Below are 113,968 nucleotides of genomic sequence, written 5' to 3' on the forward strand. Positions count from 1 at the left end.
GGGTCCGTGTCGACCGTTGTTTGATGAATCGAGGTCTCAGGCCGAGCGTGCAGCCCGGCCCTGTCGTTGCGCGGTCCCCCGCAGCACCAGCAATGCCAGGATCACTGCCAGGTAGATCAGCGGTTCAAGCTGAAAGCCCTTGCTCAGCATTACAAAGTGCGTCGCGCCCAGCAGCCCGACCGCGTAGGTCAGCTTGTGAAGCGCACGCCAGCGCGTACCCAGTTTGCGCACCGACCAGTTGTTCGATGTGATCGCCAGAGGAATCATCAGCGCGAACGCGACCATTCCGACAGTGATGTAGGGTCGCTTGACGATATCGGCCCATACCTGCCCCAGTATCTGTACGTCCAGCACCAACCAGACCAGCAAGTGCAGGGTGACATAGAAGAACGCCAGCAAGCCGAACGCACGCCGGAACCGGATGAGGTTGATACCCAGAAACCGGCGCAAGGGCGTGATGCACAAACCGATGACAAGCAGCTGAAGCGCGATCTCGCCGAGTTCATGTTCCAACGCCTTGATCGGCTCGGCGCCAAGTCCGCCAGTCATGCCAAGATAGAACAGCCAGGGAGCCGGCAGCGCATACAGTATATAAAGGGTCCAGTTCGGGATGCGCCTGACCCAGCTGTTGATCCGATCGACAAGCATCAGAAGAATTCGGTCAGGTCCATGCCGTCATAAAGACTCGCGACTTCGTCTTCGTAGCCGTTGAACATCAGTGTCGGCACCCGTTGCGCGAACAGGCCACCGCCGATCTGGCGTTCGGTCGCCTGGCTCCAGCGCGGATGATCCACGTTCGGGTTCACGTTGCTGTAGAACCCGTACTCGCGCGCATTGGCCTTGTTCCAGCTGGTCGGCGGCTCGGTGTCGGTAACGGTGATGCGCACCACCGACTTGATCGACTTGAAACCGTATTTCCACGGTACGACAAGACGCAGCGGCGCGCCGTTCTGGTTCGGGATCGGTTTTCCGTAGATGCCGGTGGCCATCATCGTCAGTGGATGCAGCGCCTCGTCCAGGCGAAGCCCTTCGACATAGGGCCAGTCCAAAACCGGGAACCGCGTCCCTGGCATTTCCTCGGGTCGCAGAACGGTTTCGAAGGCGACATATTTCGCGCCCTCCTGAACGCCTGCGAGATCAAGAAGGTCGGCCAGCTCGAACCCGTTCCAGGGCACCACCATCGACCAGGCCTCGACGCAGCGGAAGCGGTAGATGCGCTCTTCGACGGTCATTGCGGCCAAGATCTCGTCAAAGGCATAGTCGCCCGGCCGATCCACCAGGCCGTCAATCGTCACCGACCAGGGCGACGTCGTCAGCAGGTGCGCGTTCTGCGATGGATCGCTCTTGCCGGTGCCGAATTCATAGTAGTTGCAGTAGCTGGTGATGTCCTCCCAGCTGTTGGGCTCAAGCGCTTCTTGCGCGCGGCCTTGACCCGCGGCCATCGCAAGGCCGCTTGCCCCCAGGCCAGCCAGAATCTGACGGCGGTTCAGAAACACCGCCTCGGGCGTCGCATCCTTTCGGGTTAGGGTGTTCTTCCAGCGGTAGGCCATGGGTTTCTCCGGCGTGTTTGTGTTCTTCCACAGATGACGCCACGCCCTCTGCAAATCCAGTCACCCTCACGCACAGTTTGGCTACTGAAACAATCGGGCGATAGCGCGAAGGGTGTTCCGATCAACCGCGCTGACGCCGATGTGATGCGTGGATTCAAGCGCTTTTTCGCCTGTATTTCAAAAACTTGGCAACAATTCGCACATCGGCGTGAAGCAATGATCCAAGCGTCTATATCACCCGTATCCTGCATATCCCAACACGCGGGACCCCTTATGTTCAAAAGGAGTTGAACACATGCTTCGCAAGACCGTTCTGTCCCTGACCGCTGCGACCGCACTGGCCACCGCCGCCATTGCAGGTTCGATGCAGAAAGATATCGTCGACACCGCAGCTGCAGCGGGCAGCTTCGAGACGCTGCTTGCCGCCGCCACCGCCGCCGGCCTGGTCGATACCCTGAAGGGTGAAGGCCCGCTGACCGTTTTCGCCCCCACCGACGAAGCCTTTGCCGCGCTGCCGGAAGGCACCGTCGAAGACCTGCTGAAGCCCGAGAACAAGGACAAGCTGGTTGCCATCCTGACCTACCATGTCATCCCGGGCAAAGTGATGTCGACCGACCTCCAGGACGACATGACCGCAGCCACCGTTCAGGGCGGCAACATCATGATCGATCTCGACAACGGCGTGATGATCAATGACGCGTCCGTGGTCACCGCCGATATCGAAGCGTCGAACGGCGTCATCCACGTGATCGACAAGGTGATCCTGCCCGCCGAGGGTTGATCCGCTTTCCAGTCACGATCCCAGCGGGCGGCCCCAGTGGCCGCCCGTTTTCGTACAGGTCGCAGCGTTCGTTTCTTGCCGCGGACCCCAGTTTTTTCCAACGCGTTCCGGCCCTGTTCACATGCGTCGTCCAGCATGTGTTGATCTGCCTCAAAGGCAACCGCCAAGTCCACCGGTATCAAGCAAAGGTCGGAAGGCCGCGCGCAAGCCCGGTCGCGACCTGAATGGGAGGGAACCATGTTCAAGACCTTGTTGGCAGCCGCCGTCGCCTCGCTGGCATTCGCCGCGTCGGCGGCAGAGGTGATCACCTATGACACCGATGAAAGTTTCGAAGACGTCGTCTTCGGCCTGGAAAGCGCGATCACGAACGAAGGGCTTGTGATCGACGCCGTTTCCCACACCGGCGACATGCTGGAGCGCACCCGCGCCGATGTTGGATCCGACACGGTCCTGTTCGAGGAGGCCCAGATCTTCAGCTTTTGCTCGGCGGCATTGTCGCGCAAGGTCATGGAAGCCGACCCGATGAATATCATCTACTGCCCGTACGACATTTTCGTTTTCGTGCGCCCGGACACACCGGATGTCACCACCATCGGGTTCCGGACCTTCCCGGCGGGACCGATGGAGGAAATCCAGGCCTTGCTGGACCGCATCGCGAAATCGGCCATCGGCCTGGACTAGACACCGCCAGCACGCACCGGTCACGGCCCGCTCTCCAAGCGGGCCCTTTTCATGCCGCTTTGCTGCGCGATCCGTCGTCGACGCCCGGTCGGACATCGAACCAATTGATCTCGAACCGGACACATTGCGGCGAAATCGGTGAATTTGTTGCCCCGAACATACCTCTTATCCGTCCAACCACCGCCATTAACCAAACCTAGGAACGCCTTACCGAACGCAACGATCCGTAAAAATCAAGCGGTTACGGGGCGACGAAACGAAACCTGAGTAGCAGTGGGTAAGGACATGGCAACGATTTTCGAAACCGCGGACGCAGCGGGCGATCCGTTCACCGTATACAGCAACTACAACATCACATCCGGGGACACCTTCGAAGGCGGATTCGGCGTCGGAGACACCGACGATCGCATCAACGCAACCAACCTGATCGCCGGCGAGACAGTGACCTTTTCGCTGGAAGTCGACAGCTGGTCAGGCACGTTCGAATTCGCTCTCTACAACCCGGCGAACTACCATGCCTTCCGCCTGTTCGCGGATGAAAACGGGATCGTTCACCAGACGCCCGGAGCGACTTCGTTCGGGCAATTCACGAATTTCAGTTTCACCAGCGGTGTGCTGCGCTTCGACTTCACGCCCGACAACACCATGACCGGGGTCATCCAGGTCATGAACCATACCGGCGCACCGGCGACATATTCGGTCGATGTGGCCGTGGCCGATCCCTATGGCATTACCGAAGGCGCGGACAACGTCACCGGCCTTGCCTCGGCAGATGACGTGGACCTGCTTGGCGGTGACGATACGTTTGCCGGTGGCGAAGGCAACGACAGCGTGCGGGGCTCGGCTGGCGCCGACAGCATTCTGGGGGAAGGCGGCGATGACGAAATCGACGGCGGAACCGGCAGGGACACGATCGACGGTGGCGACGGAAACGACACCGCATTCGGTGGTAACGGAACCGACAGCCTGAATGGTCAGGCCGGAAACGACTACTTGCACGGCGGTGCCCATGACGATGTCCTGAACGGCGGAGAAGGCAACGACACGCTGATCGGCGCCAGCGGTAGCGACGTGCTTTCGGGCGGTGCGGACGACGATACGCTGAACGGCGGCAACAGCGACGACACCCTGTCGGGCGACGCAGGCGCCGACAAGCTGTTGGGCGGCAAGGGCGACGACGTCCTCGACGGCGGTGATGACGCCGACCACCTCGACGGCGGGTTCGGAAACGACACCATGACCGGAGGAACCGGCGCAGACGTGTTCAATATCGGCATCGCGTCCGGACAGGACCGCATCGAGGACTTTGAACTGGGCATCGACAAGATCGACGTCACCACCCTTGGTTTCGACGGTCTTGACGACATGGCGTTGTCCCAGGTCGGGGCCGACGCTCTTGTCGATCTCGGTGGTGGCAACACGATCCTGTTGGCTGGCATCGACTCGGCAACGCTGTCGGCGAACGACTTCGAGCTTTTGCCCAGCCAGATCACTGGTACGGCCTTCAAGGACAACCTGGTCGGTAGCGCCGTCAACGACGTCATCAGCGCAGATGGCGGCGACGACAAGATCCAGGGATTGGACGGCGACGATGAGCTCTACGGCCAGGGCGGGCGCGATCTGATCTACGGTGGTGCAGGCAATGACACGGCCATCGGCGGCAACGGCAATGACCGCATCTTCGGCGGCCAGGGCGAGGACAACCTGGCCGGCGGTTACAACAACGACTCGCTGTTCGGAGACGAAGACAACGACACCCTGTCCGGCAATCACGGCAACGACCGCCTGGATGGCGGCGCGGGCGACGATGTGCTCAATGGCGGTATCGGACACGACTACCTGACCGGCGGCAGCGGCGCGGACAGCTTCGTGTTCAATGCGAATTCCGGTCGCGATACCATCACCGACTTCGAAAACGGCGTCGACGTGATGAACTTGCAGTCGCTGGGACTGACCGGGTTCGGCGACCTTGCGATTTCCCAGAACGGGGCCGACGCGTTCGTGTTGATGCCGGGGTCAATGGCCAACAGCATCACGCTGACCGGTATCGACATCAGCGATCTCGACGCCGGCGATTTCCTTTTCTGAGAAAGCCCGGGGGGCAAAAGCAAGGCCCGCCGTTTCGGCGGGCCTTGTTGATTTCAAACGGCGATCAATGAACGACCGCGTCGTCCGGACGGGGGCGGTTCGATGCCGCGATCCGATCGCCGATGATCAATCCGTCGGCTCCGGCGCTGACAGGCACGGTATCGCCGTCTTTGATGTCTCCTGCCAACAGCATTTCGGCCAGCGGATCCTGCAGGGCGCGCTGGATCACACGCTTGAGCGGGCGTGCGCCGAAGACAGGGTCATAGCCTTCTTCCGCCAGCCAGGTCTTGGCGCCGCTGTCCAGTTCCAGCATGATCTTGCGCGCCGCCAGACGCCGCAGCAAACGTGCCAACTGGATATCGACGATCCCGTCCATGTCTTCGCGCTTGAGCCGGTCGAAAATGATCGTCTCGTCCAGTCGATTGAGGAATTCGGGGCGGAAATGGGCCCGCACCGCATCCATCACGTCGCGCCGCGCCTGAGCGCTGTCGGCCCCGTCCGGGAGCTGCGACAGAGCCTGCGACCCAAGGTTCGACGTCAGCAAGATCAGCGTCTGCTTGAAGTCGACCGTGCGGCCCTGACCGTCGGTCAACACGCCGTCATCCAGCACCTGCAACAAGACGTTGAACACATCCGGATGCGCCTTTTCGACCTCGTCGAACAGCACGACCTGGTAGGGCCGGCGCCGCACCGCTTCGGTCAGCACACCGCCTTCGTCATAGCCGACATAGCCCGGAGGCGCGCCGATCAGACGGGCGACGGAATGCTTTTCCATGAACTCCGACATATCGACCCGCACCATCGCGTGTTCGTCGTCGAACAGGAACTCGGCCACCGCCTTGGTCAACTCGGTCTTGCCCACGCCGGTGGGGCCCAGGAACAGGAAGCTGCCCAGCGGGCGGTTCTCGTCGTTCAGCCCGGCGCGTGCCCGGCGCACGGCATTCGACACCGCCTTGACCGCGGCATCCTGGCCGATGACCCGCCTGTGCAGGTCATCTTCCATCCGCAGCAGTTTCTCGCGTTCGCCTTCCAGCATCTTGGCCGTCGGGATGCCGGTCCAGCGTTCGACGACCGATGCGATATGTTCGGGGCGCACGGCCTCGTCCACCATCACCTCGTCGCCTTCCTCGGCTTCCTTGAGCTGCTTTTCCAAACCCGGGATCACGCCGTACGACAACTCGCCCGCGCGGGCCAGGTTGCCCTCGCGCTTGGCCTGGTCGAGCTCTGCGCGCGCGCGGTCAAGCTGTTCCTTGATGTCACGGGCGCTGGCCAGCTTGTCGCGTTCGGCCTGCCATTGCGCCGTCATCGCGGCAGATTGCTGCTGCAGATCACCCAGTTCCTTTTCCAGCTTTTCCAGCCGGTCCTTGGAGGCCTGGTCCTCTTCCTTCTTGAGCGCCTCGACCTCGATCTGCTTCTGCAGGATGTCGCGGTCCAGCGCGTCCAGTTCCTCGGGCTTGCTGTCGACCTCCATACGCAACCGGCTGGCCGCCTCATCCATCAGGTCGATGGCCTTGTCGGGCAGGAACCTGTCGGTGATGTAGCGATGGCTGAGCATTGCCGCCGACACCAGCGCCGAGTCCGAAATCCGCACGCCGTGGTGCAGCTCGTACTTTTCCTTGATACCGCGCAGGATGGAAATCGTGTCTTCGACCGTCGGTTCTTCGACCATCAGGGGCTGAAACCGGCGAGCCAGCGCCGCGTCCTTTTCCACATGTTTGCGGTATTCATCCAGCGTCGTGGCCCCGACGCAGTGCAATTCGCCCCGTGCCAGCGCCGGTTTCAGCAGGTTCGACGCGTCCATCGCGCCATCCGCCTTGCCTGCGCCCACCAGCGTGTGCATCTCGTCGATGAACAGGATGATCTCGCCCGCCGCGCCGGTCACTTCGGACAGCACGGCCTTGAGCCGCTCTTCGAATTCGCCGCGGTATTTCGCACCGGCGATCAGCGCGCCCATGTCGAGGCTGAGCAGTTTCTTGTTGCGCAGGCTTTCGGGCACGTCGCCATTGACGATGCGCAGGGCGAGACCTTCGGCGATGGCGGTCTTGCCGACGCCGGGTTCACCGATCAGAACCGGGTTGTTCTTGGTCCGGCGGCTGAGCACCTGCATGGCGCGGCGGATTTCCTCGTCGCGGCCGATGATCGGGTCGATCTTTCCCTCGCGCGCCGCCTCGGTCAGATCGCGGGCATATTTCTTCAGCGCGTCATAGCCTTCTTCGGCGCTGGCCGTATCCGCGGTGCGACCCTTGCGAATGTCGTTGATAGCTTCGTTCAGCTGCTGCGCAGTGACGGCCCCGGCTTCGAGTGCCTCCTTGGCGGGGCTTTTCACCATCGCCAACGCCATCAGGATGCGCTCGACCGGGACGAAACTGTCGCCGGCCTTGGTCGCGATCTTTTCCGCCTCGTCCAGCACGCGACCGGTCGCCGAATCCAGATAGATCTGCCCGGCATCACCGCCGACCTTAGGAATCTTGGCCAGCTTGGTATCCAGTGCCTGCCGCACGCGTTCGGGCGCACCGGCCGCGCGGGTTATCAGGTTGCTGGCCAGCCCCTGGTCGTCGTCCAACAGTGCCTTGAGAATGTGTTCGGGGGCCAGTTTCTGGTGGCTTTCCCGCATGGCGATCGTCTGAGCGGCCTGGATAAAGCCGCGCGACCGCTCGGTGAACTTCTCCAAGTTCATCGGTCTCTCCTTCCGTTAAGCGCCCGTATCACCCGCACCTGCCGTCGCAGCACACGGGTTTGTGAGCCTCGCTTTCTAGATGGTCAGCCGGGGGCCGCGGTTCAAGACCGGTCTTGACGCGCCCCTGCCTGATCGCCATCACCGCCTAAACCGACGGAGCCCACCCATGTCCGATGACCGCCTGATTGTCGCCCTCGATGTTCCCAATGCGCTAGAGGGCCTGCAAATGGCCGAAACGCTTGGCGAGGCCGTTTCGTTCTACAAGATCGGGCTGGGGATGCTGACAGGCGGTGGCCTGGCGCTGGCCAACGAGTTGAAGCAAGAACACGGCAAGCGCGTTTTCCTGGACATGAAGCTGTTCGACATCGGCGCCACGGTCGAAGCGGCGGTGCGCGGTCTGGCGCAATATGATCTGGATTTCCTGACGGTGCACGGCGATCCGCATGTTGTCAGGGCGGCGCGCGAAGGCGCGGCCGGCTCGAATCTGAAAATCCTGGCTGTCACCATTCTCACTTCGCTTGACCGGGCCGATCTGGACGCCAGCCTGATCCGCGAAGGTGCCGTTCCCGATCTTGTGGCCGAACGCGCGGAACGCGCCTTTCAGGCCGGGGCCGATGGTGTGATTGCCTCGCCCCACGAGGCGGCGATGATCCGCGCGCTGCCGCAAAGCGCAGGCCGCTTGATCGTCACCCCCGGCGTGCGTCCCGCTGGCGCCGATCTGGGCGATCAGAAACGCGTGGCAACGCCGGCCGCTTCCATTGCCGCTGGCGCCGATCACATCGTGGTCGGCCGTCCGATCCACCGCGCGTCCGACCCGCTGGCCGCCGCAAAGGCGATCGTCGCAGAGCTTGCAGCGGCGCGAGCCTAGCCATTCGGTACTTCCACATGCTGCAACTGCACGATTTCGTGTGGGATGTTGGCGCGGCGGAACGGAATGCCCACTTCCGAGTTATCCACAGGACAATGTGAATAACCCGGAGGCACGAGCATGTCCGATATCAAGACCCAGATCGGTGAGATCGCATACAATCCATCCGGCGCCTGTTTCGAGGCATTGGTCACTTTTCACGCGCCACTTGGCCGGTTCAGCGTCGCGGCGAGCCACGAGGCACCGCTGAGCGCGGAATTCGACGCGATCAGCGACGGGTTGCTGCGCGACGCGCTGGCCGCGCTGAACGCGCCAGGTCGCCTGGGCGCGCGTGTGGCCGAAGAAGAAAGTGACGAAAACTGGGAACCGCGCCGCGCCGCCTGAGTTACAATAGCTGTGACCCGGTTGGTCCGAGCGCTGCCTGTCTCGACCGACCCGCGCTGATCCCTCACTGTCCCTCGGGATCAAGCCTCACTAGCCGGGAGGTTCGTCCTCCCGGCTTTTTTTCATGTAGTCGCGCAGTATCGACCGGAAATGCGGAATGGCATGGGGATGCTGGATGAACAGCCCGGGCGGCATCGTCAGCCACCCCGCTCCTTCACCGCCAAAGCGGACGGCATCGCGTGCGGAACCGGGCAGGTGCGTTGCAAAAAACCAACTCACCCCGCTGCCGACGTCGCGTAGATGCGCAAGCGTCAACGCCCGGGCGTCCAGCAGCAGCCCCACTTCCTCTTCCGCCTCGCGGATCGCGCAGGCTTCTGGCGTCTCGTCGCCGTCGCGGGCGCCACCGGGAAAATCGAGAAATCCGGGCCACGGAATGCCGGGACTGTGGTCACGTTGCAGAACCAGCAAGTCGGTTCCGAGAAACACCATCACCTTGGCGCCGGCGAACTGGGTTCGGGGATCGGGCATGGTCACGGCATCAACCCTTGGATAGACTGAAGCTTACGGAATCCGATCTCGACATCATGCCAGCCCTCTGCCGCGATTGCCTGAGCCAATTCGACACGGTCCCGACACCGCCGGGCCGATGCCCGGCCTGCGGGCGCCGCCGCGTGCTGGCGCATGACGAATTGTGGAACCTGTCCATTGCCCATATGGATTGCGACGCCTTCTACGCCAGTGTCGAGAAACGGGATAACCCGGATCTGGCGGACAAGCCCGTCATCATCGGCGGCGGGCGGCGCGGCGTGGTGTCGACTGCCTGTTATATCGCCAGGATTCGCGGCGTGCGGTCGGCAATGCCCATGTTCAAGGCGCTGAGCCTGTGTCCCGACGCCGTCGTTCTCAAGCCGCGGATGCAGGTCTATGCCGAGGTCTCGCGCCAGATCCGCGAGATGATGGAGGCGCTGACCCCGGCCATCGAACCGCTGTCGCTGGACGAGGCGTTCCTGGATCTCAGCGGCACCGCTCGGCTGCACAACGCACCGCCCGCGGTCATGCTTGCGCGTCTGGTCAGGCGCATGAAAGCGGAATTGGGCGTGACCGGGTCGATCGGGCTCAGCCACAACAAGTTCCTGGCCAAGATCGCCTCGGATCTCGACAAGCCGCAGGGCTTTGCGGTGATCGGCGCCGCCGAGACCGAGGCGTTCTTGCGCCCCAAGCCGGTGCGGATGATCTGGGGGGTCGGGGCGGCAACGCAGGAGGCGCTTGACCGCGCGGGCATCCGGACATTCGACGACCTGTTGCGGTGGGACAGGCAGGACCTGACCGCCCGGTTCGGATCGATGGGCGACCGGCTCTGGCACCTGGCGCGCGGCCAGGACAAGCGACGGGTCACGCGCCACGCGCCGATGAAGTCGATCTCGAACGAGACCACCTTTCACGACGACACCGACGATCCCGACATTCTCGACGGGCATCTTTGGCGGATGTGCGAAAAGGTCGCCGACCGCGCAAAGGCCAAGGGGCTGGCGGGCCGCGTCGTGACACTGAAGCTCAAACGGGCCGATTTCACCCTTCTGACACGACGGCAGTTGTTGCCCGATGCGACGCAGATGGCCGACCGCCTCTATCGTGTCGCGCGCAGCCTTTTCGACCAGGTCGGCGACAAGGGGCCCTATCGCCTGATCGGCGCGGGTCTGGGCGATCTCGTGCCCGAATCCCAGGCCGACCGCGAAGGCGACCTTCTTGACCCACAGGCTGGTGCACGCGCGGGCGCGGAGCGGGCAACCGACAGTATCAGAAGAAAATTCGGGCCTAACGCGATCATGAAGGGGCGCTCCCTGCGATAGGCGCGCCCCTCATGACAGCCGCAAACGCGGCTCGGGGGGATCAGATCTTGACGAACGGCTGAACCAGACGCGGCAGCAGTCCACGGAATTGCAACGGTGCGTCGGTGACGGCAAGGCAGATGCAATCCTCTGACAGATCGGCGATCGGGGTATGATGCATGTCCTCGCTCGCGATCTCGATATCGCCGCGCGCGAAACGCCCGTCCTCATCCTGGAATGCGCCTTTCAGCACCAGGGTCAATTCCATTCCGTTATGGCCATGATCCGGGATCGCCGTGCCGGCCGGAATGAACAGAAGGCGCGCGGTCGCCTCGGGAGACGTCTTGAGGATCGCCTGTTTGACCCCCATGCCAACCGAGCGCCACTTCACATCGTCAAGCGACCCGCCAACGTAATCCAGAAGCGGCGCCGGAAGAACCGGATCGTTGCGCCGTTTCTTTTCGGATGTCGCACCCGTGGCAGGGGATTTGCGGATGAGGGCCAGCGCGCCATCAAGGCAATCGTCGGAGACCGCGACCGTGTCCGCCGTCTCGATGACGGCACCGCCCACGGCATCATAGCTTTCGACCGCTGCGCGGCATTCGTCGCACAGTGAGATATGGCTGGCCACGATCAGGTTAACTGCTTCGGTCAACGTTCCGGCGGAGTAGCCCAGGATCAGGTCATCGGTAAGGTGGTGGGTAATCTTCATCGTCGTCATCTCTGGTCCATGGCATGGCGCAAGCGGTCCAGTGCCAGCCGTATCCTCGACTTGATAGTGCCCAGTGGCAGGCCCGTCTGTTCGGCGATCTCGGAGTGGCTGAGGTCGCCGAAATAGGCCTTCTGGATCAAGTCTCGTTGCTTTTCAGGCAAAGCCGCGATGGCCGCACCCAGTTTCTCACTCTCCTGTTGCAGGCCGATTATTTCGGCCTGATCCGGCTCCGACTCGGGCCCCCAGGGGAGGTCTTCGGGTTCGGGCCGCCGCTGCTTGCGCAGCGCGTCGATCTTCTTGTTCCGGGCGATCGTGAATATCCACGTCGCCACCGATGCCCGGCTCGGGTCGAACAAGGCCGCCTTGTTCCAAACCGTGGCCAAAACTTCCTGAACGCATTCCTCAGCCAGCGCGGCGTCGGCGCCCGATCGCATCAGAAATGCCTTAACCCGCGGCGCGAAATGCCCAAACACCTCGACGAACGCGGCTTCATCCTTGTTGTCGCGAATCCGGACGATACGCTCGACCCATTCCGCACTGTCTTCACGCGTCTTTTCGGTCACGCGTCGCGTCCTCGCAGCTGACTGTCCCTTGGCATCGCAGGTTGTGTCGCGCGGCGCAACCGCGGCGCTGTGGTCTGCATCCAGGATGTCAATGCTGCCTAACATGGACTGAATACGCCGCCGTTCGGGAAACGGATCAATTTTTTTTTCTGAACTCATTTTCATCCGAAGCCTACCGCGCGCCGTAAGTTTCGTTAGACAAAAAGAAAAGCAAGGAACCTGACACATGCCATTCGAAGCCCGCGCCGCCTCGCCCCGCCACATCGCCGTGATCGGGGGGGGTATTTCCGGGATGGGCGCCGCTCACATGCTGGCCGATGACAACCGTGTCACCCTGTTCGAGGCCGAGCCCCGGCTGGGCGGTCATGCACGGACGCGGATCGCCGGAAAGAACGGCGACCAACCGGTCGATACCGGGTTCATCGTCTTCAACTATGCGAATTATCCGAACCTGACCGGGCTGTTCGATCGGCTTGCCGTGCCGGTGATGAAATCGGACATGAGCTTTTCCGCCAGCCTGCGTGGCGGCGCGATCGAATACGGGCTTGCCAGCCTGGGTGCCCTGTTCGCTCAGAAACGAAACGCGGTGAACCCGCGATTCCTGCGCATGGTCCGCGACATCGTGCGCTTCAACGCGCGTGCGCTCGATGCGGCCAACGACAGGACGCAAAGCCTGGGCGATTTTCTGGACGCGATGGGTACCGGAGACTGGTTCCGCGATTACTACCTGCTGCCGCTGTCCGGCGCGATCTGGTCGACGCCGACCGACAAGATCCTGGATTTCCCGGCACATGCGCTGATCCAGTTCTTCGAGAACCACGCGCTGTTGCATCACGCCGGCCAGCACCAATGGTATACGGTGCGCGGCGGGTCGACCGAATACGTGAGCCGTCTTGCCGAAGCGATGAAGGTTCAGGGTGTCGCATTCCGCACCGGCTGCCCGGTCGAGGCGGTGCGCCGCACCGTGACGGGTGTCGAGATCAAGGCGAAAGGCGGCGAGTGGGAAATCTTCGACGACGTCGTCTTCGCCACCCATTCCGACGACTCGCTGCGCTTGCTGACAGACGCCACGAAGGTCGAACAGCGCGCATTGGGCGCCGTCGCTTATCAGCCGAACAAGATCGTTCTGCACGCCGATGCCAGCGTCATGCCCAAGCGGCGCGTTTGCTGGTCGTCCTGGAACTACACCGAAGACGCGGTGAAGGAGATGAACCAGATCGACCTGACCTACTGGATGAACAAGCTGCAACCGGCCATTCCACAGGACGATCCGATGTTCGTGACGCTGAACTCGGCCCGCCCGATCCGCCAAGAGTTGATCTATGACGAGGTCACACTGCGCCACCCCGTCTATGACCTGGCCGCTCTCGAAGCGCAGGACGTGGTGCGGGCGATGAACGGAACGCAGCGCACCTGGTTCTGCGGCGCCTGGATGAAGAACGGCTTTCACGAGGACGGTCTGTCATCGGCTGTCGACGTCGTGCACGCCATCCGTGCCCGCGACGCGGTCGCCACCGCGGCATGAGCGCTGTCGAACATATCGCGGGTCACACCTACCATGGCCGCAAAGGGGCGATCGAAAACGCGTTTCGCTATTCGATCGACTATCTTCTGCTGGATGCCGAAGTCGATGCACGCGGCCCCGCGTTGTTTCGGCGCAACAGGCGTGGCGTGACTGCGCTGCATGACCGGGATCACGGCGGCGCGCCCGGAGCGGGCAGCGGCCCGGTCTGGGCACGCGAGGTGCTGAAGCAACACCAGGTTCACGCGCCGGGTGCCTTGCTGTTGCTCGCCCAGCCGCGCGTTCTGGGCCATGTCTTCAACCCGGTGTCGTTCTGGCTTTCGCACACCGCTGACGGCAAGCTGATCGCGGTCATCGCAGAAGTCACGAATACCTTCGGCGACCGGCATTCCTACCTGTGCGTCAAGCCGGACCGGTCCGAGATCCTCCCCTCGGACCGGCTCGTGGCGACCAAGATCTTTCATGTGTCGCCATTCCAGCCCATCGCCGGCGGTTATGTCTTTCGCTTCGACATCCAGCCCGACCGGATCGGGATCTGGATCGAATTCAGCCATGGCGACGGGGGTTTGATCGCCACCCTGACCGGCACCCGGAAACCCCTGACCAATCGCGGCGTGGTTGGCGCGCTGTTGCGACGGCCGTTCGGGTCGCGTCGCGTGCTGGCCCTGATCCATTGGCAGGCGTTCAAGCTCTGGTGGAAAGGCGCGCGCTACCGGCCCCGTCCCGAACCGCCGCTCGAGGACGTCACCCAGTGACGCATTCCGCCCGACTTCCAGCCTACGCCGTTTTTGCCGGCGTATTGTCGGCGGCTGGCCTGCCCATCTACATACACGCACCGAAATTCTACGCCGACGAATTCGCCGTCAGCCTCGGAGCGCTCGGCGCGGTGCTGTTCGGGCTGCGCCTGCTGGATGTCGTGCAGGATCCGCTGCTCGGTCGTCTGGCCGCGGCTCTGTCGAACGCTCGGGGGATCGCCGTTGCGATCGCAGCGGCGATCATGGCGGGCGGGATGATCGGACTTTTCGCGCTGCCACCCCTGCTGCCCCCGCTTTGGTGGTTCGCATTGATGCTGACGCTGGTCTTTTCGGCCTTTTCCTTTCTCACCATTGCGTTCTACGCGCGCGGCGTCACCAAGGCCGGCGACCTGCCCGGCCAGGGGCATTTCCGGCTGGCCCGCTGGCGCGAAACCGGTGCCCTGACCGGCGTCTGCGTGGCATCGGTTCTGCCAACCCTGTTTGCAGCCACCGCATTGCCGCCTTTCGCCGCATTCGCGGTGGTCTTCGCGGCATTGACCGCGCTTGCCGCGCTGCTGATGGCACCGGAATGGCGCGGGCGCATAGCCCTGCCGCGCTCCGGCTTCGGAACCATCCTGTCGGACCGCACCGCGCGGCGCTTGCTGATGATCGCCTTCGTCAATGCCGCACCTGTCGCGGTCAGTTCGACGCTGTTTCTGTTCTTCGTCGAAAGCCGCCTGGACGCGGCGGGCTGGGAAGGGCCGCTATTGCTGCTTTTCTTCCTCGCAGCCGCGGGCGCCGCGCCGCTTTGGGGCCTCGCAGCCGAACGATATGGCGCGCAACGCGTGCTGCTGGCGGCGATGGTCCTGGCCATTGTGGCGTTTGGCGGCGCACTGGCCCTGCGCGCTGGCGACACCTGGCTTTTCGCGGTGATCTGCCTGGCGTCGGGCGCGACGCTGGGTGCGGACCTGACGCTTTTGCCAGCGCTCTTCGCCCGTCGCATGGCGCGTGTCGCCCCGAATGCCGCCGAAGGCTTTGCACTGTGGTCGTTCGTGTCGAAATTCACGCTGGCTTTTGCAGCCGCAGCGCTACTTCCTCTGTTGGAAATGCGCGGTTTCCAGCCGGGAAACCAGAACAGCGAAGACGCCCTTGAAACGCTCGGCCTGCTTTATGCGGGCGTGCCCTGTTTGTTGAAACTGGTGGCAATCGGCCTGCTGGCCACCACCCAGATAGAGGAGGACTGACATGGAAGCCCTTCTTTTCGTCCTGTTCGGTGCCATCGCCGTCGCCGGGCTGACCTGGTTGGTCAGCCGCAAGGCAGGTTTTCTTGCGCAGAAGCCCGAGGACTATGCCGATGTGCCGGGCCGCAGCTTTGACCTGCGCATCCACCTCAACGGTCCGATCACCTGCGAAGGCGTGATCTACGGTCCCACCGGGCGGGTGACATCGCGTTTCGTCGGCGAGTTCGATGCGCAATGGGAAGGCAACCGCGGCATCATGAAAGAGCGCTTCGAATATGACAGCGGCAATGTTCAGCATCGCGAATGGAACCTGACGCTGGGAAATGATGGCCGCATCAAGGCGACAGCACCCGACGTGGTAGGCGAAGGCGAAGGACAGCAATCGGGCCCGACAGTGCAACTGAAATACCGCATCAGGCTGCCCGACGATTCCGGCGGCCATGTTCTGGACACCACCGACTGGATGTATCTTGCGCCCAACGGCACCATCGTGAACCGCAGCCAGTTCCGCAAGTTCGGTATCAAGGTCGCCGAGCTTGTCGCCACCATGCGCCCGCGTGAGACCGCATGAGAGAGTGGGCCGGAAAACGCTATTGGCTGGTCGGCGCGTCTGAAGGGCTTGGCGCCGCGCTGGCACACCGGATGAGCGTCGCCGGGGTCGAATTGGTTCTGTCGGCCCGTTCCGAAGACAGTTTGCGCGCGCTTTCCGAGGCGCTGCCGGGAAAGGCGCATGTTGCACCCGTAGACATCACCGATGCGAAGGGCCTCAAGACGGTGTTGGACGAAGCGGGTGAAATCGACGGTGTCGTTCACATGGCAGGCGTCTACTGGCCCTTCGGCGCCAAGGAATGGGATGCAGAGCAGGCCAACCTCATGGCCGATGTCAATTTCACAGGAGCGATGAAGCTGATGGGGGTCGTCGTGCCGCGGTTCGTCGAACGCGGCCACGGCCACATCGTTCTGACCGGGTCTTTGTCGGGCTTTCGCGGCCTGCCCAATGCGGCGCCCTACGTCGCATCCAAGGCCGGCGTCATGGCTTTGGCGGAATCGTTGCACGCGGATCTGCATCGCAGCGATATCGACGTGCAGCTGGTCAATCCCGGTTTCGTCAAGACGCGGCTGACCGACAAGAACAGCTTTTCCATGCCGTTCATCATGGCGCCCGAAGACGCCGCGCGCGCCTATTTCGAGCACATGACCAGCGATCGGTTCAAACGCAGCTTTCCGACCCTCTTTTCGCTGGTGTTTCGCGGATCGCAGTTGCTTCCGGACTGGCTCTACTATCGGCTATTTGCGTAAGATCAAGGACGGGGACGCACCGGGAATGCACCTTTTCCCGGCAAGGAGGAGACCCGTCATGGAAAGCATCTCTGTCAGAAAGGTCGCGCAGGTCATCGTGATGGCACGCGAACTCGACCGCGCCGAGGGCGAATTGCGGGCCTTCATCGACCGCATGGACGAAGAAGAACAAGCGGGGCTGGTCGCGGTCATGTGGGTCGGACGCGGGTCGTTCGAAGCCGAGGAATACACCGAGGCCTACCAGACCGCCTATGCCGAAGCGACCACACCGACCGCAGACTACCTGATCGGCACACCACACCTGGCCGACAATCTCGAAGCGGGTCTCGACGCCCTGGGCTACGATGTCTCGGAAGAGGAAAACGCCGTCATCGGGCGGTGATTGCAGCCTGTCGATGTCGCCCGGGCGGTGTGCCGCCCCCATGACCGCGCGGCATGAACGCGATGACGGTCTGGCGGTGCAGCCGCGCCTTTCGGCAACGGCTGCACCGGACGTCGCTCAGTGCTTGCGCTTTTTCGGCGGCATCAGGTCTGTGATCGTGCCCTCGAACATCTCGGCGGCAAAGTTCACCGTTTCCGACAACGTCGGGTGCGGGTGGATCGTGTGGCCCAGATCGACCGCGTCGGCGCCCATCTCGATGGCCAGCGCGACCTCGGAAATCAGGTCGCCCGCATTGGTGCCGACGATCATGCCGCCGACGACGCGCTGATCCTCGGGATCGAACAGCAGCTTGGTCACGCCTTCGGACCGACCGTTCGACAGGCTGCGGCCCGACGCCGCCCAGGGGAAGACGCCTTTCTCGACCTTGATGCCCTTGGCCTTGGCTTCGGTTTCGGTCAGACCGCACCAGGCGACCTCGGGGTCGGTATAGGCGACCGACGGGATCAGCTTGGCGTCGAAATGCCGGTTCTCGCCCGCGCAGACCTCGGCCGCCACCTTGCCTTCGTGCACCGCCTTGTGCGCCAGCATCGGCTGGCCCACCACGTCACCGATGGCGAAGATATGCGGCACGCCGGTGCGCTGCTGACTGTCCACGGCGATGAAGCCGCGTTCGTCCACCGCCACGCCGGCCTTATCGGCATCGATCAGCTTGCCGTTGGGCTTGCGACCCACGGCGACCAGCACCTTGTCGAAGGTGTCCGAGAACGTCTCGCCCTTGTCATCCTCAAAGGTGACCTTGAGCCCCTTCTTCTGGGCCTCGACCGCGGTGACCTTGGTCTTGAGGAAGATGTTTTCGTAGCGACCCTTGATCCGGGTCATCAGCGGCTTGACGATGTCCTTGTCGGCGCCGGGGATGATCTGGTCCATCAGTTCGACCACGGTGATCTTGGAGCCGAGCGCGTCATAGACGCAGGCCATCTCCAGCCCGATGATGCCGCCACCCAGCACCAGCATACGCTTGGGGATGTCGCGCAGTTCCAGTGCGCCGGTGCTGTCGATCACCCGTTCGTCGTCATGCGGGATGAAGGGCAGCGTGACCGGTTCGGAACCGGCTGCGATGATGCATTGGTCAAAGCTGACGGTCGTCTTGCCGTCGTCGCCCTGCACCTCGATCATGTTCGGCCCGGTGAACTTGCCCATGCCGCGCACGACCTGCACCTTGCGGCCCTTGGACAACCCGTCCAGACCGCCGGTCAGCTGACCGACCACGCCATCCTTGAAGGCGCGCAGCTCGTCCAGGTCGATCTTGGGCTTGCCAAAGCTGATGCCATGCGCGCCCATTTCCTCGGCCTCGGTCATCACCTTGGCGACGTGCAGCAGCGCCTTGGAGGGGATGCAGCCGACATTGAGGCAGACCCCGCCCAGGGTCGGGTTCTTTTCGATCAGAACGGTTTTCTTGCCCAGGTCGGCGGCGCGGAACGCCGCGGTGTAGCCGCCGGGGCCCGAGCCCAGCACGACCACCTCGGCATGCACGTCGCCGGCGCCGGTCGCAGTGCCCGTGGCGGCCACGGATTGCGGCGCAGCGGCAGCGGGCGCCTCGGCAGCCGCGGGTTTTTCGGCCGGGGCATCGGCACCTTCCAGCGTCAGGATGACCGAACCTTCGGAGACCCTGTCACCTTCCTTGACGGCGATGGCGGTGATCTTGCCGGCGGCGGGCGACGGCACTTCCATCGTCGCCTTGTCGGATTCCAGCTCGATCAGCGCATCCTCGGCGGCGACGGTGTCACCGACGCTGACCAGGACCGTTACGACCGGCACATCCTTGAAATCGCCGATATCGGGGACTTTGACTTCCATCAGATCGGCTCCTTACCACATCAACTTGCGCATATCGCCAAGCAGCGTCTTGAGCGTCACGCAGAAACGCGCGGCCAAGGCGCCATCGACGGCACGGTGATCGTAGGACAGCGACAGCGGCTGCATCAGGCGCGGCACGAATTCCTCGCCATTCCAGACCGGCGCCATCTTGGACCGCGTCAGGCCCAGGATGGCCACTTCGGGCGCGTTGACGATGGGCGTGAACGACGTGCCACCGATCCCGCCCAGCGACGAGATGGTAAAGGTGGCGCCCTGCATGTCGGGGCCCTTCAGCTCGCCCTTGCGGGCCTTGGCCGACAGCTCGCCCAGCTCCTGCGAGATTTCCACCAGGCCCTTGCGGTCGGCATCCTTGATGACCGGTACGACCAGACCGTTCGGCGTGTCGGCGGCGAACCCGATATTGTAGAAATGCTTGCGGATCAGCTTGTCGCCATCGGGATGGATCGAGCTGTTGAATTCCCAATGGGTTTTCAGCGCGCTGACCGACGCCTTGATGACGAAAGACAACAGCGTGACGCGATAGCCGTCTTCCTTGGCCATCGTGTCCATCTCCTTGCGGTACTTGTCCAGCTCGGTGATGTCGGCCTCGTCGTTGTGGGTGACATGCGGCACGTTCAACCAGGACCGGTGCAGCGCGGGGCCCGAGATCTTCTTGATCCGGGGCATGTCCACGTCCTCGACCGGGCCGAACTTGGAAAAGTCCACGACCGGGATCGGCGGAATGCCCATGCCGCCCGCGACGGCACCACCGGCCACGGCGGGCACGGTCTGGGATTTCAGCGCCTTCTCCACGTCCTCGCGCAGGATGCGGCCCTTGCGGCCGGAACCGTTGACCTTGTTCAGGTCCACCTCGACGCGGCGGGCAAAGGCGCGCACCGATGGTGATGCGTGAACCTTGGAAAAGCCCGCATCGGTCACGGGCGCCGGGGCCACGGCGGCAGCGGGTGCAGCGGCGGCCGGAGCGGCGGCGGGCGCGGGTGCCGCTTCGGACTTGGGCTCCTCGGCGGGCGCTTCGGCAGCGCCGGAGCCCTCGACGACGAGGATGACCGAGCCTTCGGACACCTTGTCGCCTTCGGACACCTTGATTTCCTTGACCACGCCGGCGGTCGAGGACGGCACTTCCATGGTGGCCTTGTCGCTCTCAAGCTCGACGATGGGGTCTTCGACGGCAATCGTATCGCCCACGCTGACCAGGATGGTCACCACCGGCACGTCCTTGAAATCGCCGATATCGGGGACTTTCACTTCTGTAGTCATTGGTCTTGTCTCCTCGTTCCGCGCTTACACGAGCCGCGGGTTCGGCTTGCCGCCGTCGATGTCGTATTTTTTCAAAGCCGTCGCGACATCCTTTTCGGACACCGCGCCCTCGCGCCACAAGTCGACCATCGCCGCGGCGGCGATGTGGTTCGCATCAACCTCGAAGAAGCGCCGCAGGTTCACCCGGCTGTCGGACCGGCCGAAACCGTCGGTGCCCAGCACCGTGTAGCGGCCCGGCACGCAGGCACGGACTTGCTCGGCATAGTTCTTCATGTAGTCGGTGGCGGCGATGATCGGACCTTTGACGCCGTCCAACTGCCTGGCGATGTAGGACTTCTTTGGTTCCGCGAACGGGTTCAACCGGTTGAAGCGTGCCGCGTCCTGGCAATCGCGGGCCAGCTCGTTAAAGCTGGTGGCGGACCAGATGTCGGAAGTGACGCCGAAATCCGTCTCGAGCATCTCGGCCGCCTGCATCGCCTGCACCAGGATCGTTCCCGACCCCATCAGGTTGACGTGTTTCTTGCCCGGGCGGGTCGTCTTCTTCAGGCGATAGAGACCCTTGATGATGCCCTCTTCGGCGCCCATCGGCATTTCCGGGTGGCGGTAGTTCTCGTTCATCAGGGTCAGGTAGAAGAACACGTCTTCCTGATCCTCGAACATCCGCTTGAGCCCGTTCTGAACGATGACGGCAACCTCGTAGCTGAAGGTCGGATCATAGCTGATGCAGTTGGGGATCGTGCCGGCCAGGATGTGGCTGTGGCCGTCCTCGTGCTGCAGGCCTTCGCCGTTCAGCGTGGTGCGCCCGGCAGTCCCGCCCAGCATGAAGCCACGCGCGCGGCTGTCACCGGCAGCCCAGGCCAGGTCGCCGATCCGCTGGAACCCGAACATCGAATAGTAGATGTAGAACGGGATCATCGGCACGCCGTGGTTGCTGTACGCCGTGGCGGCGGCGATCCAGTCGGCCATGGCACCGGCTTCGTTGATGCCTTCCTGCAGGACCTGACCGTCCTTGCTTTCCTTGTAGAACATCATCTGGTCGGCGTCCTGCGGGGTATAGTTCTGCCCCAGCGGGTTGTAGATACCGACCGACCGGAACAGGCCTTCCATGCCGAAGGTGCGGCTTTCGTCGGGCACGATCGGCACGACGTTCTTGCCCACCTTCTTGTCGCGCAGCAGCGTGGTCAGGATGCGGACAAAGGCCATCGTCGTCGAAATCTCGCGGTCGCCGGTCGATTCCAGCTGTCCCTTGAACGACTCGAGCGGCGGCACTTCCAGCTTGGGTGCGACGGTGTTGCGTTTCGGGAACTCGCCCCCCAGAGCCTGGCGCTTTTCGGCCAGATAGGCCTTTTGCGCGTTGTTCAGCGTGACAAAGGGGATGTCCTTTTCAAGCTCTTCGTCGGTGACCGGGATCTGGAACCGGTCGCGCATCGCCTTGAGCTGGTCCAGCTGCATCTTCTTCTGCTGGTGGGTGGTGTTCTGCCCCTCACCGGCGGTGCCCATGCCATAGCCCTTGACGGTCTTGACCAGCAGGACGGTCGGCTGACCCTCGGCCTTTGTGGCGCGCAAAAACGCGTTGTAGACCTTCTTGGGGTCGTGGCCGCCGCGGCGCAGCGCCCAGATCTGATCGTCGGTCCAGTCTTCGACCAACGCCGCGGTTTCGGGATACTTGCCGAAGAAATGCTTGCGGATATAGGCGCCGTCCTTCGACTTGAACGTCTGGTAGTCGCCGTCGATGGTTTCGTCCATCAACTGGCGCAGCTTGCCGCTGGTATCCTTTTCCAGCAGTTCGTCCCAGCCCTTGCCCCAAAGCAGCTTGATGACATCCCAGCCCGAGCCGCGGAAATTGCCCTCGAGCTCCTGCACGATCTTGGAGTTGCCACGCACCGGGCCGTCCAGGCGCTGCAGGTTGCAGTTCACCACGAAGATCAGGTTGTCGAGCCCTTCGCGCGCGGCCAGTGCGATCGCGCCGAGCGATTCCGGTTCGTCCATCTCGCCATCGCCGAGGAAGGCCCACACCTTGCGGTCGGCGGCGTCGATCAGGCCCCGGTTGTGCAGGTACTTCATGAACCGTGCCTGGTAGATCGCCATCAGCGGACCCAGACCCATCGACACGGTCGGGAACTGCCAGTAATCCGGCATCAGCCATGGGTGCGGGTAGGACGACAAACCGCCACCCGAAACCTCGGAGCGGAAGTTTTCCAGCTGGTCGACGCTGATCCGGCCTTCCATGAAGGACCGCGCGTAGATGCCGGGCACAACGTGGCCCTGGAAGAAGACCAGGTCGCCACCATGGATCGCCGACTTTGACCGCCAGAAGTGGTTCAGTCCGATATCGTAGAGCGCCGCAGAGGATGCGAAGGACGCGATATGACCGCCATATTCGCTGCTTACCTTGTTGCGCTTGACCACGGTCGCCATGGCATTCCAGCGATTGATCGTGCGGATCCGCCATTCCATTTCGGTGTCGCCGGGGATGTCGACTTCGTCATCGGTGGAAATGGTGTTCTGATACGGCGTCGTCGCCGAAAAAGGCAGCTTGGCGCCCGCGGCGCGGGCCTGCTGCACGGCTTTGTCGAGCAGGTAGTGCGCGCGATCCGCGCCGTCGCGCAGGATGACGTCTTCGATAGCTTCCTGCCATTCCTGGGATTCGACCGGATCGATATCAGGCTGGTCCTTCATGAGTCCTCTTCCCTAAGGGCGCTGTTCGGCGCGTTGGTTGGTTTACCCTTAAACAAACAACCGATTCGCGCGAAGCTTCATCGGGTCAAATCACTATACCGGAGTTCGCCTCCGGAATTGAAACGCGGAATATCAGGCATGCTGACCTAGCGGCAGATGCCGCAGCGCAGAACCGCCATGCGCCTGACGCATGCCGGTTTGTTTAAGGCTAAACATTTCTGCAGCGCAGCGCGCGTTCCGCGGTCAGGATGACTTTGGCAGCTTGACGACGGAAGAGTCGCCGTCCTGCCCAAGCTCTTCGAAATCGAAGTTGTCCAGTCGCCGTGCGCGTCGACCTGCCTTGTCGGCGCTGATCTTGATATCGGCGATATCCTTGGCGGCCTGACCGAAATGCCGGTCCAGGCTATCCACGCGTGTGCCCAGTCGTTCCACATCCTGGAACAGCAACGCCAGTTCCCGGCGGATGGTTCCGGCCTGTTCGCGCATCCGCGCATCTTTGAGGATCGCACGCATCGTGTTCAGCGTTGCCATGCAGGTGGTCGGTGACACGATCCAGACCCGCGCTGCGAAACCGTCGCGAACGACTTCGGGAAAGTTGGCATGCAACTCGGCGTAGACCGCCTCTGAAGGCAGAAACATCAGCGCACCGTCGGCGGTTTCGCCTTCGATGATATACCGCTCGGAAATGTCGCGAATGTGTTTGCGGACGGCCAGGCGCAGCGCCTGCGCGGCGCGGTTCACTTGCTCCTGCGTCTCGGCCCGGCGCAGCGCCTCATAGGCTTCCAGCGGGAACTTGCTGTCGATTGCAATGGGGCCGGGCGGATTCGGCAGGTGGATCAGGCAATCCGCGCGACGACCGTTCGAAAGCGTCGCCTGGAAGGTATAGCTGTCCGATGGCAGGGCCTTTTGCACGATATCGTGCAACTGGATTTCTCCGAACGCACCGCGGGTCTGCTTGTTCGACAGGATGTCCTGCAGCGTCAACACATCGCCGGACAGCTTGGTGATGTTGTCCTGCGCCTTGTCTATGGCCACCAGCCGGTGCTGCAATTCCCCAAGCGATTGCGCGGTGCTGCGGGCCGAACCCGAAAGGTTCTCGGTCATCCGTTCCTGCACCTCGGCCAGGCGCCGCTCCATCAGTTGCAGCATCGCGCTCTGGCTTTGGGCCTGCGCCTCGGACACGTGGGTCAACCCGCCGGTCAGTCGTTCCTGCCCTTCTCCCAGCCCCTGCACACGCTGGCCCAGTTGCGCGATCTGATAGGCCAGGGGTTCGGCCAGGCGTGCCGACCGGCCTGCGGCGCGCACCGCAAGAATCAGCAGAATCAGAATGACGATCGATACTGCGGCCGCGGCGAGCGTGGCCAGCACCAGCGGGTCTTCGAGCGAGAACGAGGCGTTACCGACCTGGATCATGTGCGTCCGAACAGCCGTTCGATATCGGCCAGCTTGAGTTCGACATAGGTGGGCCGGCCGTGGTTGCACTGGCCGGAATGCGGCGTCGCTTCCATTTCCCGCAGCAGCGCGTTCATCTCTTCGGCGCGCATCCGGCGGCCCGAGCGGATCGACCCGTGGCAGGCCATGCGCGACAGGATCGCTTCGACCCGCGCCTGTACGCGGCTTGACTGGCCGAGATCGGCAAGGTCGTCGAGGATATCCTCGACCAGCTTGCGCGCGTCGACTTCGCCCAGGATCGCCGGGGTTTCGCGCACCGCAACGGCGCTGCCGCCAAAGGCTTCGACGGTCAGGCCCATCCGCGACAGGTCCTCGGCAGCGTCCAGCAACCGGGCGCGATCGTCCACCGAAAGGTCGACGATCTCGGGGATCAGCAGCGCCTGAGCGGCGACACCCTTTTCCGCCATCTGTCGTTTCAGCCGCTCATAAGCCAGGCGTTCGTGCGCCGCGTGCTGGTCGACGATGACCATGCCATCGGCTGTCTGGGCAATGATGTAGTTCTCGTGCACTTGTCCCCGTGCGGCACCCAGGGGCAACGTTTCTTGCGGGGCTGCATCTGTCCCGGGCGCATCCGGCTCGACCACTCGGCCGGAAAAATCCTGCGCCATCTCGGCAAAGCCGGGCGACGGCGACTGGTAAGGCGTCGGCCGCGCGCCCGAAAACGGGCGGTCCATCTGATAGATACGGGGCTGCGTCGGTTCAGGGCGCATCGCCCCCAGCGTACCCCCGGCGACCGTGGTCGAAGCCCGGTGCCCGGCCTCGGCCAGGGCATGGCGCAACGCGGTGACGATCAGTCCGCGCACCAGGCCCGGTTCGCGGAACCTCACCTGAGACTTGGCGGGGTGCACGTTGACGTCGACAAGTTGAGGGTCGCAATCCAGGAACAGCGCCACCGCCGGATAGCGATCGCGGCCGAGGAAATCGGCATAGGCCCCGCGCAACGCGCCAAGCAGCATCTTGTCGGCCACCGGGCGGCCGTTCACGAACAGGTATTGCGCCACCGCCGAGCCGCGGGAATAGGTCGGCAGGGCGGCATACCCGGTCAGGCGGATACCTTCGCGCGTGGCTTCGATGGCCAGTGCGTTTTCGATGAATGCCGTGCCCATGACCTTTGCCAGCCGTCCGCGCAGCGCGCCGAACAGATCGCCGGGCTCGGGGTCGGCCCGAAAGGTCTCGCGCGCTTCGCCGCCCGAGACATCGCGCAGGCTGAACCCGATGGCGGGCTCCGCCATGGCCAGCTTTCGCATCACGTCGCCGATGGCCTGGGTTTCGGCCCGGTCGGTGCGCAGGAACTTGAGCCGGGCGGGCGTGGCGAAGAACAAATCGCGCAGGGTGACGACCGTCCCCGCGTTCAAGGCACAGGGCCGGGTCGATCCGGGCCGGCCACCACTGACCGACAATTCCACCGCCTCGGCTCCGCGCGCGCGGCTCTGGATCGTCAGGCGTCCGACGGCACCCAGCGACGGCAGTGCCTCGCCCCGGAATCCGAAGGACCGGATGTTCAGCAGATCGGTGCCGTCTATCTTGGATGTCGCGTGGCGGGACAACGCAAGCGGCAAGTCGTCGGCGGTCATGCCGCAGCCATCGTCGGTGACCCGGATCAGCGTCTTGCCACCGTCCGCGATATCGACGGTGATACGCGACGCCCCGGCATCGATGGCGTTCTCGACCAGTTCCTTGACCGCCGAAGCGGGCCGTTCAACGACCTCACCCGCCGCGATCCGGTTGATCGCGGCTTCGTCCAACTGACGGATTACAGGGCGGATATTGGGGTCATGGGTCGTCATTCACCTACATCTAGCAGGCAAACCGCGATTCTGGAACGGAATATCGCGAAATGTTCTATCACGCAGCCGTAACACAGGCGCATAACTTTTGAACAAAAGTAGTATTTTTTAGGCAACAATATTGCGCTACAATTGCTTCACACAGGCAACTGTTATGAGTCTCGAGGCAGAACCATGCTCGTCCCACTGATCACCTACGAAACCATCGTCTCCGTATACGGGGAACCCTTCGCGCGGACCTGGTTCCGCCCGATTTCGTTGGTCAAAAGCCGGCGCTAGACCCCTAGCGCCCCATCATCCACCGGATGCCGAGCGATACCAATCGCGGATCGCGGCGCGTTCGGTCTGTTCCATCCAGGACAAATTGGCTGGCGGCATCGCGTGGCTCAGCCCTGACTGCAGATATATCTCGCGCGCGTGATGCGCGATCTGCGCCTCGGTCTCAAGATGAACACCCTTGGGCGCCCAGTGCAGCCCGTCCCAGGCCGGTTCCGCCGCGTGACACATCGAACACCGGCCCAGCACGATATCCGTGACCTCTGCAAATCCATCGGCCTGCGCAAAGCGCTGCGCGGTCGACGACAGCCGGGTCTCATCGCGCGCCAGAGGTGCCGTCGACAGCCAGACGATCAGCAGGAACAGCGCTGCCGTCGCGCCCCAGGTCCACCACGGCATCCCCTTGCGCGCATGCATCGAATTGAAGAAATGCCGGATCGTCACGCCCATCAGGAACACCAGGCTGGCGATCACCCAGTTCCAGTCGCTGGCGAAGGCCAGGGGATAGTGGTTCGACAGCATCAGGAAGATCACCGGCAAGGTCAGGTAATTGTTGTGGGTCGACCGCTGCTTGGCGATCTTGCCGTATTTCGCATCCGGTTTGCGCCCGGCGATCAGGTCGGCCACGACGATCTTCTGGTTCGGGATGATGATGAAGAACACATTGGCGCTCATGATCGTGGCGGTGAAGGCGCCCAGGTGCAGCAACGCGGCGCGGCCGGAAAACACCTGCGTATAGCCCCAGGCCATCGCCACCAGGACGACGAACAGCGCCAGCATCAGCCCGGTCTGGTTGGCGTCGACGAACAGCTTGCACAGCGTGTTGTAGATCACCCAGCCAAGCGCCAGCGACGCGATGGAAATCGCCACGGCTTGCCAAACGCCGAGGTCCATCACGTTGGGGTCGATCAGATAGAATTCGGCGCCCAGGTAGTAGACCACCGCCAACAGGGCGAACCCCGACAGCCAGGTCGAATAGCTTTCCCATTTGAACCAGACCAGCCCGTCGGGCATCGAAGCGGGTGCGACAAGGTATTTCTGCACGTGGTAGAACCCGCCACCATGCACCTGCCATTCTTCGCCATCGGCACCGGTGGCCAGGTTGCGATCACGGTGCAGGCCCAGATCAAGCGCGATGAAATAAAAGGATGAACCGATCCAGGCGATCGCGGTGATCACGTGCAGCCAGCGAATGGCGAACTCGGCCCAGGCGCCGAAAGCGGCAAGGTCATACATGGTGCAGCTCCTGCTTTGGGCCGGTGTAGCCGGTTGCGGCCCGCACCCACCAGACCCGAGCGCCGACAAGGTTGCAAGGCCCGCCGCGAATGCTCAGATTGAGGCGACGCAGACAGGAGAGCGCCATGAAAACCGAGACCGTCGGCACCGCGACATTTGAAACCTGGGATGTGGATGAGGTTGCCAGCGCGTTGGAAAAACGCGAGATCGTGCTGATCGACGTGCGCACGCCGCAAGAGTTCATGTTCGAACATATCCCCGGCGCGCTGCTGATGCCGATGTCGTTCTTCGATGCTCAGGCCCTGCCCGGCCAATCGGACAAGCGCATCGTCTTCCATTGCGGCTCGGGTGTCCGGTCGGAAAAGGTGGCACGCGCCGCGATCGAGGCCGGCTTTGACAGGATCGCCCATATGGGTGGCGGGATGGCGGCGTGGAAAGCCGCCCAGAAACCGCATATCGGGACCAACATGGCCACCGGCGCACCGCAGCGCGTCGACTGATCTCAGCCCCGTTTGCCGGCTTTCATCAACCCCTGTGCCTTGGCCTCGGCCATGGTCTCGTCCAGGCTCTGCCAGGCGCGTTCGATCAGGGTGTCGATCTCTTCGCGGCTGATGATGAGCGGTGGCGAAATGATCATCCGGTCATAGACGTGGCGCATCACGAGGTTGTTGTTGAAACAACGTTCCCGGCACAGGTAACCCACCGTCCCGGCGTCCGAGGCAAAGGGCGCGCGGGCGGCCTTGTCCGGTGTCAGCGCGATCGACCCCATCATGCCGACGATCTTGGCCTCGCCCACCATCGGGTGGTCGGTTAGCGTCTCGAACCGTTCCTTGAGATACGGCGCGGTTTCCTCGCGGACCCTGGTGACGATACCCTCTTCGTCGAGGATGCGCAGGTTTTCCAGCGCGACGGCACAAGCAACCGGGTGGCCGGAATAGGTGTAGCCGTGGTTGAATTCGGTCGCATCGATCACCTCGGCGACCTCGTCGCAGACGATGGACCCGCCGATCGGCTGGTAACCCGAGGACAGGCCCTTGGCGATCGTCATGATATGAGGACGAATGCCCATGGTTTGGCTGCCGAACCAGTTGCCGGTGCGACCGAAGGCGCAGATCACCTCGTCGGCGATCAGCAGGATGCCGTATTTGTCGACGATGCGCTGGATCTCGGGCCAATAGGTTTCCGGCGGGATGATGACGCCACCGGCGCCCTGGATCGGTTCTGCGATGAAGGCGGCAACCTTGTCAGGGCCAAGCTCTTCGATCGCCTCTTCCAGCTCGCGGGCGCGGGCCAGGCCGAATTCCTCGGGCGTCATGTCGCCGCCTTCCAGCCACCAGTTGGGCTGGTTGATATGGTGGATGCCGGGGATCGGCATGCCGCCCTGTTCGTGCATCCCCTTCATGCCGCCCAGGCTGCCCGACCCGACGGTCGAGCCGTGATAGCCGTTCCAGCGGCTGATGATGATCTGCCGCTCGGGCTGACCCTTTTCGGACCAATACGTCCTGACCATGCGGAGATTTGTATCGTTCGCTTCGGAACCCGATCCGGCGAAGAACACGTGGTTCAGGTCGCCCGGCGCCAATTCGGCCAGGCGTTGCGCCAGCGCCAGCGCCGGTATGTGGGTGGTCTGGAAAAAGGTGTTGTAGAACGGCAATTCCAGCATCTGGCGATGCGCCGCATCGGCCAGTTCGGTCCGGCCGTAGCCGACATTGACGCACCACAACCCGGCCATCCCGTCCAGCATCCGGTTGCCGTTGCTGTCGGTCAGCCAGCAGCCGTTCGCACGGGTGATGACCCGCGCGCCCTTGTCCGCCAATCCCTGATTGTGGGTGAACGGATGCATGTGGTGTGCGGCGTCGATGCGCTGCAATTCGGCGGTGGGCGTATTGGGCGAAAGAACAGACATGAAACGGCCTCCGGGCAGGTATGGCGCGAGAATATGATCAAATTGTGCGCTGTCAATCGAATCGGCAGAAGCGATCAAGAACAGCGCCGGATCAAGGCAAAAGGTCCGGCAGCGACTGAACCATCATGTCCATGCCCTGGTGGATGTCCTCTTCGACCGCCTGCGCGGCAGCTTGCGCGTCGGCTGCGGACAGGGCGGCGACGATGTCCTTGTGGCGGTCCGGCAGCGCCCGCGTCCCGGTCTGTCCGCAGACGACGCGCAAGCTGGGGCCGAACCGCAACCACAGCGACGCGGACAGTGACGCAAGGATCGGTGCATCGGCAATCGCGTTCAGCCCCTGGTGAAAGGCATGGTTTTCGCGCAGGTATCCGCCTACATCGCCCTTGCGGATCGCGGTATCGAGCCGCGCATCCGTCGCCTGGAGCGTCTCGAGATCATCCCGCGAGGCGCGTTTTGCCGCCTTCTCGGCCAGGCGCGGTTCCAGCAGGAGCCGGGCGAGGCGCAATTCTTCGAGGGCCGCGGCATCCAGAACCGGGACAACGATCCGCCTGTTGTCTTGCGCTTTCAAGGCGCCCTCGGCAGTCAGACGGCGCAATGCCTCGCGGATCGGCGTCATGCCCAGGCCGGTGACTTCGATCAAGCCCTGGATGGTGACCGAATCACCCGGCGCCAACGCGCCGAAAAGCACGAGGTCACGCAGCGTCCGATAGGCCGTCTCATGAGCCGGAAGGCCCGATCCGGTCGAAAGAGCTGCCGATTTGTTCACCGAAGGCCTCCGGTTGCCCCGCCGCCTTTCCGACGCGTCTTGCACAGGGTCGCGGCGCGTGGAAACATCGCGCAAGTTGCCGGACAAGGCAATGTTTGATCAAAAACGAATACGCAGGGCGCCGGCCCTGTCCAACGGGAGCACGAGATGAAACCACTCACGAGCATGACTGCGGTCCTCGCAACAGCGGCGACCTTCGCTGCCGCCGAAGAGGTCCGGGTCTACAACTGGTCGGACTATATCGACGAAAGCCTGCTTGAAAAGTTCGAAGCCGAGACCGGGATCGACCTGATCTACGACGTATTCGACAGCAACGAGGTTCTGGAAACCAAGATGCTGGCCGGCGGTTCGGGCTATGATGTCGTGGTGCCCACCGGCACCTTTTTGCAGCGCCAGATATCGGCCGGCGCGTTCCAGAAGCTGGACATGTCGAAGCTGCCGAACGCGGTCAACCTCTGGGACGTCATCTCCAAGCGCACGGCGGTCTATGATCCGGGCAACGAATACTCGATCAACTACATGTGGGGCACCACCGGGATCGGCGTGAATGTCGGCAAGGTGACCGAAGTGCTGGGCGAAGGCGCACCGATCAACAGCCTGGCGATGATCTTCGATCCGGCCAACATGGAAAAACTGGCCACGTGCGGCGTGCATCTGATCGACGCCCCGGTCGAAGTCGTTCCGGCCGCGCTTGCCTATTCCGGGCTTGACCCGGACCGGAAGGACGACGAGGCACTGGCCAAGGCCGAAGAGGTGCTGATGGCCGTGCGCCCCTATGTGCAGAAGTTCCACAGCTCGGAATACATCAACGCGCTGGCCAACGGTGACATCTGCGTGGCGTTCGGCTGGTCCGGCGACATCCTGCAGGCGCGCGACCGTGCGGCCGAGGCCGATAACGGGGTCGAGATCGCCTATAACGCGCCCAAGGAAGGCGCGCTGATGTGGTTCGACCAGATGGCGATCCCGGTGGACGCGCCGAACCCCGAAGCCGCGCACGTGTTCCTGAATTTCATCATGGACGCGCAGAACATGGCGGCGGCATCGAACTATGTCTATTACGCCAACGGCAACAAGGCATCGCAGGAATTCCTGGTCGAGGACGTGATCGGCGATACCGCGATCTACCCGGATGCCGAGGCGCTGGATCGCCTGTATACCACGACGCCGTTCCCGCCCAAGGAACAGCGCACCCTGACGCGGCTGTGGACCAAGGTGAAATCGGGTACCTGATCCGATCATTTGCGGGGCGGTCGTGCTATGCGGCCGCCCCCCGTTATTTCCGCAGCGCCCAGGATGGAGACCGCCAGCCATGGTCAATTCCGCTGAATTCGCCCCCTGGAACGACCCGTCGGTCGAACCGCTGATCCGCTTTCAGAACGTCACCAAACGGTTCGGCGACTTCACCGCGATCGACAACCTGACGCTGGATATCTACGAACAGGAGTTCTTTGCCCTGCTCGGCCCATCGGGCTGCGGCAAGACCACGATGATGCGGATGCTGGCGGGGTTCGAGGAACCGACCGAGGGCCATATCCAGCTGGCGGGCAAGAACATCGACGGGGTGCCGCCGAACAAGCGTGCGGTGAACATGATGTTCCAGAGTTATGCGCTTTTTCCCCACCTGTCGGTCTGGGACAACATCGCTTTCGGGCTGCGCCGCGAAAGCCGCGACAAGGATGCCATCGCAGCCCGCGTCGACGAAATGCTGCGCCTGACCCGGCTGGAGAAGTTCGCCCATCGCAAGCCGCACCAGATCTCCGGCGGCCAGCGCCAGCGCGTGGCCCTGGCACGGTCGCTGGCCAAGGCGCCGAAGCTGCTGCTGCTGGACGAACCGCTGGGCGCGCTGGACCGCAAGCTGCGCGAGGAAACGCAGTTCGAGTTGATGGACATCCAGGAAAAGACCGGCACGACCTTCGTGATCGTCACCCATGACCAGGAAGAGGCGATGACGGTGGCGAGCCGGGTCGCGGTGATGGATGAGGGCCGGATCGTGCAGGTCGCCACGCCCGAAGTGATCTACGAGGCGCCGAATTCGCGCTACGTCGCGGATTTCATCGGTGACGTGAACCTGATCGAAGGCACCGCCTACAAGCGCGCCGGAAGCAAACCCGCGGCACCCGTCAAGACCGCCGAACCCGAAACGGACAGCGGCGAACGCAAGCCGATGCCCAACGCTCTGGGCGAATGGCTGCATGACACCGTGCTCAGCCCGATACTCGGCCCGCGCGAAACCGGAGACCAGGCCAGGCTACCGGCACCGGACGCCAGTTCGGGCACCGCCCAGACGGCGTCGATCACCATTGCCGGCGGCGGGATCGAAATTGCATGGGCCGAAGGCCAGCCCCGGCTTATCGCGTCGAACGGGGCGGCGGAACTGGATGGCAGGCCGGTCACGCTGGCCCTGCGCCCGGAGAAGATCACGATTGCCAAGGACAAGCCCAACGCCGCCAATGCGCTGCGCGGCAAGGTCGTCGATATCGGCTATCTGGGCAACCTTTCGACCTATCATGTCGAACTGGATGGCGGCGGCATGATCAAGGCGCAGATGACCAACACGCGGCGGATCGCGCGGCGCGACATCACCTGGAACGATGCGGTCTGGGTCAGCTTTACCGACACCGCCGGTGTCGTGCTCGAGACCTGACCGATGCGCCGCTGGATCCTGATCGCCGTCCCTTACATCTGGCTGCTGGCACTGTTCCTTGTGCCGTTCCTGATCGTTCTCAAGATCTCGCTGTCGGATACGGCGCTGGCGCGCCCGCCCTATTTTCCGCAGCTTGACCTGTCCGAGGGCTGGGCGGGCATCCGCGCTTTCCTGTCCGAGCTGGATTTCGAGAATTTCGCCTTTCTGGCCAGCGACGACCTGTATTGGAAAGCGTATCTGAGTTCGGCCCAGATCGCGGCGATCTCGACTTTGCTGACGCTGCTGGTGGGGTATCCCATCGCCTACGGCATGGCGCGCGCAGCACCGGAATGGCGCCCGACCCTGTTGATGCTGGTGATCCTGCCGTTCTGGACCAGCTTTCTGATCCGGGTCTATTCCTGGATGGGCATCCTGTCGACCGAAGGGGTTCTCAACCAGTTCCTGATGGCTCTGGGGATCATTTCGGCGCCGCTGACCATCCTCAACACCAACACCGCGGTCTATATCGGCATCGTCTACACCTATCTGCCGTTCATGATCCTGCCGATCTACGCGGCGCTGGAAAAGCTGGACGAGTCGCTGATCGAGGCGGCCGAAGACCTTGGCTGTTCGCGTGCCAAGGCGTTCTGGCTGATCACCGTGCCGCTGTCGCGCAACGGGATCATCGCAGGGTGTTTCCTGGTCTTCATTCCCGCCCTGGGCGAATTCGTCATTCCGTCGCTGCTGGGCGGCTCGCAGACGCTGATGATCGGCAAGGTGTTGTGGGAGGAATTCTTCTCGAACCGCGACTGGCCGGTGGCCTCGGCGGTGGCGGTCATCCTGCTGTTGATCCTGATCGTGCCGATCATCCTGTTCCAGCGGAACGAGCAGCGCGCGAGAGAGGCGGACCAATGAGACGGTTTTCCTGGTTCAACGCCACGTCGCTGACGCTGGGCTTTGCCTTTCTCTACCTGCCGATGATCATCCTGGTCATCTACAGCTTCAACGAGTCGCGGCTTGTCACCGTCTGGGCCGGTTTCTCGACCAAGTGGTATGGCGAGCTGTTCCGCAACGAAGAGTTCCTGGATGCCGCATGGGTGACGCTGCGGGTGGCGTTCTTTTCCTCGACCCTGGCCACCGTGCTGGGCACGATGGCGGCCTATGTGCTGGTGCGCGCCGGTCGCTTTACCGGCCGGACGCTGTTTTCGGGAATGATCTATGCGCCACTGGTCATGCCCGAGGTCATCACCGGCCTGTCGCTGCTGCTGCTCTTCATCGGCATCAACCTGGACCGCGGAATCCTGACCATCGTGCTGGCGCACACCACCTTTGCCATGTGCTACGTGTCGGTCGTTGTATCCTCGCGCCTGACCGGCTTTGACCAGTCGCTGGAAGAGGCGGCGCTGGATCTTGGTGCCTCGCCGTTCGAGGCGTTCCGCCTGGTGACGCTGCCGATCATCGCACCGGCGGTGATTTCAGGCTGGCTGCTGGCCTTCACCCTGTCACTGGATGACCTGGTCATCGCGTCCTTCACCTCGGGGCCCGGCGCCACCACCCTTCCGATCAAGATCTTTTCGGCGGTTCGGCTGGGCGTCAGCCCCGAGATCAACGCGCTTTCGACGATCATGATCGGCCTGGTGACGGTGGCGGTGATCACCGCATCGCTGATTTCCAAGCGCGCGGCGGTGAACCAGGCACGCGATATGCAGGCCGCCGAACGGGCTGCATGATCCGGATCTACGAGCCCGCCGCCTATGGCCCGCAGGGCCGCTGCTGGTGGGCCGACACCGTCGCTGGGGACCATTGGCCCAGTATCGACGGGGACATGACCGCGGATGTCGCGGTCATTGGCGGCGGGTATACCGGCCTGTCCGCGGCGCTGCACCTGGCCGAGGGCGGGGCGTCGGTTGCCCTGCTGGAAGCGGAACATCCCGGCTGGGGCGCATCGGGCCGCAATGGCGGGTTCTGCTGCCTGGGCGGGGCGAAGGCCAGCGACACCGCGCTGCGCAAGCGTTTCGGCGCAGACGGGCTGGCCCGGTGGAAGACGACGAAGATCGACGCGATCCGGACGGTCGAAGCTCTGATCGACCGTTTCGGCATTCAGGTCGACCGGCATTCCGTCGGCGAAACCCTGTTGGCCCACGCGCCCCGTGCCTGGCGGCAAATGCAGGCAGATGCCCGACAGATCGCGGACAAGACGCAAGGCTACGGCGTGTCGCCGCAACTGATCGGCCGCGACGCGCTGCGCGATCACGGCCTGGGCGGCGATTGGTACGGCGCGCTGACGATCCCGCTGGGCTTTGCATTGAACCCGCGCAAGTATCACGCCGGCCTTGCACAGGCCGCGCTGCGTGCCGGTGCCCGCCTTTTCGCCGGCAGTCCGGCAACCGCTGTGCTGCCGGAACGCGCGGGATGGCGGGTCGTCACACCGACCGGGGGTGTGCTGGCCGGGCGCGTTGTCGTGGCGACCAACGGCTATTCGTCCGAAGACATCCCCGACTGGCTGCGCGGCCGTTATCTGCCGGCGCAATCCAGCGTGATCGTCACGCGGCCGCTGAGCGAAGGCGAACAGGCGGCACAAGGGTGGACCAGCGCACAGATGGCTTACGATTCCCGCAGGCTGCTGCATTATTTCCGGCTGATGCCCGATGGACGGTTCCTGTTCGGGATGCGCGGCGGCCTGCGGGCCACACCGCGCGCGCAGGCGGCGATTTCGCACAAGATCCGGGCCGATTTCGCGCGGCTGTTTCCGGCCTGGGCGGATGTGGAGATCACCCACGAATGGTCCGGGCTGGTCTGCCTGATGCCTGAACTCAGACCGTTCGTGGGTCCGGTGCCCGACCATCCGGGACTGTTCGCCGCGCTTGGCTATCACGGCAACGGAGTGGCAATGGGCAGCCATGCGGGCAAGCTGGTGGCCGCAACGGTTCTGGGGCGCAACGACGTTCCCGCCGTCATGGCCGCACCGCCGGGCCGGTTCCCGTTGGGGCGGTTTCGCCGCGCCCTGTTGCGCCCGGCCTATTGGCTGGCCGAAGCCTTTGATCTCTGAGCGGCTCAGCCCTGCGGGGTCAGGCCGGGACGTGCCTTGCCGCGCTTCAGGCCCAGTTGGCGTTCGCGCCAGATGATCAGGATGCCAGCCGCGACGATCACCGCCGAGCCGGTCAGCACCGATCCGCCCGGCACCTCGTCGAACACGGCGTATCCGATGATGATGGCGAAAAGGATCGAGGCATAATCGAACGGTGCAAGCAGCGCCGCCTCGGCACCGCGATAGGCCGAGGTCAGCAGGATCTGCGCCACGCCCCCGATCAGCCCGGCGCCCACCAGCATCGCCGCCGAAGCCGGGTCGGGAACGGTCCAGCCGAAGGGGATCGTCAGCAAAGAGGCCAGCGTCGCGGTCAGCGAGAAATAGAACACGATGGCCGAGGTTTGTTCGGTCTGCACCAGGCGGCGGATGTGGATCTGTGCCAAGGCGCGCAGGGCGGCAGAAATCAGCACCAGCGCGACACCCAGCTGCGCCGAGCTGGTGACAGAGTCGAGCGTCAGCCGCGGCCAAAGCACGATCGCGACACCCGCAAGGCCCAGGATCACCGCCGATATGCGGAAGACCCGCAGCCTTTCGCCCAAAAGGAACGCGGCGAAGATCACCGTCATCAGCGGCGCGGCATAGCCCAGGGCCGTGACCTCGGGCAGCGGCAGAAGGCCCAGGGCGGCGAAACCGCAGATCATCGAAGACACGCCGATCACGCCGCGCCAGACATGGCCCAGCGGCCGCTTGGCCCTGAGCCCGGTCGCCAGATCGCCGCGCCAGGCCAGCCACAGCACGATGACCGGCAGCGCAAAGAACGATCTGAAGAACACCGCCTCGCCCGGCGGCACGACATCCGCTGTCGCCTTGATGAAGGACGCCATGATCGTGAACAGCAGCACCGCGCTGAGTTTGAAGGCGATGCTGGGCAGCGGCGACATGAATGCTCCTGGAAACCGGAGCCGCAGGGTGGCGCGGTGCCGGTCAGGCGTCAATCCCGGGTCACATGGTTTCCAGGCAATGGCGGCGGAAGGCGCGTTTCAGCATGTCGAGCTCAGCGCGCAGCAGATCGACCTCGGTGCGGATGTCGTCATCCAGCACCTCGCCCGCCATCAGGGTAAAGCTGTCAAGAACGCTGTCCGCGGCCGCGTCGAGGATGAGAAAGGTCTGCACGCCGTCGCCCACGGCCTCGATCGGCACCGGCACTTCGACCACCCAACGGCCCGGTTCGGACGTTTCGGTCACCGTGACGCCCCGGACCGACTGGTCGCGCAGGGTCACCGCGATCTCGGGTGGCGGCGCCTCGGCATCCCTGGTTACCAGCAGACCTTCCCAGCTGCCTTCCTTGAAGCGGGTCTTGGTCAGGTGATACGCGCTCATTCCCGTCCCCATGGTCACAGCTCGGCGCGCTTGCGCCGGCTCAAGGTCAGGTCCCGCAGGATGATCTGGTTCATCTGCGGCCCTTCGAAGATCAGGTCCAGCCACATCCGTTCGACCCGTTTTTCGTTCAGCTTGGTATAGGCCAGGTCGAACTCCACGACGACATCGTCCTGGTGCAGCGGCAATTCGCGAACCACCTGTTCGGTATTCGGCCCGTGCTTGATGTTCAGCCTCGCGAATATCTCGATGCGCTTTTCCATCTCCAGGATGGTGTTCAGCCGGATCAGATGCTTGCGCTTCAGCCCCTGGCTCGCGATTTCGGGCAGATCGACCGCCAGCGACAGGTAGGAGCCGTCGAACTTGAACACGTCCAGCCGCAGGCCGAAGGCGGCCAGATCCGCTTCGCGCATGTTGCGCAGCTGGCGGAGCGTGATCTCGGAATGCGCGCAGTCGTGGAACAGCGTCACCTCGTTGCCCAACATCGATTTCGACTGCACCGAACTCAGACCCGGCACCGGCAGCGGGCCGCACCACAATTCCGGGCGCCAGGCCCAGTCGGCATCATGCGGACGCGGAAAGCTCTGGTTGCCCAGCACCGGCAGGGCGAGGCGGTTGTCGGCGACATGGATCAACTGGTCGAGATGAGTCTTCAGCCGCCGCGCGCGCGCGCGCTGCGCGCGCAGCTCGGGAAGGTCGGTTTCCTTTGCGGCCCGAGCCGCACGTGCCCAGCGGCGCAACGCGGCGGCGTGCATCGTGCGGTCGATCAAACCCTGTTTGTCGCCTGCCATCTCGTGTGCGTCCCGCGCCCCTCGTGCCCCAAGTCTTCGCGGCGTTGCCCCGCGATTGACTTACTATTGCAAATCTTAACGCCCGAATAAACGGTTGAGTGACATGCCGGTCTACCGCGTTTCGGTTGATGCGTCCTGGTCGCTCGAACCCTTGCTCAATGCGGCGATCCGGGCGCGAACCGCGCGCAACAGCGTGCCGCCGCTGTCGCCCGACAGGATCGGATGCCCTTTCGGCGCATAGAGGGCCAGTCCGACGATGCGATCGCCCTGCACGAAGGCGCCGCGCCAGTGCCGGGGGTCGCCATCGGGAAACAGCGCATCACCCCCTGTCGCCAGATGCGCGAGACGCACGCCGTCACGGTCGTATCGGCCGATCAGCGGGGCGCCAAGCTCTGCGGCGATGGTTTCGGGGCTGGGCAAATCCTGCACCGCGCCGCGCCCGCCCGCCGTCACCGTCACGACAGCCGGCGCCACGATGTCGCCGGTCTGACCGCGCGACAGGATATTGCAGCTGGCGATCATCGCGAAACCGCGTCCACCGCGGCTGGTCAGCGTGCGCTGGTCGACGCAATAGCCCGGAGGACCGGCCACCACCACGTCGCCACCCAGCAGGCTGGCCTGCTCGAGCGGTTTCAATGCGATGGACCGCGCACGGTCATCGGCGGCCGGTTTGCGTTCGAACAGGCCGGCCAGGCCGCCGCTTGCGGGGCCTGAAGCGGCGAGTTGCGGCGGCGTGGCGGTCTCGGGCAGCTCGGCGCAGGCGCCGAGCCCCAGTCCGATGCCGATCAGCGCGCCCGCGACCGCAACCCGCATCGTTCAGAGATCCGCGTAGACATGCTTTTCTGCCTCGGCGCCGGGATGGGTGACCGCGCCCTTGTAGGTCTCGCCGACAAGCTGGGCGTATTTCCACAGCGCGCCCGAGGCATAGATCGTGTCGCGTGGGCCTTTCCATTCCGCCTTGCGGGCGGCCAGTTCCTCGTCCGACAGGGCGACCGACAGTTCGCCCTTGATCGCGTCGAGGGTGATCATGTCGCCGTCGCGCAGCAACGCGATGGGGCCGCCATGCGCGGCTTCGGGGCCGACATGGCCAACGCAGAAGCCACGCGTCGCGCCGGAAAAGCGGCCATCGGTGATCAGCGCCACCTTCTTGCCCATGCCCTGGCCGGACAGCGCCGCCGTGGTGGCCAGCATCTCGCGCATGCCGGGGCCGCCGGCGGGGCCCTCGTTGCGGATGACGATCACCTCGCCTTCCTTGTAGGCGCGGCTCTTGACCGCCTCGAAGGCGTCTTCCTCGCATTCGAAGACACGCGCCGGACCGGTGAAGCGCTGTTCGTCCTCGGTCATGCCGGCGACCTTCACGATGGCGCCTTGCGGAGCGAGGTTGCCTTTCAGACCGACGACACCGCCGGTCTTGGTGATCGGCTTTTCGATGGGATAGATCACACGGCCGTCGGCTTCGCGGGTGATCTTGTCCAGTTCCTCGCCGATGGTGTTACCGGTGGCGGTGATGCAATCCTCGTGGATCAGACCCGCCTTGCGCAGTTCCTTCATCACGACCGGCACGCCGCCCTGTTCGTACAAGTCCTTGGCCACGTATTGGCCGCCGGGCTTGAGATCGACGAAATAGGGGGTGTCGCGGAAGATCTCGCAGACATCGTCGAGGAAGAAGTCGATCCCGGCCTCGTGCGCGATGGCGGGAAGGTGCAGCCCGGCATTGGTCGAACCGCCGGTGCAGGCCACCACGCGGGCGGCGTTCTCAAGCGATTTGCGGGTGACGACATCGCGGGCGCGGATGCGCTTTTCCAGCAGGTCCATCACGGCACGGCCGGATGCTTCGCCATAGGCGTCGCGGCTTTCGTAAGGTGCCGGCGCTCCCGACGAATTGGGCAGGGCCAGGCCGATCGCTTCGGACACGCAGGCCATGGTGTTGGCTGTGAACTGGCCGCCGCAGGCACCGGCCGACGGGCAGGCCACGCGTTCGAGAATTTCCAGCTCGGCATCGGTGTAGTTCCCGGCCTGGTGCTTGCCCACCGCTTCGAACACGTCCTGCACGGTGACATCCTGGCCGTTCAGCCGCCCCGGCAGAATCGACCCGCCATAGATGAAGACAGACGGCACGTTCAGGCGCACCATGGCCATCATCATGCCCGGCAGCGACTTGTCGCAACCCGCCAGGCCGACGATCGCGTCGTAGCAATGGCCGCGCATCGTCAGTTCGACGGTGTCGGCGATCGCCTCGCGCGAGGCCAGCGACGAGCGCATGCCTTCGTGCCCCATCGCGATACCGTCGGTCACGGTGATCGTCGTGAATTCGCGCGGGGTGCCGAAGGCCTGCTTGACCCCCATCTTGACCGCCTGCGCCTGCCGGTTCAGCGCGATGTTGCAGGGCGCGGCCTCGTTCCAGCAGGTGGCCACGCCGACCAGCGGCTGGTGGATCTCTTCTTCGGTCATGCCCATCGCGTAATAGTAGGACCGGTGCGGTGCCCGCGCGGGGCCCTCGGTCACGTGGCGGCTGGGCAGTTTGGACTTGTCGAAGGGGCGCTTGAGCATGCTGGCTTCTCCCGGAAATGCGTTGGATCGGGAATAGCGAAGGGGCGGGGAGGGCACAAGCGTCTCGCGTTTTCGGGGGCTCTGCCCCCGCCGCCGCAAGCGGCGGCTCCCCCGGGATATTATTCGCCAGATGAAGCGGATCGTCGGTTCTGCATCGCCAGCCGCGCGTGATGTGGTAAAATGCGGCATGACACCCGGCAAAGCCTTTCTGACCTCTGATGAAATCCGCAGCCTTTCGGCGCGCTCGGACCTTTGGGGCGCTTGGCTGGTGGTGCATTGCTGGGGGCTGATCCTGGGATCGGTGGCGCTGTTCGCGCTGTGGCCGAACCCGCTGACATTCCTGCTGGCCGTGGTGGTGATCGGCTCGCGGCAGCTGGGCCTGGCGATCCTGATGCACGAAGCCGCGCATAACGCACTGTTCAAGACGCGCTGGATGAACGAATTCGCCGGCGACTGGTTGTGCGGGCGCCCGATCCTGGCGGACCTGCCGGAATACCGGCGGTACCACCTGACCCACCACCGCTATACGCAATCCGACCGAGACCCCGACCTGCGCCTGTCGAAACCCTTTCCTACCACCCGCGCGTCGCTGCGGCGCAAGCTGATCCGCGACATCACCGGCCAGACCGGGATCAAGCAGCGCGCCCAGCAGATCGCCTTTGCCTTCAGGATGGCGGGCGAGGTCGAAGGGCAGCCTTCGGCGCAGGACCTGGCCCAGGCGTTTTCCGGCCCGGTACTGGGCAAGGCCATCGTCGCCAACGCGGTGATCCTTGCGCTGTTCTGGGCGATCGGTGCCTGGTGGTTCTGGCTGGCCTTCTGGGTGCTGCCGCTGCTGACCTGGTTCCAGCTGGTCCTGCGCGTGCGCAACATCGCCGAACATGGCGCGGTGGCGTTTTCGGACGACCCTTTCCGCAATACCCGCACGACGCTGGCCAGCCCGCTGGAGCGGTTGCTGCTGGCGCCCTACTGGGTCAATTACCACCTCGAGCACCACCTGGTGATGCACATCCCCGCCCACAACCTGCCCCGCTTGCACGCGATGCTGAAGGCCAAGGGGCTGGGCGACCGGATGACGGTCGCACCCGGCTATCTGGACGTGCTGCGGCAGGCTTCGACGCGCCCGGCATGACGCGCGCTTGATGAACTACGCTGCCTTCGCGCGCCTTGTTGCCCCGGCCCGGCCTTCGGCACAGCTTTGGCGGCTGGTGCTGGGCGTGATCCTGACCGGCGCTGTGACCATCGGGCTCAGCCAATCGGTGCTGGCCATCGCGCGGGTCGCGCTGGACGAAAACGCGTTCTGGCTGTTCCTGGCCGAGGTCGAGACGGCGCGCACGCCGATGGGGCTGTTGATCCTGCTGACATCGCTGGGCGGCATGGGGCTGGGCGCTGTGCTGGCGGCGCGGCTGCTGCACCGGCGTGGGCTCGTCAGCCTGATCGGCCCGGTACCGCTGGCCCTGCGGCAGGCGCTGCGCGTGCTGGGGGCACTGGCCCTGCTGTACGGTGCGGTGGCGCTGTTGCCGCCCTGGCCACTTTGGTCGGATACCGTACCGGGTGTGCCGCCGGGCTTGTGGCTGGCGCTGCTGCCCGTGACGCTGCTGGCGCTGCTGATCCAGACCGGCAGCGAAGAGCTGCTGTTCCGCGGCTATCTGCAATCGCAACTGGCGGCGCGCTTCCGTCATCCGGCGATCTGGATCGGCGTGCCGTCGGTGCTGTTCGCCATCGGCCATTACGCGCCCCTGCTGTATGGCGGCAACGCGGTCGTCGTCATGCTGTGGGCGCTGGTTTTCGGTGTCATCGCCGCGGACCTGACCGCGCGCGCCGGCACGCTGGGTCCGGCCATCGCACTGCATCTGGTCAACAACTTCATCGCCATCGCCGTCACTTCCTTGCAGGGCGAGATGTCGGGGCTGGCGCTGCGGCAATTGCCCTTTGGTGCGGGAGACGAAGCCGCGGTCGCCATGATCCTGCCGGCGGATCTGATCCTGCTGATCCTCGGCTGGCTGGCCGCGCGCATCGCGTTGCGCGTCTGATTGCATTCCCGGGCGCGGCGGCATAGATCAGGGCATCCATGGCGAAAAAGCGGAACTCGCATGAACTGGATCACCAACTACGTCCGTCCCCGGATCAATTCGATCTTCTCGCGCCGCGAAGTGCCCGAGAACCTGTGGACCAAGTGCGACGAATGCGGGACGATGCTGTTCCATCGCGAAGTGTCGGACAATCTGAACGTCTGCACCAATTGCGGCCACCACATGAATATTTCACCGCGCGAACGGTTCCACGCGTTGTTCGACGGCGGTGTCTATTCCGAGGTCAAGGTGCCCGAACCGGTTGCGGACCCGCTGCAGTTCCGCGACCAGAAGAAATACCCCGAACGCATGAAGGCCGCGCAAAAGGCCACCGGCGAACACGAAGCGATGCTGGTCGCCAGTGGTGAAATCGGTCGGACCCCGGTGGTGGCCGCTGCGCAGAACTTCGCCTTCATGGGCGGTTCGATGGGCATGTTCGTCGGCAACGCCATCGTCGCCGCCGCGGAAGAGGCCGTGAAACTGGGCCGCCCGCTGATCCTGTTTTCGGCCGCGGGCGGTGCGCGGATGCAGGAAGGCATCCTGAGCCTGATGCAGATGCCGCGGACCACCGTCGCCGTGCAGATGCTGAAAGAGGCAGGCCTGCCCTATATCGTCGTGCTGACCCATCCCACGACCGGCGGTGTCACCGCGTCCTACGCGATGCTGGGTGACGTGCAGATCGCCGAACCCAATGCGCTGATCTGCTTCGCCGGACCGCGGGTGATCGAACAGACGATCCGCGAAAAGCTGCCCGAAGGCTTTCAGCGCGCCGAATACCTGCTGGAGCACGGGATGCTGGACCGGGTGACCGACCGGCGCGCGATGCGCGACGAGTTGATCTCGATCTTGCGGATGCTGATGGGGCTGCCGCCGGCCGTCGTCGCCGACCTGCCTGCGCCCGGGGAACCGGTTGCGGCCAATCCGCCCAAGGCCGACGAAGGCACGGACCCCGGCAAGGACGCGAAAAAGGACAAGGCCAAGGCATGAGCCGCGCCGGATCGGACGTCATCCTCGAGCGGATGATGTCGCTGCATCCCAAGCTGATCGACCTGACGCTCGACCGGGTCTGGCGTCTGCTGGACGCGCTTGGAGATCCGCATCTGCGCCTGCCGCCGGTGATCCACATCGCGGGGACGAACGGCAAGGGATCGACCCTGGCGATGATCCGGGCCGGGCTGGAAGGAGCGGGCCTGCGGTGCCACGCCTATACCTCGCCGCATCTGGCACGGTTTCACGAACGCATCCGGCTGGCCGGTGACCTGATCGAAGAAGACGCGTTGAGCGCGGTTCTGGACGAATGCTGGGACGCCAATGGCGGCGTGCCGATCACCTATTTCGAGATCACCACCTGCGCCGCGATCCTGGCGTTCTCGCGCGTCGCGGCCGACTACACCCTGCTCGAGGTCGGGCTGGGCGGACGGCTGGACGCCACCAACGTGATCGAGACACCGGCGATGACGGTCATCACGCCGGTCTCGTTGGATCACCAGCAATTCCTGGGCGACACGTTGGGCGCCATCGCGGGCGAAAAGGCGGGTATCCTCAAGCGAGGCGTGCCCTGCGTGGTCAGCCGGCAGACAGATGAAGGGCTTGCCGCGATCGAGACGCGCGCCGACCGTTTGGGCGCGCCGCTGCTGGTGCAGGGGCAGCATTGGCACAGCTGGGAAGAGCGCGGGCGGCTCGTCTACCAGGACGAAACCGGCTTGCTCGACCTGCCGCGTCCGGTGCTTCCCGGCGCGCATCAGTTCGACAACGCCGGTGCGGCGCTGGCGGTGCTCCGGCACCTCGGGATGGGCGAAGTTGCCTGTGATGCGGCAGTGACGCGCGCCGTCTGGCCGGCGCGGATGCAGCGGCTGAAAACCGGGCCGCTGGTCGATGCCGCGCCGGAGGTCGAACTCTGGCTTGATGGTGGCCACAACCCGTCGGCCGGCGAGGCGATTTCCGCGCATCTGGCCACCCTGCCCAAGCGCGACACCTATCTGATCTGCGGCATGCTCAATACCAAGGACGTCGCGGGCTACATGCGTCCGATGGCTGGCGTCGCCAAGGCGCTGATGGCCGTGTCGATACCGGGCGAAGCCAACACGCTGCCCGCAGAAACGACGGCCGAAGCGGCGCGCAAGGCCGGCCTGTCCGCCGACACCGCGCCGGATGTGCGCACCGCGTTGCGGCAAATTTCCCTTGCGGCACCCCAAGCGCGTGTCCTGATCTGCGGATCGCTCTACCTGGCCGGGAACGTCCTGAAAGAAAACGGCTGAACTCGGGATTGAGTGCCTTGTGGCGGACCCCCGAATGTTGACTGATTCGGCATCAGCGGCCTATATCTTGGGATAATTCAGGGTCGGGTTTACCGTGCCCGCAAGGGTCGAGCACAAATGATTCAGAGTCTCCGTTGGGCCGTTTTGGCCACGTGTGCAAGCATGGCACAAGCCGCGGCCGATCCGGGGCGCATTTCCGACAATCGGCTTGATGCGCGTTTCGACTTGTCCGGTCAAACCATCACGATCACCCGCGATGGCGCCCGGTGTCCCCCGGCCTGTGTGCAGCCGATCCAAGCCGCGCAAGGCATCGCGACGCTTGGCGAATTGGAGTTGCTCGATTTCCTGGAAGATGCCGTCTCCGCGGGTCGGGGTTTGCTGGTCGATGCCCGACGGCCCGACGGGTTCGCCGCGGCCACGTTGCCGGGCGCGGTCAACGTGCCGGCCGAAACGCTGGACAGCGCCAACCCATACCGGGACGACCTCTTGGCGGCTCTTGGCGCCCGCGACGGCGACGATTTCAGCGACGCCTTCGATCTGGCGGTATTCGCCGGAGGGCCTGACGATCCGGCGTCCACGATGGCCTTGCGGCACCTGCTCGACGCCGGCTACCCGGCGAACAAACTGACCTATTACCGGGGTGGAATGAGCAGCTGGATGTCTCTCGGTCTGACGACGGTGACGGGGCGATGATTTCGGGGCGCCCAGATCTGCATGGAGGCGCGGGATGATCCGGATGTTTCTGCTGTGTGTCGGCTTTGTTGCGGTTTCGGTCCTGTTGTTGGTCTATCAACCGGGCGCGCGACGGCTAGCCCGGGAGGACGCAGCGGATCACAGCGTCACCCGCGCGGAACCCCGGATCGCGCCGATCGCGGCGCCGGAACCGGAACCACGGCAGTACGTCGCGCAATCGCTCAGCGCACCGGCGCCACTGCCCGAGCCGCCCGCACCGGTTCCGATCGTGCAACCCGGCTTTCCGCCCGGCCCGCTGGACGCGGCGGGTTTGCGTCGAATGACATGGGAAACCGTGTCGAACCTCGATGCCGCCACCGGACGCAAGGCCGTACCCGGGCAGCCGGGCAGCCTGCTTCACAGCATCGTTCGCAAATCGCTGTCCGAACTGGACAGCCCGATCCGAGCAGAGCGGTATGTCGTGCAAAGCGGGGACAGCCTGATCTCGATCGCCGTCGCATTGTATGGCGATGCAAACATGACCGGACCGCTTTTCGCGGCCAACCAGGACATTCTGGCGCGCCCGGACGACCTGCGCGCAGGGCAGGTTCTGGTGCTGCCCCGCGATTGACCGACTATCGGTCGACCGATGATCGAGAAAACAATATCTCCATACAGCTACTAAATGTTGACCGATGCCGACCAACAGCCCTATAAGGCTGAAACGCTGCCATGCGCCACGGGCGAATACGGCCATCCACCGCATCGGCACACGCCATAACAGGCACCAAAGGCCAAACCGAGCAGCCTTGAGGGTCCTTTTGGGACCCTTCTTTTTCCCTAGTCGAAACCCCAATCGGCGGCCTGCATCTCGCGCAGGCGGCTGGCGGTGCGTTCGAACTCGAATGCGCCGGTGCCTTCGACATACAGCATCTCGGGTTCGGCCGCGGCCGAGGCGATGACCTTGACCCGCGCCTCGTAAAGCGCGTCGATCAGGGTGACAAATCGCCTGGCCTCGTTGAAGTTCTGGCGGCTGAGCCGCGGGATGTCTTCGATCACCAGCACGCGCACGGCTTCGGCCAGTGCCAGATAATCGGCAGGCCCCAGGGCGCGTCCGCAGAGATCGAAGAAACTCGCCCGTGCCACGCCGTTATGGAACCGCGGCAGCACCACCTGGCGGCCCTTGACGTGCAACACCAGTTCCTCGTGATCGCCATGGGTCAACTCGACCCAGAGCCGCTCGATCTCGCCGCGTGCCTTGGCATCGGCGGGGCTGAAATAGACCTGCGCTCCGGCCAGCCGGTCCTGACGGTGATCGCGGTCCGAGGCCAGTTCGTGGACCACCATCCGATCCTTGAGCAGCGCGATGAAGGGCAGGAACAGCTGCCGGTTCAGCCCGTCCTTGTAGAGATCGTCCGGCACCCGGTTCGACGTTGTGACGACGACGCATCCCGCATCGAACAGCTGTTCGAACAGCCGCCCCACCAGCATCGCGTCGGCGATGTCGGTGATCTGCATCTCGTCGAAAGCCAACAGCTTGATGCTGTCGCTGACGGCCCTGGCCACGGGCCTGACCGGGTCCTCGACCCCGCCGCTGCGCAGGCGGTGAATCTCGGCCTGGATTTCCTGCATGAAGGCGTGGAAATGCACCCGGCGCGCGGGCACGATCAGGGTTTCCACGAACAGGTCCATCAGCATCGACTTGCCGCGGCCGACCCCACCCCAGATATACAGGCCCTTTGGTGGCGGCGGCGGTTTGCGGAACAGCCCCTTTTTCGCAGGTTCCGCAAGCGCCACGCGGATGCGCTCCAGTTCGGGCAGGGCGGCCCGCTGCGCCGGATCTTCCTTGATCCGTCCTTCGGCCACGCGGGCCGCGTAGATGTCCTGCACGCTCTGCATGGCCTCGGCATAGCGCGGCGCCGGGCGGATGTGTAGCCCGTCGCGCATCGTCAAGTTTTCCTGATGCGAAACATCGCGTTTTCCGATTTGACGCATCCCGAATTCGGCTTCACTGTCGCCGCGATTTCCGGAGGCATCATGGACCGACCCGCACCGCTATTCACGCCCGTCCTGATCGTCGGCTGCGTCATCATCCTCGTGTCGTTCGCAATCCGGGCCAGCTTTGGCGTGTTCCAGATTCCGATCGCGTCGGAATTCGGTTGGTTGCGGGCCGAATTCAGCCTCGCGATCGCGATACAGAACCTGGCCTGGGGGATCGGGCAACCGCTGTTCGGCGCTGTCGCGGAAAAGATCGGCGACCGCAAGGCGATCGTCATGGGCGCGCTGCTGTATGCTGCCGGACTGGTGCTGTCGTCCTTCGCGGTGACACCAGAAGCGCACCAGATACTGGGCTTTGTCGTCGGCTTCGGCATCGCCGGAACCGGTTTCGGCGTGATCCTGGCGGTGGTGGGCCGCGCCTCGAGCGATGACAACCGCTCGATGAGCCTGGCCGTCGCCACCGCGGCGGGCAGCGCGGGGCAGGTCTTTGGCGCACCGGTGGCGGAATGGCTGCTGTCGATGATGCCGTGGCAATCGGTGTTCGTGGTCTTCGCAGGCACGATCCTGGGCGTATTGCTGTTCCTGCCGCTGATGCGCGCGCCTGCCGCGAACAAGGTCGAGCTGCAGGAAAGCATGGGCGCGATCCTGACCAAGGCCGCCAAGGACCCGTCGTTCACCCTGCTTTTCCTTGGCTTCTTTTCCTGCGGCTACCAATTGGCGTTCATCACCGCGCATTTCCCGGCCTTCGTGACCGAGATGTGCGGCCCCATCGCCCCCGGCGGCATCCTGCACGGGATGGGGATCACCACGACCTCGGCGCTTGGTGCCGTGTCGATCTCGCTGATCGGACTGTTCAACATCGCCGGCACCCTCACCGCGGGCTGGGCGGGCAAGCGGTTCACCAAGAAATACCTGCTGGCCGGAATCTACACCGGTCGCACCGTCGCCGCGGCGGCGTTCATCCTGATGCCGATCACGCCGACGTCGGTGCTGATCTTTTCGGCGGTGATGGGCGCGCTGTGGCTGGCCACGGTGCCGCTGACCAGCGGGCTGATCGCGCATCTCTACGGGTTGCGCTACATGGGCACGCTTTACGGCATTGTCTTTCTGAGCCACCAGATCGGCGGATTTCTGGGTGTCTGGCTGGGCGGGCGGCTGTATGACGTGTCCGGCGACTACACGCTGGTCTGGTGGATCGGCGTCGGGGTGGGTGCGTTCAGCGCATTGGTGCATCTGCCGGTTCGCGAAAACGCGCCGCCGCGCGCGGCGATCGCGGCCTAGGCCAGGACCCGTTCCAGCGCCGCGGCGACGTCGTCGGTATGGGTGTAGACCAACCCATGCCCGGCGCCGTCGATCACCTCGTGCTGCACCGACCGGTTCCATTGCGCCAGCGTTCCCATCGCCGAAATCGGGATCGTCGTGTCATCGCGTCCCCAGATCGCGGCAACCGGCACTTCGTCCCGCGCGATGCGGTGATGTGCGGCTTGCTGCGGCTGCCGGAGGCTGTGGCGCAGCGACGACAGCACCGACCGGACATAGCCTTGCCGCTGCAATTCGGCGATCTGCAGATCGACGATCCCGGGCACCGATGACGGCAGGCTGCGCTCGGCCTCGAGAGCGGAGCGGAAGCTGCGTGGCCAACCCATGTGAAACAGCCAGTCGCCCAGCAACGGCCAGTCCGTGGCGAACCGGGCGACCGTTCCCAGGTCCTGGCCCATGCCCGCCGGGGCGATCAGGACCAGCCGGCGCGGTCGATGGCTGTCTTCGGCGGCAAAGGCGGTGGCGATCACCGCGCCCATGGAATAGCCCAGCACCGTGATGTCCGAACCGACATTCTGGTGGCGCAGCAGGTCGGACAGCTGATCGGCGAAGAACTCGGGTGTCTGCACCCTTCGCGGCCGGTCGGAATAGCCGCGGCCGAACAGATCGTAGACCAGCACCCGATAGCCCATTCGGGCGAGATGCGGCGCCAGTCCGCCCCAGACGAAAGACGGCGTTGTCAGCCCATGCACGCAGACCGCGACGGGGCCGTCCTTTGGACCGATCCAATCGAAATGCGTGCGCCCGTCGGTCAGATCGGCGAATTGCCCCGGGGCGTTCTTGCGCGCCTGCCGCCCCATCGGCTTGCGCAGCATTTCGCGACCCATCGGCAGGGCGGCCAGCCCGGTTCCGGCAAGCAGGGCAAGATCGCCGATCATGCGCCGCCGGTCCAGCGATCCAGGATGTAACGGCTGGTCATCAGATCGAGATGCGCCCCGCCGCCGTTCTTGAACACGGTGATCTCTTCAGCGCTTTGCCGGCGCATCGCGTCCGGCTGATAGTAATCGGCGACGATGTCGGCCTCGGTGATCGCGCCGCTGGCGATCGGCGTCATCAATTCACCGATGTGATGGATTGTCGTGTCGCGGCTGTCGACGAAGACCCGCGCGCGGCGCAGGGCGGTGTCGTCGGCCTCGCGCATGTCGGGGCGGTAGGCGCCGATCAGGTCAAGATGCGTCCCCGGGCGCAGCCAGTCGCCTCGGATAACCGGTTCGGACGACATGGTCGCGCACGTGACGATGTCTGATCCGGCGACGGCACCGGGCAGGTCGTCGGTCCAGCCGATTCCCAGTTCCCCGGCCATGACGCGGGCCTTGTCGGCGGTCCTGTTCCAGACGGTGAATTCTGCCGCGGGGAACAAGGCCGAATAGGCGGCGTGCAGGCTGTGTCCGACGGTCCCCGCACCGACGATCAGGATGGCCCGGCTGTCCGGCCGCGCTAGCAACCGCGCGCCCAGCAGGCTGTCGGCGGCTGTCTTCCATTTGGTCACGAGGTGGAAATCCAGCACCGCGTCCAGCGCTCCGGTCGCGTCGTCGAACAGGTTGACCGCACCGTTGACCACCGGGGCGCCCTGTGCGGCATTGCCGGGAAAGATCGTCGCCGCCTTGACCGCGACACCCAGCCCGTCGATCCAGGCAGAGCGGTTCAGCAGGGTATCGGCGCCGCGATAGAGCAGACTGTCGGTGATTTCCGCCTTGGGGCGCCGGTGACCTGCCAACAAGGCGTCGGTCAGGCCGATCCAGTCAAGCCGCGCCTCGCCTTCGGCAAAGGGAATGAAGGTTGTCATGCCGCCTCTCGCGTTGTCAGCAAGCCCTCGGCCACCAGCCGGTCGGCCCAGCCCTGCGGGCCATCGAACAGGTGGGTCCGCCAACCGCGCGCGGCGGCGGCCTGGATATTCTCGGCCCGATCGTCGGTGAAAAGCAAGTCACCCGGCGCGACAAGGCAATCCTCTTCGACCATCGCGTATATGCGCGGATCGGGTTTGGTCACGCCCATATGGCCCGAGACATACGGCCGGTCGAACGTGCCGAGAAAGGGATAGGCCGGCACCGCGATCTCCCACGTGCCGATTCCGAAATTCGTCAGCGAGAAAACCGCCACGCCGCGCGCCCGGAGCGCGGACAACAAGCGAACCGAATGCGGTATCGCGGGTGCGGCAAGCTCGAGCCAATGGTCGTGCCACATCCGGATCTCGTCACGCCATTGCGGGTAGCGTTCGGCGCAATCGTAGATCGTGCCGCGAAAGTCGCCGCCCCTGTCGACCTGGTCATTCATGCCGTGCAGATCGACTTCGGCGAACATGGCGCGGCGGCGTTCGACACCGATGACGCGATCGTAATAGCGTTCGGGCTGCCATTCGATCAGCACGTTGCCGATGTCGAAAACCACCGCCTTGACCGTCATTTCAGGCCTTTCCCACGCCGGATACCAGGCGACCCAAGCGGCGCCTGCACCATCTGTTCGGGTGCCAGGGATTCCATCATGTTTCGGCCTTGCGCAATGCGGTTTCCAACGCGTTCAGAAAGCGTGCCCGGTCGGCCTTGGAGAACATGCGCCCACCGCCCTGACGGAACGGGTCGGCGGCACGCAGATCGGCGGCAAGATCGCGCATCGCCAGTTGCGCACCGATATTGGCCCGGGTCAGCGCCTCGCCGTTGGGGCGCAGGACCTGTGCACCGGTCTCGACGCAGCGCGCCGCCAGCGGCATATCCGCGGTGACCACAACGTCACCGCGACAGGCGCGTTCGGCAATCCACATATCGGCGGCGTCGGGGCCTTCCGGCACGATCACCAGTTCCGCCAGAGGATTGGCGGGCGGCCGAAGCCCGCCATTGGTGACGTAGACGACGCGAACCTTGTGACGGGTTGCCACGCGTTCGGTTTCGGCCCGGACCGGGCAGGCATCGGCATCGACGTAGACGGTCGTCACGCGCCAAGCGCCTCGGCGTGGAAGGCGACATGGTCTTCCATGAAGGACGAGACGAAGAAATAGCTGTGGTCATAGCCTTTCTGCATGCGGAACGCCGCTTCCTGACGGCGGGCGGCCATCGCCTGAGCCAGCGCCTCGGGACGCAGCAGATCGAGGAACTGGTCGCTGCCGCCCTGGTCGATCAGGATCGGCCCATCGAATCCGACCGCCTGCATCTGAAGGGTCGAATCGTGCCTTGCCCAGGCCGCCTCGTCGGCACCCAGATACGCACCAAGCTGCTTTCGGCCCCAATCGCTTTTCGACGGGTTGGCGATCGGCGCAAAGGCGGAAACGCTGGCGAAGCGATCCGGATTCGCCATGGCGATCGTCAGCGCACCATGGCCGCCCATGGAATGCCCGGTGATCGCCTGCCGGTCGAGATCGACGGCGAATTCCGCCCCGATCAGCGCGGGCAGCTCTGCGCAGACGTAATCCCACATGCGATAGTTCTGCGCCCATGGGTCTTGCGTGGCATTGACGTAGAAACCGGCACCCTGGCCCAGATCATAGGCGTCGTCGTCGGCAACATCCTCGCCGCGCGGCGACGTGTCGGGAAAGACCAGCGCGATCCCGTAATGCGCCGCGGCGGCCTGCGCGCCGGCCTTGACCATCGCGTTCTCGTGCGTGCAGGTCAGCCCGGAAAGGTACCAAAGCACCGGAACCGGCCTTGCCCTTGCGGCCTCGGGCAGGAACAGACCAAAGGTCATTTCGCAATGGCAGGCCTCGCTGGCAGCGGTGTATACACCCTGCACACCACCGAAACACCGGTTTTCCGATATCGTTTTCATGACTGCTCCCGCTGCGCCGGTCTGGCCTACGGGCCGTATCGTGCCATGAAGGTGTCCACGGCGCCATCCACCACGCGCGTGATTTCGCCATCGGTAAAGCTTTGCTTGAGCCCGAAGACCAGCTTGGGCCAGAGATCGGCCTTGCACAATTCGGCGAACTGGTCCGCGGCCAGGTCCATGTCGTCGATCCGGACTTCGCCGCGCGCCTGGGCCTGGGTCAGGTATCCGACCAGGGCGTTGCGCATCAACATCGGACCGGACTGGTAGAATTCGCGCCCGAGTTCGGGAAAGCGGTCGGCTTCGGCCACGCAGATCCGGAAGATGCGTTGGCCCATGTCGGAATAGATGAACCCGAGGAACGTGCGCGCCACCTGTCGCAACACCCGGTCGGGCGGCTGCGTCAGGTCCAGCGTGGTCATCGCCTCTTCGGCCTGTAGCTGGCACTGCGCGCTGGCGACTTCCTTGAACAGCAATCGCTTGTCCGGGAAATAGCTGTAGAGCGTGGCCTTTGACACGCCGGCGGCGCGGGCGATGTCATCGACACTGGCGCCTTCGTAGCCGTCGCGCAGAAATATCTCCCGCGCGCCATCCAGCACCTGATCGAATTTGCGCCCGCGACGCACCTGAACGGCGTCAGCTGTCATTCCTGCCCTCCCCGGTCCCCGACTTAGTATAGACCGTTCGGTTCAGTTCGGGCAAGAAACCGTGCTCTCACCGACACCCGGCCGGATTTCCCTGGATTTGGGTGCAGTCCTGCGTGACGACCGGGCCAGACGGTTCAGGGAAGGTCAGGTCCGGCAAATCGATGGTCGGATAGGCCATCGCGGCGCCGGCCGAAAGCCCGAAGATGGCGGCATAAAGGGTGGTTCGCATGACAAGCTCCATTTCTGAACTGTTCTGTTCACTTATGTAAACCGATCGGTTCAGATTGCAAGACATTTTTGAACCGATCAGTTCACTTTTTGGCGTTGCCGCGATGTCGATAATGAATAGATTAGAATCATTCTAATTAATGGAGGGGCAGATGCGCTTTTTCACGCAACGCCGTCATTTCCGCGACCTGTCCGAGCAAGAGGTGCTGGCGCTGGCGATCTCTTCCGAAGAGGACGACGCCCGGATCTATCGCAGCTATGCCGAAAACCTGCGGGCAGAGTTCCCGGACACGGCCAAGGTCTTTGACGGCATGGCCGCCGAAGAAGACACCCACCGCAAGGCGCTGATCGCCCTGCACCGCAAGCGTTTCGGAAACGTGATTCCATTGATCCGCCGCGAACATGTGGCCGGCTATTATGCCCGGCGTCCGGTCTGGTTGGTGGAAAACCTCGGGCTCGACCGCATCCGCGACGAGGCCGAAGCGATGGAACGGCAGGCCGAACATTTCTACCTGCAAGCCGCCAAGCGCACCAGTGATGCCGATACCCGGAAACTGCTGGGCGACCTGGCTGCGGCAGAAGCGGGCCACCAACACAGCGCGGCACGGCTGGAACAGACCCATCTCGACGACGCAACGCGCGAGGGCGAGGACCACCAGGCCAAGAGGCAGTTCATCCTGACCTGGGTGCAACCGGGCCTCGCCGGTCTCATGGACGGGTCGGTCAGCACGCTGGCGCCGATCTTCGCCACCGCTTTCGCCACGCAGGACACATGGACAACATTCCTGGTCGGTCTGGCGGCCAGCGTCGGTGCGGGCATCTCGATGGGCTTTACCGAAGCGGCCTCCGATGACGGCGAATTGTCGGGCCGCGGTTCGCCGATCAAGCGCGGCTTCGCGTCGGGCATCATGACGACGGTGGGCGGTCTCGGCCACGCCCTGCCCTACCTGATCCCCGATTTCTGGACCGCCACTGTCACCGCCTTCGTCGTCGTCTTCATCGAGCTCTGGGCCATTGCCTGGATCCAGAACCGGTACATGGACACCCCGTTCTTCCGCGCCGCGTTCCAGGTGGTGCTGGGTGGCGCGCTGGTCTTCGCGGCGGGCGTGCTGATCGGCAGCGGATAGGGCGGTCGTCAATTGACGCAGGCCGCGCCTCTGCTAACAAGGAGGGATGCTGGCGATCTTCCTCAAAACCTTGCCGTTTTTCGCCCTGATCGGGCTGGGTTACGGCGCCGGGCGGACCCGTTTCTTCACCGAGGAAGCCACCGCGTATCTGACGAAATTCGTCTTCTACTTCGCCCTGTCGGCGATGCTGTTCCGGTTTTCCGCCAATCTGAGTTTCGCCGAGATCTTCGATCTGCGGCTGGCGGCCGGTTATCTTTGGGGCACGGCCTTTGCCTATGGCATCGCGATGGCGGTGGCGTTCCTGCGCGGGCTCGACACCCCCACCGCCGCGATCGAGGCGCAATGCGCCGCGATCGGCAATATCGGCTTTCTCGGCGTACCGATGCTGGCGCTGCTGATGGGCCAGGAAGCGGTGGCGCCGATCATCCTGATGCTGTGCATCGACCTGATCGTGTTCTCGACGCTGCTCGTCATTCTGGTCGTCGGCTCGCGCGACGGGCGGATGTCGTTCGCGATGGTGCGGACCATCGGCCTGGGCCTGCTCAAGAACCCGATGATCGTGGCGATCTCGCTGGGCCTCGTCGTGTCGGCCAGCGGCCTGCCGCTGCCCGATGTGGTCAACGAATTCGTCGCCATCCTGGGCGCCGCCGCCACACCGGGCGCGCTGTTCGCCATCGGCGCCTCGCTGGCCAGCAAATCGGCAGAACGGGTCGAGGTGGCGGCCTGGCTGAGCTTTGCCAAGCTGGTGATCCACCCGGCCTGCGTCGCGCTTGGCGTCTGGTTCCTGTTCCCGTCCGATCCGTTCAAGGCCGCGGTGGTCATATCGGCCTCGGCCCTGCCGGTGGCGGGCAACGTGTTCATCCTGGCGCAGCATTACGGTGTCGCGCCGCAGCGGGTATCGGCGTCGATCCTGATCTCGACCACGCTCAGCATCCTGACCGTCAGCGCGGTGATCGCCTGGGTCTCTCCCTAGCCGGGTCATCCGCGAAATCGCCCATTCACCGCCCGGGCTCGCGTTGATCGTGGGGCAGGCTTTTGCAGATCCCGGCGCGCGGTCTGCACCCCCGGGTGAACGGATGACAGAACGCGTTGATTTCGGCGCTGCCGGATCTCGGTTCCCGCCTGGTGGACGCCTTGACCGATCGCGCCCGAAACCGTGCGCCTGCGCGAACCGGAAACCGAACGAAGCCAAAGCGGCGCGACAGGCGGGCGCGGGCTGCCGATCCGTGCCGCACTACAGTGCCCGGTACATCACCAGCGCATCGACATAGCCCTGTTCGGGATGCCGGAACGCGCCCGGCAATCGGCCCACGACCTCGAACCCCGCACCTTCCCAGATCGCGATGGCGCGGGTGTTGGTGGCGACGACAAAGTTGAACTGCATGGCGCGAAAACCCAGTTCGCGTGCCTTGGCCAGGGCATGGTCCAGCATCGCCCGCGCCACACCCTTGCCCCGCGCTTGCGGGTCGGTGACAAAGCCGCAATTGCAGACATGGCTGCCGCCGCCCTTCTGGTTGCGCACGACGTAATAAGTGCCCAGCAGCCGCCCGTCGTCTTCCACCACGAAGACGTGGCGCTCGGGGCCGGTCCAATAGGCCAGAGCCGCGTCCGGCGCGATTTCGGGGTCGATCGTGTAGGTATCGCCGGCGCGGAACACCGGCATCAGCATCGCCGTCACCGCAACCGCATCGCGTGTCTCATAGGCCCTGATCCGCATCTTCTTCTCTTTCAAAAATACGCAAACGAAACGGCGCCGCCCACGCGACGCCGTTCAGGTGCGCAGGGCGGGGATCACCCCGCCGCCTGTCAATAGACCACGACCGACCGGATCGACTTGCCCTCATGCATCAGGTCGAACCCCTTGTTGATGTCCTCCAGCGGCATGGTGTGGGTGATCATCGGGTCGATCTCGATCTTTCCATCCATGTACCAGTCGACGATCTTGGGCACATCCGTCCGTCCGCGCGCACCCCCAAAGGCGGTGCCGCGCCAGACCCGGCCGGTGACCAGCTGGAAGGGCCGCGTGGCGATTTCCGCACCGGCCGGCGCCACGCCGATGATGATCGACTCGCCCCAGCCCTTGTGGGCGCATTCCAGCGCTGCGCGCATGACCTGCACGTTGCCGGTGGCGTCAAAGGTGTAATCCGCGCCGCCCTTGGTCAGATCGACGAGGTAGGGCACCAGATCGCCCTCGACCTCGGACGGGTTGACGAAATGCGTCATGCCGAATCGCTCGGCCATCGGCACCTTGTCGGGGTTCAGATCGACACCGACGATCTGGTCCGCACCCGCCAGCCGAAGCCCCTGGATGACGTTCAGCCCGATGCCCCCCAGCCCGAAGACGATGGCGCGGCTGCCGATCTCGACCTTGGCGGTGTTGATCACCGCGCCGATGCCGGTGGTCACGCCGCAACCGATGTAGCAGACCTTGTCGAACGGCGCGTCTGGGCGGATCTTGGCCAGCGCGATTTCCGGCAGCACGGTGTGGTTGGAAAAGGTCGAACAGCCCATGTAATGCAGGATCGGCGTGCCATCGAGCATCGAGAAGCGCGATGTGCCATCGGGCATCACGCCGCGGCCTTGCGTCGACCGGATCGCTTGGCAAAGGTTGGTCTTGGGATGCAGGCAATACTCGCATTCCCGGCATTCCGGCGTGTAGAGCGGAATGACGTGGTCTCCGGGTTTCAGGCTGGTCACGCCGTCACCCACCTCCAGCACCACGCCGGCACCCTCGTGACCCAGGATCGCAGGGAACAGGCCTTCGGGATCGGCGCCCGACAGGGTGAATTCATCGGTGTGGCATATCCCGGTGGCCTTGATCTCGACCAGTACCTCGCCAGCCTTTGGGCCTTCCAGGTTCACGTCCATGATTTCCAGCGGTTTGCCCGCCGCCAGTGCCACGGCTGCCTTGGTGCGCATCTGTCCCTCCCTGATGGCTTTGGGCCAGACTGCGCCGAACTCGGGCGATCTGGCAACCCTGCGCGCCACGGCGGCTCACTTCTTGATGCGAAAGGCCTCGTGGCAGGACTTGCAGGTCTTGGCCAGCCGGCCCATGCCGGCACGCAGCGTCTTGAGACTGCCGGTATCCATTGCCGAAGCCACGGTTTCCATCCGGTCGGCGATGGCGACGAACCCATCCCAATCCGTCCAGATTTCCGGGCGCGCTTCGGTCTTCGGGTCGGACTCGGGCGCCTTGAACAATGCGGGGATCCGTGTCGCGTGGCGTTCCAGCGCGGCGCGGGCGGCTTCGGCCTTGGCGGCATCGAAGGGCTTGGCGCCCTTGGACATGTCTCCCAGCGTGGCGGTCGCCGCCTTGACTTCGCCCATCAGGTCCATCCGCGCCTTGACAGCTGCGTTCTTGACCCCGGAATGGGCCAGCGCGGCAGTGGCGGCAAGGGTCATGACAAGGGTGGCAGTGTGCAGGCGCATGCGTCTCTCCGGTTTTTCCGGTCTTAGCACAAAGATGCAAGGGACTCGACTCGCAACCTGCCCGGGACTAGAACAAAATAGGAACATGTAATCGCTGCCACGATACGCCACCCGATGCCCAACCGACGCATTCTCTCGCTCTGGTTTCCCCGCCTCGGCGCCGAACGGCTGCTGCGGGCCGAACCGCATCTGGATGACCGGCCCTTTGCCGTGGTGGCCGAACACGGGCCGGCGCAGGTTCTGTCGTCGCTGTCGGTGGCGGCCAGCCAGGCCGGGCTTTACCCCGGCCAGCCGGTGCGCGATGCCCATGCGATGTGCGCCGGTCTTGTCACCCGGCCGCAGGATGTCCGGCGCGAAGCCGCGTTCCTGGATGCGCTGCACCGCTGGGCGGGCAAGTTTTCGCCTTGGGTCGCCTCGGAACCGCCCGACGCGCTGGTGATCGACCTGACCGGCTGCGCGCATCTCTTCGGCGGCGAGGCGCAGTTGTGCGAACAGGTCACGCAGGATTGCGCCGATCTGGGGCTGAGCGTGCGGGTCGGGCTGGCCGACACGCTGGGCGCGGCCTGGGCCTTGGCGCGCTACACCGCGCAGGATCGGTCGGGGCACCGCTCCGGCGATGCCATCGACCAGGAAGCCCCCGCAACTCGTGCCAAGGCGGGCAAGCGGCGGCACTGGGAACGCGGCGGGGCGGCGCCGTCGGTGACTGTCAGCCCGGCGGATCAGGGCCGCATCGCCGCGCCCGGCCAGGCCTACAGCGCACTGGCGCCGCTGCCCATCGCGGCGCTGCGGCTGGACGCGGCGACCCGCGAACAGCTTTCGCGCCTTGGCCTGCGGCGGGTCGGCGACCTGCTGGGCCAGCCGCGCGCCGGGCTGGCGCGGCGGTTCGGGCGCGGGCTGGTGGACCGGCTGGACCAGGCCATGGGCGCCGCACCCGAGCCGATCAACCCCGCCCCGCCGCGCGACCGGTTCTCGGTGCGGCTCAGCCTGCCCGAAGCCATCGGGCTCGAGGCCGATGTGAAGGCCGGATGCGACAAGATGCTGGAACGGCTTTGCGCACGGCTCAGGGAAAAGGGCCGCGGCGCCCGCACCCTGCGGATCGAGGCACACCGCACCGACCGCAGCATGGTCTGGCGCCATGTCAGCGCCGCTTCGGCCAGCCACGACCCGCATCGCTGGGCCGACCTGCTGGCGATGAAGATCGCCGAGATCGATGCCGGCGACGGGATCGACATGCTGCGGCTCGAAGCCATCGGCCACGAACCGCTGCACGACCGCACGGTCAAGGGCCACCTCGACGCCGCCCGCGCGGTACAGGAACGGCTGGCCAAGGGTTCGGCGTTCGAGGATCTGCTGGGCCGGTTGGGCGCGCGGGTGGGGATGGAACGCATCACCCGCCGCCATCCGGGGCAAAGCCACATTCCCGAGAAGGGCGCGCAGGTGCTGGCCGCCGCCTGGTCGGACCCGGCCGAGCACTGGCCGAAACCGCAGGTCGCCCGACCACTGTTGCTTTGGCCGCCCGAACCGGTTTCGGCACCGGACACGCCCCGCCTGCCGCAACGCTTTCGCTGGCGCGGGCGCGATTTCGAGACGCGCGGCCGGACCGGACCGGAACGGATCGCACCGGAATGGTGGCTGGACGATCCCGCCTGGCGGTCGGGTCCGCGCGATTACTGGCGGGTCGAAACCGACCGGGGCGACCGGCTGTGGTTGTTCTATGCCCATGGCGGCGCGATGTCTTCGGGCTGGTTCTGCCAGGGGGCGTTCGCCTGAGGGCTGGCCAAGGGCCGGGGGCCATGCCAAAAGCGCCGCAACTGGGCAAAGCACCGTCAGAGCGCCGCGCCCGACCGGGTGGGCGCGAACGCGCCCGCCATGGGGCGGGCGGGCGCGGCCCGGGACGATGTCCCGGGCGGTGGGTTGGCAAGGCTGCGCTCAACCAACATCACGGGAAACGACCCATGCCCATCGTCTCGCTCATCGCCAAGCCCGGCGCGCTGGATCCCGCGCTGGTGGACAGCCTCCGCAACGCCTGGGGTGGTGGTGTGGCGTCCTGGCTGTCGCCAGACGAGGCGGCGGAATTCCCGCTGGAGGCCACGCCCGCCAATCTGGACGAGGTGCGTGCCTCGATCGCCGACCGGGCCGACCTGAACCTGCTGCCCGACGGACCCCGCGCCAAGCGGATGCTGCTGGCCGACATGGACAGCACGATGATCCGGCAGGAATGCATCGACGAGCTGGCCGAAGAGGCCGGCGTCGGCGACCGTGTAAAGGACATCACCGCCCGCGCGATGAACGGCGAACTGGATTTCGAAGGCGCATTGACCGAACGCGTCGCGCTGCTGAAGGGCCTGCCGGAAACCATCATCCAACACGTTCTGAACACCCGCATCACTCCGATGCCCGGCGGCAAGGCCCTGATCGCCACGATGAAGGCAAACGGCGCTCACGCCGTGCTGGTCTCCGGCGGGTTCACCGCCTTCACGGCCAGCGTCTCTGCCCTGCTGGGGTTCGACGAGAACCGGGCCAATACCCTGCTGATCGAGAACGGCCACCTGACCGGAGAAGTCGCCCGACCGATCTTGGGCAAGGCGGCCAAGGTGCAGGCGCTGGAAGAGATCGCAGCACGGCTGGGCATCGCCGAAACCGACGTGATCGCGGTCGGCGACGGCGCCAACGACCTGGGTATGCTGGGCCGCGCGGGGTTGGGCGTGGCGCTGCATGCCAAACCGTCCGTTCAGGCGCAATGCGATCTGCGGGTGAACCACGGCGATCTGACCGCGCTGTTGTTCCTGCAGGGCTATCCGCGCGCGGAATTCGTCAGCTGAAAAGACCCGCCGCCGGTTCGATCCGCCCGGTGACCAGCCCGTCCCAGTTGCGGATCTCGGGCCGCAGGAACCGCGCGATATCGGGATGCGCCGCGTCCGCTGCCCCCAAGCGCACCAACAGCGCAGCGATGGCGCATTGCGACGCCCGCGTCGCCCCGTCTGCGACCTTGAGCGCGATGCCAAGGCCCCGCTGCGGCAAGATGGCGACGAAATAGCCCTCGGCCCCGGTCTTGAGCGCCACCGGCTCGGACGCCGCGCGCATCATCAACGTGCAGGCGCGACCCTCGCCGGCCACAAGGTCCGGATGCGCGATCATCGCCTCGACCAGCCGCACCGCCGCCGCGCTCTGGGCATCGGTTCGGTCGCCCGCCGAGGCAAACCACGCCATGGCCCGCGCCATGCCCCGCATGGACGTTGCGAAATTCGGGGCCGAACAGCCGTCGATGCCGAATCCGGGACTGACAGAACCCGTGACTTCCTCGAACGCCGCGCGCACGGCCTGCTGCACCGCGTGCTCGGGGTCGACATAGTCAGGCCCCGCACCAAGATGGGCGGCCAAGGTCAGGAACCCGGCATGCTTGCCGGAACAGTTGTTGTGCACCCGGCAAGGCGGCTGGTCGGCGCACAGCATCCGCTTGTGCAGGGCCTTGTCGCGCGACGGCTGCGGCCCGCAGCGCAATGCGTCATCCCCCAGCCCCAGATCCGTCAGCCAGGCTGTGACCTTTTCCACATGCAGCGGGGCGCCCTGGTGCGAGGCACAGGCCAGCGCCAGGTGTTCCCGTGTCAGCCCTCGTGCGTCGGCGGCGCCCGAGGAAACCAGCGGCAGCGCCTGGATCATTTTGGCCGAAGACCGCGGCAAAACCACCGCATCGGGATCGCCCCAAGCCTGCACGATGCCACCGTCGGCATCGCAGATCACGACATGTCCGCTGTGTTCACTTTCCACGAAGGGGCCACGATGGATCTCGGCCAACAAAGCAGCGGACATGGCGACCTCACAAACAGGCGAATATCTGCCAACAGGGCTTTCGCCGACGGCATTTTTCAGGGTAAAGTCCCGCCGTCCAGAAGAAAAGGGTTGCGCCCGGAAAACGACCGGCACAGGTCTGATGACACCGGAGCGCGTTGAGGCACGGAAGGCTTGGAGGCTGCAGGTATGATGTCAGGGTTTGGGCGGTTGGTCGCTGCGGGCGCTATGGTTTTCGCGGGCGCTGCAGCACAGGCACAGGAGTCGAGCACCAACCGCGTCGATGCGATGACGGACTGGTCGGTGTTCGAGGGCGAAAGCCCCAAGGAATGCTGGGCCGTGACGACATTCAAGGAAAGCGTGAACACCGATGCCGCGGGCAATATCAAGGCGGTGCAGCGGGGCGAGATCCTGTTGATGGTCTTCTTTCGCCCGGGCGAGGACGTGACCGGCCAGGTCGCCTTTACCGGCGGCTATCCCTTTGCACCGGGATCGACCGTGAACGCCAATGTCAGCGGCACCGAGTTCGAGCTGTTCACCGAGGGCGAATGGGCCTGGCCCGCCACGCCACAGGACGATGCCCGCCTGGTGACGGCGATGAAGCGTGGCGCCGACGCGGTGCTGACCGCCCGGTCCAGCCGCGGCACGATCACCAAGGACACGTTCTCGCTGCTGGGCTTCACGGCAGCGGTGGAAGACGCCGCCAAGCGCTGCGGCGGCTGAGGCCGGTTTCGGGGGCTCTGCCCCCGTCGCCTTCGGCGACTCCCCCGGGATATTTTCGAACCAGAGAAGGACCGGACCCGCATTGCCGGGCAGCGCGGTCTTTTGATTTTCGGCGCCGATGCTATATGCAGCGGGTCTCGATTCCCTGACCAGGTGTTCCATGACCGCCAAGGCGCCCATCACCCAGGACGTGCTGACCATTCCGCGCAAGCTGCCGGAAGGGCCCGTCAATCTTGTCGGGCTGACCCGCGACGGGCTGCGCGACGCGCTGCTGTCGGTGGGCACGCCGGAGAAGCAGGCCAAGATGCGTGTGGGCCAGATCTGGCAATGGATCTACCATTGGGGCGTGCGGGACTTTTCGGACATGACGAACCTGTCCAAGGAGTATCGCGCGCTGCTGGCCGAGCATTTCGTCATCGCCCTGCCCGAGATCGTGTCGAAGCAGGTCAGCGCCGATGGCACGCGCAAATACCTGGTGCGCATCGCCGGCGGCCACGAGGTGGAGACGGTCTATATCCCCGAGGCCGATCGCGGCACGCTGTGCATCAGTTCGCAGGTCGGCTGCACGCTGACCTGTTCGTTCTGTCACACCGGCACGCAGAAACTGGTGCGCAACCTGACGGCGGGCGAGATCGTCGGCCAGGTCATGCTGGCGCGTGACGATCTGGGCGAATGGCCCGAGCCCGGTGCGCCCAAGGACGAAACCCGGCTGCTGTCCAACATCGTCCTGATGGGCATGGGAGAGCCGCTGTACAATTTCGAATCCGTGCGCGACGCGATGAAGATCGCGATGGACGGCGAGGGCATCGCCCTGTCGCGGCGGCGGATCACCCTGTCGACCAGCGGCGTGGTGCCCGAGATCGCGCGTTGCGCCGAAGAGATCGGTTGCCTGATGGCGGTGTCCTTTCATGCCACCACCGACGAGGTGCGGGACAAGCTGGTGCCGATCAACAAGCGCTGGAACATCAAGGCGCTTCTGGATGCGCTGCGCGAGTATCCGAGGCTGTCGAATTCCGAACGCATCACCTTTGAATACGTGATGCTGAAGGGCGTGAACGACAGCGACGCCGATGCGCGTCGGCTGGTCAAACTGATTGCGGGAATCCCTGCCAAGATCAACCTGATCCCGTTCAACGAATGGCCCGGTGCGCCCTATGAACGGTCGGATTGGGAACGGATCGAGGCGTTTGCCGATATCGTGTACAAGGCCGGCTATGCCAGCCCGATCCGCACCCCGCGGGGCGAGGACATCATGGCCGCCTGCGGCCAGTTGAAATCAGCCACCGAACGCGCCCGCAAGAGCCGCGCCGAGATTGCGGCCGAAGCCGGGTTGTAGGCGCCCGGGGCGATTTCGTTCTGGATGGGTCTGGCCTAGTCCGATCCCGTACCCACCGGATCATGGCTCAGTGCCTCTGGCTGGTAGTGCCGTTCCATTGCCGTCCGGCCGATGGCGCAATGGGCCAGCGCCGTGTCGACCGCCAGTGCCGCGTCTTGCTGTTCGATGGCGCGGATCAGATCGTCGTGTTGCTGCGCGGCTTTCTTGAGCGCTTTCCGGTCTTTCTTGGAAGCGGCACGATGCAGCGGTAGCAGCAGACGGGTTTCGTCGATCAGAAGCCGTGTCAGGGCGGTCGAAAGATAGGGGTTATCCGCCATCTCGCCGATCGACAGGTGCAGGCGATGATCCAGCAGCACAGCCTGTCCCACCGCTTCGGCGGATTCGCCGGCGAGGGCCGCGAGATACTCCGCCTGAATTTCCCGTGCGGCATCCAGCTGGTATGGCCGGCGGGCCTCGGCCGCCAGACGGGCCAGCGTCGCATGGATCATCGGTGCCGTGCGCAACACGGCACGCAACGCGTCGATACTCAGCGGCGCGACCCGGGCGCCGCGGTTCTGTTCCAGCCGGACGAACCCGTCGCCGGCCAGACGCTGGAACACTTCGCGCAATGGCGTTCGCGACAGAGCGTACTCGGCGGCGATGCGGGTTTCGTCCAGATCGGTTCCGGGTGCGAGTTCGCAGCTCAGGATACGCGCCCGCAAGTCGGTGTGGCAGATGTCCTTCGGGCTTTTCGGCAACAGAGCAATCCCTGCATACGGCATGTATGCAAAACCTAGACCGCGACGATGCGGCTGGTCAATCCGCCGGCCTCAGACCCAGAATCTCTCGTGCCTGCTTTACGCTCGCCACGGGGCGCGCCAGCTTTTCGCATAGCGCCACCGTTCGGCGAACCAGCGCCGCGTTGGACGGCGCAAGCGTATCGCGGTCGATGCGGATGTTGTCCTCGAGCCCCGTGCGGGCGTGTCCACCCGCCGCGATCGCCCATTCGTTCACCATAAGTTGGCCGGGGCCGACACCCGCAGCGCACCAGGGCGCATCCGGACCGAACAGCCGATGCACCGTGTGCACGTAGAAATCGAACACCTCGCGATCGACGGGCATGGCGTTCTTCACGCCCATGACGAACTGCACATATGGCGTATCCGCGATCTCGCCCGCGTCATGCAGTTTCCTGGCCTGGAAGATGTGGGACAGGTCGAAGGCCTCGATCTCGGGCTTGATGTCGTATTTGCGCATCTCGGACGCCAGCCAGGCCACCAGGTCGGGCGGGTTCTCGTAGACGCGCGTGGGAAAATTGTTCGACCCCACCGACAGCGACGCCATGTCGGGTCGCAGCGGCAGCATACCGCCGCGCGCCTGCCCCGCGCCCGACCGTCCGCCGGTGGACATCTGGAAGATCATGCCGGGGCAGTGTTTCGCGACCGCCTCTTGCAGGCGGGCGAACCGGTCGGGGTCGGAGCTTGGCGTGCCGTCCTCGAGCCGCACATGGGCATGGCAGATCGCGGCGCCCGCCTCGAATGCCTCATGCGTGCTTTCGACCTGTTCGTCGATGGTGATCGGCACCGCCGGATTGTCGGCCTTTTGCGGAACGGATCCGGTGATGGCGACGCAGATGATGCAGGGATCGGACATGGGGCACCTCGCTGGATTGGCACGCATCCTATGAGCCGCACGCTCGGAATCGCAAGTCGGGCCCATTGCGTTTCGGCGCGCACTGCGGTCAGGTCGTGAAAACGGGGAGGGTTCAGATGACACGGAACGTCGCGGTATTCGGCCTTGGGTCGATGGGGTTCGGCATGGCGCAATCGCTGCTGCGCGCCGGACACGGAACACACGGCTTCGACGTCGTCCCGGCAGCCGAAGCGCGTTTTCGCGCCGAAGGCGGTGCCCCGGGATCGGTGGCAGAGGTGGCGGGCACGCTGGATGCGGTGGTGGTCGTGGTGCTGAACGCGGCGCAGACCGAAGCCGTGCTGTTCGGCGCAGAGGCGATCGTGCCGCGTCTGAAAAAGGGCGCGGTGGTCATGGCCTGCGCCACCGTCCCGCCGGATTTCGCCCGCGCCATGGCGGCACGTAGCGCCGAACACGGTGTGCACTACCTCGACGCGCCGATCTCGGGCGGATCGGTCAAGGCCGCGCAGGGCGCGCTGTCGATCATGGCATCGGGCAGCGAAGACGCCTTTGCCGCCGCGCGCCCGGTGCTGGATGCCTGTGCCGCGACCGTCTTCGAACTGGGCGAAGCCGGTGCCGGATCGGCGATGAAGGCGGTGAACCAGCTGCTGGCAGGTGTGCATATCGCGGCGATGGCCGAGGCGCTGACATTCGGCATGACGCAGGGCGTCAGTCCTGACAAGTTCGTCGAGGTGATCAGCCAATGCGCCGGCACCAGCTGGATGCTGGAGAACCGCGCGCCGCATATAGTGGCGGGCGACTACACACCGCACAGCCAGGTGAATATCTGGCCCAAGGACCTGGGCATCGTGCTGGACATCGCGCGGGCGTCGAATTTCAGCGCGCCGATCACGGCGGCGGCGTTGCAGCAATTCCTGGCCGCGGCGGGCATGGGGCTCGGGCGCGAGGACGACGCGGCGGTGGCCAAGGTCTATGCGCGCAATGCCGGGCTGACCCTGCCGGGGCAAGAGGCATGAAGTTCTCGGCCAATCTCGGCTTTCTCTGGTCCGACCGACCCCTGCCCGACGCGATCCGCGCCGCCAAGGCGGCTGGGTTCGATGCGGTGGAATGCCACTGGCCCTATGCCGTGCCTGCGGCAGAGGTGAAGGCGGCGCTGGACGAAACCGGCCTGCCGATGCTGGGGCTGAACACGTCGCGCGGGAACGTCGCAGGTGGTGAAAACGGGCTGAGCGCCCTGCCCGGGCGCGAAACCGACGCCCGCGCCGCGATCGACGAAGCGCTGGCCTATGCATCGGCGGTCGGCGCCAGCGCGGTGCACGTGATGGCCGGGTTCGCCCGTGAGGCCGAGGCTCACAGGACCTTCACCGCAAACCTGCGCTACGCCTGCGCGCAGGCGCCAGAGGGTGTAACGCTGCTGATCGAGCCGCTGAACCGCCACGACGCACCGGGCTATTTCCTGCAGACCACCGATCAGGCGCTTGTGATCATCGACGAGATCGGCGCGCCGAACCTGAAGCTGATGTTCGACTGCTACCATGTCGGCCGGACCGAGGGCGATATCGTGACGCGGCTGAAAGACCTGCTGCCCGTGGTCGGGCATATCCAGTTCGCCAGCGTGCCGGATCGTGCCGCGCCCGACCGGGGCGAGGTCAATTATGCGTTCGTCTTCGACACGATCCGGCGGATCGGCTGGGACAACCCCCTGGGCGCGGAATACAAGCCCGGCGGCCCGACGGACGCCACTCTGGGCTGGATGGCCGCCTATCGATAGCAAGCGGCGTTCGCGATCGGGTCGGTGCAGCGCCGCAAGACGCGCGGTTATCGCCGACGCCCCGCGCAGCCCAGAGACCATGTCGACCGGTGTCGAGTTGACGCGCCTTTGGGCCTGCTGCACGCTTGCCCGGTGACCGGCGCGAGCCGTTCCGAAACGGGGGCTCTTGGATGGATCGAAACGGCGCGATCTCGTTGTGGGACACCTCTGCCGCCGAAGAGGACTACACGAACGACACGCTGGGCGACGGCCCCGTCGACGTCGCGATCGTGGGCGGCGGGTATACCGGGTTGTCCACGGCTCTTCACTGCGCCGAAAAAGGGCTTTCGGCGCTGGTTCTTGAGGCCGAACATATCGGCTATGGCGGTTCGGGCCGAAGCGTCGGGCTGGTCAATGCCGGGGTCTGGCATCCGCCCGCGAAGGTACGGCAGGCCCTTGGCGACCACTACGGCCCCCGCTTCGTGGCGCAGTTCGGCGATGCGCCGCGGATGGTTTTCGACCTGATCGAGAAGCACCAGATCCGTTGCGAAGCAACGCGGACCGGCACACTTCACGCCGCGCACGCACCGTCGGGATTTGCCGATCTGCAGGCGCGGTTCGCGGAATGGGACCGCCTCGGCGCTCCGGTGCAGCTGTTGGACCCGAGCGAGATGGCCGAGAAAACCGGAACCAAAGCCTTTTTCGGCGGGCTGCTGGATCATCGGGCCGGCACCATCAATCCGATGGGGTATTGCCGCGGGCTGGCACGGGCGGCGCGCGGCGCCGGCGCCAGGATCAGCACCAGTGTCCGGGCCAAGAAGCTGCTCAGCGACGGGGATGGCTGGATCGTCGAAACCGACCGGGGTCACGTAAAGGCGAAATCCGTCGTGCTGGGCACCAACGCCTATACCGACGGGCTATGGCCGAACCTCAAGGCCGTCTTCACCACGATCCATTATTTCCAGTTGGCGACCGAACCGCTGGGTGACCGGATCGCGTCCATCCTGCCGGAACGGCAGGGGTTGTGGGATACCGGGCAGGTCATGTTCTCTTTGCGCCGCGACATGTCGGACCGCCTTGTCATCGGATCGATGGGAACGGTGATCGGCAAGGTGGGTTCGGGCCTGTCGCGCCGTTGGGCGCGCAAGAAGCTGGGCCGTCTGTTCCCCGATCTTGGGCCTGTCGAGTTCGAATCGGCCTGGCATGGGCAGATCGCGATGACACCGGACCACCTGCCGCGGATCTACAACCTGGACCGGGGGCTTTACACGGCGATCGGCTACAACGGCCGAGGCATCACCACGGGGACGCTGTTCGGCAAGGCCATCGCGGGCTTGCTGACCGGTGGGCATCCGGCCGACCTGCCCTTGCCGATCGCGGACATGCAGACCGTGCTTGCCGCCCCGATCCGATCCCGGCTGTACCAAACCGCCTTTACCGCCACCCAAATCCTGAGAAGCATCTGACCCCATGACCAAGCCCAACTTGCGCGTCGGTGTCGATATCGGCGGCACATTCACCGATGTCGTGTTGTCGCATCCCGGCGGATTGTCGACCTGCAAGGTCTTGACGGACCACGCGCAGCCCGATCGGGCAATCATCGAGGGGATCGTCACAGTCACCGAGCAGTCCGGCACGGCCTTGTCCGACATCCGCCAGGTGATCCACGGCACGACCCTGGTGACGAATGCCCTGATCGAACGGCGCGGCGCCAGGCTCGCTTTCATCACGACCGAGGGGTTTCGCGACGTGATCGAGATGCGGGCGGAAAACCGGTTCGAGCAATACGACCTGAATCTGACGCTTCCTGTACCGATTGTTCCCCGCAAGGACCGCCTGACATTGAAAGAACGGGTGGCAGCGAATGGCGAAGTCTTGTTGCCGTTGGACCAGGCAGAAATCGACGCGATGGTCCGCACGGTTCTGGACGGCGGTTACGAGGCGGTCGCCATCGGGCTGATCCACGCCTATGCCAACAACAGCCACGAGGTGGCGATGGCCCGGGCGTTGCGCGCCGCCGCGCCGGGCCTGTCGATCTCGATTTCGTCGGTGATTTCGCCGCAGATGCGCGAATTGCCGCGTTTCAACACCGTCATCGCCAATGCCTATGTGCAGCCACGGGTGGCCGATTACCTCGGCCGTCTCGTGCGCCGTCTGGGTGAAACCGGCGTGGATGCGCCGGTCTTCATGCTGCATTCCGGAGGCGGCTTGATGTCGGTCGAGGATGCCGCCGCGCAGCCGGTGCGCCTGCTGGAATCCGGACCCGCCGGCGGAGCGATCTTCGCCGCGGAATATGCCCGCGCACATGGCCTGGACAAGGTTCTGAGCTTCGACATGGGCGGGACGACGGCCAAGATCTGCCTGGTCGAGGACGGCGCGCCCAAGACGGCGAACAGCTTCGAGGTCGCGCGCACCTACCGGTTCAAGAAAGGGTCGGGCATGACGGTATCGACCCCGGTGGTCGAGATGGTCGAGATCGGCGCCGGAGGCGGGTCCATCGCGTCGATCGATTCGCTGGGCCGCATCCGGGTCGGTCCGCAATCCGCCGGGTCCGAGCCCGGACCCGCATGCTACGGGCGCGGCGGGACGGAACCGACCGTGACCGATGCCAACCTGCTGCTGGGGCGGCTCGAATCCGCGACCTTCGCCGGGGGTGCCATCCCGCTCGTGCGGGAAGCGTCCGAAGGCGCGGTCAACGCGCGGCTGACGGAAAGCACCGGTTTGGGCGTTCAGGACGCGGCATTTGGCGTGACCGAGATGGTCGACGAGAACATGGCCAATGCCGCGCGCGTTCATGCCGTGGAAAACGGCCGCGACATCGAACACTTCACCATGATCGCCTTCGGCGGCGGTGCGCCGCTTCATGCCTGCCGCCTGTGCGAAAAGTTGGGTATCGACCGCCTGCTTGTCCCGCCCGGTGCCGGGGTCGGATCGGCCATCGGGTTCCTGAAGGCACCGTTCAGCTTTGAGGCATCGCGCGGCCTGTTCCAGAGATTGGCGAATTTCGACGCCGCGGCCGTGAACGCGATGCTCGCCGAACTGGAAGACGAAGCGCGCGGTTTCGTTACCGCCGGCGCGGCGGGACAGGACAGCGAAACCCGGGTAACGGCCTTCATGCGGTATTCGGGCCAGGGATGGGAAATCCCCGTGCCCCTGCCTCGAAAGACGTTCTCGACGGCGGACAAAGCGCTGATCCTGACGGCCTTCGAAACCGCGTACCGCACGCTGTTCGGGCGCACCATCGACGGTCTGGAATGCGAGATCACGAACTGGTCTCTGGTTGTCCGCACCGTCTTGCCCACGGTCGTTCCGGCAAAACGGTTCGACGCTTGCCATGCCGCCGCGCCGCATCGGCAACGCCTGTTCTTCGATGCCGCATTGCGCCGGACGGTTGACGCCCAGGAAATCCCGAGAGAGGCCTTGACGCCCGGCATATTCGTGGATGGCCCCGCGGTCGTGACCGAAGCCGAGACCACGACCATCGTGACCTCGGGTTTTCGCGCGATCGGACAGGGGGATGGCTGCCTGTTGTTGCAGCGCAAGGAGACCGCGACATGAAGGAAACGCCGACCAGCATCGACTACCAGGTCATGTGGAACCGCCTGATCGCGGTCGTCGAGGAACAGGCGACAACCCTGATCCGAACCGCGTTTTCCACTTCGGTCCGCGAGGCCGGCGACCTGTCGGCGGGGCTGTTCGACCGGCAGGGCCGCATGATCGCGCAGGCGGTGACCGGCACGCCGGGCCATGTCAACGCCATGGCCGAAAGCGTCACCCATTTCGTGCGCGAAATCGGTCCGCAGGACATGTTCGAAGGCGACGTATTGATCACCAACGACCCTTGGCTGGGCACCGGGCACCTGCATGACTTCACCGTCGTGTCGCCGGTCTTTCGCAATGGCACGCATATCGGGTTCTTTGCCTGTACCGCCCATGTCGTCGATATCGGCGGACGCGGTTTCGGACCCGACGCCAACGAGGTGTTCGAGGAAGGTCTGCTGATTCCGATCATGAAATTCGCCGAACGCGGTGTCGTCTCGAAGGACCTTGTGCGCCTGATCCGGGCGAACGTGCGGACACCCGACCAAACCGTGGGCGACATCTATTCCCTGGCCGCGTGCAACGGGACAGGCGACCGCCGGTTGCAGGCGATGCTGGACGAGTTTGGTTTCGACGACATCGACGGGTTGGCGGATTTCATCATCGACACGAGCCGCGCGGCCACGCGGGCCGCGATCGCAAGGGTGCCGGATGGCAGCTATGAGAACACGATGCAGGTCGATGGCTATGACACGCCGGTGACAATGCAGATTCGGCTTGTGGTTTCAGGCGAGACGTTGCACGCCGATTTCGCCGGTACGTCCGGCATGAGCAAGTTCGGTGTGAACTGCCCCGAGGTCTATACCCGCGCCTATGCCTGCTACGGCCTGAAATGCGCGATCGCGCCCGACGTTCCCAACAACTCCGGTTCGCTCGAACCGTTCCGCATCACCGCGCCCGAAGGCAGCATCCTGGCCGCCCGCCGACCGGCACCGGTGTCGGTGCGGCACGTCATGGGCCATCTGGTGCCCGACGTCGTGCTGGGCGCTTTGCACCAGGCGCTGCCGGAAACCGTCCCCGCCGAAGGCGCCTCGGCGCTGTGGAATATCCAGATTTCCGCCCGTGCGCGCGACCCGCAATCCGGGCTGCCCGACCGCGAGGTGCTGATGTTCAACTCGGGCGGCACCGGGGCGCGGCCCCGGCTGGACGGTCTGTCGGCAACTGCCTTTCCCTCCGGCGTGTCCACGATGAGCGTCGAGGCGACCGAACAGGTCGGACCGATCGTGGTGTGGCGCAAGGATCTGCGCACCGGCTCTGGTGGGGCCGGCGCGCAGCGTGGCGGTCTGGGCCAGACGATCGAGATCGAGCCGCGACAAGGCTACGATTTCCATTTCAACGCGATGTTCGATCGGGTTCACAACCCGGCACGCGGGCGCGACGGCGGACTGCCCGGAGCGAAGGGTCGCGTGGAACTGACCGACGGCACGCCGCTGCGGGCCAAGGGCCGGCAACTGGTGCAACAGGGGCAGCGGCTTCGGCTTTGTCTGCCGGGTGGCGGCGGCTACGGATCGCCCGATGCGCGCGACCCCAAAGCGGTGGCAGCCGATCTGGAGGCGGAATTCATAACTGCGGACCAGGCGAAAGCCGATTACGGATACGAAGGATAGGGAACGACACCATGACAGACATGCCGATCGCATTGGTTTCCGGGGGTGCGCAGGGCATCGGCCTTGCCTGCGCCGAAGCGCTGGCCGAGGACGGTTACAAGGTCATCCTCGCCGATATCAAGGAGTCGGCCCTCACCGAAGCGGCCCGGCTGGGCGGGGCGGGGTATCTTTGCGATTTCGGCGATGCCGACGCGGTCAAAGCCCTGTTCGACGCCGTCGAGGCAGAACACGGGCCGGTCAGTGCCCTGGTCAACAATGCCGGGATCGCCATGCCGGGCGATTTCCTGACCTACGATCTGGCGGCGTTCGACACGGTTCTGGGCGTCAATCTGCGCGGCGTTTTCGTCGCGACGCAGCGCGCCGCCAGGACCATGGTGAACAGGGGCATCGAAGGGGCGATCGTCAACATGTCGTCGATCAACGCCCAGGTCGCCATTCCCGCGATCCCGGCCTATTGCGCATCCAAGGGCGGGGTCATGCAACTGACCAAGGTCGCCGCCCTGGCGCTGGCCAAGCACAATATCCGCGTCAATGCCGTGGGTCCCGGCTCGATCGACACCGAGATGATGGCCGGCGTGAACGCCAACCCCGAAGCCTTCAAGGTCGCGATGTCGCGCACCCCGCTGGGTCGCCCCGGCACGGCACGGGAAATCGGCGACGTCGTGGCCTTTCTCTGCTCGAAGAAAGCCAGCTACATCACCGGCGAGACCATCTATGTCGATGGCGGTCGGCTTGGCCTGAACTACACCTGTTGATCGCCGCGACGACCGGAAGTGGGTTCACCCGGCGGGATCGCTGTCGCGGGGCTCGTGGCTGCGGCCCGCCCATTGCCCGAGCCAGGCCAGACCCGCCAGCGCAAGGCCGAGCAACAGGAACGAAAAGACCCGCGTAAGACCTGTCAGGCCAGCGGCATCGACAAGGAAGACCTTGGCCACGGCCAGGGCAATCACCGCAAGACCCACCCGGCGCAGAACGGCAGACCGAACAGACAGCGACTGGTAGAACAGCGCGGCCCCCGCCAGAAGCAATGCGACTGTGTAGCTGTAGAGCTCGGGTTGCGTGATCCCGTCGTCCAGTGGCATCCCCGCCGCTCCCTGCCAGAAATGCCGGATCACGGCAAAGACCCAGAACACGACAAGCCCGACAGCGACGGCGGCAAAGCCGATCCGGATCCGCGCATCGATCGTGTCGATGCGCCGCGCGATCGCCAACAACAGCAGTGCGGGCAGCAGGTAGCCCACGGCCAGCGTGTTCAGCACCGGCGGCCCAAGCACATCGCCGCTCCAATCGCTCAGCACAGGGTTCAGCAGGCTCAATCCAAGGCCAAGCGCGCCGAATCCGATCAGGCCGAATACAGCCGCCAGCGCGATGCGCGCAAAGCGCAGCCAGCCGCCCAGGACCAGACGCTGAAGCTGCGCCGCCATCAGCCCCAGCCAGATCGTCGCATAAAGGCCCATCGCCCAATGCGATGCCTCCTGATCCCCCGACAGGGTTTCGAGCCAGCGGAACAGCAACAGCGACACGAGCAGGCCGGCCACTGACCAGGCGGCGCTGTCCAGGACCGTTTTCGCAGCGGGGCGCGACAAAGGCGCGACCAGGGTCAGCGCCGCGATGAACCCGGCCAGTGCGCCGCCATAGACGGCAATCACCTCGGCCAACGGGCCATCAAGGCCGAAATCGAGCCCCGGATCGGCCACGAGCCGGTAGCCGATGGCAGCGACGCCCAGCGTGATGAACACCGTCATCGAAGGCATCCGGAACGCCCGATCCAAAGCTGCCGCCGTCACGACCGTTGCGACGAAAGCGAGCGTCAGGGCGGTTTCGGCGAAGAGGATGGTAAAGGCAAAGGCCATTGCGGACAGCGCCGACAGCACCGGCAGCGACATGCGCAACCGGTCTTCGGGTCCGTCGACCCGGGCAAGCCGTTCGGCGAAGAACACCATCAGCACTGCGACCGCCGCGGCGTGCAACGCCCAGGGATAGGGACCGATGACAACGGCCGGAGTCCAGGCAAGCTCCAGCACCATCGCGGCCAACGGCGCGGTCAGCGCGGCGACTGCAGCCCAGACCAGCGCGAACCGGGAACCAGTCCCGCGCGAGGCCAGTGCCCGCCACAACGACAACACCGAAACCGCCGCGGCCATCGCCAGAAGGATCGTGACCTGCAGCGGAAAATCGGCCTCGGGGTTTTCGTCATAGCTGGCATGGAACAGCCGCCAGGTTTCCATGCGGTCGCCACCCTGCCAGGCGATCGTCGCCAAAAGCCCGGTCACCGGGATTAGCGCCACGTCCTGAAGCGCCGGCGCGTTGCGCGACCAGACGATCAGCACCAGCGCGATGGCTGTCAGCATCCCGGACGACAGCCAGAATTCCGCCGCACCCGCGGCCGAAATCCACACCAGTCCGCCACTGCTGGCCAGCATGGCCAGAAAGGCGACCCGAGTGGGGAACTCGGGCCAGGGCGTCTGACGGATCTTGACCAGCGCCTCGGCGATCATCGTGCCGTCGTGGTCGGGAACCAGTCGCTGTACCGGCAGCAGAACGGACATGGTCAGCACGGCCACGAGGAACAGGCCGTAGCCACCGGCGGTGTGCGAGGCCCCGAGCACCACCAAACCACCGGCACAATAGCCCAGAACCAGCGTCAAAACCGTGATCCAGGCCCATCGGCGCACCGTGTCGATCCCCAGGCCCAGAGCCGCGATCACGGCGAAATAACCGTAGAGCCAACTTGGATCTTCGGAACTGCCGCCCACGACAAAGGGTGCGGCAAAGGCGCCGAGTATGCCGACCGCGGCCAGCAACGGCCCGTGGAACCAGCCCAGCACCAGCCCGACAAGTGCCACGGCCACCATCCCCGCCAAGGCGGTTTCCGCGCCGATCAGACCGTAGAGCAACCTTGCCGACAGCACGCCTCCGAACAGCGTGACGATCCCGGCGCCTGAAAAGACCGAGGGCAGATAGGCCGTTGTCGCGTCTTCGTCGTCGCCGAACCGGCGGCGGATCACCTCGCCCGCCACGATCAGGGCAGCGCCCATGGCCAGCGCCGCCAGCACGCGAACCGGTGGTGGCAAAAGACCGTTCTCGACCCCGTATTGCACCAGGAAGATCCCCGCGAGCGCCAGCGATGCGGCAGAGACGGCATAGAACCAGTTCGCGGCAAGCCAGGCACCCAGACGCTTGAGATTTTCACGACGTATCACTACGGCCCGGGGCGGACCTGCCGGCGCCGGTTGTTCGGTGGCAGAGGCCGCAACGGTCTTGTCGGTCGGCGCGCCGGCCGATCCCGAGGCCGGTTGTGCCACACGTTCCCACGGGTTCGATGCCGGTTGCGGCCTGGAAGGTGCCGGCTGACCCGCGTCCTCGATACGCTCTGCCTGCGATGGCTGTGGCAGCGGCGACAGCGGAGCCCCGTCTTGCAGTGCGATCCGCGCTTGCAGCGCCGAGACATGTTCGCGCAGCGCGGCAACCTCGCGTTTCACCCGGCCGTGGCTGACAAGCAGATAAACAACGGCAAAGGGAATCCCGAGCGTCGCAAGCCCGAGAATGACCAGCAAACCTTCCAACAGCGACCCCTCCTACGCGTTTGGTGCCACGCTAGGCTGCAGAGCGCACTTCGGAAAGGGGGGTTGCAGTGGGGTTTTCCTGACCACCACGGCATCCAAGCGTGCACAGCCGCAGTGCGACGGACGCCGAAAGCCTTTGATGCCGGGTGAAATCATGGTCGGAGTGAGAGGATTCGAACCTCCGGCCCCTGCCTCCCGAAGACAGTGCTCTACCAGGCTGAGCTACACTCCGACCGTGGCGCGCGGCATAGCCCGGTTTGGGGGGCTTGGCAAGGGCTCAGTCGCCGTTGCGCCCGCGCTTGAAGGGATTGGCGAACAGGCTGACGCGCGGCAGCGTGCCGGTCTCGATCCGGGTGCGAGTCTGCTGCACCGGACGGTTTTCGGACGTCGTGTGGCGGCTTTCGCGCAGCACGATGTAGATGCCGCTGGCGATGATGATCACCGCGCCGACGGCGGTCCATGAATCCGGCCATTCGTCGAAGATCAGCGCACCATAGAACACCGCCCAAAGGATCTGGGAATACTGCATCGGTGCCACGATCACCGCCTCGCCAGCCTTGTAGGCGGCAATGACGAGCACCGAGGCGATGAAGGCCATGAACGACATCGCCACCAGCCCGCCCAGATGCAACAGCGGCATCGGTTCGTAGAAATACGGCATGAGGCAGCCCATCAGAACGAAATTGGCCAACATCGGATAGAGCAGCAGCACCACTGCGCGTTCGTCCTTGCCGATCTTGCGCACGATGATCGAGGCCAGCGCCGAACAGCCCGCCGCGACCAGCGCCGCCAGGTGGCCGATGCCCAGTTCCGCAGTGCCGGGGCGGAGCACGATCATCACGCCGGTCAGCCCGACGATCACCGCCGCCCAGCGGCGCAGACGCACCTTTTCGCCCAGGATCGGAATCGCCAGAAGCGTGATGAACAGCGGCATGGCGAACAGAATGGCGTAGGTCTGCGCCAGAGGCAGAGTGGAAAAGGCAAAGAACGCGCTGACCCCGCCCATGACCGCCGCCAGAGTGCGGACCAGCGTCCACCAGGGGTGGACCGGGCGCAGGTTTCCCGGACGCGAATCGCGGATCATCATCAGCGTGGTCAGCGGAAAGCCGAACAACACGCTGAAGAACACGATCTGGAAAGGCGCGTAGCTGGCCCCGAGGAACTTCACGATCACGTCGTGGCCTGCATAGATGGCGAAGGCGAGCAGCGCCAGAAGAGCGCCCTTGGCATTGCTGTGCATCGCGCACGGCTCCGTTTCCGCTAACGGTTCCTGTTAAACGCGTCCGCCTCGAGGACGCAAGGGATCAGGCGCGGTTTTGCGTCGGGACGACCTGCGCCCAGACCGGCAAGTGGTCCGAGGCCCGTCGGGCCAAATCGCCTTCTTCGACGCCAGCCTGGACCAGTTCCAGATCGGCGGACAGCGCGAACCGGTCGAGCGGTGCCACCGGCAGCCGCGCGTGCCATGACTGGCCCGGCGACAGCACCGCGAAATGCCCAGTCAGCGGTTCCAGGCCGCGATCGGCCGACCATTCATTGAAATCGCCCAGGATCATCGTCGGCACCGGCGAAAGCGCAGCCAGGGCATTGCGGATCGCCGCCAGCTGGCGCAGGCGGTCGCGGCGGCGCAGGCCAAGATGCACCGCGACAAGGCGCAGGCGCGTGCCGCCGCGCCGCAGGTCGATACGCAGCGCACCCCGTGGCTCGAGACCGGGCAACGCGATCGCATCCACATGATCGGTGTCGATACCCGGGGCCAACAGCATCGCATTGCCGTGCCAGCCAAGACTGACCGCGCTGTGATCCAGCGCGACGGGGCGAAGGCCGGTCCGTTCGAAGATCCGCCCCGCGGGCAGCGCCGAACGGCGACGACCGAACCGCAGGTCCGCTTCCTGCAAGGCGACGATATCGGCACCAAGGCCGGCCACGACCTCGAGCACGCGACCAGCATCGCGGCGCCGATCCGTGCCGACGCATTTGCGGATGTTGTAGCTGGCGACGCGAAAGCTCTGGTCGGGACGGTTTTCGTTCATGCAAACATCATATGGGTGCGCGCTGCCGTGCCGCAACACGCGGCCAGTGCTTCATCTTTCGCCAAATCGAACCTATCTGCAAACCATGTGGCATGTCATCAGGCGGAACTACGCGGTTTACGCGATCTGGGCGTTCCTGACGCTGGAACTGTCCGTTGCGCTGGTTACCGGGCGCTGGACGACCGCATTCGTTGCGGCCGCCACGCTGGGTTTGTCTGCCTTGCCTGCCCTGTTCGCCGCCAGGTTCGACATCCGCCTGCCGGTCAGCTTTTTCGCCGCCGCGGTTCTGTTCATCTTCGCGACGATCTACCTGGGCGAAGTCGGGGATTTCTACGAACGCTACTGGTGGTGGGACATCATGCTGCACGGCGGCTCGGCGATGGGGTTCGGGCTGATCGGTTTCCTGTTCGTGTTCATGCTGTTCGAGGGAAACCGCTATGCCGCGCCGCCGATCGCCGTGGCCTTCATATCTTTCTGCTTCGCCGTCACGATCGGTGCGGTCTGGGAAATCTTCGAATTCGGCATGGACCAATTGTTCGGGTTCAACATGCAGAAATCCGGTCTGACGGACACGATGACCGATCTCATCGTCAACTGTGCCGGAGCAGCGGTCGGTGCGGCTGCGGGGTATTTCTATCTCAAGGGCCGCCAGCTCGGCGGCCCCATCGCCGCGATAGAGGAATTCGTCCGGTTGAACCGCCGGCTTTTCCGCAAGGCCACCCGACGCGACTGATCTACAGCGACGCGTCCAGCTTGGCGAGGACCGCATCGCCCATCTGCGTGGTCGAAACCGGCTGCACGCCCTCTTGCCCCAGCAGATCGGCAGTGCGCACACCATCGGCCAGAACCGCCTCGACCGCCTGTTCGACGCGGGTCGCTTCGTCGCCCATGTCGAAGCTGTAGCGCAGCGCCATGGCAAAGCTGAGGATGCAGGCGATCGGGTTCGCCTTTCCCTGCCCTGCGATGTCGGGAGCCGAGCCGTGGACCGGCTCGTACAGAGCCTTTGGCCGGCCATTGGCCATCGGCGCGCCCAGGCTGGCCGAGGGCAACATGCCCAGGCTGCCGGTCAGCATCGCGGCAAGGTCGGACAGCAAATCGCCGAACAGGTTGTCGGTGACGATGACGTCAAACTGCTTGGGCCAGCGGGTCAGCTGCATGGCGCCGGCATCGGCATACATGTGGCTCAACTCGACCTCGGGGTAATCGGCGCCGACGCGGGTCACGACCTCGCGCCAAAGCACGCCGGATTCCATCACGTTGGCCTTTTCCATCGAGCAGAGTTTCTTGCCCCGGCGCATGGCCAGTTCAAAGGCCGACCGCGCGACGCGGTCGATCTCTGACTCGGTGTAGCGCTGCGTGTTGATGCCGACGCGTTCGTTGCCTTCTTCGAAGATGCCGCGCGGTTCGCCGAAATAGACACCGCTGGTCAGTTCCCGGACGATCATGATGTCGAGGCCTGCGACCACGTCCTTTTTCAGCGACGAGAAATCCGCCAGCGCGTCGAAACACTGCGCCGGGCGCAGGTTGGCATAGAGATCCATCTCCTTGCGCAGGCGCAGCAGGCCGCGTTCGGGCTTTACCGAGAAGTCGAGATTGTCGTATTGCGGCCCGCCGACGGCCCCAAGCAGCACGGCATCGACCTCTTGCGCCTTGGCCATGGTGTCGTCGTGCAGCGGGACGCCGTGCATGTCGTAGGCGCAGCCGCCGACCAGGTCTTCGCTGACATCGAAGTTGATCCCCCGTTTGGCGCCGAACCAGTCGATGACGCGGCGAACCTCGGCCATGACCTCGGGGCCGATACCGTCACCGGGCAGGATGAGAAGCGAGGGATTCGTCATGGCCTTGGGTCCTTTCGATGCGTCGCGCATCGCGTAGACCGGTTGACCGCGAGGGTCAAGAAACCTGCGGTGCGAGACCCTCGGCCAGAATGTCCCAGACCCGGCGGATCCGGGGCGTGTCGCGCACCGCCTCGTGCGCGGCGAGCCACACCGGCAGGGTCGGCAGCGGCATGTCGGGGAACAGGCGTTCCAGTTCGGGATACCGGTCGGCGAGATTGCGTTGCGCGAAACCCAGACCGCACCCGGCGCGCAGCAGTTCGAAATAGACGCTGTGGTTGTCGCAGCGCGTGGCGAACCAGTCACGGGTCGCCTCGACCCCGTAGTCGCGCAGACCGCGCAGAATCAGATCGGACCGATCATAGCCGATCAGGTCGAAGTCGAAGAACTCGTCGAAGGTCTTGGGTCGCCCGGCGCGGTCGAGATAGGCGCGCGCGCCATAGATACCCAGTTCCAGATCACCCAGATGGCGGGTGACGATGTCCAGTTGTTCGGATCGGAACATGCGCACGGCGATGTCCGCCTCGCGATACAGCAGGTTTTCCGAAGCATCGTTGGGGACGAGGTCGATCGAGATATCGGGTTCCTCCTGCCGGATGCGCGCAAGGATCGGCGGCAGGTGGTGATGCGCGGTGAACTGGCTGGCGGTGATGCGCACTGGCCCCGCCAGCCGGTCGGAGCGGCCCGCAGCGGTCAGGCTGAGCGCGTGCATGCCATCGGCCATGGCGCGGGCATGGGGCAGCAGGGCGTGCGCGGCATCGGTCGGCTGCAGGCCGCGGGCCTTGCGGTGGAACAGGGTCAGGGCCAGCGCCTCTTCGATCTGCTTGATCTGCCGACCGGCGGTGGGCTGGCTGATGCCCAGCCGCCGCGCCGCCTGCGACAGCGACCCGGTTTCGGCGACGGTCAGGAAGGTCTGTATCAGCGACCAGTCAAGGGATGAGAGTGATGCATTCATTCACGCATGAATACATGACCTGCAGATTCTGACAATTTTCTTGTCGATTTGAATGGCTCATCCTTCCCAAAGGTAAAGCACACAGGAGGTGACGATGACGGGAACGGTCTTGATCCTTGGCGGTGCGGGCCGCTTTGGAAAACACGCCGCCGAGGCCTTCTGGAACGCCGGATGGCGCATCCGTCTGTTCGACCGTTCGCGCGACGATCTGACATCGGCCAGCGACGGCGCGGAAGTGATCGTCAATGCCTGGAACCCGCCCTACGCGGATTGGGCCAGGACTTTGCCATCGCTGACCGGGCGCGTCATCTCTGCGGCCAAGGGGACCGGCGCAACCGTTCTGATCCCCGGCAACGTCTACAATTTCGGGGCCGAAGCCAAGGACCTGTTCGGTTCCGGCACCCCGCACGCCGCCACGAATCCATTGGGCCGGCTGCGCGCCGAGATGGAGGCTGCCTACCGTGCGGCCGGTGTCAGGACGATCGTGCTGCGCGCGGGCGATTTCCTTGATACCGAAGCGTCGGGCAACTGGTTCGACAAGGTGATGGCCCCGTCGCTGGGTCGTGGCGTGCTGACGTATCCGGGCGATCCCGACGCGGCGCATGCCTGGGCCTGGCTGCCGGACATGGCCCGGGCGGCCGAGCTTTTGGCGCGCCGGCGGCGGAACCTGCCGGCTTTCGTCGACGTCCCGTTTCCCGGTTACACGCTGACCGCGCGGCAGATGGCGAACGTGTTGTCGCGGTCGCTGAATCGCCCGGTGCGGGTCAAGCGGATGAACTGGCTGCCGATCCATCTGGCGCAACCGGTTTGGCCGACGGCCCGGCACCTGCTCGAGATGCGCTATCTCTGGTCCAAGCCGCATCGGCTCGACCCGGCTCTGCTGAATGACCTGTTGCCGGCTTTCGCCGCAACCGATCCCGAAGACGCGCTCGGGCAAGCGGCCATGGCCGCGATGCGGGCGGCTAGGGAATGCGCAGGTCGACCCAGACGGGTCTGTGCGGCCCGTTTCCGTCTACGGCATTCCTGACTGCGGCGCCGGTCACGGTGAAGGCCGAGCCCGGCAGAACATAGCTGACGCGCATCGATCCCGCACTGTCCCAGCGAACCGTCGCCAAACCCGGCAGCGGATCTTGCAGGCGGGAATGCGTCAGCAAAGCCTGCACAGCGCTGCGTAACCCGTCACCGCGATCGGGATCGAGGTTGAGATTCCCGACGATCACGGGCCAGTCCGGCCTTTCCAGGCCGCCTGGCAGCACGCCGTCCAGCATCAGTCCGGCCAACGCGATCTCGTCTGCATTGCGCCGGCCGTTGCGATCCTCGGGCCCGTCGAAGACCGGCGGTGTCGCGGCAAGAACGATCAGCGTCAGGGTGCCCGAAGGCGTTTGCACCGGCAGGCGCCAATGCCCGGTCGAGGACAGGCGCTGAATGTCGTGGCCGGGATCGTCAGCGGCGATCCGGCTGCCGGGCAGATCGCGCCAGAGCATCGGCGACATGTCGACCGCAGGACCGAAGGGCAAGCGCGACAGAACTGCCAGCCCGCCCTGCCCCGCGAACCGTCCATAGCCCTGTGCGTCGCGCGGCCCGCCCAGCCGTCCGTCGCCATCCATGTCGCGTCCGGTCGGCGTTCCCGAGTTGGGGCGCAAGGCAAAGAGATGGGGGTAGTCGACCCCCTCGGAGCGCAACCGGTCGCGCAGCGCCGTCAGCGCGGCATGACCGGCGTCGTAATCGACATGGGTCAGCACAACGATGTCGGCCCCCATCGCGGCGAGTTCTGCGATGGCGGCCGTCGCGGCCTTGTCCTTGTCGCCCATAAGATCCCGCAGCAACAATCCCGGACCGTCGCGCGACAGATCGGCGTGCCAGGTGGCGATGCGCAGCGCTTCGGCGGAACAGGCCGTCGCCAGAAAGCCCAGAACCGCCAGCGTCGCGAGGATCAGATGATCTGCGCCTCGGGCTGGGCGTAGGCGCGGCGGCGCTTTTCTTCGACCAGGCCGGCGATGCGCAGCAGGGCCACGCCCCGCATGATCAGGCTTACCGGTAGAAAGGCCCATGCGCTCAGCATCCAGATCAGGGTCTGCGGGTTTTCCAGCGCCGGCGGCGTGGTATGCGCCGCGAAGGTCTGGACCACCGCCGGGATCAGGAATGGAAGCAGAAACCCTAATGCAACGTTAACATTGCCATCACGCTTGAGCCGGGCCAGCACGTCACCGCCGGTCGTGGGATCGAAAAGCGGCAGGTTGACGTAGAAGTTGAATGCGCCGTTTCGGATCGGCCAGGCCATCAGCCGCACGCACAGGATGAAAAGCAGCAATGTCAGCATCGACATCAGGTAGGCGGTGCCGGCATGGATGCGGACCATCTGCACGATCGTTTCGGACGTGTCGGCCGGAACCATCAGGATCACCAGGTGCACCGGCGAAAACGGAACATCCATCGCGGAGCCGATACGCGCGCCCATGCCGGTCAGGATTTCACTGGCCAGGCTGGGCTGAACCGCCCCCCGCGCAATCAGGGTCAATGCCAGAACGGTCAGGAACAACGCCACGAATCGCAACCGGTTGAACGGCGGCGCGGCACGGAACTCCAGCAGGCTGGGGCTGTCGGAATGGTATTCGACAAAGGTCAGAACGGCGGCGATCAGCGACAAAAGGGCCGCGATCTGGGCGGAGTCGGCGGAAATCCCCGGCAGCAGAACCGCCGGCATCGCTATCAGCATGGCAACGAGAAACGCCCGTGCCGCAGCGCCGATCATCCGCTGAATCAAGTGCCTGCCCTTTCAGTTCGGACGGAACCGGTACGATGCCGATCCCTTGTTCCGTTCTGCGACCGCCAATTGTGGCGGCTTGCCTCATTCTTGCCCAACTTTTGCCCCCTTTCCCTGTGCGGCTCAAGGTCAGCGGCCAGATTGCGCAGAGTTTGTGGCATTTTCTGGGGCGGGCTGGTGCAGGCTTGCATCAAGTGGATAAAAATCCACCGGAATGAAAAAGCGCGCCACAACATGTTGTTGTGACGCGCTTTCCTAACACAAGTCCGGTGGTGATCCGGGACCTCGTGAATGTCAGACCCAGGGCCGCGCCTGGCTGGCCTGCACCTCGAACGTATCGATCGCGGCGGCCTTTTCCATTGTCAGGCCGATGTCGTCCAGTCCGTTCAAAAGGCAGTGTTTCTTGAAACCGTCTACTTCGAACGAAAATCGTTCGCCGTCCGAGCTGGTCACCGTCTGCGCCTCGAGATCGACGATCATCCGCGCGTTCGACCCCTTTTCGGCGTCCTTCATCAGCACGTCGACCGCTTCCTGCGGCAAGACGATGGGCAGGATGCCGTTCTTGAAGCAGTTGTTGTAGAAGATGTCGGCGAAGCTGGTCGAGATGACCGACTTGATACCGAAATCCTTGAGCGCCCAGGGGGCGTGTTCCCGCGACGATCCGCAGCCGAAATTGTCGCCCGCGACCAGGATTTCGGCCTGTCGGTATTGCGGCTGGTTCAGCACGAAATCGGGGATCTCGTTGCCCTGGCGGTCATAGCGCATCTCGTCGAACAGGTTCACGCCGAGACCCGAGCGCTTGATCGTCTTCAGGAACTGTTTCGGAATGATCATGTCGGTGTCGATATTGACCAGCGGCAGTGGTGCCGCGATCCCGGTGAGGGTGGTGAATTTTTCCATTGTCATGTCCTCGAACGGTTGGCGGGGTGAACCCCGCCCTACGGTTTGTGGTAGGGCGGGGTTCACCCCGCCGCACCGTCGGTCAGGCCGGAACCGGCTCGTTCATCAATTCGCGCACATCGGTCAGCCGACCCGTGATCGCCGCAGCGGCGGCCATGGCAGGCGATACCAGGTGGGTACGGCCCTTGTAGCCCTGGCGGCCTTCGAAGTTGCGGTTCGAGGTCGACGCGCAGCGCTCGCCCTCGGACAGCTGGTCGGGGTTCATCGCAAGGCACATCGAGCAACCGGCAAGCCGCCATTCGAACCCGGCCTCGCGGAAGATGTCGGCCAGCCCTTCCTCTTCGGCCTGGGCGCGGACCAGACCCGAGCCCGGCACGACCATCGCGCGCTTGACCTTGATCTTGCGGCCCTTGAGGATTTCGGCCGCAGCGCGCAGGTCTTCGATCCGGCCATTGGTACACGACCCGATGAAGACCGTGTCGATCTCGATATCGGTGAGCTTGGTGCCCGGTTTCAGCCCCATGTAATCCAGCGACCGGCGCGCGGCCTCGACCTTGCCGCCCTTGAAGTCCTCGGGTGCGGGGACGGTCGCGGTGATCGGCAGCACGTCTTCGGGCGATGTGCCCCAGGTCACGACCGGCTCGATCTCTTCGCCCTTGAGCGTGACGACCTTGTCCCAGTGCGCACCTTCGTCGGAGTAAAGCGTCTTCCACCAGTTCAACGCCGCTTCGTACTGCGCGCCCTTGGGGGCGTGCGGGCGGCCCTTGACGTAGTCGAAGGTTTTCTGATCGGGCGCGATCAGGCCGGCGCGGGCGCCGCCTTCGATGGCCATGTTGCAGACGGTCATCCGACCTTCCATCGACAGGTCGCGGATCGCCTCGCCGCAATATTCGATGACATAGCCGGTGCCGCCTGCGGTGCCGGTGGCGCCGATCACCGCGAGGGTGATGTCCTTGGCCGTGACCCCCGGGCGCAGCTTGCCGGTGATCTCGACCTTCATGTTCTTGGATTTCTTCTGGATCAGCGTCTGGGTGGCCAGCACATGTTCCACCTCGGACGTGCCGATGCCGTGGGCCAGCGCCCCGAAGGCGCCGTGGGTCGCGGTGTGGCTGTCACCACAGACGACCGTCATACCCGGCAGGGTCCATCCCTGTTCCGGCCCGACGATGTGCACGATGCCCTGACGCACGTCGTTGACCGGGTAATAGTGAATGCCGAAGTCACGCGCGTTCTTGTCCAGCGCTGCGACCTGGATGCGGCTGTCCTCGGGCATCTGGTCGGGGTTGTCACGGCCCGCTGTGGTGGGCACGTTGTGATCCGGCACCGCAATGGTCTTTTCCGGAGCGCGCACCTTGCGGCCGGCCATGCGCAGCCCCTCGAAAGCTTGCGGGCTGGTCACCTCGTGCACCAGGTGCCGATCGATATACAGAAGGCAGGTGCCATCGGCGTCTTCGTGGACGACATGGGCGTCCCAGATCTTGTCATAGAGCGTCTTGGGGGACATCGGTCCTCTCCCGTTGAATGAAATATGTATGACGGTTCGGGCGCCGTCAGGCGCGGCGCAGGCCTAGACGGGCCAGCACGCTGTGGCTGGCGCCGTAAAAACGCTCGCGCAGACGGGCGCGGTCGGCTTGATCGAAGACTCCGGTCATGGCAGACGGAATACATCCTTGCGGCCAAGCTCGCAAGTCGCGTCAGGCCGTCGCAGGTGGCACGAGGTCCGTGGGTCGCGGCTTGAAAATGATCCGGACCGACCCCTTCTTCGTAGCTATCGTATCGAAGGAGAAAATCGATGCTGTCCGGTCTAAACCTGATGAACATGTCCCTGATCGCCGTCCTTGCCGTGGCTGCGCTTTCGGTGAATGCGTCGGGCGATCTCGGAACGGCGTCGATCGCCGTTGGCGCGCCTGCGGCGGTGGCCAGCGCTCCGTGACGCGCCCGGCCTAGGCCCTTGCTGTCCGGCGACGCAGATGCGACGCTGACGGCGAGCAGCCAGCAAAAGCCGATGAACCCCACCGACCCCGCCTCCGTCCTGACCGACAGCGCCGCATTGACCGAATTGACGACCGGGCTGACGGCCTGGGCGGGATCGATCATGAGCGCCCTGTTGCGCCCTTGGGTTGGTTACCAGCTTCTGATCGCCCTGTCGGTCTTTGCCGTCGCACATGGCCTTGCCGCCTTGATACGCCCCCGCGTGCACGAGTGGCTGCGCGAACGCGAAGGCTGGCCCAAGTACCGCCTGCGCACGGCGCTGGTCGTCATTCGCCGTCTTCGGATGGTCATCTTCGTCATTCTGCTGTCCATCGTCGTCCTGGTGATGCGGGAAGTGACCTGGCCTTCGCGGTCTTTCGTTCTGGTGGTTTTGCGCGACCTCGGCGTTGCCTGGCTGATCATCGCCTTCGCGACGCGGCTGATCGGCAACGCGCTGTTGCGGGCAATCGTGCGGTACGGCGCGTGGATCTGGGTGACGCTGTCGATCCTGGGTTTCTGGGACGAAGCGCAGACCGTTCTGGACCAGGCCGCGATCAGCATCGGCGAAACGCGTCTTTCGGCGCTGATGGTGATCCAGGCCTTTGTCATCCTTGGCGTCCTGATCGCGGGTGCCCGGTTCCTGTCGACCACGACCAGCGCCACGATCCGGCGCAACAAGGAAATCTCGCCCAGCATGCAGGTGCTGGCGGTGAAGTTCCTGCAGGTGCTGCTGTATGGCGCGGCGTTCTTCATCGGGCTCAAGCTGGTCGGTTTCGACTTGACCGGGCTTGCGGTGCTGTCCGGCGCCATCGGTGTCGGCCTTGGTTTCGGCCTGCAGAAAGTTGTCTCGAACCTGGTGTCGGGGATCATCATCCTGCTCGACAAGTCGATCAAGCCGGGCGACGTGATCTCGCTGGGCGAAACCTTTGGCTGGATCAATTCGCTGGGCGCCCGTTATGTCAGCGTGGTCACGCGCGACGGCAGGGAATACCTGATCCCGAACGAGGACCTGATCACCGGGCAGGTGGTCAACTGGTCGCATTCGGACGATTTCGTGCGGCTCGATATCTTTTTCGGGACGGCCTATCACGACGATCCGCACAAGGTGCGCCAGATCGCCGTCGACGCGGCGAAAAGCGTGGACCGGGTGCTGAGCTTCAAGGCTCCGGTCTGCCATATCGTCGGGTTCGGCGACAGCAGCGTCGACTACATCCTGCGCTTCTGGATCCGCGACCCCACCGGCGGGCTTACGAACATTCGCGGCAACGTCTACCTGGCGCTTTGGGATGCCTTCCAGGAACACGGCATTTCGATTCCGTTCCCGCAGCGCGAAGTGCGTATGCTGGGCGAACCGGAGGCGAAACCGGCGACCGTGCCGGACTGACAGAAATTTCCGGCATGACGCCTCGGCGTTTACCCCGCGCTAAGGTTTTGCACCGCACAGTCGCGGCATGTCTCGATCCGTCGATCAACCCTGCGGCAGGGCGAACCCTGCACCGGAAAGCGGCCCGCTCATCCCCCCGCGTGGCCTGCCTTCTCATGGCAAGGACGCTCTGCCGCAGGCGATCAGGCGCTGGATCGGAAAACTGCGCAGGCTGACCACCGTCAGCGATGCATCTCCGGCGCGCGGAACCACGCGGCACGGCCGACAAGATACCGCACCCTTCTGAACGCACGTCGGGGCTGACTCTTTGGCCCGCAGGGGGCATGATCGGCCCAACCAAAACCGGAGGGGGCTTCATGTCGGACGATATCGTCATTCTCAGCGGCGCACGCACGGCCATCGGAACATTCGGCGGCAGCCTGGCGGCAACGCCACCGATCGAACTGGGCACGGCAGCGGCCAAGGCCGCGCTCGACCGTGCAGGCGTCGAAGGCGGCCAGATCGGCCATGTCGTCTTTGGCCATGTCATCAACACCGAACCGCGCGACATGTACCTGTCGCGCGTGGCCGCGATGCAGGCCGGCGTGCCGGACACCACACCGGCGATGAACGTCAACCGGTTGTGCGGGTCGGGCGCACAGGCGATCGTGTCGGGTGTGCAGAACCTGATGCTGGGCGATGCCGATTTCGCGCTGGTTGGCGGCGCCGAGAACATGAGCCGATCGCCCTTCATCATCCCGGACCAGCGGTGGGGCGCCAAGATGGGCGATATCAGGACGCTGGACATGATGCTGGGCGCGCTGAACTGTCCGTTCGGCACCGGCCACATGGGCGTTACCGCCGAGAACGTCTCGAAAGAGCACGACATCGATCGTGCGGCACAGGATGCCTTTGCACTGGAAAGCCAGACCCGCGCCGCCAAGGCGATCGCAGAGGGTCGGTTCGTCGACCAGATCGTGCCGGTCGAGGTGCGGGTGAAGCGCGACATGGTGGCCTTTGCCACCGACGAACATCCCAAGGCGACGACGGCCGAGGCGCTGGCCGGTCTGCGGGCGGTCTTCCAGAAGGACGGCAGCGTGACGGCTGGCAATGCGAGCGGAATCAACGACGGTGCCGCTGCACTGGTGTTGGCGCGGGCGGGCGCCGCGCAAAAGGCTGGGCTGAAGCCCCGCGCGCGGGTCCTGGGCTATGCCCATGCCGGTGTGCGCCCCGAAGTGATGGGTATAGGTCCGGTTCCTGCGGTGCAGGCGCTGCTGGCGCGCACCGGACTGAGCGTCGGCGATTTCGACGTGATCGAATCGAACGAGGCCTTCGCGGCGCAGGCGCTGGCGGTCAACAAGGTGCTGGGTCTCGACCCGGCCAAGGTGAACCCCAACGGCGGGGCCATCGCACTGGGCCATCCCGTCGGCGCCACCGGCGCGATCATCACGGTCAAGGCGCTCTACGAGCTCGAGCGGATCGGCGGCAGCAAGGCGCTGATCACCATGTGCATCGGCGGGGGTCAGGGCATCGCGCTGGCGATCGAGCGGCTTTGATCCGGCCGTCGCGGCCACCTGGCAAGCGCGGATTGCGTATTTGGAAAAGAGAAGAAGGCAGGGTCAGCGCGCTTCGACGGTGACGCTGGCCGATTGGCCCGAGGCGTCGATGACCGACAGCGCGGTGTAGCCTGGCGCCAGGCGCGGCCCGGTTATCTGGGTGCGGCGCAGGCCGGTCGCAAGGACGCGGCCGTCTGCCAGCAAGGTGTAGGGCGCGATGCCGCCGCGCAGCTTGATCGTCAGCGGCGCGCCTTCTGCGGGCAGACGCGCGCCGTCGGGCGGAAAGGCCAGGTGCAATAGCGGCGCCTGGGCCTGCACCGCGGCGCCGAAGCGTTGCAGGTTTGGCGGCAGTCGCGCGCCGGAAACCAGCAAGGCGTCCGGTGGCGGCGGGGGCAAGGCGACCGGCACGGCGCGGGCACGCGCCAGCGCCTGGAACAGCACGGGGGCAGCGAGATCGCCGCCGAACGCGCCCGGAACCGGCGTGCCGTCCGGCCGCCCGATCCAGACCCCGGCGACATAGCGGCCGTCCCAGCCGATCGCCCATGCGTCGCGGTGTCCGTAGGATGTTCCGGTCTTGTAGGCCACCTGACCGGGTTTCCCGGATGTCGGCGGGGGCGCGAGATCGGCAAGGATATGTCCGACCTGCCAGGCAGCGGCACGGCTCATGATCGAGACGGGATCAGTGGGAGGGTCGAGCCTGTTCCAGCGCAGCGCCCGCGCTTGTCCCTGCTGCGCGAGCGCGGCGTAGAGCGTCACCAGTTCCTCCAGCGACAGCCCCACCCCGCCAAGACTGACCGCAAGACCGGGCGCCCCGCCCGGCGGCAACTCGGGCGACAGGCCGGCATCGCGCAGCGCCGCCATCAGATGGGCCGGACCCATCGCCTGGGTCAGCCGGACGACCGGAATGTTCAGCGATAGTTGAAGGGCCCGGGCGATCCGAACGTCGCCGCGAAATACTCCGTCGAAATTCTGCGGAGCGTACCGACCGAACTGAACCGGCGCATCGAGGATCAGGGTTTCGGGATGGGCAAGCCCGCGGTCGAAGGCAAGGCCGTAGACCAGCGGTTTCAACGTGGATCCGGGCGAGCGTTTGGCGTTTGTCATGTCGACGAAGCCCTGCCCGCGTGACGCATAGGCCGCCGAGCCGACCGAAGCCAATATCTCGGCGTTTTCATGATCCGCAACAATGATCGCGATAGAGAGGCGCGGATCGTGGCCACGCATCACTTCGTCGGCCAGGGCTTCGAGGCGCGACTGCAGGTCGGCGTCGAGCATCAGGTCATGTCGTCCCTGCGCTTGCGCCATAACCCGGTCGGACAGGTGCGGCGCCAGTTTGGGCATGGGATGGCGGCCGTTGGGGACCGGATCGCGCAGGCTGGCACGGACAGTATCGGCATCGATGACACCCGCCTTCGCGCTTCGCTGCAGCACACGGTCGCGGGCCAGCCGCGCGGCCTGGGGAAAGCGGTCCGGCCGTCGGGTCTCGGGCGCTTGCGGCAGGGCGACCAGCAGCGCGGCCTGTGCAGGGGTCAGGCGAACAGGTTCCCTGCCCAGCCAGATCAGCGACGCCGCGCGCAGGCCTTCCACGTTGCCGCCATAGGGCGCCAGTCGCAGATAAAGCCCCAGGATTTCGTCCTTGGACAATTGCCGTTCCAGCGCAAGTGCAAGACGCGCTTGCCGCAGCTTGCCTTGCCAGGTTCCGGTGCCGCTGTCTTCGAGCAGACGCGCTACCTGCATGGTCAGGGTCGAAGCCCCCGAAACCGCGCGACCGTTCCGCAGCGCCTGCCAGCCGGCGCGAAGGACAGCCAGCGGATCGACCCCGTTATGGCGAAAGAACCTTTTGTCTTCGTAGGCAACCAGCATGTCCAAGAACAGCGGATCGACCCGGTCCAGCGGTAAATCCAGGCGCCAGCGCCCATCCTCGACGGTATAGGCCCGCAGCAACGCACCGTTGCGGTCACGGATTTCGGCGCCGGTTGCGTGCACCAGCGGCGGCAGAACGGTTCCGTCGACCCAGCTTTCGGCGCGATCGCGGGTGATTGCCGCGCCCCACAACAGGACCACGAGAACCAGCAGGCTACGCATCCATCGCTTCCCAGTGGTCGGGATAGTCTGACACGAACCCGCAGGCGGAGACGCGCAAATGCGCCTCGAACCCCGTACCGGGGCATTGGTAGCGGACATAGCCGCCGCGTTCGCGCGTATAGGTCTGGTCCAGCGGGTCCAGTCGTGGCCCCGGCAGCGTCAACCAGGCGGCGCGGACGGGCAAGGCGCCGACCTGCGGCAGGCGGCGCAGCGGCATCAGGTTGGTCGCCGGGCTGAAGCCGAAATCGACATCCCGCGCGCCGGCCACTTGCGGCTGGGCGACGCCGTTCAATTCCCAGTCGTCGCCATCGCGCGCCAGGTGCAGCTTGATCTCGTGGCTGCCGTGAAGCCCGGTCACATCGGCGCTGGTGGTATGCCAATTCGCGTCGCATCGCACCACGTAGTCGAGCGCCGCAGCACCGAGCCTGTCGCGAAACCGGGCATGGCCGACCAGCATGAAGCCGGCGCTATGCGCCGCGAGGCTGCAATAGTCCTCGCCTTCGCGGTCCAAGGCGCGCCAGCGGGCCCTGGCGATCGGCCCGCCGGTCATTCCAGCACCTTCAGCCGCGAGGACGCGGTCGTGGCGCGGTAATCGGGGCGATACATGTCCTCGACAACTGCGGCCGGGTGGTGGAAATCGCCAGGCGACACGGCACGCACGATATAGGCAAGGCGGATGGTTTCATTTCCCTGCTGGTTCACCGCTGCAAGGAAACGGTCGGTGCGGAACTCGGCATGTTCGGCATCGGTGGTTTCCAGCCAGTCGAGCGCACGGACATCGCCGGCCCGCAGCAGGCTGGGATTGTCGATCTCGAAGCCCGCGGGCAGGGGATCGTCGATCATCAGCCGCGCCGCGATGTCTTCGGCAGGGCGCACCGAGAGCACAGCCACCAGCCGGTCGCCAATGCGGATCGGTCCGGAAACGGGCCGGCCATCCATCGAAAAGTATTCCCGTGTCAGGGAATACCCGGTGCCCGACACCTCGGTGCCGGCGGCGGGCACACCCAGCGTGGTCAGGGTGATATCGGTGGGCAGGTTTGCGGTGTTGGTGATCCGCATCGGGGTCAGATCGCGACCGGGGATGCGGCGCATGAACGGGCCGGAGACCGCGGCGCCGTCAATGCTCAGCCCCGAAACGGTCGGGTCTTGCACGAGGGCATGCGCGGCCAGCAGCGACCAGGCCTGTTCCTGGGGCGACAGCCGGCCCGCGGCCGTTGCGATCCGTGCCGTCAGCGCATCGCGATCGACGACCGTGCTGCCTGCTTCGACCGCGAGCGACAGCACGCCGGCAGCATCACGCAGGGTGGACCCGTAATCGGCGCGCCAGAGGCGCGGGTCGTCGCCCGATTGCGCGGCGATCCGGCGGGCGGCTTTGGCGAACAGCGCATCGGCGCGGCGCTGATCTCCGTAAGCAGCCAGCGCCGCGCCCAGTTGCGCCTGCGCCAGCGGCGTCGCGAAGGCATCGGCACGTTCATCGGCGTAGTAACGCAGATCACCCACCGCCGCGCGCCCCTCGCGCGCCAGCACGAACAGCGCATAGGCGATATCCTCGCCGCCGCTGTCGAAATCCGGCGCATAGGCGATGCGGTTGGCGAGGTTGTCCAACGCCGCATCCAGCGCGCGGTCCGGCACGGGGTGTCCTTGCATGCGGGCCCGGGTCAGGAAATCGGTGACATAGGCATCGAGCCAGAAATCTCCTGCGCCCACGCTCCAGAGGCCGAAGGCACCATTGGCGCCCTGGCGGGTCAGCACGCGTTCGATCGCCTGGCCGATCCGCAATCCGATCCGGTCGCGATTGCCCAGGCCCAGCGGTTCCGCCAGCGACGACAGGTAGAGCAGCGGCAGCGACTGCGAGGTGATCTGTTCGGTGCAGCCATAGGGATAGCGGTCAAGCGCGCGCAGCATGCCAGCCGCATCGAACCGCGCCAGCGGCCCGGCCGAGACCATGATCTCGGCGGTGGCGGGTCGCAGATCGGCCAGGGCTTCGGCATCGAGCGTGAAGGTCTGGCCGGGGGCGAGCTGAAAGCGGCGCGTCGCGCCGGTTTGCGGATCGTTGGCACGAACACCCAGGGCGAGGGTCTTGGTCAGGGTCTGTCCATCCGGCGTGGTCAGGGCCACACGGATCGTGCGGTCGCCGACGGCGCCAGCCGTCAGCGAGATATCGACCGCCATCGTTTGTCCGGGCGCAACGGCGACCGGAATCGGGCGACCGTCGCCGACGCCCTCGACCAGCACGGACATGTCGCCGGCAGGGCCGGTCGTATGGCTCAGATCGAGCCGCAGCCGCGCGGCGTCGCCAGGTGCAAGGAACCGCGGCAGGGCCGCCGAGATCACCACCGGGTCGCGCACCAGGACATCCGCCGCGGCCTGACCCACGCCTTGCGCCGTCCAGGCCACGGCCATCAGCCGCACGGTGCCGTTGAAATCGGGCATGTCGAAGCTGACCTGCGCGCGCCCATCCTGTACCGCGACCAGCCCGGAATGGAAGGCGACCAGCGCCTCGGTCGGCGGTGGGCTTTGCAGGCGCATGCGGTCGGCCGCATCGCCGCCCGAGCGCAGGCGGCCAAGCGCGCCCTGCTGTCCGTCGATGAGTCGGCCATAGAGATCGCGGATTTCCACCCCGAGCCGTCTTTGGCCGAAGTAATGCAAGGCCGGGTCCGGGTCGGCGAAACCGGTCAGGTTGAGAATGCCCAGGTCGACGGCCGCAACGGTGACGAAGGCTTGGGCACCATCGGGCGCATCGACCCGAACGCCGGCCTGCAAGGGACCGCGCGGTGCGCTTTCGGCGGGCGCGTCCAGGGTCACGTCCAGATGCCGCGCACCGGGATCGATCGCGGCATGGGCCAGGCCAAGGGCGCGGCCGGGCGACTGGTCGCCGGCGCCGGGGCGCAAAACGGTCGCGGTGACGTAGGCGCCGCTGCCCCATTCCTCGGTCACCGGCAGCCGGATCAGCGTCTCGCCCTCGCCAACTTCCACCGCCTGCATGGCGATGACGCGGTCGGACAGCACCGTCACCAATGCCTGTCCCGCATGGCGCGGCACGATGCGCAGGACCGCGATATCACCGGCGCGATAAGCGGGTCTGTCCAGCGACAAGTCCAGCGTGTCGGGCGTTGCGACGGCATCGGCGGGCGCATACCATCCGGCCTCGAACGCCGCAGAGGACGCCACGTAGGCGCCGTCGGTGCGTTCGACCACAAGCTCGTATTCACCCCAGGTCACCGGCGCGGTCACGCGCAGGGGATCGGTTCCCAGACTGCCGGTGCCGGTGGCCACCGTTTCACGCGACGTGACCGGCTCCCAGTTCCAGTTGCCGTAAAGCTGATACCATTGGTAGTGCGTGCGCACGCGGTTGATCTGCCAGGCGACCTGCATCGGCACCGGTTGCAGATCCGGTCCGAACCCCTGCACCAGGAAACGCGCCTGGCCGCCTTCGGGCAATGTGCTATCGAACTCTGGCTTGAGTCCGATCATCGGACCTGCGGGCAGGACCGGCCGCGTGATCGACCGTTCCACCGGACGGCCTGCGCCTTCGGTCACACGCACCGTCAGGGTGGTTTCGTGCGGCTGGCCAGCCTGCGCGGCCGAAACCGGCAGGGCAAGTTGCGCGCGGCCACCGGCATCGGTGCGCAAATCGCCTTGCAGGCCGGTCACGAAATCTTCGGCCGGTTCATCGTGGCGGCCAAAGCGGTAACCCGGCAGCGCGTCGAGGGTGGTCAGACCGCGCTGGCGCAGTTCGCCCTCGATGGCCAGATCAGCGCCCGGCGCGCCGAAAAGGTAGCGCGCGGTCAAATCGACCAGCGGCGGCGAGACCGGAGAGATGGGCGCGTCGGGCAGCGACAGGGTCACATCGATCCGTTCGGGCACGAAATCCTCGACCAGCACGGTCTGGCTGACCAGCGCGGGCGCTTTGGGGTCCGCATGAAGGGCCAGCCGCCAGGTGCCGCGCGGCACGGATGGCGCCAACGGCAGAGTGAAGACATGCCCGCCCGCGCGGTCATCGGCCGAAGTCACCCGCGCATGTTCCACCCCGTCCGGACGGGACAGGATCAGCGTCGCGGGCACGCCGGCAAGGGCCGAAGCCCGGGCGTCCCGCATCAGCGCGGTGACATGGATCACCTCACCGGCGCGATAGGCGCCACGGTCGGGGGTCAGGAAGGCGTCGATAGGGCCGGACGCCGCGCGCCCGGCCACGCCGCGATCCGACAGGTCGAAGGCCGGATCGGTCAGAGAAAGAAAGGCGATGTCGGCCTCGCCTTGCCGGGCCGTGATCATCGCCGGTGCCGCGGCACCAGTTCCGCGAAGCAACCCTGCCTCGAACCGAGCCACGCCATCCGCGTCGGTTTGCGCCCGGCCGAGCACCCGATTGCCGCGCGAAACCAGTTCGACCGTCAGGTCGGACAACGCCGAAGCATCGCCCAGAGACCGGGCGAAGATGGTAAGCCCATCACTGCCATGCAACGTGGTCAGACCGATATCGGACAGCACGAACCACTGCATCGCGCTGTCTTCGTCACTGTCCTCGCGCCCCGGCACGCGGGCGGCCAGAGCGTAGATTCCGGCCGGCAGATCACCGATCACCTCTCCAATGGGCAGACGGGTCGTCACGTCCCGGTTCAATGCATTTTCGACCTCGGCGGTGCCGCGCCAGATCTCTTCGGCGATTTCTTGGTCAAAAAGCTGTTCGCGCCAGTAATTCAGCGGGCGAGCGAAGAAATCCTCCTGGATGGCGCGGATCAGGTTCCGGTCCGAGACCCGTCGCAGGGTCAAGTCCACCTGGTCGAGGTTGACCGTCTGCAACGGAAGGCCAGCACCCGGCCCCCGGGGCAGCACATAGGCGCGGCCAGGGAATGACGCGGTCGGCGTGCGGTCGCGCACGTAAAGCCGCAGCGCCACGTCGCGGATCAGCGCTTCGCCGCTCGCCGAGGGCAGGCCGGCACGAAAGGTGACGTCATAGCGTTCGCCATGCGTGACACCGGTGATACAAAGGCGGCTGCCTTCTGCGCGCACGGCCAGTGTCGGGTCGGGCAGGCGCACATAGGGCGCGTAATCCTGCCCGGCCCGGATCAGTGGATCGGAAAAATCGGCGCAGAGGCGCGGTTCGGAACTGTCGGCCTCGACGATGTGTTCGACAATGCGAAAACCGTATTTGCCGATCGCGTCATCCAGCGCCGCGCCGATGTCGGCCCTCGGGCCGATCTGCTCGGCCAGCCTGAGTGCCGGAATCATCGTGCGCCCCCGCCCAACGGTTTCCAGCGCGTCCGCCATCTGCAGCAAGGCGGTTTGCCGCATCGGGGCCGAAGGGCTGCGCAGATAGCCATTGATCGCCGCCAGCACGGCACGATCGCGCAGCACACGACGGGTGTTCCCGGTCTGGGTTTCGGCATACCGCGCCGCAATCGACCCGTAGTCCAGCCACAAGTCGCCGGTGTCGGTCTGGGCCAGGGCCGAACCGGTCCAATTCAGTGCATCGCGCAGATTCGAGGTGTTGCGGGCGGCGTTCAGCAGTTGCTCGACGCTCCACTCACCGCCGGAATGGCGCAGTCCGATGGCGGCCGCTTCGGCCGCAGCGTTGTCAAGGTCTCTGTCTTCCAGGAAGTCGAGATCGGCCTTTCGCGCCGTGGCAATGCCAAGAATCGCGGGATCGGCCGTCACGACCTGCGCCGAGATCGCGCCTTCATAAGGCTGCCGGTCGCTGATCTGCGATTTCGGAAAGCAGGCATTCGACCGGGTGTTGAAGGTGAAAGCCGCGCAATCGCGATTGTCGAGACAGAGTTTCCGGCATGCCTCCAGCGTGGTGTCGAACAGCGCCTGCAGATCGGATCCGTAGAAATCCACGTCCTGCGTCACCACAAGCCGCCGTTCGGGGACCAGATCCTGGGCCTGCGCCAGGGGGGCCAGAAGCAAGCCCGTCAGGAGGGCCCAGAGGGAACGCTGCATTCAATCATCCTCGCGAGAAATGCTGTCATCGTGCCATGCGCCGAAATACCCGGCAAGGGTTCCGCCTTAAGGGGATTTTCACCACGTCTGGCCAGAGTGCGGGCGCGCATAGAGGAAGAACGACAATGCTGGCTGACCGCTTGGCACAGGAAAGACGCGCCCGTCTTGCCGCCGAACGCCTGCTGGAACTCAAACAGGCGGAATTGTTCGCCGCCAACAAGAAGCTGAACCAGCGCGCGATACGCCTGACCCACGAAATCAGCGAAACCCGCGCCGAAGTGGCCGAGATCCGGGATGAAAAGCAGCGCGTCATGGTGCAGCTGGGCCAGGCGAACGAAAAGATCCAACTGGTCGAGGGGCAGCTGTGGAAAGCGCTCGAAACCATGCGCGACGGCTTTGCCATGTTCAACGACCAGAGCCAACTGGAACTGGCCAACCCAGCCTATCTTGCCGTTTTCGACGGGCTGGACAGCATCAAGCCCGGCGCAAGCTATGGCCACATCCTCGACATGCTGGTCGAGGAAGGCATCGTCGACCTGCAGGGAGAGAAGCCCGACCGCTGGCGCGCACGGATGCTGGACCGCTGGACCAAGCCGCATATTCCCACCGAAACGATCCGGTTGTGGAACGGCCAGTTCGTGAAATTGCGCGACCGGCGCACACCAGACGGCGGCATCGTCAGCCTGGGCATCGACATCACCGAACTGATGCGCATGTGGTCGGCCGTTGCTGAATTGCCGGACGGCTTCGTGATCTACGACGCCGATGACCGACTGCTGATGTGCAACCAGCCCTACCGCGACATCTACAAGGCATCCGCCCCCGCAATGATCCCGGGCACCTCGTTCGAGGATATTCTCAGATACGGTCTGGAGCGCGGACAATACACCGATGCCCTCGGGCGCGAGGAAGAATGGCTCGAGGAACGGCTGGCGGCGCATCGCGGCGGACAGGCCGAACTGGAACAGCAACTGGAAGATGGCCGTTGGGTTCGGGTCTACGAAAGCGAAACCCGCGATGGCGGGCGTGTGGGGCTGCGCATCGACATCACCCAGATCAAGAAGGATCAGCGCCGCCTGCAGGACGCGATGATCCGCGCCGAAGCCGCCAACCGGGCGAAATCCTCGTTCCTCGCCAACATGAGCCATGAGATCCGCACACCGATGAACGGCGTCGTGGGTATGGCCGACCTGATGATGGAAACTGCGCTGACCGATGAACAGCGTCTTTATGTCGACACGATCCGATCATCGGGCGAAGCGCTGCTGGTCATCATCAACGACATCCTGGATTATTCCAAGATCGAGGCGGACAAGCTTGTGCTGCATCCCGAACCGTTCGATCTGGAACGCGCGATCCACGAAGTGCTGCTGCTGCTGGGGCCGACGGCGCGGGACAAGGGTCTGGCGCTTTTCGCCGATTACGACATGTTCCTGCCGACCCGCTTCGTGGGTGACGCCGGCCGCGTCCGTCAGGTGCTGACGAACCTCATCGGCAACGCCATCAAGTTCACCAACCAAGGGCATGTTCTGGTTCGCGTCGTCGGCGTCCCCGAAGACGACGGTAAAACGGCCATCCATATCACCGTCGAAGATACCGGCATCGGGATTCCCGCCGACAAGGTCGATCACGTCTTCGGCGAATTCAATCAGGTCGAGGACGACCGCAACCGCAATTTCGAGGGCACCGGGCTGGGTCTGGCCATTTCGCGTCGGCTCGTGCAGCTGATGGGCGGTGAGGTCTGGGCCGAGTCCGAATTGGGCAAGGGGTCGTGTTTCGGCCTGAGGGTGGAATTACCTGCGGCCGAGCCGGTCGCATATGAAACCGCCCAGTTGCCGGACAATCTCAGACACGTTCTGATCGTCGATGACCAGGGCGCGCACCGCTCGATCCTGACCAAGCAACTCGGGGCTCTCGGTCTGAAAACGCGCTTTGCCGGTTCCGCGGCCGAAGCGTGCAAGGCGATATCGGATCGTCCCGATCTACTGATCGTGGACCAGGACCTGCCGGACCGCACCGGGGTCGATCTTGTCCGCGACCTTCGCGAACTGGGTCACGGTATTCCGGCCATCCTTCTGGCGGCAAACCCGACACAGGTCGACCCGATCGCGTCGCGGTTGGTCGCAACGGTGCTGTCAAAGCCGGCGCCGCGCCGCGCCTTGTTCGCGGCGCTCGAAGGTCTCGCCAAGGATACGCAAGTCGCGTCGCAGTCGCCACAGCCCGTTGCCGACCCTACGGACATGGTGCCTGGCGCACCCGGGGACGCGGCGCAGAACACCGCCACGCTTGACGTTCTGGTGGCCGAAGACAACCGGACCAACCAGTTGGTGTTCAGCAAGATGGTCGGCGGTCTGCCGCTGTCCTTGCGCTTTGCGTCGAACGGGCTCGAAGCGGTCGCCGCCTATCGCGACAAGCGGCCCGACATGATCTTCATGGACATCTCGATGCCCAAGATGGACGGCAAGGAAGCAACGCGCGAGATCCGCAAGATCGAAGGCGACGGACCGCGTGTTCCGATCATTGCCGTCACCGCCCACGCAATGGATGGCGACCGCGACCAGATCCTGAATGCCGGGCTGGACGACTACCTTACCAAACCGCTGCGCAAGGCGGCCCTGGTGGAAAAGCTTGCCGTCCATTCCGCAGGGCGGATCACCGGCGTCGATCAGGCGGCAGACTGAGCGGCCTCGGCAGGCCGCACGAATACCGGCTTGTCCTCGGTCGACAGATCGGGGCGATACACATAGCCGCCGCTGTCGAACCCGGTGATCGCCGCCGCATCGGTCACCCGGTTCTGGACGATGAAGCGCGCCATCGCACCACGGGCGCGCTTGGCGAAGAAAGACACGATCTTGGGCGCGCCGTTCTTGTCCTCCATGAATTGCGGCGTGACCACGCGCAACTTGAGGGCCTTGGGCGCCACCGCGCCAAAATATTCCTGGCTGGCGCAATTCACCAGGACGTCGGTGTCCAGCGCCGCCGCCTGCGCGTTCAACGCCCTGGCCAGGTCGTCGCGCCAATAGTCGTACAGCGACGCTCCACGCCGGGTCTTCAGCCGCGATCCCATCTCCAGCCGATAGGGCTGGATCCCGTCGAGCGGGCGTAAAAGTCCGTAAAGCCCGGACAGGATCCTCAGGTGATCCTGCGCCCAGGCCAGTTCGTCGGCATCCAGCGTCGCCGCCTCGAGCCCGAGATAGGTGTCGCCCGCAAAGGCAAGTGCCGCAGGGCGCAGCGCATCGTCATCCGGGGCAGGAGAGAAAGACTTGAACCGGTCGCGGTTGAGCCGGGCCAGGTCGTCGCTGAGATCCATCAGCGCCTTGAGATCGCGCAGCGGCAGATTGCGCGCGGTCCGCGCAAGACGCACCGCATCCTCTCCGAAATCCGGCCGGGTCATGGCGGTCGGGCGTTCGGACCAGTCCAGCCGCTTGGCTGGTGAAATGACGACAAGCATCGGCGCCTCCCTTGCTTGAACGGGAACCTAGTCCGCCGCCTGCAAAACGTCCAGAAACGCGGCGCCAAAGCGGTCGGCGCGGCGGTCGTCCAGCAGGCGGGCCAGGGCTGCGCTACAGTCGGGTCGCTGATCGGCGATCTTGGCGATTTGCGCGGCCGAACAGGACAGCGGCTTGGCCGTTCCGTCCGCGCCGCGGATCAGCGCCGCCTGGGCCGCCATGAGCGCGTCGAACAGGGCACCGGCCGACCGCCCGGCCAGCTTGCGACGCGCCGGGTGCAGATCCGGCGCGTCGCCCGCGATCACGGCCAGGAACGCATCGCCGTAGCGCTCCAGCTTTTTCGCGCCGACGCCGTTGATCCGAGCCAGCGCATCCAGTGTCTGCGGCCGGGTCTCGGCCATCTCGATCAGCGTGCGGTCGTTGAAGATCACGTAGGCCGGCACCTGCGCCGCTTCGGCCAGCGCCCGGCGCTTGGCCTTGAGCGCCGACAGCAGCGGCGCGTCGTCCTCGCTGACCATCTGGCGCACGGCGGGACGGCGTTCGGTTCTTTGCAGCGCATCGCGACGCAGGGTGATCGTGTCCTCGCCGCGCAGGATCGGCCGCGCGCGATCAGTCATCACCAGCGCGCCGTGGCGGTCGGCATCGGGACGCATCAGATCATGACCCATCATCTGCCGGAACACAGCCTGCCATTGCACGCGGGTCAGGTCGCGCCCGACACCGAAGGTCGGCAGACCATCGTGACCGCGTTGGCGTACCTTTTCGGTATCGTTGCCGATCAGGATATCGATCAGGTGCCCGGCGCCAAAGCTTTCGCCCGTCCGCAGCGCCGCCGACAGCGCCTTGCGCACCGCCTCGGTGCCGTCGAACAGCTCGGGCGGGTTGTCGCACAGATCGCACTTGCCGCAGGGCTCGGCCGCTTCGCCGAAATAGCCCAGCAGCGTCTGCCGGCGGCAGTGCTGCGCCTCGGCCAGGCCCAGCAGCGCGTTCAGGCGGCCATGGTCGGCGACGCGGCGTTCCGGCGGAGCCAACCCTTCATCGATCTGGGCGCGGCGAAGACGGATGTCGTCGGGGCCATACAGCGTCAGTGTCTCGGCCGGGGCGCCATCGCGCCCTGCGCGACCGATTTCCTGGTAGTAGGACTCGATGGATTTCGGCAGGTCGGCATGGGCGACCCAGCGAATGTCGGGCTTGTCGACGCCCATTCCGAAAGCAACGGTCGCGACCACGATCAACCCGTCCTCGGTGGCGAACCGCGCCTCGACTGCCCGGCGGTCCTCCGCCTCCATGCCGCCGTGGTAGTGACAGGCGTTGTGGCCGTCCTCGATCAAGGCGCGGGCCAAGGTTTCGGTCTTGGCCCGGGTGCCGCAATAAACGATGCCGGATTGCCCCTTGCGCGCCGCAGCAAAGGACAGGATCTGCGCACGCGGGCTGTCTTTCGGGGAAAAGGCGAGGTGTATATTGGGCCGGTCGAAACCGCGCAGGAAGGTTTGCGGCGGCGCGCCGTCGAACAGCCTGTCGACGATCTCGTCGCGGGTTTCGGCGTCGGCGGTGGCGGTGAAGGCGGCCAGCGGCACGTCCAGCGCGCGCCGCAGCGCGCCGATCCGCAGGTAATCGGGGCGGAAATCGTGCCCCCACTGGCTGACGCAATGCGCCTCGTCCACGGCGATCAGGCTGACCCCGGCCTGGGCCAGCATCCGCTGCGTGCCGGTGGCGGCAAGCCGTTCCGGCGCAAGGTAAAGCAGCTTCAAGGTGCCCCGGCGCAACCCGTCCCAGACCGCGTTCGTCTCGTCCTCGGTATTGCCCGAGGTCAGCGCCGCGGCCTCGACGCCGGCCTCGCGCAGGCCGCGCACCTGGTCGCGCATCAGGGCGATCAGCGGCGAGATCACCACCGTCAGCCCGTCACGCATCAGCGCTGGCAACTGGAAACACAGCGACTTGCCGCCGCCTGTCGGCATGATCGCCAGCACGTTGTCGCCGCGCGCGACCGCCTCGACGATCTCGCCCTGGCCGGGGCGAAACGCGTCGAATCCGAAAATGTCGCGCAACAGCGCTTCGGCGCCGGTCGTATCGCGGGGCATGGTTTCGCCTGATTTTGACTAGATCTGCTCGTATCCAGACTGTCACATACCAAGATTTGGTGAATCAAGCCCCGATGCGTCTTCTTCTCTTTTTAAAATACGCATTCCCGGCGGGATCCGCCGCCGCGACCGTCAACCGAAGAAGAACCCGGCATTATTGGCCAGGATGATGCGGATCGCGTAGACGCCGATCAACGCGACCAGCGGCGCGAGGTCCAGCCCGGACATCTGCGGCAGGATACGGCGGATTCGGGAATAGATCGGTTCCAGCAGGCGGTTCAACCCGTCCCAGATCTGGGCGACCAGCGGCTGGCGCAGGTTCAGCACCTGGAACTGGATCAGCCAGCTCATGATCACATGCGCGATAATCAGGAACCACAGCACATCGAGGATCAGCATCAGGATCTGGAACAACGATTGCATGGCTTCCCTTTCGTCACTTGGCCGCGCAACAGGTAAGCGCGCGGGTGGCCGAGGGCAAGCCTTACCCGAGGTTCTGGTTGACGTTCGCGTAACCTGCGCTCAATTGAGGATGCGAAGGAGCCCTGCCATGTATCCCTTTGTCCGCCTCATCAAGGATATCCTGATCGCCCGCCGTCAGCCGCCGGTCGGCCTGTTCGACACCCATGTCTCGTACCATGTCTGCTGGCCCTGGGATCTGGACATGTGGATGGAACTGAACAATGGCCGCACGCTCACGCTCTACGACCTGGGGCGCCTGCCACTGGCGCAGCGCGCCGGGTTGCTGAACCTGCTGGCGCGCCAGAAATGGGGCCTGACCATGGCCGGGGCCGTTGTGCGCTACCGCCGTCGTGTGCGCGCCTTCGAGCGGATCGAGATGCGTTCGCGCCTGGTCGGTTGGGACGACCGGTTCATGTATCTCGAACAAAGCATGTGGAAGCGCAACGGCGACTGCGCCAGCCATATCGTCTATCGCAGCGCGGTCACCGACCGCAACGGCATCGTGGCGACGGATCGCGTGCTGTCGGCCCTGAACCTGCAGGAAGCGCCGCCCGCCCTGCCGGACTGGATCGAAGCCTGGCTGAAGGCCGAGGACATGCGCCCCTGGCCGCCGATGCAAATGGATGACGCAGCGGCAGCGCGCGCTGCCTGAAACAATCCTTGCAAGCAGGCCCTGCCCGGTCTTTGATCCCCCCGATAAACCAGGGGGACGGAATGACGATACCGCTGCGCAAGCGTATCTGGGGCTGGATGTTTTTCGATTGGGCGCAGCAACCCTATGCGACACTGGGACTGACCTTCATCTTCAGCCCCTATTTCGCCGCCGTCGCCGCGGATTATTTTCACGCCGGAGGCATGGATCAGGGCGCGGCCAATGCCAGCGCGCAAAGCCTGTGGTCTTCGGCGCAGACCCTGTCGGGCCTGTTCATCGCCCTGTCGGCACCGATCCTGGGCGCCTGGGCCGATCTTTCGGGCCGCAAGATGCCGTGGTTCTGGTTCTTCTCCATCGTCACTGTGATCTGCGCATGGATGCTGTGGGGGCTGTTGCCCGACGGCACCGGCCTGATGCTGACGCTGGCGCTGTTCTGGATCGGCTTCACCGCGTCGGAATCCGCCTTCAACCTCAACAACTCGATCCTGCCCTCGCTGGGCGATCCCGGCGATGTCGGACGGATCAGCGGCGGTGCGACCGCCTTCGGTTACTGGGGCGGCGTGCTGTCGCTGTTCGTGATGCTGCTGTTCTTCGCCGAGAACGACAGCGGAAAGACCCTGATCGGGCTCGAGCCCTTGTTCGGCCTCGACCCCGACCAACGCGAAGGCACGCGCTTTGTCGGGCCGTTCATCGCGATCTGGTTCGCGGTCTTCATGATCCCGTTCTTCGTCTGGAACCGCGACAATCCCGCCGACCGGCGCCCGACCCCGTCCATCGGGTTCGTGCTGACCGACCTCTGGACGACGATCAAGCGCGTGGCCCGTCAGCGATCCTACGGGTCGTTCCTGCTGGCCTCGATGTTCTACCGTGACGCGCTGACGGCGCTGTATTCCTATGGCGGCATCTACGCGACGCTGGTGCTGGAATGGAAAATCATCCAGATCGGCGTCTTCGGCATCATCGCGGCCATTGCGGCTGCGGTTCTTTCCTGGGTCGGGGGCATCGCCGACCAGCGCCTGGGTCCGAAGCCGGTCATCACCTTCTGCTGCATCGCGCTGATCCTGGTCTGCACGATCATCGTCGGCATGTCGCGCGAACAGCTGTTCGGCATCCCGCTGTCCGAAGGATCGAGCCTGCCCGACATCATCTTCTACATCTGCGGTGCGATCATCGGCGGCGCCGGCGGGGCGCTGTATTCGGCGTCGCGCAGCATGATGGTTCGCCATGCCGATCCGGAACGCGCGGCCGAGGCATTCGGCCTGTTCGCGCTGACCGGCAAGGCGACGGCATTCCTGGCGCCCGCGATGATCACAGTGTTCACCGTCTGGACGCAAAGCAATCAATTGGGCTTTCTGCCGGTCATCTTCCTTTTCGTTGCCGGTCTGGTTCTGCTAAGCTGGGTGAAACCAGACGGAGCACGAGCAGCATGATCCGCACCCTGATCTGCGTGGCGCTGATGGCCACGCTGGCCGCCTGCGGCGGCACCACGACCGAACGCGACATTTCCGGGGAAACCCGGCAAGTCAGGCTTGATCCGGTCCTGTCCACCAAGCAGGCCAAGCAGTTGTTCGGCGCCGCGTCGGGCGCGTCGACACAAAGCCCCGCCGCCTATGGCAGCTACTCCAAGGGGTGTCTGGCCGGCGGTGTGCAACTGCCCCAGACCGGTCCGACCTGGCAGGCGATGCGGTTGTCGCGCAACCGCAACTGGGGACATCCCGAGCTGATCGACTTCGTTCAGGATCTCAGCCGGAAGGCCGCGCAGCAGCCCGGCTGGCAAGGGCTCTATGTCGGCGATCTCAGCCAGCCGCGCGGCGGGCCCATGCTGACCGGGCATGCCAGCCACCAGATCGGGCTGGATGCCGATATCTGGATGCTGCCGGCCAAGCGGCTGGACCTGACCCCGGCCGAGCGTGAAAGCATCTCGTCGATCTCGCTACGCCGGTCCAATGGCGCCTTCGTCAACGACAACTGGACACGCGCGCATCACGAGATCATGAAGGCCGCCGCCCAGGACCCCCGGGTTTCGCGGATCTTCGTCTTTCCCGGCGCCAAGGTTCGGATGTGCCGGGACGAAACCGGCGACCGCGCCTATCTGAGCAAGATCCGGCCGTGGTGGGGGCATCACTACCATTTCCACGTCCGGCTGAGCTGCCCGCGCGGCGCGCGCGGATGCGTCGACCAGGCGCCGCCGCCCGCCGGGGATGGCTGCGCCGAGGCGCAGGGTTGGGTCGACCGAATCCTGAACCCGCCGCCGCCGGACCCGAACGCCCCCAAACCGCGGCCCAGGCGGGAACTGACCCTGGCCGATCTGCCCCAGCAATGCGCCAGCGTGCTCGCCGCGCGCTGAGCGCGGCGGCCCTGACCCTTGGACTGACCTTGGCGTCCTCGGCGGGCCAGCCGCAGCTTGCGCATCATCTTGCCAGTTTCCGCTGGCAGGTCGACGATCCGGCCTTCGGCGGGTTTTCCGGGCTGGAAGTGTCGGAGGATGGATCTGCCTTCACCGCGATCAGCGACCGTGGCCACATCGTGTCGGGCCGGTTCCGACGCGAGGCGGGCCGCATCGCCGCCATCGAGGCCGGGCCGATCGCGCCCCTGCGAGACCCCAACGGTCGGGTTCTGCCAGACCATGTGCACGATGCCGAGGGATTGGCGATCCGGGCGGACGGGCGGATCTTCGTGTCGTACGAATACCAGCACCGGGTCTGGGCCTATCTGACCCTTGACGCTGCCGCCCGGCTGCCGCGCCCCGAAGCGTTCAAGGCGCTGCAACGCAATTCCGGAATCGAGGCGCTGGCGGTGGACGACGACAACCGGCTCTATGCGATCCCCGAACGATCCGGTGCCCTGAACCGTCCGTTCCCCGTCTGGGTCTATGACGACGGCACCTGGACCGAAACCTACGAGATCCCGCGCCGTGGCGGTTTCCTGCCCGTCGGCGCCGATATCGGACCGGACGGGCGTTTGTATCTTCTGGAACGCGAGTTCACCGGATTGGGCTTTCGCAGTCGCGTCCGCCGCTTTGGCATCACGCACGACGCGCTGACCGACGAAACGACGCTGCTGACCACGACCACGCGCCGCCACGACAATCTCGAAGGCATCGCGGTCTGGCGCGACGATACCGGCGCGATGCGGTTGACGATGATCTCGGACGACAATTTCAAACCCTTCCAGCGCACCGAGATCGTGGAATACGCACTGCCGGAACCGCTTGCGTCACCCGGTCGCAGTCGCTAGAGGCAGGGCATCGCCCGCACTGGGCCAAGTCCCCGCAACCTTGTCAAAACGGGTCACATCATGACGCGCAAGCATATCCCCGGCATTCTTGCCATGGCGGCCATCGTCGTCGCCTCGAACATCCTCGTGCAGTTCCTTTTCGGCCAGTGGCTGACCTGGGGTGCCTTCACCTATCCGCTGGCCTTTCTCGTCACCGACCTGATGAACCGCCTCTACGGACCGGGTCCGGCCCGCCAGGTGGTCTTTGCCGGTTTCATCGTCGGCGTCTTCTGTTCGCTGATCGGCACCCAGATCATGGGCGAATTCGGCCCTCTGGTGACTTTCCGCATCGCCATCGGATCCGGTCTGGCCTTTCTCACCGCGCAGCTGCTGGACGTGGCGATCTTTGACCGGTTGCGGCAGGGGAAATGGTGGCGCGCACCTCTTGCGTCGACGCTGGTGGGTTCGTCCGTCGACACGGCGCTGTTCTTTACCATCGCGTTTTCCGCTGGCCTGACCTTCATCGAACCCGACAACGATGTCAGCTGGGCTGGGGAAGCCCTCCCGCTATTGGGATTCGGTCCGCAAGCGCCGCTTTGGGTGTCGCTCGCCGTCGCCGACTGGCTGGTCAAGCTGGGCCTTGCCCTGGTTGCCCTGATCCCCTTCCGAATGATCGTTTCGCGGGCAGCCGGCAACACGACGATGGCTTGACGGACAAAAAAGACTTTGTGGATCGCCCCAGCCATGCCAACATCATCTTGCGTGTTCAACAGCTGAAAGGAGGTGATCCAGTGTCTAGAGAAACATTGGAGAAGGGTGTCGGGACAGTTCGAGAGGCAGCGTTTTAAGGGCAGCCCCTTGGGCGTTGAACCACGAACTGGCGCAGCCTAACTGGCGCCACTCCGAATTCTCGAAGGGCCGCTTGAACAAGGCGGCCCTTTTCGTTGGAACGGGATGATGCTGACGATCAGCGACACAATCACGATCGAAGACTGGGAGCTGACGGAACAGTTCGTCCGGGCCTCGGGTCCGGGCGGGCAGAACGTCAACAAGGTCGCCACCGCAGTCGAATTGCGCTTCGAGGCGGCGCGTTCACCCAACCTGCCCGGCCCGGTCAAGACCCGGCTGAAACGGTTGGCGGGACGGCGCTGGACCACCGACGGCGCGATCGTGCTGCAGGTCGACACCACCCGCAGCCAGGCCCGCAATCGCGAGATCGCCCGCGATCGCCTGGCCGAACTGATCCGCGCTGCCTTGAAGCCGCCCAAGCGCCGCATCCCGACCAAGCCGACGTTGGGATCCAAGAAACGCCGCCTCAAGGCCAAGAAGGTGCGCGGCGAGGTCAAGTCCTTGCGCGGCCGTATCGATCCGTCGGACGGTTAGGGCGCGACCCAGGCCGTACGCCAGGCATCGCCCTGACGGGTGCTGCGGACGCGGCGGTAGAAATCATCTCCCAGGTGCAGGATATCGGCCGCGCTGCAGGCGATGTCGACCACCGTGAACCGCTCGGGGTCCGGCACCGCGGCAAAGTCACCAGGCGCACGGATCGGTTGCCCCGGCGGGGTGTCACCGCCGTAATGCTGGCGCGCGCCTTCGGGCACGGCCTGCCAACGCATGCGGTCGCCAAAGACCAACGAGGCGGTTCCGGTCAGGCGGATCTGCAACCGTGCCCGCGGCACCCAGACATGCAGCGCGACGCGCGGGTCGGCCGTGATCTCGGCAACCTTGTCGGTGGCCTTGTCGGTGTGGATCTCGGCAATGCCGTCGCGCCAGGCACGCAGCACCACGGTGCGCACCCGCGGACCATCCGTGCCGATGGTTGCAAGCGCCGGGTTGCGCGCGGGATGGCGCCGGTCGGCGACACCGCGCGCCAGGATTCGCCACGCCGCCGCGTGCAGAGCGTCCGGAGTCGGGTACACAGGGTCAGAACCGTTCAAGCAGCCGTTCGAGGTAATCCAGTTCGGCCTCGGGGCGCTCGCCCTCGCCCGAGCGGCGGCGGATTTCGTCCAGCAATTCCCGTGCCCGGCGATAGACGTCCTCGCCCTGCAAAAGGTTCTCGTCCGTGCCGATCTGACCGTTTGTGCCCTGGTTGCGGCCCAGCGGGTCGCGCTGGTTGCCCGGATCGGCGCCCTCGGCCAGCCCCTGTTCACCCTGGCCCTGCTGTTGCTGTGCCAACGCTTCGCCCAGTTCGCGCAGGCCCTCGCGCAGGGCTTCCATCGCTTCGGACTGCCGGTCGATCGCTTCGGCCAGATCGCCGTCGCGCAGGGCTTCTTCGGCGCCTTCCATGGCACCTTCCGCCCGACCCAGGGATTCCTCTGCGCGTTCTCCGGCCTCCGACCCGGCACCCGGCAGGTTGCGGCGCTGACGGTTCAGTTCATTTCGCAAAGCGCGCTGACGGTCGGCCAGGCTTTCCTCGAGCGATTCGCCGTCGCCCGCGCCAGGTTGCTGGCCACCCTGTTGCTGGCCCTGACCGGGCTGGCCCTGACCCTGTTGCTGGCCTTGACCTTGCCCCTGTTGCCCCTGGCCTTGCGGTTGTTGCCCCTGGCCCTGCTGTCCCTGGCCCTGCTGCTGGCCTTGTTGTTGGCCCTGTTGACCTTCCTGACCGGGATTGAACTGGTCCTGCAAGTCGCGGAACGCCTCGTCCGAAAGGCCCTGCTGTTCGCGCAGGGTTTCGGCCAGACCTTCCATCGCCTGTTCGCCCGGCGTCTGTCCACGCCCGCCGGGGCCCTGCGTCACCTGCATGTTCTCCATCATCTCGCGCAGTTGATCCAGGGCTTCCTGCGCCTCTTCCATGCGGCCTTGTTCCATCAGCTCCTGGATGCGGTCCATCATGCGCTGGAGATCGTCCTGGCTCATCTCCATCATGTTCTGGTTGTCACTGAACTGACTGTCGGGATCGGCTTCGCGATCCTGCTGCTGCTGGCGGCTCAGCTGGCGCAGGTAATCGTCGGTGGCCTCGCGCAGCTCCTGCATCAGCTCGGCGATTTCCTGATCCGACGCGCCGTTCTTCATGGCCTCGGCCAGTCGATCCTGCGCGCGCTGCAACCGTTCCAGCGCATCCTGCAGATCGCCTTCCTCGAGGATCATCGCCAGATCCCACATATCCTGGGCCAGTTCGTCGCGCTGCTCGTCGCTCATGTCATAGCGCGCCTGCATTTCCAGCCGGCGCAGGATCACCCGCAACCGCAGGTAATGCACCTCCGAGCGGAACAAGTCACCGGGCCGGTTCGATACCGCCCGCAGGATCAATGCGATATCGCCGGCATTGGCGCGGTTCCACAACAGCGCCTGGCGCTGTTCGATCAGCGCCGCCGCGATCGGGTCGAAAAACCGCCGCCCCGGCAAGGTCAGCACTTCGGGTTCCGAAAGGCCGGTCTGCCCGGCCTCGTCCTGCACCTCGAGCTCCAGCCGAACCGGCAGGTTGGCCCAGGGATGCAACGAGAAATCCTCGATCAGCGTCTCGGTGAACTCGGCGCGCGAACCCGCCACCGGCATCGGCAGCGGCACTTCGAGAACCGCGCGCGGTTCCGGGTCGATGCGCAAGCCGTAGCGCCGGTCGACCTCGTCCAGCGCCAGCACGATCCGCGCCACGCCCGCGACAACGCCGTAGTCGTCCGTGGCGGTAAAGGGCATCTGCATCTCGCCGCTATAAGCGACGTCGATCTCGCCATCGCGCATAACCGTCGGCGTGCCATCCGGAATCATCGCGATCTGCCAGGCGCGCCCGCCCGGTCCGTCGATGGCCAGCCGCCCCGACTGCACGATGTCGAAATCCTGCGCCGTCGCCTCGGCCGCTTCGTCGCTGGACAGTGGCCGGCCCGAAACGCTTTCCTCGATCCGCAGGGCACCCACTTCGCCATACATGCGCAACGTCACCCGAGCGCCATGCGGGGCCTGCATCGACTCGGCGGTGATGTCGTTGAGATAGACCGCCGGAAGACCGGTGTAACCCGGCGGTTCGACCCAGCCTTCCCAGCTCGGCCCCTGTGCCAGCCCCGGCCCGCCCGGCCCCATGACCGACACCGATTGCACCCGCAGGATCGACCCGAACAGGATCGCGACCGACAGCGCCAGCAAGGCGACGTAGCGCAGCGCGAACGGATCGGCGCGCGACAGCCGCAGGTCCGGCTCGACCGCCTGCGCCTCGGCAAGCTTGGCGCGCATCCGGTCCTGGTGCGCCGCCCAGATCGCGGTCGACCCCGTATCGGCGGCCCCGATCGCCTGGTCGTCCAGCGCCGCCTGGATCGGGTTGCCCTTCAGCGATGCGTCCAGCCGCCGCAACGCCTCGGCCTGGCGCGGCCAGCGAAACCGCCGGGCGCCGCGCATCAGAAACCACAAGGCCGCCAGCACGAACGCCGCCGAAACAACCCAAAGCCATTCCAAAGGCATCAGGTCCTGCAGGCCCAGCATCAGGCCCGCCAGCGACACGAAAACCATCGACCAGAACGGCCAGAAGGCCCGTGTCACCCGTTCGGCGATCAACCCCGCATGGGTCAGTCTCAGCGGCCAGCGGACGGCCCAGGTGACCTGAAGCAGGGATCGTGGATCGGAGGCCATGCATCGCTCCTTGCGGACGGGCCGCAAGAAGGATGCCTTACAGCCATTCGGGAATGGTATCGCGATTTATGATATCGTCAAAGGTCGGGCGCGAACGAATGACGGCGAAGTGATCCCCCTTCACCATCACTTCGGGCACCAGCGGCCGCGTGTTGTACTCGCTGGCCATCACCGCGCCATAGGCGCCGGCCGACCGGAACACCACCAGATCACCCGCCGCCAACGGCGGCATCAGCCGGCCCCTGGCAAAGGTGTCGCCGCTTTCGCAGACCGGCCCGACGATATCGAACGGGCGCAGCTCCACCGCCACTTCCGGCTCGGTGACCGGAACGATCTCGTGGTGGGCATCGTACATCGCGGGGCGGATGAGGTCGTTCATGGCCCCGTCCAGGATCAGGAAATCGCGCCCCTCGCCGTTCTTCACATAGATCACGCGGCTGACCAGGATGCCGGCATTGCCGACGATCAGCCGACCCGGCTCGATCTCGACCTCGCAACCCAGATGACCCACCGTGCGCTGGATCAATGCACCGTAATCGCCCGGCAGCGGCGGCGCCTCGTTGGATCGGGTATAGGGAATGCCCAGACCGCCGCCCAGATCCAGCCGGGTGATCTCGTGCCCATCTGCGCGCAGCACCCCGGTCAGGTCGGCCACCTTGCGATAAGCCAGTTCGAAGGGCGCCAGATCGGTCAGTTGGCTGCCGATATGCACGTCGATACCGATCACCTTCAGCCCCGGCAGGCGCGCCGCCTCGGCATAGACCTCGCGGGCCCGCGCGATCGGAATGCCGAACTTGTTCTCGCTCTTGCCGGTGGCGATCTTGGCATGCGTCTTGGCGTCGACATCGGGGTTCACCCGAACCGTGATCGGCGCCACGGCGCCCAGACTGTGCGCGACCTCGGAAATCGCCGCCATTTCCGGCTCGCTCTCGACGTTGAATTGCCGGATGCCGCCCTCCAGCGCCAGGCGGATTTCCTCGCGCGTCTTGCCTACACCGGAAAAGACGATCCGTTCCCCCGGCACCCCGGCGGCCTTGGCACGGGCATATTCGCCGCCCGATACCACGTCCATGCCCGCGCCCTCGGCCGCCAGCGTCTTCAGGATCGCCTGGTTCGACGCCGCCTTCATCGCGTAGCAGACCAGATGCGGCCCCCAGGCCAGCGCCTCGTCGAACAGCCGGAAATGCCGGACCAGCGTCGCCGTGGAATACAGGTAGAACGGCGTACCCACCGCGGCCGCGATATCGGCCACCGGAACTTCCTCGGCGAACAGGGCGCCGTCACGATACAGGAAATGGTCCACGCCGTTCTCCCACGATCAAACCCGCGAAGCCTTAGCGCAGCGACGGGAAAAAGGAAAACCCCCTCGCGCTTCTTCTCTTTTCGAAATACGCAAATCCCACATCCCGATCCGGACACCGCCGGACAGATGCGTCGCTTGTCCACATTCCGAATGACAGCGCGCGGAAGCGCACAATCGGATCAGACCGGTTTCGAGCGGAAATAGAGATAGAGCGGCAGCCCGCAGCTGACGCCGATGCAGAAGGTCGCGGGGATCGCCAACAGGGCGATCCAGTTCCTTCGCACCGCCACTTCGGCCAAAACCCACAGCGTCAGGGTGATCGCCGCGATGGTCAGGTCCCAGACCAGCCCGTGCGTGCTGTCGTTGACATACCAGGCGTCGATCAGCGCCCCCAGGCTCCAGCCATTGGCGGCCATGTAGGACATGAAATA

101 protein-coding genes and 1 tRNA gene (1 of these 102 cut by a window edge) are annotated in these 113,968 nt (G+C 65.1%); 49 read left to right on the plus strand and 53 right to left on the minus strand.

Annotated elements, in window-relative coordinates; translation table 11 throughout:
• Window positions 1–36: 36 nt before the first annotated feature.
• Together msrQ and msrP are read right to left on the minus strand one after the other, a co-directional pair.
• Window positions 37–648, minus strand: a complete 612-nt coding sequence (gene msrQ / locus KUH32_RS05200) for a protein-methionine-sulfoxide reductase heme-binding subunit MsrQ (protein ID WP_217776987.1) — start codon at window positions 646–648, stop codon at window positions 37–39.
• Window positions 648–1,550, minus strand: coding sequence for a protein-methionine-sulfoxide reductase catalytic subunit MsrP (gene msrP, locus KUH32_RS05205; RefSeq protein ID WP_217776988.1), 903 nt, complete (start codon window positions 1,548–1,550; stop codon window positions 648–650). The genes msrQ and msrP overlap by 1 nt, the downstream gene beginning before the upstream one ends.
• Before the next feature lie 295 nt (window positions 1,551–1,845).
• Between msrP and KUH32_RS05210 the strand changes: the two genes are divergently transcribed.
• From KUH32_RS05210 to KUH32_RS05220, 3 genes are all read left to right on the plus strand, one after another.
• Complete coding sequence (locus KUH32_RS05210; RefSeq protein ID WP_217776989.1) at window positions 1,846–2,331, plus strand: fasciclin domain-containing protein; 486 nt, start codon at window positions 1,846–1,848, stop codon at window positions 2,329–2,331.
• Window positions 2,332–2,568: 237 nt separating this feature from the next.
• Entirely contained in the window at window positions 2,569–3,012 is a 444-nt protein-coding gene (locus KUH32_RS05215) for a DUF302 domain-containing protein (RefSeq protein ID WP_217776990.1), read from the plus strand.
• Window positions 3,013–3,297: 285 nt separating this feature from the next.
• Complete coding sequence (locus KUH32_RS05220) at window positions 3,298–5,100, plus strand: calcium-binding protein (protein WP_217776991.1); 1,803 nt, start codon at window positions 3,298–3,300, stop codon at window positions 5,098–5,100.
• A 64-nt stretch (window positions 5,101–5,164) separates the two neighbouring features.
• On the opposite strand, the gene clpB is transcribed toward KUH32_RS05220, so the two are convergent.
• Window positions 5,165–7,777, minus strand: coding sequence for an ATP-dependent chaperone ClpB (clpB, locus tag KUH32_RS05225; RefSeq protein WP_217776992.1), 2,613 nt, complete (start codon window positions 7,775–7,777; stop codon window positions 5,165–5,167).
• Between the two features lie 166 nt (window positions 7,778–7,943).
• Between clpB and pyrF the strand changes: the two genes are divergently transcribed.
• Complete coding sequence (pyrF, locus tag KUH32_RS05230; RefSeq protein ID WP_217776993.1) at window positions 7,944–8,645, plus strand: orotidine-5'-phosphate decarboxylase; 702 nt, start codon at window positions 7,944–7,946, stop codon at window positions 8,643–8,645.
• A gap of 120 nt (window positions 8,646–8,765) precedes the next feature.
• Window positions 8,766–9,029, plus strand: a complete 264-nt coding sequence (locus KUH32_RS05235) for a hypothetical protein (RefSeq protein ID WP_217776994.1) — start codon at window positions 8,766–8,768, stop codon at window positions 9,027–9,029.
• A 90-nt stretch (window positions 9,030–9,119) separates the two neighbouring features.
• Here the strand turns inward: KUH32_RS05235 and KUH32_RS05240 are convergent, their stop codons facing one another.
• The gene (locus KUH32_RS05240; RefSeq protein WP_254899091.1) at window positions 9,120–9,557 is read right to left on the minus strand and encodes an NUDIX domain-containing protein; all 438 of its coding nucleotides are present in this window, start codon (window positions 9,555–9,557) and stop codon (window positions 9,120–9,122) included.
• 56 nt (window positions 9,558–9,613) lie between these two features.
• Here KUH32_RS05240 and KUH32_RS05245 point away from each other — a divergent pair, with 56 nt between their 5' ends.
• On the plus strand, window positions 9,614–10,879 hold the full coding sequence (locus KUH32_RS05245; protein ID WP_217778301.1) for a DNA polymerase IV: 1,266 nt from the start codon (window positions 9,614–9,616) through the stop codon (window positions 10,877–10,879).
• Window positions 10,880–10,919: 40 nt separating this feature from the next.
• On the opposite strand, the gene KUH32_RS05250 is transcribed toward KUH32_RS05245, so the two are convergent.
• Window positions 10,920–11,579 (minus strand): ChrR family anti-sigma-E factor, encoded by a 660-nt coding sequence (locus KUH32_RS05250; protein ID WP_284438317.1) that lies wholly within the window; start codon window positions 11,577–11,579, stop codon window positions 10,920–10,922.
• Entirely contained in the window at window positions 11,576–12,238 is a 663-nt protein-coding gene (locus KUH32_RS05255; protein WP_431358186.1) for a sigma-70 family RNA polymerase sigma factor, read from the minus strand. Before KUH32_RS05255 ends, KUH32_RS05250 begins: the two co-directional genes overlap by 4 nt.
• Before the next feature lie 121 nt (window positions 12,239–12,359).
• On the opposite strand from KUH32_RS05255, the gene KUH32_RS05260 reads away from it, so the two are divergent.
• Genes KUH32_RS05260 through KUH32_RS05285 form a run of 6 tightly spaced genes read left to right on the plus strand, consistent with a single transcriptional unit; the run spans window position 12,360 to window position 17,311 of the window.
• Entirely contained in the window at window positions 12,360–13,658 is a 1,299-nt protein-coding gene (locus KUH32_RS05260) for an NAD(P)/FAD-dependent oxidoreductase (protein WP_217776995.1), read from the plus strand.
• Window positions 13,655–14,410 (plus strand): DUF1365 domain-containing protein, encoded by a 756-nt coding sequence (locus KUH32_RS05265; protein WP_217776996.1) that lies wholly within the window; start codon window positions 13,655–13,657, stop codon window positions 14,408–14,410. The genes KUH32_RS05260 and KUH32_RS05265 overlap by 4 nt, the downstream gene beginning before the upstream one ends.
• Window positions 14,407–15,633, plus strand: a complete 1,227-nt coding sequence (locus tag KUH32_RS05270) for an MFS transporter (protein ID WP_217776997.1) — start codon at window positions 14,407–14,409, stop codon at window positions 15,631–15,633. The genes KUH32_RS05265 and KUH32_RS05270 overlap by 4 nt, the downstream gene beginning before the upstream one ends.
• Window position 15,634: 1 nt before the next feature.
• Window positions 15,635–16,201 (plus strand): DUF3833 family protein, encoded by a 567-nt coding sequence (locus KUH32_RS05275; RefSeq protein ID WP_217776998.1) that lies wholly within the window; start codon window positions 15,635–15,637, stop codon window positions 16,199–16,201.
• Complete coding sequence (locus KUH32_RS05280; protein ID WP_217776999.1) at window positions 16,198–16,929, plus strand: SDR family NAD(P)-dependent oxidoreductase; 732 nt, start codon at window positions 16,198–16,200, stop codon at window positions 16,927–16,929. Before KUH32_RS05275 ends, KUH32_RS05280 begins: the two co-directional genes overlap by 4 nt.
• A 58-nt stretch (window positions 16,930–16,987) precedes the next feature.
• Window positions 16,988–17,311, plus strand: a complete 324-nt coding sequence (locus KUH32_RS05285) for a DUF3775 domain-containing protein (protein WP_217777000.1) — start codon at window positions 16,988–16,990, stop codon at window positions 17,309–17,311.
• Between the two features lie 117 nt (window positions 17,312–17,428).
• Here KUH32_RS05285 and lpdA read toward each other — a convergent pair whose 3' ends face one another.
• From lpdA to KUH32_RS05315, 6 genes are all read right to left on the minus strand, one after another.
• A complete protein-coding gene (gene lpdA, locus KUH32_RS05290; protein ID WP_217777001.1) occupies window positions 17,429–19,168 on the minus strand; it encodes a dihydrolipoyl dehydrogenase in 1,740 nt (579 codons plus the stop codon).
• 12 nt (window positions 19,169–19,180) lie between these two features.
• Window positions 19,181–20,446, minus strand: coding sequence for a dihydrolipoyllysine-residue acetyltransferase (gene aceF, locus KUH32_RS05295; RefSeq protein ID WP_217777002.1), 1,266 nt, complete (start codon window positions 20,444–20,446; stop codon window positions 19,181–19,183).
• Between the two features lie 24 nt (window positions 20,447–20,470).
• A complete protein-coding gene (gene aceE / locus KUH32_RS05300) occupies window positions 20,471–23,125 on the minus strand; it encodes a pyruvate dehydrogenase (acetyl-transferring), homodimeric type (RefSeq protein WP_217777003.1) in 2,655 nt (884 codons plus the stop codon).
• Window positions 23,126–23,368: 243 nt separating this feature from the next.
• On the minus strand, window positions 23,369–24,538 hold the full coding sequence (locus KUH32_RS05305; RefSeq protein WP_217777004.1) for a DNA recombination protein RmuC: 1,170 nt from the start codon (window positions 24,536–24,538) through the stop codon (window positions 23,369–23,371).
• Window positions 24,535–26,364 carry a DNA mismatch repair endonuclease MutL gene (mutL, locus tag KUH32_RS05310; RefSeq protein WP_217777005.1) on the minus strand — a complete coding sequence of 610 codons (1,830 nt, stop codon included), beginning with the start codon at window positions 26,362–26,364 and terminating at the stop codon, window positions 24,535–24,537. Before mutL ends, KUH32_RS05305 begins: the two co-directional genes overlap by 4 nt.
• A 294-nt stretch (window positions 26,365–26,658) precedes the next feature.
• Entirely contained in the window at window positions 26,659–27,876 is a 1,218-nt protein-coding gene (locus KUH32_RS05315; protein WP_217777006.1) for a urate hydroxylase PuuD, read from the minus strand.
• Window positions 27,877–28,001: 125 nt separating this feature from the next.
• Here KUH32_RS05315 and KUH32_RS05320 point away from each other — a divergent pair, with 125 nt between their 5' ends.
• Complete coding sequence (locus KUH32_RS05320) at window positions 28,002–28,376, plus strand: rhodanese-like domain-containing protein (RefSeq protein ID WP_217777007.1); 375 nt, start codon at window positions 28,002–28,004, stop codon at window positions 28,374–28,376.
• Between the two features lie 2 nt (window positions 28,377–28,378).
• Here KUH32_RS05320 and KUH32_RS05325 read toward each other — a convergent pair whose 3' ends face one another.
• The gene (locus KUH32_RS05325; RefSeq protein ID WP_217777008.1) at window positions 28,379–29,782 is read right to left on the minus strand and encodes an aspartate aminotransferase family protein; all 1,404 of its coding nucleotides are present in this window, start codon (window positions 29,780–29,782) and stop codon (window positions 28,379–28,381) included.
• Window positions 29,783–29,873: 91 nt separating this feature from the next.
• Window positions 29,874–30,548 carry a GntR family transcriptional regulator gene (locus KUH32_RS05330; protein WP_217777009.1) on the minus strand — a complete coding sequence of 225 codons (675 nt, stop codon included), beginning with the start codon at window positions 30,546–30,548 and terminating at the stop codon, window positions 29,874–29,876.
• Window positions 30,549–30,695: 147 nt separating this feature from the next.
• On the opposite strand from KUH32_RS05330, the gene KUH32_RS05335 reads away from it, so the two are divergent.
• The 5 genes from KUH32_RS05335 to KUH32_RS05355 all read left to right on the plus strand — a co-directional run bounded on the left by KUH32_RS05335 (window position 30,696) and on the right by KUH32_RS05355 (window position 36,220).
• Window positions 30,696–31,778, plus strand: a complete 1,083-nt coding sequence (locus KUH32_RS05335) for a polyamine ABC transporter substrate-binding protein (RefSeq protein WP_217777010.1) — start codon at window positions 30,696–30,698, stop codon at window positions 31,776–31,778.
• Window positions 31,779–31,857: 79 nt separating this feature from the next.
• Entirely contained in the window at window positions 31,858–33,192 is a 1,335-nt protein-coding gene (locus KUH32_RS05340; protein ID WP_217777011.1) for an ABC transporter ATP-binding protein, read from the plus strand.
• Window positions 33,193–33,195: 3 nt separating this feature from the next.
• Complete coding sequence (locus KUH32_RS05345; RefSeq protein WP_217777012.1) at window positions 33,196–34,086, plus strand: ABC transporter permease subunit; 891 nt, start codon at window positions 33,196–33,198, stop codon at window positions 34,084–34,086.
• The gene (locus KUH32_RS05350; protein ID WP_217777013.1) at window positions 34,083–34,901 is read left to right on the plus strand and encodes an ABC transporter permease; all 819 of its coding nucleotides are present in this window, start codon (window positions 34,083–34,085) and stop codon (window positions 34,899–34,901) included. Before KUH32_RS05345 ends, KUH32_RS05350 begins: the two co-directional genes overlap by 4 nt.
• Window positions 34,898–36,220 carry an NAD(P)/FAD-dependent oxidoreductase gene (locus tag KUH32_RS05355; protein WP_217777014.1) on the plus strand — a complete coding sequence of 441 codons (1,323 nt, stop codon included), beginning with the start codon at window positions 34,898–34,900 and terminating at the stop codon, window positions 36,218–36,220. Before KUH32_RS05350 ends, KUH32_RS05355 begins: the two co-directional genes overlap by 4 nt.
• 5 nt (window positions 36,221–36,225) lie before the next feature.
• On the opposite strand, the gene KUH32_RS05360 is transcribed toward KUH32_RS05355, so the two are convergent.
• The 5 genes from KUH32_RS05360 to ilvD form a co-directional block, all read right to left on the minus strand.
• Window positions 36,226–37,140 (minus strand): DMT family transporter, encoded by a 915-nt coding sequence (locus KUH32_RS05360; protein WP_217777015.1) that lies wholly within the window; start codon window positions 37,138–37,140, stop codon window positions 36,226–36,228.
• A gap of 61 nt (window positions 37,141–37,201) precedes the next feature.
• Window positions 37,202–37,579, minus strand: coding sequence for a hypothetical protein (locus tag KUH32_RS05365; protein ID WP_217777016.1), 378 nt, complete (start codon window positions 37,577–37,579; stop codon window positions 37,202–37,204).
• A 14-nt stretch (window positions 37,580–37,593) separates the two neighbouring features.
• Complete coding sequence (locus tag KUH32_RS05370; RefSeq protein WP_217777017.1) at window positions 37,594–38,367, minus strand: DUF6478 family protein; 774 nt, start codon at window positions 38,365–38,367, stop codon at window positions 37,594–37,596.
• A gap of 111 nt (window positions 38,368–38,478) precedes the next feature.
• The gene (locus KUH32_RS05375) at window positions 38,479–39,180 is read right to left on the minus strand and encodes a dihydroxy-acid dehydratase (RefSeq protein WP_217777018.1); all 702 of its coding nucleotides are present in this window, start codon (window positions 39,178–39,180) and stop codon (window positions 38,479–38,481) included.
• A gap of 3 nt (window positions 39,181–39,183) precedes the next feature.
• Window positions 39,184–40,917: a dihydroxy-acid dehydratase gene (gene ilvD / locus KUH32_RS05380; RefSeq protein WP_217777019.1), complete on the minus strand. Its 1,734-nt coding sequence runs from the start codon at window positions 40,915–40,917 to the stop codon at window positions 39,184–39,186.
• A gap of 187 nt (window positions 40,918–41,104) precedes the next feature.
• Here ilvD and KUH32_RS05385 point away from each other — a divergent pair, with 187 nt between their 5' ends.
• From KUH32_RS05385 to KUH32_RS05410, 6 genes are all read left to right on the plus strand, one after another.
• Entirely contained in the window at window positions 41,105–42,046 is a 942-nt protein-coding gene (locus KUH32_RS05385) for a fatty acid desaturase family protein (RefSeq protein ID WP_217777020.1), read from the plus strand.
• A 10-nt stretch (window positions 42,047–42,056) separates the two neighbouring features.
• Window positions 42,057–42,947, plus strand: coding sequence for a CPBP family intramembrane glutamic endopeptidase (locus KUH32_RS05390; protein WP_217777021.1), 891 nt, complete (start codon window positions 42,057–42,059; stop codon window positions 42,945–42,947).
• A 60-nt stretch (window positions 42,948–43,007) separates the two neighbouring features.
• The gene (gene accD / locus KUH32_RS05395) at window positions 43,008–43,973 is read left to right on the plus strand and encodes an acetyl-CoA carboxylase, carboxyltransferase subunit beta (protein ID WP_217777022.1); all 966 of its coding nucleotides are present in this window, start codon (window positions 43,008–43,010) and stop codon (window positions 43,971–43,973) included.
• A complete protein-coding gene (locus KUH32_RS05400) occupies window positions 43,970–45,244 on the plus strand; it encodes a bifunctional folylpolyglutamate synthase/dihydrofolate synthase (protein WP_217777023.1) in 1,275 nt (424 codons plus the stop codon). Before accD ends, KUH32_RS05400 begins: the two co-directional genes overlap by 4 nt.
• Window positions 45,245–45,406: 162 nt before the next feature.
• Window positions 45,407–45,937, plus strand: a complete 531-nt coding sequence (locus KUH32_RS05405; RefSeq protein ID WP_217777024.1) for a rhodanese-like domain-containing protein — start codon at window positions 45,407–45,409, stop codon at window positions 45,935–45,937.
• 34 nt (window positions 45,938–45,971) lie between these two features.
• On the plus strand, window positions 45,972–46,547 hold the full coding sequence (locus KUH32_RS05410; protein WP_217777025.1) for a LysM peptidoglycan-binding domain-containing protein: 576 nt from the start codon (window positions 45,972–45,974) through the stop codon (window positions 46,545–46,547).
• Window positions 46,548–46,756: 209 nt separating this feature from the next.
• Here KUH32_RS05410 and zapE read toward each other — a convergent pair whose 3' ends face one another.
• Window positions 46,757–47,815 carry a cell division protein ZapE gene (gene zapE, locus KUH32_RS05415; protein WP_217778307.1) on the minus strand — a complete coding sequence of 353 codons (1,059 nt, stop codon included), beginning with the start codon at window positions 47,813–47,815 and terminating at the stop codon, window positions 46,757–46,759.
• Between the two features lie 138 nt (window positions 47,816–47,953).
• Here zapE and KUH32_RS05420 point away from each other — a divergent pair, with 138 nt between their 5' ends.
• Window positions 47,954–49,195, plus strand: a complete 1,242-nt coding sequence (locus KUH32_RS05420; protein ID WP_217778309.1) for an MFS transporter — start codon at window positions 47,954–47,956, stop codon at window positions 49,193–49,195.
• Here KUH32_RS05420 and KUH32_RS05425 read toward each other — a convergent pair.
• From KUH32_RS05425 to KUH32_RS05455, 7 genes are all read right to left on the minus strand, one after another.
• Window positions 49,192–50,112 carry an alpha/beta fold hydrolase gene (locus KUH32_RS05425; protein WP_217777026.1) on the minus strand — a complete coding sequence of 307 codons (921 nt, stop codon included), beginning with the start codon at window positions 50,110–50,112 and terminating at the stop codon, window positions 49,192–49,194. The two genes, KUH32_RS05420 and KUH32_RS05425, sit on opposite strands and share 4 nt — an antisense overlap.
• Complete coding sequence (locus KUH32_RS05430; protein WP_217777027.1) at window positions 50,109–51,020, minus strand: ornithine cyclodeaminase family protein; 912 nt, start codon at window positions 51,018–51,020, stop codon at window positions 50,109–50,111. Before KUH32_RS05430 ends, KUH32_RS05425 begins: the two co-directional genes overlap by 4 nt.
• Complete coding sequence (locus KUH32_RS05435; protein WP_217777028.1) at window positions 51,017–51,637, minus strand: HAD family hydrolase; 621 nt, start codon at window positions 51,635–51,637, stop codon at window positions 51,017–51,019. Before KUH32_RS05435 ends, KUH32_RS05430 begins: the two co-directional genes overlap by 4 nt.
• Window positions 51,638–51,713: 76 nt before the next feature.
• The gene (locus KUH32_RS05440; RefSeq protein WP_217777029.1) at window positions 51,714–52,163 is read right to left on the minus strand and encodes a YaiI/YqxD family protein; all 450 of its coding nucleotides are present in this window, start codon (window positions 52,161–52,163) and stop codon (window positions 51,714–51,716) included.
• Complete coding sequence (gene fghA / locus KUH32_RS05445; RefSeq protein ID WP_217777030.1) at window positions 52,160–52,990, minus strand: S-formylglutathione hydrolase; 831 nt, start codon at window positions 52,988–52,990, stop codon at window positions 52,160–52,162. Before fghA ends, KUH32_RS05440 begins: the two co-directional genes overlap by 4 nt.
• Window positions 52,991–53,016: 26 nt before the next feature.
• Complete coding sequence (locus KUH32_RS05450; protein ID WP_217777031.1) at window positions 53,017–53,634, minus strand: TetR/AcrR family transcriptional regulator; 618 nt, start codon at window positions 53,632–53,634, stop codon at window positions 53,017–53,019.
• Window positions 53,635–53,701: 67 nt separating this feature from the next.
• Window positions 53,702–53,875 carry a hypothetical protein gene (locus KUH32_RS05455; protein ID WP_217777032.1) on the minus strand — a complete coding sequence of 58 codons (174 nt, stop codon included), beginning with the start codon at window positions 53,873–53,875 and terminating at the stop codon, window positions 53,702–53,704.
• A gap of 139 nt (window positions 53,876–54,014) precedes the next feature.
• On the opposite strand from KUH32_RS05455, the gene mbfA reads away from it, so the two are divergent.
• Window positions 54,015–54,989 (plus strand): iron exporter MbfA, encoded by a 975-nt coding sequence (gene mbfA / locus KUH32_RS05460; protein ID WP_217777033.1) that lies wholly within the window; start codon window positions 54,015–54,017, stop codon window positions 54,987–54,989.
• A gap of 46 nt (window positions 54,990–55,035) precedes the next feature.
• On the plus strand, window positions 55,036–55,962 hold the full coding sequence (locus tag KUH32_RS05465; protein ID WP_217777034.1) for an AEC family transporter: 927 nt from the start codon (window positions 55,036–55,038) through the stop codon (window positions 55,960–55,962).
• A 261-nt stretch (window positions 55,963–56,223) separates the two neighbouring features.
• Here KUH32_RS05465 and KUH32_RS05470 read toward each other — a convergent pair whose 3' ends face one another.
• The 3 genes from KUH32_RS05470 to KUH32_RS05480 form a co-directional block, all read right to left on the minus strand.
• Entirely contained in the window at window positions 56,224–56,706 is a 483-nt protein-coding gene (locus KUH32_RS05470; RefSeq protein WP_217777035.1) for a GNAT family N-acetyltransferase, read from the minus strand.
• An 89-nt stretch (window positions 56,707–56,795) separates the two neighbouring features.
• Window positions 56,796–57,908: an S-(hydroxymethyl)glutathione dehydrogenase/class III alcohol dehydrogenase gene (locus tag KUH32_RS05475; protein WP_217777036.1), complete on the minus strand. Its 1,113-nt coding sequence runs from the start codon at window positions 57,906–57,908 to the stop codon at window positions 56,796–56,798.
• 75 nt (window positions 57,909–57,983) lie between these two features.
• On the minus strand, window positions 57,984–58,418 hold the full coding sequence (locus tag KUH32_RS05480; RefSeq protein ID WP_217777037.1) for a c-type cytochrome: 435 nt from the start codon (window positions 58,416–58,418) through the stop codon (window positions 57,984–57,986).
• Between the two features lie 114 nt (window positions 58,419–58,532).
• On the opposite strand from KUH32_RS05480, the gene KUH32_RS05485 reads away from it, so the two are divergent.
• Entirely contained in the window at window positions 58,533–60,188 is a 1,656-nt protein-coding gene (locus KUH32_RS05485) for a Y-family DNA polymerase (RefSeq protein ID WP_217777038.1), read from the plus strand.
• Window positions 60,189–60,373: 185 nt separating this feature from the next.
• Window positions 60,374–61,240: a phosphoserine phosphatase SerB gene (gene serB, locus KUH32_RS05490; protein WP_217777039.1), complete on the plus strand. Its 867-nt coding sequence runs from the start codon at window positions 60,374–60,376 to the stop codon at window positions 61,238–61,240.
• Here serB and KUH32_RS05495 read toward each other — a convergent pair.
• The gene (locus KUH32_RS05495; protein ID WP_217777040.1) at window positions 61,233–62,228 is read right to left on the minus strand and encodes an asparaginase; all 996 of its coding nucleotides are present in this window, start codon (window positions 62,226–62,228) and stop codon (window positions 61,233–61,235) included. The two genes, serB and KUH32_RS05495, sit on opposite strands and share 8 nt — an antisense overlap.
• Window positions 62,229–62,399: 171 nt before the next feature.
• Between KUH32_RS05495 and KUH32_RS05500 the strand changes: the two genes are divergently transcribed.
• A complete protein-coding gene (locus KUH32_RS05500) occupies window positions 62,400–62,930 on the plus strand; it encodes an invasion associated locus B family protein (RefSeq protein WP_431358187.1) in 531 nt (176 codons plus the stop codon).
• 160 nt (window positions 62,931–63,090) lie between these two features.
• Window positions 63,091–64,266, plus strand: coding sequence for a dual-specificity RNA methyltransferase RlmN (gene rlmN / locus KUH32_RS05505; protein ID WP_217777042.1), 1,176 nt, complete (start codon window positions 63,091–63,093; stop codon window positions 64,264–64,266).
• A 35-nt stretch (window positions 64,267–64,301) separates the two neighbouring features.
• Here the strand turns inward: rlmN and KUH32_RS05510 are convergent, their stop codons facing one another.
• Both KUH32_RS05510 and KUH32_RS05515 read right to left on the minus strand, forming a co-directional pair.
• Window positions 64,302–65,003, minus strand: coding sequence for a GntR family transcriptional regulator (locus KUH32_RS05510; protein WP_217777043.1), 702 nt, complete (start codon window positions 65,001–65,003; stop codon window positions 64,302–64,304).
• A gap of 58 nt (window positions 65,004–65,061) precedes the next feature.
• The gene (locus KUH32_RS05515; RefSeq protein WP_217777044.1) at window positions 65,062–65,898 is read right to left on the minus strand and encodes a 3-oxoadipate:acetyl-CoA acetyltransferase; all 837 of its coding nucleotides are present in this window, start codon (window positions 65,896–65,898) and stop codon (window positions 65,062–65,064) included.
• A gap of 116 nt (window positions 65,899–66,014) precedes the next feature.
• On the opposite strand from KUH32_RS05515, the gene ltnD reads away from it, so the two are divergent.
• The 6 genes from ltnD to KUH32_RS05545 all read left to right on the plus strand — a co-directional run bounded on the left by ltnD (window position 66,015) and on the right by KUH32_RS05545 (window position 73,607).
• Window positions 66,015–66,911 carry an L-threonate dehydrogenase gene (gene ltnD / locus KUH32_RS05520; protein ID WP_217777045.1) on the plus strand — a complete coding sequence of 299 codons (897 nt, stop codon included), beginning with the start codon at window positions 66,015–66,017 and terminating at the stop codon, window positions 66,909–66,911.
• Window positions 66,908–67,666 (plus strand): hydroxypyruvate isomerase family protein, encoded by a 759-nt coding sequence (locus tag KUH32_RS05525; RefSeq protein ID WP_217777046.1) that lies wholly within the window; start codon window positions 66,908–66,910, stop codon window positions 67,664–67,666. Before ltnD ends, KUH32_RS05525 begins: the two co-directional genes overlap by 4 nt.
• A 170-nt stretch (window positions 67,667–67,836) precedes the next feature.
• Window positions 67,837–69,111, plus strand: coding sequence for an NAD(P)/FAD-dependent oxidoreductase (locus tag KUH32_RS05530; RefSeq protein ID WP_217777047.1), 1,275 nt, complete (start codon window positions 67,837–67,839; stop codon window positions 69,109–69,111).
• Window positions 69,112–69,115: 4 nt separating this feature from the next.
• A complete protein-coding gene (locus KUH32_RS05535) occupies window positions 69,116–71,203 on the plus strand; it encodes a hydantoinase/oxoprolinase family protein (protein WP_217777048.1) in 2,088 nt (695 codons plus the stop codon).
• Window positions 71,200–72,852, plus strand: coding sequence for a hydantoinase B/oxoprolinase family protein (locus tag KUH32_RS05540; protein WP_217777049.1), 1,653 nt, complete (start codon window positions 71,200–71,202; stop codon window positions 72,850–72,852). Before KUH32_RS05535 ends, KUH32_RS05540 begins: the two co-directional genes overlap by 4 nt.
• A gap of 11 nt (window positions 72,853–72,863) precedes the next feature.
• Window positions 72,864–73,607 carry an SDR family NAD(P)-dependent oxidoreductase gene (locus KUH32_RS05545; protein ID WP_217777050.1) on the plus strand — a complete coding sequence of 248 codons (744 nt, stop codon included), beginning with the start codon at window positions 72,864–72,866 and terminating at the stop codon, window positions 73,605–73,607.
• Between the two features lie 24 nt (window positions 73,608–73,631).
• Here KUH32_RS05545 and KUH32_RS05550 read toward each other — a convergent pair whose 3' ends face one another.
• From KUH32_RS05550 to KUH32_RS05565, 4 genes are all read right to left on the minus strand, one after another.
• Window positions 73,632–76,418 carry a DUF2339 domain-containing protein gene (locus KUH32_RS05550; RefSeq protein ID WP_217777051.1) on the minus strand — a complete coding sequence of 929 codons (2,787 nt, stop codon included), beginning with the start codon at window positions 76,416–76,418 and terminating at the stop codon, window positions 73,632–73,634.
• A 155-nt stretch (window positions 76,419–76,573) separates the two neighbouring features.
• A tRNA-Pro gene (locus KUH32_RS05555) sits at window positions 76,574–76,650 on the minus strand.
• A gap of 45 nt (window positions 76,651–76,695) precedes the next feature.
• Window positions 76,696–77,658, minus strand: coding sequence for a DMT family transporter (locus tag KUH32_RS05560; RefSeq protein ID WP_217777052.1), 963 nt, complete (start codon window positions 77,656–77,658; stop codon window positions 76,696–76,698).
• A 64-nt stretch (window positions 77,659–77,722) separates the two neighbouring features.
• Window positions 77,723–78,448 carry an endonuclease/exonuclease/phosphatase family protein gene (locus tag KUH32_RS05565; RefSeq protein ID WP_217777053.1) on the minus strand — a complete coding sequence of 242 codons (726 nt, stop codon included), beginning with the start codon at window positions 78,446–78,448 and terminating at the stop codon, window positions 77,723–77,725.
• An 85-nt stretch (window positions 78,449–78,533) separates the two neighbouring features.
• On the opposite strand from KUH32_RS05565, the gene KUH32_RS05570 reads away from it, so the two are divergent.
• On the plus strand, window positions 78,534–79,181 hold the full coding sequence (locus KUH32_RS05570; RefSeq protein ID WP_254898988.1) for a DUF2238 domain-containing protein: 648 nt from the start codon (window positions 78,534–78,536) through the stop codon (window positions 79,179–79,181).
• 1 nt (window position 79,182) lies between these two features.
• On the opposite strand, the gene leuB is transcribed toward KUH32_RS05570, so the two are convergent.
• Window positions 79,183–80,286 carry a 3-isopropylmalate dehydrogenase gene (leuB, locus tag KUH32_RS05575; protein ID WP_217777054.1) on the minus strand — a complete coding sequence of 368 codons (1,104 nt, stop codon included), beginning with the start codon at window positions 80,284–80,286 and terminating at the stop codon, window positions 79,183–79,185.
• 55 nt (window positions 80,287–80,341) lie between these two features.
• Window positions 80,342–81,238, minus strand: a complete 897-nt coding sequence (locus KUH32_RS05580; RefSeq protein WP_217777055.1) for a LysR family transcriptional regulator — start codon at window positions 81,236–81,238, stop codon at window positions 80,342–80,344.
• Between the two features lie 94 nt (window positions 81,239–81,332).
• On the opposite strand from KUH32_RS05580, the gene KUH32_RS05585 reads away from it, so the two are divergent.
• On the plus strand, window positions 81,333–82,265 hold the full coding sequence (locus KUH32_RS05585; protein ID WP_217777056.1) for a Rossmann-fold NAD(P)-binding domain-containing protein: 933 nt from the start codon (window positions 81,333–81,335) through the stop codon (window positions 82,263–82,265).
• Here the strand turns inward: KUH32_RS05585 and KUH32_RS05590 are convergent.
• From KUH32_RS05590 to leuC, 4 genes are all read right to left on the minus strand, one after another.
• The gene (locus tag KUH32_RS05590; protein WP_254898989.1) at window positions 82,201–83,064 is read right to left on the minus strand and encodes an endonuclease/exonuclease/phosphatase family protein; all 864 of its coding nucleotides are present in this window, start codon (window positions 83,062–83,064) and stop codon (window positions 82,201–82,203) included. The genes KUH32_RS05585 and KUH32_RS05590 overlap by 65 nt on opposite strands.
• A 107-nt stretch (window positions 83,065–83,171) precedes the next feature.
• Window positions 83,172–84,002 (minus strand): hypothetical protein, encoded by an 831-nt coding sequence (locus KUH32_RS05595; RefSeq protein WP_254898990.1) that lies wholly within the window; start codon window positions 84,000–84,002, stop codon window positions 83,172–83,174.
• Between the two features lie 294 nt (window positions 84,003–84,296).
• On the minus strand, window positions 84,297–84,902 hold the full coding sequence (leuD, locus tag KUH32_RS05600) for a 3-isopropylmalate dehydratase small subunit (protein ID WP_217777058.1): 606 nt from the start codon (window positions 84,900–84,902) through the stop codon (window positions 84,297–84,299).
• A gap of 82 nt (window positions 84,903–84,984) precedes the next feature.
• Window positions 84,985–86,406 (minus strand): 3-isopropylmalate dehydratase large subunit, encoded by a 1,422-nt coding sequence (leuC, locus tag KUH32_RS05605; RefSeq protein ID WP_217777059.1) that lies wholly within the window; start codon window positions 86,404–86,406, stop codon window positions 84,985–84,987.
• A gap of 288 nt (window positions 86,407–86,694) precedes the next feature.
• Between leuC and KUH32_RS05610 the strand changes: the two genes are divergently transcribed.
• The 3 genes from KUH32_RS05610 to KUH32_RS05620 all read left to right on the plus strand — a co-directional run bounded on the left by KUH32_RS05610 (window position 86,695) and on the right by KUH32_RS05620 (window position 89,792).
• Window positions 86,695–86,835 carry a hypothetical protein gene (locus tag KUH32_RS05610; RefSeq protein ID WP_217777060.1) on the plus strand — a complete coding sequence of 47 codons (141 nt, stop codon included), beginning with the start codon at window positions 86,695–86,697 and terminating at the stop codon, window positions 86,833–86,835.
• Window positions 86,836–86,907: 72 nt separating this feature from the next.
• Window positions 86,908–88,257, plus strand: coding sequence for a mechanosensitive ion channel family protein (locus tag KUH32_RS05615; protein ID WP_217777061.1), 1,350 nt, complete (start codon window positions 86,908–86,910; stop codon window positions 88,255–88,257).
• Between the two features lie 356 nt (window positions 88,258–88,613).
• The gene (locus KUH32_RS05620) at window positions 88,614–89,792 is read left to right on the plus strand and encodes an acetyl-CoA C-acyltransferase family protein (protein WP_217777062.1); all 1,179 of its coding nucleotides are present in this window, start codon (window positions 88,614–88,616) and stop codon (window positions 89,790–89,792) included.
• A 63-nt stretch (window positions 89,793–89,855) separates the two neighbouring features.
• Here the strand turns inward: KUH32_RS05620 and pbpC are convergent, their stop codons facing one another.
• Genes pbpC through KUH32_RS05635 form a run of 3 tightly spaced genes read right to left on the minus strand, consistent with a single transcriptional unit; the run spans window position 89,856 to window position 97,817 of the window.
• Complete coding sequence (pbpC, locus tag KUH32_RS05625; protein ID WP_217777063.1) at window positions 89,856–91,877, minus strand: penicillin-binding protein 1C; 2,022 nt, start codon at window positions 91,875–91,877, stop codon at window positions 89,856–89,858.
• Window positions 91,870–92,427, minus strand: a complete 558-nt coding sequence (locus KUH32_RS05630) for a putative glycolipid-binding domain-containing protein (RefSeq protein WP_217777064.1) — start codon at window positions 92,425–92,427, stop codon at window positions 91,870–91,872. The genes pbpC and KUH32_RS05630 overlap by 8 nt, the downstream gene beginning before the upstream one ends.
• Window positions 92,424–97,817: an alpha-2-macroglobulin family protein gene (locus tag KUH32_RS05635; RefSeq protein ID WP_217777065.1), complete on the minus strand. Its 5,394-nt coding sequence runs from the start codon at window positions 97,815–97,817 to the stop codon at window positions 92,424–92,426. Before KUH32_RS05635 ends, KUH32_RS05630 begins: the two co-directional genes overlap by 4 nt.
• A gap of 125 nt (window positions 97,818–97,942) precedes the next feature.
• On the opposite strand from KUH32_RS05635, the gene KUH32_RS05640 reads away from it, so the two are divergent.
• Entirely contained in the window at window positions 97,943–100,498 is a 2,556-nt protein-coding gene (locus tag KUH32_RS05640; protein WP_217777066.1) for a response regulator, read from the plus strand.
• Here KUH32_RS05640 and yaaA read toward each other — a convergent pair.
• From yaaA to KUH32_RS05655, 3 genes are all read right to left on the minus strand, one after another.
• Window positions 100,483–101,268, minus strand: coding sequence for a peroxide stress protein YaaA (gene yaaA / locus KUH32_RS05645; protein ID WP_217777067.1), 786 nt, complete (start codon window positions 101,266–101,268; stop codon window positions 100,483–100,485). The two genes, KUH32_RS05640 and yaaA, sit on opposite strands and share 16 nt — an antisense overlap.
• A 27-nt stretch (window positions 101,269–101,295) precedes the next feature.
• Entirely contained in the window at window positions 101,296–103,347 is a 2,052-nt protein-coding gene (gene recQ / locus KUH32_RS05650; RefSeq protein ID WP_217777068.1) for a DNA helicase RecQ, read from the minus strand.
• Between the two features lie 132 nt (window positions 103,348–103,479).
• On the minus strand, window positions 103,480–103,770 hold the full coding sequence (locus tag KUH32_RS05655) for a YggT family protein (RefSeq protein WP_217777069.1): 291 nt from the start codon (window positions 103,768–103,770) through the stop codon (window positions 103,480–103,482).
• 127 nt (window positions 103,771–103,897) lie between these two features.
• Between KUH32_RS05655 and KUH32_RS05660 the strand changes: the two genes are divergently transcribed.
• The 6 genes from KUH32_RS05660 (at window position 103,898) to arfB (ending at window position 109,060) form a co-directional block, all read left to right on the plus strand.
• Window positions 103,898–104,461, plus strand: coding sequence for an acyl-CoA thioesterase (locus KUH32_RS05660; protein ID WP_217777070.1), 564 nt, complete (start codon window positions 103,898–103,900; stop codon window positions 104,459–104,461).
• Between the two features lie 62 nt (window positions 104,462–104,523).
• Window positions 104,524–105,891 carry an MFS transporter gene (locus KUH32_RS05665; RefSeq protein ID WP_217777071.1) on the plus strand — a complete coding sequence of 456 codons (1,368 nt, stop codon included), beginning with the start codon at window positions 104,524–104,526 and terminating at the stop codon, window positions 105,889–105,891.
• Window positions 105,888–106,808: a penicillin-insensitive murein endopeptidase gene (gene mepA / locus KUH32_RS05670; RefSeq protein WP_217777072.1), complete on the plus strand. Its 921-nt coding sequence runs from the start codon at window positions 105,888–105,890 to the stop codon at window positions 106,806–106,808. The genes KUH32_RS05665 and mepA overlap by 4 nt, the downstream gene beginning before the upstream one ends.
• Entirely contained in the window at window positions 106,781–107,698 is a 918-nt protein-coding gene (locus KUH32_RS05675; protein ID WP_217777073.1) for an esterase-like activity of phytase family protein, read from the plus strand. Before mepA ends, KUH32_RS05675 begins: the two co-directional genes overlap by 28 nt.
• A 60-nt stretch (window positions 107,699–107,758) precedes the next feature.
• Window positions 107,759–108,388 carry a queuosine precursor transporter gene (locus tag KUH32_RS05680; protein ID WP_217777074.1) on the plus strand — a complete coding sequence of 210 codons (630 nt, stop codon included), beginning with the start codon at window positions 107,759–107,761 and terminating at the stop codon, window positions 108,386–108,388.
• Between the two features lie 246 nt (window positions 108,389–108,634).
• A complete protein-coding gene (gene arfB / locus KUH32_RS05685) occupies window positions 108,635–109,060 on the plus strand; it encodes an alternative ribosome rescue aminoacyl-tRNA hydrolase ArfB (protein WP_217777075.1) in 426 nt (141 codons plus the stop codon).
• On the opposite strand, the gene KUH32_RS05690 is transcribed toward arfB, so the two are convergent.
• From KUH32_RS05690 to KUH32_RS18440, 4 genes are all read right to left on the minus strand, one after another.
• Window positions 109,057–109,596 carry a pyridoxamine 5'-phosphate oxidase family protein gene (locus tag KUH32_RS05690; RefSeq protein ID WP_217777076.1) on the minus strand — a complete coding sequence of 180 codons (540 nt, stop codon included), beginning with the start codon at window positions 109,594–109,596 and terminating at the stop codon, window positions 109,057–109,059. The genes arfB and KUH32_RS05690 overlap by 4 nt on opposite strands.
• Window positions 109,597–109,600: 4 nt before the next feature.
• On the minus strand, window positions 109,601–112,234 hold the full coding sequence (locus KUH32_RS05695) for a TIGR02302 family protein (RefSeq protein WP_217777077.1): 2,634 nt from the start codon (window positions 112,232–112,234) through the stop codon (window positions 109,601–109,603).
• A 37-nt stretch (window positions 112,235–112,271) separates the two neighbouring features.
• Window positions 112,272–113,537 (minus strand): diaminopimelate decarboxylase, encoded by a 1,266-nt coding sequence (gene lysA / locus KUH32_RS05700; RefSeq protein WP_217777078.1) that lies wholly within the window; start codon window positions 113,535–113,537, stop codon window positions 112,272–112,274.
• A 179-nt stretch (window positions 113,538–113,716) separates the two neighbouring features.
• Window positions 113,717–113,968, minus strand: partial view of a DUF2834 domain-containing protein gene (locus KUH32_RS18440; protein ID WP_348541085.1) — the 3' portion only. It continues 60 nt past the right edge of the window; the window shows 252 of its 312 coding nt (coding positions 61–312); its start codon lies beyond the right edge, outside the window — the gene reads right to left on this strand; the stop codon is at window positions 113,717–113,719.

This window comes from Thalassococcus arenae, assembly GCF_019104745.1.
In the GTDB taxonomy this organism is placed as follows: domain Bacteria; phylum Pseudomonadota; class Alphaproteobacteria; order Rhodobacterales; family Rhodobacteraceae; genus Thalassococcus_B; species Thalassococcus_B arenae.

Coding starts and splice junctions, on each gene's coding strand:
- msrQ (WP_217776987.1), bottom strand. CDS start 648: ATGCTTGTCGATCGGATCAACAGCTGGGTCAGGCGCATCCCGAACTGG.
- msrP (WP_217776988.1), bottom strand. CDS start 1,550: ATGGCCTACCGCTGGAAGAACACCCTAACCCGAAAGGATGCGACGCCC.
- KUH32_RS05210 (WP_217776989.1), top strand. CDS start 1,846: ATGCTTCGCAAGACCGTTCTGTCCCTGACCGCTGCGACCGCACTGGCC.
- KUH32_RS05215 (WP_217776990.1), top strand. CDS start 2,569: ATGTTCAAGACCTTGTTGGCAGCCGCCGTCGCCTCGCTGGCATTCGCC.
- KUH32_RS05220 (WP_217776991.1), top strand. CDS start 3,298: ATGGCAACGATTTTCGAAACCGCGGACGCAGCGGGCGATCCGTTCACC.
- clpB (WP_217776992.1), bottom strand. CDS start 7,777: ATGAACTTGGAGAAGTTCACCGAGCGGTCGCGCGGCTTTATCCAGGCC.
- pyrF (WP_217776993.1), top strand. CDS start 7,944: ATGTCCGATGACCGCCTGATTGTCGCCCTCGATGTTCCCAATGCGCTA.
- KUH32_RS05235 (WP_217776994.1), top strand. CDS start 8,766: ATGTCCGATATCAAGACCCAGATCGGTGAGATCGCATACAATCCATCC.
- KUH32_RS05240 (WP_254899091.1), bottom strand. CDS start 9,557: ATGCCCGATCCCCGAACCCAGTTCGCCGGCGCCAAGGTGATGGTGTTT.
- KUH32_RS05245 (WP_217778301.1), top strand. CDS start 9,614: ATGCCAGCCCTCTGCCGCGATTGCCTGAGCCAATTCGACACGGTCCCG.
- KUH32_RS05250 (WP_284438317.1), bottom strand. CDS start 11,579: ATGACGACGATGAAGATTACCCACCACCTTACCGATGACCTGATCCTG.
- KUH32_RS05255 (WP_431358186.1), bottom strand. CDS start 12,238: ATGTTAGGCAGCATTGACATCCTGGATGCAGACCACAGCGCCGCGGTT.
- KUH32_RS05260 (WP_217776995.1), top strand. CDS start 12,360: ATGCCATTCGAAGCCCGCGCCGCCTCGCCCCGCCACATCGCCGTGATC.
- KUH32_RS05265 (WP_217776996.1), top strand. CDS start 13,655: ATGAGCGCTGTCGAACATATCGCGGGTCACACCTACCATGGCCGCAAA.
- KUH32_RS05275 (WP_217776998.1), top strand. CDS start 15,635: ATGGAAGCCCTTCTTTTCGTCCTGTTCGGTGCCATCGCCGTCGCCGGG.
- KUH32_RS05280 (WP_217776999.1), top strand. CDS start 16,198: ATGAGAGAGTGGGCCGGAAAACGCTATTGGCTGGTCGGCGCGTCTGAA.
- KUH32_RS05285 (WP_217777000.1), top strand. CDS start 16,988: ATGGAAAGCATCTCTGTCAGAAAGGTCGCGCAGGTCATCGTGATGGCA.
- lpdA (WP_217777001.1), bottom strand. CDS start 19,168: ATGGAAGTCAAAGTCCCCGATATCGGCGATTTCAAGGATGTGCCGGTC.
- aceF (WP_217777002.1), bottom strand. CDS start 20,446: ATGACTACAGAAGTGAAAGTCCCCGATATCGGCGATTTCAAGGACGTG.
- aceE (WP_217777003.1), bottom strand. CDS start 23,125: ATGAAGGACCAGCCTGATATCGATCCGGTCGAATCCCAGGAATGGCAG.
- KUH32_RS05305 (WP_217777004.1), bottom strand. CDS start 24,538: ATGATCCAGGTCGGTAACGCCTCGTTCTCGCTCGAAGACCCGCTGGTG.
- mutL (WP_217777005.1), bottom strand. CDS start 26,364: ATGACGACCCATGACCCCAATATCCGCCCTGTAATCCGTCAGTTGGAC.
- KUH32_RS05315 (WP_217777006.1), bottom strand. CDS start 27,876: ATGTATGACCTTGCCGCTTTCGGCGCCTGGGCCGAGTTCGCCATTCGC.
- KUH32_RS05320 (WP_217777007.1), top strand. CDS start 28,002: ATGAAAACCGAGACCGTCGGCACCGCGACATTTGAAACCTGGGATGTG.
- KUH32_RS05325 (WP_217777008.1), bottom strand. CDS start 29,782: ATGTCTGTTCTTTCGCCCAATACGCCCACCGCCGAATTGCAGCGCATC.
- KUH32_RS05335 (WP_217777010.1), top strand. CDS start 30,696: ATGAAACCACTCACGAGCATGACTGCGGTCCTCGCAACAGCGGCGACC.
- KUH32_RS05340 (WP_217777011.1), top strand. CDS start 31,858: ATGGTCAATTCCGCTGAATTCGCCCCCTGGAACGACCCGTCGGTCGAA.
- KUH32_RS05345 (WP_217777012.1), top strand. CDS start 33,196: ATGCGCCGCTGGATCCTGATCGCCGTCCCTTACATCTGGCTGCTGGCA.
- KUH32_RS05350 (WP_217777013.1), top strand. CDS start 34,083: ATGAGACGGTTTTCCTGGTTCAACGCCACGTCGCTGACGCTGGGCTTT.
- KUH32_RS05355 (WP_217777014.1), top strand. CDS start 34,898: ATGATCCGGATCTACGAGCCCGCCGCCTATGGCCCGCAGGGCCGCTGC.
- KUH32_RS05360 (WP_217777015.1), bottom strand. CDS start 37,140: ATGTCGCCGCTGCCCAGCATCGCCTTCAAACTCAGCGCGGTGCTGCTG.
- KUH32_RS05365 (WP_217777016.1), bottom strand. CDS start 37,579: ATGAGCGCGTATCACCTGACCAAGACCCGCTTCAAGGAAGGCAGCTGG.
- KUH32_RS05370 (WP_217777017.1), bottom strand. CDS start 38,367: ATGGCAGGCGACAAACAGGGTTTGATCGACCGCACGATGCACGCCGCC.
- KUH32_RS05375 (WP_217777018.1), bottom strand. CDS start 39,180: ATGCGGGTTGCGGTCGCGGGCGCGCTGATCGGCATCGGACTGGGGCTC.
- ilvD (WP_217777019.1), bottom strand. CDS start 40,917: ATGCTCAAGCGCCCCTTCGACAAGTCCAAACTGCCCAGCCGCCACGTG.
- KUH32_RS05385 (WP_217777020.1), top strand. CDS start 41,105: ATGACACCCGGCAAAGCCTTTCTGACCTCTGATGAAATCCGCAGCCTT.
- KUH32_RS05390 (WP_217777021.1), top strand. CDS start 42,057: ATGAACTACGCTGCCTTCGCGCGCCTTGTTGCCCCGGCCCGGCCTTCG.
- accD (WP_217777022.1), top strand. CDS start 43,008: ATGAACTGGATCACCAACTACGTCCGTCCCCGGATCAATTCGATCTTC.
- KUH32_RS05400 (WP_217777023.1), top strand. CDS start 43,970: ATGAGCCGCGCCGGATCGGACGTCATCCTCGAGCGGATGATGTCGCTG.
- KUH32_RS05405 (WP_217777024.1), top strand. CDS start 45,407: ATGGCACAAGCCGCGGCCGATCCGGGGCGCATTTCCGACAATCGGCTT.
- KUH32_RS05410 (WP_217777025.1), top strand. CDS start 45,972: ATGATCCGGATGTTTCTGCTGTGTGTCGGCTTTGTTGCGGTTTCGGTC.
- zapE (WP_217778307.1), bottom strand. CDS start 47,815: ATGCAGAGCGTGCAGGACATCTACGCGGCCCGCGTGGCCGAAGGACGG.
- KUH32_RS05420 (WP_217778309.1), top strand. CDS start 47,954: ATGGACCGACCCGCACCGCTATTCACGCCCGTCCTGATCGTCGGCTGC.
- KUH32_RS05425 (WP_217777026.1), bottom strand. CDS start 50,112: ATGATCGGCGATCTTGCCCTGCTTGCCGGAACCGGGCTGGCCGCCCTG.
- KUH32_RS05430 (WP_217777027.1), bottom strand. CDS start 51,020: ATGACAACCTTCATTCCCTTTGCCGAAGGCGAGGCGCGGCTTGACTGG.
- KUH32_RS05435 (WP_217777028.1), bottom strand. CDS start 51,637: ATGACGGTCAAGGCGGTGGTTTTCGACATCGGCAACGTGCTGATCGAA.
- fghA (WP_217777030.1), bottom strand. CDS start 52,990: ATGAAAACGATATCGGAAAACCGGTGTTTCGGTGGTGTGCAGGGTGTA.
- KUH32_RS05450 (WP_217777031.1), bottom strand. CDS start 53,634: ATGACAGCTGACGCCGTTCAGGTGCGTCGCGGGCGCAAATTCGATCAG.
- KUH32_RS05455 (WP_217777032.1), bottom strand. CDS start 53,875: ATGGAGCTTGTCATGCGAACCACCCTTTATGCCGCCATCTTCGGGCTT.
- mbfA (WP_217777033.1), top strand. CDS start 54,015: ATGCGCTTTTTCACGCAACGCCGTCATTTCCGCGACCTGTCCGAGCAA.
- KUH32_RS05465 (WP_217777034.1), top strand. CDS start 55,036: ATGCTGGCGATCTTCCTCAAAACCTTGCCGTTTTTCGCCCTGATCGGG.
- KUH32_RS05470 (WP_217777035.1), bottom strand. CDS start 56,706: ATGCGGATCAGGGCCTATGAGACACGCGATGCGGTTGCGGTGACGGCG.
- KUH32_RS05475 (WP_217777036.1), bottom strand. CDS start 57,908: ATGCGCACCAAGGCAGCCGTGGCACTGGCGGCGGGCAAACCGCTGGAA.
- KUH32_RS05480 (WP_217777037.1), bottom strand. CDS start 58,418: ATGCGCCTGCACACTGCCACCCTTGTCATGACCCTTGCCGCCACTGCC.
- KUH32_RS05485 (WP_217777038.1), top strand. CDS start 58,533: ATGCCCAACCGACGCATTCTCTCGCTCTGGTTTCCCCGCCTCGGCGCC.
- serB (WP_217777039.1), top strand. CDS start 60,374: ATGCCCATCGTCTCGCTCATCGCCAAGCCCGGCGCGCTGGATCCCGCG.
- KUH32_RS05495 (WP_217777040.1), bottom strand. CDS start 62,228: ATGTCCGCTGCTTTGTTGGCCGAGATCCATCGTGGCCCCTTCGTGGAA.
- KUH32_RS05500 (WP_431358187.1), top strand. CDS start 62,400: ATGTCAGGGTTTGGGCGGTTGGTCGCTGCGGGCGCTATGGTTTTCGCG.
- rlmN (WP_217777042.1), top strand. CDS start 63,091: ATGACCGCCAAGGCGCCCATCACCCAGGACGTGCTGACCATTCCGCGC.
- KUH32_RS05515 (WP_217777044.1), bottom strand. CDS start 65,898: ATGTCCGATCCCTGCATCATCTGCGTCGCCATCACCGGATCCGTTCCG.
- ltnD (WP_217777045.1), top strand. CDS start 66,015: ATGACACGGAACGTCGCGGTATTCGGCCTTGGGTCGATGGGGTTCGGC.
- KUH32_RS05525 (WP_217777046.1), top strand. CDS start 66,908: ATGAAGTTCTCGGCCAATCTCGGCTTTCTCTGGTCCGACCGACCCCTG.
- KUH32_RS05530 (WP_217777047.1), top strand. CDS start 67,837: ATGGATCGAAACGGCGCGATCTCGTTGTGGGACACCTCTGCCGCCGAA.
- KUH32_RS05535 (WP_217777048.1), top strand. CDS start 69,116: ATGACCAAGCCCAACTTGCGCGTCGGTGTCGATATCGGCGGCACATTC.
- KUH32_RS05540 (WP_217777049.1), top strand. CDS start 71,200: ATGAAGGAAACGCCGACCAGCATCGACTACCAGGTCATGTGGAACCGC.
- KUH32_RS05545 (WP_217777050.1), top strand. CDS start 72,864: ATGACAGACATGCCGATCGCATTGGTTTCCGGGGGTGCGCAGGGCATC.
- KUH32_RS05560 (WP_217777052.1), bottom strand. CDS start 77,658: ATGCACAGCAATGCCAAGGGCGCTCTTCTGGCGCTGCTCGCCTTCGCC.
- KUH32_RS05565 (WP_217777053.1), bottom strand. CDS start 78,448: ATGAACGAAAACCGTCCCGACCAGAGCTTTCGCGTCGCCAGCTACAAC.
- KUH32_RS05570 (WP_254898988.1), top strand. CDS start 78,534: ATGTGGCATGTCATCAGGCGGAACTACGCGGTTTACGCGATCTGGGCG.
- leuB (WP_217777054.1), bottom strand. CDS start 80,286: ATGACGAATCCCTCGCTTCTCATCCTGCCCGGTGACGGTATCGGCCCC.
- KUH32_RS05580 (WP_217777055.1), bottom strand. CDS start 81,238: ATGAATGCATCACTCTCATCCCTTGACTGGTCGCTGATACAGACCTTC.
- KUH32_RS05585 (WP_217777056.1), top strand. CDS start 81,333: ATGACGGGAACGGTCTTGATCCTTGGCGGTGCGGGCCGCTTTGGAAAA.
- leuD (WP_217777058.1), bottom strand. CDS start 84,902: ATGGAAAAATTCACCACCCTCACCGGGATCGCGGCACCACTGCCGCTG.
- leuC (WP_217777059.1), bottom strand. CDS start 86,406: ATGTCCCCCAAGACGCTCTATGACAAGATCTGGGACGCCCATGTCGTC.
- KUH32_RS05610 (WP_217777060.1), top strand. CDS start 86,695: ATGCTGTCCGGTCTAAACCTGATGAACATGTCCCTGATCGCCGTCCTT.
- KUH32_RS05615 (WP_217777061.1), top strand. CDS start 86,908: ATGAACCCCACCGACCCCGCCTCCGTCCTGACCGACAGCGCCGCATTG.
- KUH32_RS05620 (WP_217777062.1), top strand. CDS start 88,614: ATGTCGGACGATATCGTCATTCTCAGCGGCGCACGCACGGCCATCGGA.
- pbpC (WP_217777063.1), bottom strand. CDS start 91,877: ATGCGTAGCCTGCTGGTTCTCGTGGTCCTGTTGTGGGGCGCGGCAATC.
- KUH32_RS05630 (WP_217777064.1), bottom strand. CDS start 92,427: ATGACCGGCGGGCCGATCGCCAGGGCCCGCTGGCGCGCCTTGGACCGC.
- KUH32_RS05635 (WP_217777065.1), bottom strand. CDS start 97,817: ATGCAGCGTTCCCTCTGGGCCCTCCTGACGGGCTTGCTTCTGGCCCCC.
- KUH32_RS05640 (WP_217777066.1), top strand. CDS start 97,943: ATGCTGGCTGACCGCTTGGCACAGGAAAGACGCGCCCGTCTTGCCGCC.
- yaaA (WP_217777067.1), bottom strand. CDS start 101,268: ATGCTTGTCGTCATTTCACCAGCCAAGCGGCTGGACTGGTCCGAACGC.
- recQ (WP_217777068.1), bottom strand. CDS start 103,347: ATGCCCCGCGATACGACCGGCGCCGAAGCGCTGTTGCGCGACATTTTC.
- KUH32_RS05655 (WP_217777069.1), bottom strand. CDS start 103,770: ATGCAATCGTTGTTCCAGATCCTGATGCTGATCCTCGATGTGCTGTGG.
- KUH32_RS05660 (WP_217777070.1), top strand. CDS start 103,898: ATGTATCCCTTTGTCCGCCTCATCAAGGATATCCTGATCGCCCGCCGT.
- KUH32_RS05665 (WP_217777071.1), top strand. CDS start 104,524: ATGACGATACCGCTGCGCAAGCGTATCTGGGGCTGGATGTTTTTCGAT.
- mepA (WP_217777072.1), top strand. CDS start 105,888: ATGATCCGCACCCTGATCTGCGTGGCGCTGATGGCCACGCTGGCCGCC.
- KUH32_RS05675 (WP_217777073.1), top strand. CDS start 106,781: ATGCGCCAGCGTGCTCGCCGCGCGCTGAGCGCGGCGGCCCTGACCCTT.
- KUH32_RS05680 (WP_217777074.1), top strand. CDS start 107,759: ATGACGCGCAAGCATATCCCCGGCATTCTTGCCATGGCGGCCATCGTC.
- arfB (WP_217777075.1), top strand. CDS start 108,635: ATGCTGACGATCAGCGACACAATCACGATCGAAGACTGGGAGCTGACG.
- KUH32_RS05695 (WP_217777077.1), bottom strand. CDS start 112,234: ATGGCCTCCGATCCACGATCCCTGCTTCAGGTCACCTGGGCCGTCCGC.